The sequence below is a fragment of the Bradyrhizobium sp. UFLA05-109 genome (genome assembly GCF_054185165.1).
In genome coordinates this window covers 1-111,291 of sequence record NZ_JBBIAR010000007.1, presented here as the reverse complement: position 1 = coordinate 111,291, position 111,291 = coordinate 1, and the positions used below count along the sequence as shown (strand labels likewise).

The 111,291-nt window shown below is 64.3% G+C and carries 107 protein-coding genes, 2 tRNA genes and 1 pseudogene (1 of these 110 only partly in view); 56 read left to right on the top strand and 54 right to left on the bottom strand.

Annotated elements, in window-relative coordinates:
* From hslU to hslV, 3 genes are all read right to left on the bottom strand, one after another.
* Window positions 1–293, bottom strand: the start of a protein-coding gene (gene hslU, locus Q3C01_RS06890; RefSeq protein WP_458144570.1) for an ATP-dependent protease ATPase subunit HslU. The gene continues 1,012 nt to the left of window position 1, outside the view; 293 of the gene's 1,305 nt are visible here — the first part of the coding sequence; it begins with the start codon at window positions 291–293; its stop codon lies off the left edge, out of view.
* A 53-nt stretch (window positions 294–346) separates the two neighbouring features.
* Window positions 347–964 (bottom strand): DUF2585 domain-containing protein, encoded by a 618-nt coding sequence (locus Q3C01_RS06885; protein WP_458144642.1) that lies wholly within the window; start codon window positions 962–964, stop codon window positions 347–349.
* A gap of 181 nt (window positions 965–1,145) precedes the next feature.
* Window positions 1,146–1,706 carry an ATP-dependent protease subunit HslV gene (gene hslV, locus Q3C01_RS06880; RefSeq protein ID WP_458144569.1) on the bottom strand — a complete coding sequence of 187 codons (561 nt, stop codon included), beginning with the start codon at window positions 1,704–1,706 and terminating at the stop codon, window positions 1,146–1,148.
* A 189-nt stretch (window positions 1,707–1,895) separates the two neighbouring features.
* Between hslV and hisB the strand changes: the two genes are divergently transcribed.
* The 7 genes from hisB to coaA all read left to right on the top strand — a co-directional run bounded on the left by hisB (window position 1,896) and on the right by coaA (window position 6,823).
* Complete coding sequence (gene hisB / locus Q3C01_RS06875; RefSeq protein WP_458144568.1) at window positions 1,896–2,489, top strand: imidazoleglycerol-phosphate dehydratase HisB; 594 nt, start codon at window positions 1,896–1,898, stop codon at window positions 2,487–2,489.
* A gap of 68 nt (window positions 2,490–2,557) precedes the next feature.
* A complete protein-coding gene (locus tag Q3C01_RS06870; RefSeq protein ID WP_458144567.1) occupies window positions 2,558–3,088 on the top strand; it encodes a DUF2628 domain-containing protein in 531 nt (176 codons plus the stop codon).
* Window positions 3,085–3,735 carry an imidazole glycerol phosphate synthase subunit HisH gene (gene hisH / locus Q3C01_RS06865; protein WP_458144566.1) on the top strand — a complete coding sequence of 217 codons (651 nt, stop codon included), beginning with the start codon at window positions 3,085–3,087 and terminating at the stop codon, window positions 3,733–3,735. Before Q3C01_RS06870 ends, hisH begins: the two co-directional genes overlap by 4 nt.
* Window positions 3,723–4,487 carry a 1-(5-phosphoribosyl)-5-[(5-phosphoribosylamino)methylideneamino]imidazole-4-carboxamide isomerase gene (gene hisA, locus Q3C01_RS06860; protein ID WP_458144565.1) on the top strand — a complete coding sequence of 255 codons (765 nt, stop codon included), beginning with the start codon at window positions 3,723–3,725 and terminating at the stop codon, window positions 4,485–4,487. Before hisH ends, hisA begins: the two co-directional genes overlap by 13 nt.
* Window positions 4,488–4,577: 90 nt before the next feature.
* Window positions 4,578–5,354, top strand: coding sequence for an imidazole glycerol phosphate synthase subunit HisF (gene hisF / locus Q3C01_RS06855; protein WP_458144564.1), 777 nt, complete (start codon window positions 4,578–4,580; stop codon window positions 5,352–5,354).
* An 81-nt stretch (window positions 5,355–5,435) separates the two neighbouring features.
* Complete coding sequence (locus tag Q3C01_RS06850; RefSeq protein ID WP_458144563.1) at window positions 5,436–5,759, top strand: phosphoribosyl-ATP diphosphatase; 324 nt, start codon at window positions 5,436–5,438, stop codon at window positions 5,757–5,759.
* Between the two features lie 107 nt (window positions 5,760–5,866).
* The gene (gene coaA, locus Q3C01_RS06845; protein ID WP_458144562.1) at window positions 5,867–6,823 is read left to right on the top strand and encodes a type I pantothenate kinase; all 957 of its coding nucleotides are present in this window, start codon (window positions 5,867–5,869) and stop codon (window positions 6,821–6,823) included.
* Window positions 6,824–6,973: 150 nt separating this feature from the next.
* Here the strand turns inward: coaA and Q3C01_RS06840 are convergent, their stop codons facing one another.
* Window positions 6,974–7,630, bottom strand: a complete 657-nt coding sequence (locus Q3C01_RS06840; RefSeq protein WP_458144561.1) for a CGNR zinc finger domain-containing protein — start codon at window positions 7,628–7,630, stop codon at window positions 6,974–6,976.
* A gap of 191 nt (window positions 7,631–7,821) precedes the next feature.
* Between Q3C01_RS06840 and Q3C01_RS06835 the strand changes: the two genes are divergently transcribed.
* Window positions 7,822–8,985, top strand: coding sequence for a branched-chain amino acid ABC transporter substrate-binding protein (locus tag Q3C01_RS06835; RefSeq protein ID WP_458144560.1), 1,164 nt, complete (start codon window positions 7,822–7,824; stop codon window positions 8,983–8,985).
* Between the two features lie 164 nt (window positions 8,986–9,149).
* Here Q3C01_RS06835 and Q3C01_RS06830 read toward each other — a convergent pair whose 3' ends face one another.
* The 4 genes from Q3C01_RS06830 to Q3C01_RS06815 all read right to left on the bottom strand — a co-directional run bounded on the left by Q3C01_RS06830 (window position 9,150) and on the right by Q3C01_RS06815 (window position 16,477).
* Window positions 9,150–11,384 carry a PAS domain-containing hybrid sensor histidine kinase/response regulator gene (locus tag Q3C01_RS06830; RefSeq protein ID WP_458144559.1) on the bottom strand — a complete coding sequence of 745 codons (2,235 nt, stop codon included), beginning with the start codon at window positions 11,382–11,384 and terminating at the stop codon, window positions 9,150–9,152.
* 127 nt (window positions 11,385–11,511) lie between these two features.
* The gene (locus Q3C01_RS06825; RefSeq protein WP_458144558.1) at window positions 11,512–11,979 is read right to left on the bottom strand and encodes a hypothetical protein; all 468 of its coding nucleotides are present in this window, start codon (window positions 11,977–11,979) and stop codon (window positions 11,512–11,514) included.
* A 95-nt stretch (window positions 11,980–12,074) separates the two neighbouring features.
* Complete coding sequence (locus Q3C01_RS06820; protein ID WP_458144557.1) at window positions 12,075–13,640, bottom strand: YifB family Mg chelatase-like AAA ATPase; 1,566 nt, start codon at window positions 13,638–13,640, stop codon at window positions 12,075–12,077.
* Window positions 13,641–13,750: 110 nt separating this feature from the next.
* Window positions 13,751–16,477 carry an AMP-binding protein gene (locus Q3C01_RS06815; RefSeq protein WP_458144556.1) on the bottom strand — a complete coding sequence of 909 codons (2,727 nt, stop codon included), beginning with the start codon at window positions 16,475–16,477 and terminating at the stop codon, window positions 13,751–13,753.
* Window positions 16,478–16,841: 364 nt separating this feature from the next.
* Between Q3C01_RS06815 and Q3C01_RS06810 the strand changes: the two genes are divergently transcribed.
* Window positions 16,842–17,087 (top strand): PilZ domain-containing protein, encoded by a 246-nt coding sequence (locus tag Q3C01_RS06810; protein ID WP_458144641.1) that lies wholly within the window; start codon window positions 16,842–16,844, stop codon window positions 17,085–17,087.
* A gap of 190 nt (window positions 17,088–17,277) precedes the next feature.
* A complete protein-coding gene (locus Q3C01_RS06805) occupies window positions 17,278–18,045 on the top strand; it encodes a tetratricopeptide repeat protein (RefSeq protein WP_458144555.1) in 768 nt (255 codons plus the stop codon).
* Window positions 18,046–18,173: 128 nt separating this feature from the next.
* Here Q3C01_RS06805 and Q3C01_RS06800 read toward each other — a convergent pair whose 3' ends face one another.
* The 7 genes from Q3C01_RS06800 to rsmI form a co-directional block, all read right to left on the bottom strand.
* Window positions 18,174–19,463, bottom strand: a complete 1,290-nt coding sequence (locus Q3C01_RS06800) for a CpaE/TadZ family protein (protein WP_458144554.1) — start codon at window positions 19,461–19,463, stop codon at window positions 18,174–18,176.
* Window positions 19,464–19,465: 2 nt separating this feature from the next.
* Window positions 19,466–20,200 carry a CpaD family pilus assembly protein gene (locus Q3C01_RS06795; RefSeq protein WP_458144553.1) on the bottom strand — a complete coding sequence of 245 codons (735 nt, stop codon included), beginning with the start codon at window positions 20,198–20,200 and terminating at the stop codon, window positions 19,466–19,468.
* A gap of 35 nt (window positions 20,201–20,235) precedes the next feature.
* A complete protein-coding gene (locus Q3C01_RS06790; RefSeq protein ID WP_458144552.1) occupies window positions 20,236–21,747 on the bottom strand; it encodes a type II and III secretion system protein family protein in 1,512 nt (503 codons plus the stop codon).
* A gap of 14 nt (window positions 21,748–21,761) precedes the next feature.
* Complete coding sequence (cpaB, locus tag Q3C01_RS06785; protein WP_458144551.1) at window positions 21,762–22,571, bottom strand: Flp pilus assembly protein CpaB; 810 nt, start codon at window positions 22,569–22,571, stop codon at window positions 21,762–21,764.
* Between the two features lie 339 nt (window positions 22,572–22,910).
* On the bottom strand, window positions 22,911–23,855 hold the full coding sequence (gshB, locus tag Q3C01_RS06780) for a glutathione synthase (RefSeq protein WP_458144550.1): 945 nt from the start codon (window positions 23,853–23,855) through the stop codon (window positions 22,911–22,913).
* 10 nt (window positions 23,856–23,865) lie between these two features.
* Entirely contained in the window at window positions 23,866–24,273 is a 408-nt protein-coding gene (locus tag Q3C01_RS06775; protein ID WP_458144549.1) for a YraN family protein, read from the bottom strand.
* On the bottom strand, window positions 24,260–25,243 hold the full coding sequence (rsmI, locus tag Q3C01_RS06770; RefSeq protein ID WP_458144548.1) for a 16S rRNA (cytidine(1402)-2'-O)-methyltransferase: 984 nt from the start codon (window positions 25,241–25,243) through the stop codon (window positions 24,260–24,262). Before rsmI ends, Q3C01_RS06775 begins: the two co-directional genes overlap by 14 nt.
* Before the next feature lie 242 nt (window positions 25,244–25,485).
* On the opposite strand from rsmI, the gene Q3C01_RS06765 reads away from it, so the two are divergent.
* On the top strand, window positions 25,486–26,715 hold the full coding sequence (locus Q3C01_RS06765; protein WP_458144547.1) for a penicillin-binding protein activator: 1,230 nt from the start codon (window positions 25,486–25,488) through the stop codon (window positions 26,713–26,715).
* A 151-nt stretch (window positions 26,716–26,866) separates the two neighbouring features.
* Here Q3C01_RS06765 and hemW read toward each other — a convergent pair whose 3' ends face one another.
* The 3 genes from hemW to rph are packed head-to-tail and all read right to left on the bottom strand — an operon-like array spanning window position 26,867 to window position 29,370.
* Window positions 26,867–28,024 (bottom strand): radical SAM family heme chaperone HemW, encoded by a 1,158-nt coding sequence (hemW, locus tag Q3C01_RS06760; protein ID WP_458144546.1) that lies wholly within the window; start codon window positions 28,022–28,024, stop codon window positions 26,867–26,869.
* A complete protein-coding gene (rdgB, locus tag Q3C01_RS06755) occupies window positions 28,011–28,646 on the bottom strand; it encodes an RdgB/HAM1 family non-canonical purine NTP pyrophosphatase (RefSeq protein ID WP_458144545.1) in 636 nt (211 codons plus the stop codon). Before rdgB ends, hemW begins: the two co-directional genes overlap by 14 nt.
* Window positions 28,647–28,656: 10 nt before the next feature.
* The gene (gene rph / locus Q3C01_RS06750; RefSeq protein WP_458144544.1) at window positions 28,657–29,370 is read right to left on the bottom strand and encodes a ribonuclease PH; all 714 of its coding nucleotides are present in this window, start codon (window positions 29,368–29,370) and stop codon (window positions 28,657–28,659) included.
* Window positions 29,371–29,551: 181 nt separating this feature from the next.
* Between rph and hrcA the strand changes: the two genes are divergently transcribed.
* Together hrcA and grpE are read left to right on the top strand one after the other, a co-directional pair.
* On the top strand, window positions 29,552–30,640 hold the full coding sequence (gene hrcA / locus Q3C01_RS06745) for a heat-inducible transcriptional repressor HrcA (protein ID WP_458144543.1): 1,089 nt from the start codon (window positions 29,552–29,554) through the stop codon (window positions 30,638–30,640).
* Between the two features lie 99 nt (window positions 30,641–30,739).
* A complete protein-coding gene (gene grpE / locus Q3C01_RS06740; RefSeq protein ID WP_458144542.1) occupies window positions 30,740–31,354 on the top strand; it encodes a nucleotide exchange factor GrpE in 615 nt (204 codons plus the stop codon).
* 74 nt (window positions 31,355–31,428) lie between these two features.
* Here grpE and pncA read toward each other — a convergent pair whose 3' ends face one another.
* The gene (gene pncA / locus Q3C01_RS06735) at window positions 31,429–32,151 is read right to left on the bottom strand and encodes a bifunctional nicotinamidase/pyrazinamidase (protein WP_458144541.1); all 723 of its coding nucleotides are present in this window, start codon (window positions 32,149–32,151) and stop codon (window positions 31,429–31,431) included.
* An 88-nt stretch (window positions 32,152–32,239) separates the two neighbouring features.
* Window positions 32,240–33,178, bottom strand: coding sequence for a hypothetical protein (locus tag Q3C01_RS06730; RefSeq protein WP_458144540.1), 939 nt, complete (start codon window positions 33,176–33,178; stop codon window positions 32,240–32,242).
* 412 nt (window positions 33,179–33,590) lie between these two features.
* Here Q3C01_RS06730 and dnaK point away from each other — a divergent pair, with 412 nt between their 5' ends.
* The 8 genes from dnaK (at window position 33,591) to Q3C01_RS06690 (ending at window position 40,991) form a co-directional block, all read left to right on the top strand.
* Window positions 33,591–35,492, top strand: coding sequence for a molecular chaperone DnaK (gene dnaK / locus Q3C01_RS06725; RefSeq protein WP_458144539.1), 1,902 nt, complete (start codon window positions 33,591–33,593; stop codon window positions 35,490–35,492).
* Between the two features lie 234 nt (window positions 35,493–35,726).
* Window positions 35,727–36,860 (top strand): molecular chaperone DnaJ, encoded by a 1,134-nt coding sequence (dnaJ, locus tag Q3C01_RS06720; RefSeq protein ID WP_458144538.1) that lies wholly within the window; start codon window positions 35,727–35,729, stop codon window positions 36,858–36,860.
* Window positions 36,861–36,948: 88 nt separating this feature from the next.
* Complete coding sequence (locus Q3C01_RS06715) at window positions 36,949–37,548, top strand: class I SAM-dependent methyltransferase (RefSeq protein ID WP_458144537.1); 600 nt, start codon at window positions 36,949–36,951, stop codon at window positions 37,546–37,548.
* Window positions 37,549–37,605: 57 nt separating this feature from the next.
* Window positions 37,606–38,184, top strand: coding sequence for an NADPH-dependent FMN reductase (locus Q3C01_RS06710; RefSeq protein ID WP_458144536.1), 579 nt, complete (start codon window positions 37,606–37,608; stop codon window positions 38,182–38,184).
* Window positions 38,185–38,190: 6 nt separating this feature from the next.
* The gene (gene pyrF, locus Q3C01_RS06705) at window positions 38,191–38,901 is read left to right on the top strand and encodes an orotidine-5'-phosphate decarboxylase (protein WP_458144535.1); all 711 of its coding nucleotides are present in this window, start codon (window positions 38,191–38,193) and stop codon (window positions 38,899–38,901) included.
* 20 nt (window positions 38,902–38,921) lie between these two features.
* Window positions 38,922–39,230 carry a DUF1330 domain-containing protein gene (locus Q3C01_RS06700; protein ID WP_458144534.1) on the top strand — a complete coding sequence of 103 codons (309 nt, stop codon included), beginning with the start codon at window positions 38,922–38,924 and terminating at the stop codon, window positions 39,228–39,230.
* Window positions 39,231–39,521: 291 nt separating this feature from the next.
* Window positions 39,522–40,337: a 4-hydroxy-tetrahydrodipicolinate reductase gene (dapB, locus tag Q3C01_RS06695; protein WP_458144533.1), complete on the top strand. Its 816-nt coding sequence runs from the start codon at window positions 39,522–39,524 to the stop codon at window positions 40,335–40,337.
* Window positions 40,338–40,367: 30 nt separating this feature from the next.
* Entirely contained in the window at window positions 40,368–40,991 is a 624-nt protein-coding gene (locus Q3C01_RS06690; RefSeq protein ID WP_458144532.1) for a 2,3-bisphosphoglycerate-dependent phosphoglycerate mutase, read from the top strand.
* Between the two features lie 109 nt (window positions 40,992–41,100).
* Here the strand turns inward: Q3C01_RS06690 and Q3C01_RS06685 are convergent, their stop codons facing one another.
* Both Q3C01_RS06685 and Q3C01_RS06680 read right to left on the bottom strand, forming a co-directional pair.
* Window positions 41,101–41,997 carry a methylated-DNA--[protein]-cysteine S-methyltransferase gene (locus Q3C01_RS06685; protein WP_458144531.1) on the bottom strand — a complete coding sequence of 299 codons (897 nt, stop codon included), beginning with the start codon at window positions 41,995–41,997 and terminating at the stop codon, window positions 41,101–41,103.
* 54 nt (window positions 41,998–42,051) lie between these two features.
* Complete coding sequence (locus Q3C01_RS06680; protein WP_458144530.1) at window positions 42,052–42,570, bottom strand: DUF2244 domain-containing protein; 519 nt, start codon at window positions 42,568–42,570, stop codon at window positions 42,052–42,054.
* A 22-nt stretch (window positions 42,571–42,592) separates the two neighbouring features.
* Here Q3C01_RS06680 and nth point away from each other — a divergent pair, with 22 nt between their 5' ends.
* Window positions 42,593–43,381: an endonuclease III gene (nth, locus tag Q3C01_RS06675; protein ID WP_458144529.1), complete on the top strand. Its 789-nt coding sequence runs from the start codon at window positions 42,593–42,595 to the stop codon at window positions 43,379–43,381.
* A 236-nt stretch (window positions 43,382–43,617) separates the two neighbouring features.
* Here nth and Q3C01_RS06670 read toward each other — a convergent pair whose 3' ends face one another.
* The 3 genes from Q3C01_RS06670 to Q3C01_RS06660 all read right to left on the bottom strand — a co-directional run bounded on the left by Q3C01_RS06670 (window position 43,618) and on the right by Q3C01_RS06660 (window position 46,407).
* Window positions 43,618–44,064, bottom strand: coding sequence for a hypothetical protein (locus Q3C01_RS06670; RefSeq protein WP_458144528.1), 447 nt, complete (start codon window positions 44,062–44,064; stop codon window positions 43,618–43,620).
* Between the two features lie 244 nt (window positions 44,065–44,308).
* Complete coding sequence (locus Q3C01_RS06665) at window positions 44,309–45,049, bottom strand: sulfate transporter family protein (RefSeq protein WP_458144527.1); 741 nt, start codon at window positions 45,047–45,049, stop codon at window positions 44,309–44,311.
* Between the two features lie 185 nt (window positions 45,050–45,234).
* On the bottom strand, window positions 45,235–46,407 hold the full coding sequence (locus Q3C01_RS06660; RefSeq protein ID WP_458144526.1) for a phosphorylase family protein: 1,173 nt from the start codon (window positions 46,405–46,407) through the stop codon (window positions 45,235–45,237).
* 270 nt (window positions 46,408–46,677) lie between these two features.
* On the opposite strand from Q3C01_RS06660, the gene Q3C01_RS06655 reads away from it, so the two are divergent.
* Window positions 46,678–48,321, top strand: coding sequence for a S53 family peptidase (locus Q3C01_RS06655; protein ID WP_458144525.1), 1,644 nt, complete (start codon window positions 46,678–46,680; stop codon window positions 48,319–48,321).
* 358 nt (window positions 48,322–48,679) lie between these two features.
* Window positions 48,680–49,708 (top strand): tryptophan--tRNA ligase, encoded by a 1,029-nt coding sequence (gene trpS / locus Q3C01_RS06650; protein WP_458144524.1) that lies wholly within the window; start codon window positions 48,680–48,682, stop codon window positions 49,706–49,708.
* A 223-nt stretch (window positions 49,709–49,931) separates the two neighbouring features.
* Here trpS and nikR read toward each other — a convergent pair whose 3' ends face one another.
* Window positions 49,932–50,378, bottom strand: coding sequence for a nickel-responsive transcriptional regulator NikR (gene nikR, locus Q3C01_RS06645; RefSeq protein WP_458144523.1), 447 nt, complete (start codon window positions 50,376–50,378; stop codon window positions 49,932–49,934).
* 251 nt (window positions 50,379–50,629) lie between these two features.
* Window positions 50,630–53,083 carry a heavy metal translocating P-type ATPase gene (locus Q3C01_RS06640; RefSeq protein WP_458144522.1) on the bottom strand — a complete coding sequence of 818 codons (2,454 nt, stop codon included), beginning with the start codon at window positions 53,081–53,083 and terminating at the stop codon, window positions 50,630–50,632.
* Window positions 53,084–53,146: 63 nt separating this feature from the next.
* Between Q3C01_RS06640 and Q3C01_RS06635 the strand changes: the two genes are divergently transcribed.
* The gene (locus tag Q3C01_RS06635; protein WP_449383216.1) at window positions 53,147–53,422 is read left to right on the top strand and encodes a metal-sensitive transcriptional regulator; all 276 of its coding nucleotides are present in this window, start codon (window positions 53,147–53,149) and stop codon (window positions 53,420–53,422) included.
* Between the two features lie 312 nt (window positions 53,423–53,734).
* On the opposite strand, the gene Q3C01_RS06630 is transcribed toward Q3C01_RS06635, so the two are convergent.
* Window positions 53,735–54,712 (bottom strand): YiiX/YebB-like N1pC/P60 family cysteine hydrolase, encoded by a 978-nt coding sequence (locus Q3C01_RS06630; RefSeq protein WP_458144521.1) that lies wholly within the window; start codon window positions 54,710–54,712, stop codon window positions 53,735–53,737.
* Between the two features lie 190 nt (window positions 54,713–54,902).
* On the opposite strand from Q3C01_RS06630, the gene Q3C01_RS06625 reads away from it, so the two are divergent.
* Entirely contained in the window at window positions 54,903–56,291 is a 1,389-nt protein-coding gene (locus Q3C01_RS06625; RefSeq protein ID WP_458144520.1) for a flavin monoamine oxidase family protein, read from the top strand.
* 219 nt (window positions 56,292–56,510) lie between these two features.
* On the opposite strand, the gene pheT is transcribed toward Q3C01_RS06625, so the two are convergent.
* From pheT to rpmI, 5 genes are all read right to left on the bottom strand, one after another.
* On the bottom strand, window positions 56,511–58,919 hold the full coding sequence (gene pheT / locus Q3C01_RS06620) for a phenylalanine--tRNA ligase subunit beta (protein ID WP_458144519.1): 2,409 nt from the start codon (window positions 58,917–58,919) through the stop codon (window positions 56,511–56,513).
* Window positions 58,916–59,389 (bottom strand): endonuclease domain-containing protein, encoded by a 474-nt coding sequence (locus tag Q3C01_RS06615; RefSeq protein ID WP_458144518.1) that lies wholly within the window; start codon window positions 59,387–59,389, stop codon window positions 58,916–58,918. Before Q3C01_RS06615 ends, pheT begins: the two co-directional genes overlap by 4 nt.
* Window positions 59,390–59,610: 221 nt before the next feature.
* A complete protein-coding gene (gene pheS, locus Q3C01_RS06610; protein WP_458144517.1) occupies window positions 59,611–60,708 on the bottom strand; it encodes a phenylalanine--tRNA ligase subunit alpha in 1,098 nt (365 codons plus the stop codon).
* A 185-nt stretch (window positions 60,709–60,893) separates the two neighbouring features.
* Window positions 60,894–61,253: a 50S ribosomal protein L20 gene (rplT, locus tag Q3C01_RS06605; RefSeq protein WP_027528250.1), complete on the bottom strand. Its 360-nt coding sequence runs from the start codon at window positions 61,251–61,253 to the stop codon at window positions 60,894–60,896.
* An 80-nt stretch (window positions 61,254–61,333) separates the two neighbouring features.
* Window positions 61,334–61,534, bottom strand: a complete 201-nt coding sequence (gene rpmI, locus Q3C01_RS06600; protein WP_008539890.1) for a 50S ribosomal protein L35 — start codon at window positions 61,532–61,534, stop codon at window positions 61,334–61,336.
* Window positions 61,535–61,810: 276 nt separating this feature from the next.
* Here rpmI and Q3C01_RS06595 point away from each other — a divergent pair, with 276 nt between their 5' ends.
* A complete protein-coding gene (locus Q3C01_RS06595) occupies window positions 61,811–62,212 on the top strand; it encodes a hypothetical protein (RefSeq protein ID WP_458144516.1) in 402 nt (133 codons plus the stop codon).
* A gap of 224 nt (window positions 62,213–62,436) precedes the next feature.
* Here Q3C01_RS06595 and infC read toward each other — a convergent pair whose 3' ends face one another.
* On the bottom strand, window positions 62,437–62,976 hold the full coding sequence (gene infC / locus Q3C01_RS06590) for a translation initiation factor IF-3 (RefSeq protein WP_027528252.1): 540 nt from the start codon (window positions 62,974–62,976) through the stop codon (window positions 62,437–62,439).
* Between the two features lie 246 nt (window positions 62,977–63,222).
* Here infC and Q3C01_RS06585 point away from each other — a divergent pair, with 246 nt between their 5' ends.
* Window positions 63,223–64,035 carry an alpha/beta hydrolase gene (locus Q3C01_RS06585; RefSeq protein ID WP_458144515.1) on the top strand — a complete coding sequence of 271 codons (813 nt, stop codon included), beginning with the start codon at window positions 63,223–63,225 and terminating at the stop codon, window positions 64,033–64,035.
* Window positions 64,036–64,195: 160 nt separating this feature from the next.
* Here Q3C01_RS06585 and Q3C01_RS06580 read toward each other — a convergent pair whose 3' ends face one another.
* The 3 genes from Q3C01_RS06580 to Q3C01_RS06570 all read right to left on the bottom strand — a co-directional run bounded on the left by Q3C01_RS06580 (window position 64,196) and on the right by Q3C01_RS06570 (window position 67,246).
* On the bottom strand, window positions 64,196–64,993 hold the full coding sequence (locus Q3C01_RS06580) for an acyl-CoA thioesterase domain-containing protein (protein ID WP_458144514.1): 798 nt from the start codon (window positions 64,991–64,993) through the stop codon (window positions 64,196–64,198).
* Between the two features lie 296 nt (window positions 64,994–65,289).
* Entirely contained in the window at window positions 65,290–66,456 is a 1,167-nt protein-coding gene (gene queG / locus Q3C01_RS06575; RefSeq protein ID WP_458144513.1) for a tRNA epoxyqueuosine(34) reductase QueG, read from the bottom strand.
* 97 nt (window positions 66,457–66,553) lie between these two features.
* Window positions 66,554–67,246, bottom strand: coding sequence for a glutathione S-transferase family protein (locus Q3C01_RS06570; RefSeq protein WP_458144512.1), 693 nt, complete (start codon window positions 67,244–67,246; stop codon window positions 66,554–66,556).
* A 168-nt stretch (window positions 67,247–67,414) separates the two neighbouring features.
* Between Q3C01_RS06570 and Q3C01_RS06565 the strand changes: the two genes are divergently transcribed.
* From Q3C01_RS06565 to Q3C01_RS06555, 3 genes are all read left to right on the top strand, one after another.
* A complete protein-coding gene (locus Q3C01_RS06565) occupies window positions 67,415–68,221 on the top strand; it encodes an undecaprenyl-diphosphate phosphatase (protein WP_458144511.1) in 807 nt (268 codons plus the stop codon).
* 234 nt (window positions 68,222–68,455) lie between these two features.
* Entirely contained in the window at window positions 68,456–69,793 is a 1,338-nt protein-coding gene (locus tag Q3C01_RS06560) for an FAD-binding protein (RefSeq protein ID WP_458144510.1), read from the top strand.
* Window positions 69,790–70,530, top strand: a complete 741-nt coding sequence (locus tag Q3C01_RS06555; protein ID WP_458144509.1) for an SDR family oxidoreductase — start codon at window positions 69,790–69,792, stop codon at window positions 70,528–70,530. The genes Q3C01_RS06560 and Q3C01_RS06555 overlap by 4 nt, the downstream gene beginning before the upstream one ends.
* A gap of 136 nt (window positions 70,531–70,666) precedes the next feature.
* Here Q3C01_RS06555 and Q3C01_RS06550 read toward each other — a convergent pair whose 3' ends face one another.
* The gene (locus Q3C01_RS06550; RefSeq protein ID WP_458144508.1) at window positions 70,667–71,638 is read right to left on the bottom strand and encodes a complex I NDUFA9 subunit family protein; all 972 of its coding nucleotides are present in this window, start codon (window positions 71,636–71,638) and stop codon (window positions 70,667–70,669) included.
* A gap of 136 nt (window positions 71,639–71,774) precedes the next feature.
* Here Q3C01_RS06550 and Q3C01_RS06545 point away from each other — a divergent pair.
* The 11 genes from Q3C01_RS06545 to ptsN all read left to right on the top strand — a co-directional run bounded on the left by Q3C01_RS06545 (window position 71,775) and on the right by ptsN (window position 83,170).
* Window positions 71,775–71,861, top strand: a tRNA-Leu gene (locus Q3C01_RS06545).
* 239 nt (window positions 71,862–72,100) lie between these two features.
* Window positions 72,101–73,411, top strand: a complete 1,311-nt coding sequence (locus Q3C01_RS06540) for a UbiA family prenyltransferase (protein WP_458144507.1) — start codon at window positions 72,101–72,103, stop codon at window positions 73,409–73,411.
* Window positions 73,411–75,153: a DUF6798 domain-containing protein gene (locus Q3C01_RS06535; protein WP_458144506.1), complete on the top strand. Its 1,743-nt coding sequence runs from the start codon at window positions 73,411–73,413 to the stop codon at window positions 75,151–75,153. Before Q3C01_RS06540 ends, Q3C01_RS06535 begins: the two co-directional genes overlap by 1 nt.
* A gap of 18 nt (window positions 75,154–75,171) precedes the next feature.
* The gene (locus tag Q3C01_RS06530; protein WP_458144505.1) at window positions 75,172–76,512 is read left to right on the top strand and encodes a hypothetical protein; all 1,341 of its coding nucleotides are present in this window, start codon (window positions 75,172–75,174) and stop codon (window positions 76,510–76,512) included.
* Window positions 76,513–76,674: 162 nt separating this feature from the next.
* Window positions 76,675–77,289 (top strand): ribonuclease D, encoded by a 615-nt coding sequence (locus Q3C01_RS06525; RefSeq protein ID WP_449383237.1) that lies wholly within the window; start codon window positions 76,675–76,677, stop codon window positions 77,287–77,289.
* A 142-nt stretch (window positions 77,290–77,431) separates the two neighbouring features.
* Window positions 77,432–78,184, top strand: coding sequence for an LPS export ABC transporter periplasmic protein LptC (lptC, locus tag Q3C01_RS06520; RefSeq protein ID WP_458144504.1), 753 nt, complete (start codon window positions 77,432–77,434; stop codon window positions 78,182–78,184).
* A gap of 5 nt (window positions 78,185–78,189) precedes the next feature.
* A complete protein-coding gene (locus Q3C01_RS06515) occupies window positions 78,190–78,894 on the top strand; it encodes an LptA/OstA family protein (protein ID WP_458144503.1) in 705 nt (234 codons plus the stop codon).
* Window positions 78,895–79,107: 213 nt separating this feature from the next.
* Window positions 79,108–80,085, top strand: a complete 978-nt coding sequence (lptB, locus tag Q3C01_RS06510; RefSeq protein WP_458144502.1) for an LPS export ABC transporter ATP-binding protein — start codon at window positions 79,108–79,110, stop codon at window positions 80,083–80,085.
* Between the two features lie 91 nt (window positions 80,086–80,176).
* On the top strand, window positions 80,177–81,799 hold the full coding sequence (rpoN, locus tag Q3C01_RS06505; protein ID WP_458144501.1) for an RNA polymerase factor sigma-54: 1,623 nt from the start codon (window positions 80,177–80,179) through the stop codon (window positions 81,797–81,799).
* Between the two features lie 81 nt (window positions 81,800–81,880).
* Entirely contained in the window at window positions 81,881–82,474 is a 594-nt protein-coding gene (hpf, locus tag Q3C01_RS06500) for a ribosome hibernation-promoting factor, HPF/YfiA family (RefSeq protein WP_458144500.1), read from the top strand.
* A 234-nt stretch (window positions 82,475–82,708) separates the two neighbouring features.
* Window positions 82,709–83,170, top strand: a complete 462-nt coding sequence (gene ptsN, locus Q3C01_RS06495) for a PTS IIA-like nitrogen regulatory protein PtsN (RefSeq protein WP_008141251.1) — start codon at window positions 82,709–82,711, stop codon at window positions 83,168–83,170.
* Between the two features lie 30 nt (window positions 83,171–83,200).
* Here the strand turns inward: ptsN and Q3C01_RS06490 are convergent, their stop codons facing one another.
* The 3 genes and pseudogenes from Q3C01_RS06490 to Q3C01_RS06480 form a co-directional block, all read right to left on the bottom strand.
* Entirely contained in the window at window positions 83,201–83,707 is a 507-nt protein-coding gene (locus tag Q3C01_RS06490) for a GNAT family N-acetyltransferase (protein ID WP_458144499.1), read from the bottom strand.
* A gap of 101 nt (window positions 83,708–83,808) precedes the next feature.
* Window positions 83,809–83,883: pseudogene (locus tag Q3C01_RS06485) on the bottom strand (DUF1150 family protein); the annotation flags it as partial.
* Window positions 83,884–83,925: 42 nt separating this feature from the next.
* The gene (locus Q3C01_RS06480) at window positions 83,926–84,924 is read right to left on the bottom strand and encodes an AraC family transcriptional regulator (protein WP_458144498.1); all 999 of its coding nucleotides are present in this window, start codon (window positions 84,922–84,924) and stop codon (window positions 83,926–83,928) included.
* A gap of 423 nt (window positions 84,925–85,347) precedes the next feature.
* On the opposite strand from Q3C01_RS06480, the gene Q3C01_RS06475 reads away from it, so the two are divergent.
* On the top strand, window positions 85,348–87,111 hold the full coding sequence (locus tag Q3C01_RS06475; RefSeq protein WP_458144497.1) for a methyl-accepting chemotaxis protein: 1,764 nt from the start codon (window positions 85,348–85,350) through the stop codon (window positions 87,109–87,111).
* A 66-nt stretch (window positions 87,112–87,177) separates the two neighbouring features.
* Window positions 87,178–88,875: a methyl-accepting chemotaxis protein gene (locus tag Q3C01_RS06470; protein WP_458144496.1), complete on the top strand. Its 1,698-nt coding sequence runs from the start codon at window positions 87,178–87,180 to the stop codon at window positions 88,873–88,875.
* Window positions 88,876–89,129: 254 nt separating this feature from the next.
* Here the strand turns inward: Q3C01_RS06470 and Q3C01_RS06465 are convergent, their stop codons facing one another.
* From Q3C01_RS06465 to Q3C01_RS06430, 8 genes are all read right to left on the bottom strand, one after another.
* Window positions 89,130–89,402, bottom strand: a complete 273-nt coding sequence (locus Q3C01_RS06465) for a BQ00720 family protein (protein ID WP_027528273.1) — start codon at window positions 89,400–89,402, stop codon at window positions 89,130–89,132.
* 51 nt (window positions 89,403–89,453) lie between these two features.
* Window positions 89,454–89,879, bottom strand: coding sequence for an Hsp20 family protein (locus Q3C01_RS06460; protein ID WP_011083554.1), 426 nt, complete (start codon window positions 89,877–89,879; stop codon window positions 89,454–89,456).
* Window positions 89,880–90,161: 282 nt separating this feature from the next.
* A complete protein-coding gene (locus Q3C01_RS06455; protein WP_458144495.1) occupies window positions 90,162–91,250 on the bottom strand; it encodes a sn-glycerol-3-phosphate import ATP-binding protein UgpC in 1,089 nt (362 codons plus the stop codon).
* A 20-nt stretch (window positions 91,251–91,270) separates the two neighbouring features.
* The gene (gene ugpE, locus Q3C01_RS06450) at window positions 91,271–92,119 is read right to left on the bottom strand and encodes a sn-glycerol-3-phosphate ABC transporter permease UgpE (protein WP_458144494.1); all 849 of its coding nucleotides are present in this window, start codon (window positions 92,117–92,119) and stop codon (window positions 91,271–91,273) included.
* Complete coding sequence (ugpA, locus tag Q3C01_RS06445; RefSeq protein ID WP_458144493.1) at window positions 92,119–93,000, bottom strand: sn-glycerol-3-phosphate ABC transporter permease UgpA; 882 nt, start codon at window positions 92,998–93,000, stop codon at window positions 92,119–92,121. Before ugpA ends, ugpE begins: the two co-directional genes overlap by 1 nt.
* A 50-nt stretch (window positions 93,001–93,050) precedes the next feature.
* Window positions 93,051–94,367 (bottom strand): sn-glycerol-3-phosphate ABC transporter substrate-binding protein UgpB, encoded by a 1,317-nt coding sequence (ugpB, locus tag Q3C01_RS06440; protein ID WP_458144492.1) that lies wholly within the window; start codon window positions 94,365–94,367, stop codon window positions 93,051–93,053.
* 223 nt (window positions 94,368–94,590) lie between these two features.
* Window positions 94,591–95,796, bottom strand: a complete 1,206-nt coding sequence (locus Q3C01_RS06435) for a CaiB/BaiF CoA transferase family protein (RefSeq protein WP_458144491.1) — start codon at window positions 95,794–95,796, stop codon at window positions 94,591–94,593.
* A gap of 187 nt (window positions 95,797–95,983) precedes the next feature.
* The gene (locus Q3C01_RS06430) at window positions 95,984–96,409 is read right to left on the bottom strand and encodes an organic hydroperoxide resistance protein (protein WP_458144490.1); all 426 of its coding nucleotides are present in this window, start codon (window positions 96,407–96,409) and stop codon (window positions 95,984–95,986) included.
* Between the two features lie 169 nt (window positions 96,410–96,578).
* Here Q3C01_RS06430 and Q3C01_RS06425 point away from each other — a divergent pair, with 169 nt between their 5' ends.
* Window positions 96,579–97,040: a MarR family winged helix-turn-helix transcriptional regulator gene (locus Q3C01_RS06425; protein ID WP_458144489.1), complete on the top strand. Its 462-nt coding sequence runs from the start codon at window positions 96,579–96,581 to the stop codon at window positions 97,038–97,040.
* A gap of 61 nt (window positions 97,041–97,101) precedes the next feature.
* On the opposite strand, the gene Q3C01_RS06420 is transcribed toward Q3C01_RS06425, so the two are convergent.
* The 3 genes from Q3C01_RS06420 to Q3C01_RS06410 form a co-directional block, all read right to left on the bottom strand.
* Complete coding sequence (locus Q3C01_RS06420; RefSeq protein ID WP_458144488.1) at window positions 97,102–97,338, bottom strand: GIY-YIG nuclease family protein; 237 nt, start codon at window positions 97,336–97,338, stop codon at window positions 97,102–97,104.
* Between the two features lie 262 nt (window positions 97,339–97,600).
* Window positions 97,601–97,676: transfer RNA gene (locus tag Q3C01_RS06415), tRNA-Ala, on the bottom strand.
* Window positions 97,677–97,779: 103 nt separating this feature from the next.
* Entirely contained in the window at window positions 97,780–98,187 is a 408-nt protein-coding gene (locus Q3C01_RS06410; RefSeq protein WP_458144487.1) for a TIGR02300 family protein, read from the bottom strand.
* Window positions 98,188–98,367: 180 nt separating this feature from the next.
* Between Q3C01_RS06410 and aroA the strand changes: the two genes are divergently transcribed.
* From aroA to Q3C01_RS06355, 11 genes are all read left to right on the top strand, one after another.
* Complete coding sequence (gene aroA, locus Q3C01_RS06405; protein ID WP_458144486.1) at window positions 98,368–99,705, top strand: 3-phosphoshikimate 1-carboxyvinyltransferase; 1,338 nt, start codon at window positions 98,368–98,370, stop codon at window positions 99,703–99,705.
* A complete protein-coding gene (cmk, locus tag Q3C01_RS06400) occupies window positions 99,702–100,340 on the top strand; it encodes a (d)CMP kinase (protein ID WP_458144485.1) in 639 nt (212 codons plus the stop codon). The genes aroA and cmk overlap by 4 nt, the downstream gene beginning before the upstream one ends.
* Window positions 100,341–100,606: 266 nt before the next feature.
* A complete protein-coding gene (gene rpsA / locus Q3C01_RS06395) occupies window positions 100,607–102,316 on the top strand; it encodes a 30S ribosomal protein S1 (RefSeq protein WP_254101372.1) in 1,710 nt (569 codons plus the stop codon).
* 258 nt (window positions 102,317–102,574) lie between these two features.
* Window positions 102,575–103,555, top strand: a complete 981-nt coding sequence (sppA, locus tag Q3C01_RS06390; protein WP_458144484.1) for a signal peptide peptidase SppA — start codon at window positions 102,575–102,577, stop codon at window positions 103,553–103,555.
* 173 nt (window positions 103,556–103,728) lie between these two features.
* Complete coding sequence (locus Q3C01_RS06385) at window positions 103,729–104,034, top strand: integration host factor subunit beta (protein WP_027528287.1); 306 nt, start codon at window positions 103,729–103,731, stop codon at window positions 104,032–104,034.
* Window positions 104,035–104,105: 71 nt separating this feature from the next.
* Complete coding sequence (locus tag Q3C01_RS06380) at window positions 104,106–104,498, top strand: DUF1049 domain-containing protein (RefSeq protein WP_458144483.1); 393 nt, start codon at window positions 104,106–104,108, stop codon at window positions 104,496–104,498.
* A 65-nt stretch (window positions 104,499–104,563) separates the two neighbouring features.
* Window positions 104,564–105,223 (top strand): phosphoribosylanthranilate isomerase, encoded by a 660-nt coding sequence (locus Q3C01_RS06375; RefSeq protein WP_458144482.1) that lies wholly within the window; start codon window positions 104,564–104,566, stop codon window positions 105,221–105,223.
* Window positions 105,220–106,437 (top strand): tryptophan synthase subunit beta, encoded by a 1,218-nt coding sequence (trpB, locus tag Q3C01_RS06370; protein WP_458144481.1) that lies wholly within the window; start codon window positions 105,220–105,222, stop codon window positions 106,435–106,437. Before Q3C01_RS06375 ends, trpB begins: the two co-directional genes overlap by 4 nt.
* Complete coding sequence (gene trpA / locus Q3C01_RS06365) at window positions 106,434–107,270, top strand: tryptophan synthase subunit alpha (RefSeq protein ID WP_458144480.1); 837 nt, start codon at window positions 106,434–106,436, stop codon at window positions 107,268–107,270. The genes trpB and trpA overlap by 4 nt, the downstream gene beginning before the upstream one ends.
* A gap of 210 nt (window positions 107,271–107,480) precedes the next feature.
* Complete coding sequence (accD, locus tag Q3C01_RS06360; protein ID WP_458144479.1) at window positions 107,481–108,422, top strand: acetyl-CoA carboxylase, carboxyltransferase subunit beta; 942 nt, start codon at window positions 107,481–107,483, stop codon at window positions 108,420–108,422.
* Window positions 108,419–109,762 (top strand): bifunctional folylpolyglutamate synthase/dihydrofolate synthase, encoded by a 1,344-nt coding sequence (locus Q3C01_RS06355; protein ID WP_458144478.1) that lies wholly within the window; start codon window positions 108,419–108,421, stop codon window positions 109,760–109,762. The genes accD and Q3C01_RS06355 overlap by 4 nt, the downstream gene beginning before the upstream one ends.
* Window positions 109,763–109,918: 156 nt before the next feature.
* Here Q3C01_RS06355 and trxA read toward each other — a convergent pair whose 3' ends face one another.
* Together trxA and Q3C01_RS06345 are read right to left on the bottom strand one after the other, a co-directional pair.
* Window positions 109,919–110,239 (bottom strand): thioredoxin, encoded by a 321-nt coding sequence (trxA, locus tag Q3C01_RS06350; protein ID WP_027528295.1) that lies wholly within the window; start codon window positions 110,237–110,239, stop codon window positions 109,919–109,921.
* 64 nt (window positions 110,240–110,303) lie between these two features.
* Window positions 110,304–111,291 (bottom strand): PD-(D/E)XK nuclease family protein (locus Q3C01_RS06345; RefSeq protein WP_458144477.1); only part of this gene is annotated, 988 nt, incomplete at its 5' end.

Genomic DNA, 111,291 nt, shown 5'->3' with positions numbered 1-111,291 from the left:
TGCTCGACGTCGCGGCCGACATAACCGACCTCGGTGAATTTCGTCGCCTCAACCTTAAGGAACGGAGCATTGGCGAGCTTGGCCAGCCGCCGCGCGATCTCGGTCTTGCCGACGCCGGTCGGGCCGATCATCAGGATGTTCTTCGGCAGCACCTCTTCACGCAAGGATCCGGTGAGCTGCTGGCGCCGCCAGCGGTTCCGGAGCGCGATCGAGACGGCGCGCTTGGCCTCGGACTGGCCAACGATGAAACGGTCGAGTTCGGAAACGATTTCGCGGGGAGAGAAGTCTGTCATGGGACGTTAGCTAGGGTCAGAAACCGGCCGGGACAAGCCGTATTTTGGTGGGGTCAGATGATTGGCGGACCGGATTGCCATTGTTTCACGGCCTCGATCGGATGGATCAGCATCAGAATATTAAGCGTCAGATTGTCGCGAATATGGAGCGCCATCATGGTCTCGAAAAAGAGCCCGATCAGGACGATGGCCGTGACCGGCAGAAGGCGCGCCGCGAGGAAGCCGAGCACCATGAACAGCGTGTCGGAGACCGAATTGACGATGCTGTCGCCGTAATAATCCAGCGAGATCGTGCCGGCGCGATAGCGCTCGATGATGAAGGGCGAGTTCTCGACGATCTCCCAGGTGCCTTCGATCAGCATGGCGATGATCAGACGTGCTGGCCAGGACAGCTGCAGGAACGGCAGGCGGGCGAACAGCAGCCAGGTCAATCCGTAGAACAGGAAGCCATGGAGGATGTGGGAGAAGCTGTACCAGTCGGCGATGTGCTGGGAATTCTCCGAGCTGTTCACCACGCCGTGCCAGAGCTTGACATAGCCGCAGGTGCAGATCGGCACCCGGCCCATCGCAAACAGGATCGAGGCTTGCAGCGCGAGCAGCAACAGCGCGAGGCCAATCCAGTAGATTGGCGGGATCGCCGTCCTGGTGCTCTTGGCGGGCGCGAGCGTCATGCCCAAGCGACGGTGCACTCCCTCTCCCGCTTGCGGGAGAGGGTTGGGGAGAGGGTGTCTCCGCTAGCGAGAACCCCCAAGAGGAAAGAGCCCTCACCCGGCGCTACGCGCCGACCTCTCCCGCAAGCGGGAGAGGTTAGACCGAGCCCGGAGCCGCGTTGTTCGTCCACGGATGGATCCTCTAGCCGCTCGACAGGCTTTCGATCGTCACGTTGCGGTTGGTGTAAACGCAGATGTCGGCGGCGATGTCGAGCGAGCGGCGGACGATGGTCTCGGCGTCCTTATCGGTGTCGAGCAGGGCGCGGGCCGCCGCCAGCGCGTAGTTGCCGCCCGAGCCGATCGCCATCACGCCGGCCTCGGGCTCCAGCACGTCGCCGGTCCCGGTCAGGACCAGGGAGACGTCCTTGTCGGCCACGATCATCATGGCCTCGAGCCGCCGCAGGTACCGGTCGGTGCGCCAGTCCTTGGCAAGCTCGACTGCGGCCCGGGTCAGCTGCCCCGGATATTGCTCGAGCTTGCTCTCCAGCCGCTCGAACAGGGTGAAGGCGTCGGCCGTGGCCCCCGCAAAGCCCCCGATGACGTCGCCCTTCCCGAGCTTGCGGACCTTCTTGGCGTTGGCCTTGATCACGGTCTGGCCGATCGAGACCTGGCCGTCGCCGCCGACCACCACTTTACCGCCCTTGCGGACCGTCAAAATCGTGGTGCCGTGCCAGACCGGCAGGCTGTTCTGGGAATCCTGCATGAAATACCTCATTGTCGGTCCTGATTTAGGGGGTCGGGCCTGCGGGCACAACGGGCGCCATTTGGACCAAATCCGCTCACCATGGGCAGAAGTAGAGCCCCGCCCTGGCCTTCCCGCAGTAGCGAAGGCGTCATTTGGCTGTTAAAAGACCGCGTTTTCGGCCCCGAGCTAGGATGAAAGCTAGTTTTGATGCGCACAGCGACGATCAAGCGCAAGACCAAGGAGACCGACATCGAGGTATCCGTGAACCTCGATGGATCCGGCGTGTCTGACATCGCGACCGGCATCGGCTTTTTCGACCATATGCTCGATCTCCTCGCCCGCCATTCCCGCATCGACCTCACGGTCAAGGCAGTGGGCGACCTGCACATTGATTATCACCATACGACCGAAGACACCGGCATCGCACTCGGCCAAGCCGTCAAGCAGGCGCTCGGCAACATGGCGGGCATCACCCGCTATGCCAGCGTCCACATGCCCATGGACGAGACGCTGTCGCGCGTCGTGATCGACATCTCGGGCCGCCCGGTCCTGGTGTTCAAGGCTGACTTCCCTCGCGACAAGATCGGCGAGTTCGACACCGAGCTGGTGCGCGAGTGGTTCAACGCCTTCGCCATGAACGCCGGCGTGACTCTCCACGTCGAGACCCTATATGGCGAGAACAGCCACCATATCGCCGAATCCTGCTTCAAGGGTCTGGCGCGTGCGCTGCGCACCGCCGTGGCGATCGATCCGCGGGCGGCGGGCGAAGTGCCCTCCACCAAGGGCTCGCTTGGCGGCTGACATCTCCGTCTTGCGGCGATGGGCGCCGCCGGCGGTATCAAATATCTCTGAGAAACGGGGCATCCGACATGCCTGCCTACACAGTTCATGCTCCCGGCCCCAGCGGCGCGGACCTGCGCGCGACGGACAACTTCGTCTTCGTGCGCGACGGCTTTCACGTCTGGGCGATGATCTTCGGCCCGTTCTGGCTGTTGTGGCACCGGCTGTGGCTGGCGCTGCTCGGCTGGGTGATCTTCTTCGCGGCGTTCCAGGCTGGGCTTTCGAGCCTCGGGGTCGGCCGCTCGTCGATCTTCTTTGCCGATATCATCCTGGCCCTCCTGATGGGCCTCGAGGCGTCGAGCCTGCGCCGTTGGACACTGTCGCGCGGCAATTGGCGTCAGCTCGATGTCGTCATCGCTGACGATCAGGACACCGCCGAGCGTCGCTTCTTCGAGCGCTGGAGCCAGAAGCAGCGCGGCATCGTCAACGATCAATGGGCCGTCGACCGCGGCGGTCCGCCGCCGACCCGGAGCGTCCCGGGCCAGCCGTTCTCAAACCCGCCGCCGCTTCCGTCCGGTGGCATCATTGGATTGTTTCCAGAACCGGGAGGGTCGCGATGAGCGTCGCCATCATCGATTACGGTTCCGGCAATCTGCATTCTGCCGCAAAAGCCTTCGAGCGCGCCGCGCGCAGCATGAAGGACGGGCAGAAGGTCTTCGTGACGAGCGATCCGGATCAGGCCTACGGCGCCGATCGCCTCGTGCTGCCCGGCGTCGGCGCCTTCGCCGATTGCCGGCGCGGGCTCGATGCCGTCAACGGCATGGTCGAGGCGATCACCGAAGCGGTGCGGGTGAAGGCGCGGCCGATGTTCGGCATCTGCGTGGGCATGCAGCTGTTCGCGAGCCGCGGCAAGGAGCACGTCATCACCGAAGGCCTGAACTGGATCGCCGGCGATGTCGAGAAGATCACGCCGCGGGACGAGAGCCTGAAGATCCCGCACATGGGCTGGAACACGCTCGACGTCCTGCGCGAGCACCCCGTGCTGGAAAAGCTGCCGCTGGGGCCGAAGGGCCAGCACGCCTATTTCGTGCACTCCTACCACCTCAATGCTGCCAACGAGGCGGACGTGCTCGCGCGCGCCGACTATGGCGGGCCGGTCACGGCGATCGTGGCCAAGGACACCGCGATCGGCACCCAGTTTCACCCCGAGAAAAGCCAGCGCTTCGGCCTCGCCCTGATCTCGAACTTTTTGAGATGGAAGCCGTGATCCTCTTCCCCGCCATCGATCTGAAGAACGGCCAGTGCGTGCGCCTCGAGCAAGGCGACATGGCGCGCGCCACCGTGTTCAACCTCGATCCCGCGGCGCAGGCGCAGAGCTTTGCCGCGCAGGGATTCGAATATCTCCACGTCGTCGATCTCGACGGCGCCTTTGCCGGCAAGCCGGTGAACGCGCACGCCGTGGAAGCCATGCTGAAGACGATCAATATCCCCGTGCAGCTCGGCGGCGGCATTCGTGATCTTGCGACCGTCGAAGCCTGGCTCGACAAGGGCATCACCCGCGTCATCATCGGCACGGCCGCGGTGCGCGATCCGGAGCTAGTGAAGAGCGCGGCGAGGAAATTTCCAGGCCGCGTCGCGGTGGGACTCGATGCCCGCGATGGCAAGGTCGCCGTCGAAGGCTGGGCCGAGACCTCGCAGGTGACGGTGCTGGAAATCGCGCAGCGTTTCGAGGATGCCGGCGTTGCTGCCATCATCTTCACCGACATCGCACGCGACGGCCTGCTCAAGGGCCTCAATCTCGACGCGACCATCGCTCTTGCTGACGCGATCTCCATCCCTGTGATCGCCTCCGGCGGCCTCGCCTCGATCGAAGATGTGAAGGCCATGCTGACGCCGCGGGCGAAAAAGCTTGCGGGTGCGATCGCCGGCCGTGCGCTCTATGACGGCCGGCTCGATCCGGCCAGCGCCCTCACCCTGATCCGCAACGCGCGCGCTGAAAGCGCGATGAGATTGGGATGAAACGTCATCGCGCTTTCGGGTATTGCTTGAGCATGATCTTTTCGGAAAACCGCTACACACTTTTCCGGATCATGCTCTAGGAGACGAGACATGTTCAAGGTGCGCGTGATCCCTTGCCTCGACGTCAAGGACGGCCGGGTCGTCAAGGGCGTCAATTTCGTCGACCTGCGCGATGCCGGCGATCCCGTCGAGGCGGCGATCGCCTATGACGCCGCCGGTGCCGACGAGCTCTGCTTTCTCGATATCACGGCGACCCATGAGAACCGCGGCATCATGCTGGATGTGGTCCGGCGCACCGCGGAAGCCTGCTTCATGCCGGTCACCGTCGGCGGCGGGGTACGCAAGGTTGATGATATCAAGACGCTGCTGCGCTCGGGCGCCGACAAGGTCTCGATCAACAGCGCTGCGGTGTCGCGGCGCGAGTTCGTCAAGGAAGCCGCCGAAAAGTTCGGCGGGCAATGCGTGGTGGTCGCGATCGACGCCAAGCGCGTCAAGCGCCCCGGCGGCTCCGACCGCTGGGAGATTTTTACCCATGGCGGGCGCAACTCGACCGGCATCGACGCCATCGAATATGCCCAGGAGGTGGTGTCGCTGGGTGCTGGTGAAATCTTGCTCACCTCGATGGACCGGGACGGCACCAGGCAGGGCTTTGACATCCCGCTGACCCGGGCGATCGCCGACAGCGTTCCCGTTCCCGTGATCGCCTCGGGCGGCGTCGGCAATCTCGATCATCTCGTCGACGGCATCCGCGACGGCCATGCCACCGCGGTGCTGGCGGCGTCGATCTTCCACTTCGGGGAATTTACCATCCGCGAGGCCAAGGACCACATGGCCCGTCGCGGCCTGCCCATGCGGCTGGATGCCTGACGACTCCCCTTCGTAAAAATGCTACACAGGCAGGCTTGGACCGGCCTGTGAGGCTGGCGTGTGTGTTTCTGAGTATTTCGTATGTCGCGTTTCACGATCCACGATCTGGCCGCAACCATCGATGCCCGCGCTGCGGCCGGTGGCGAGGTGTCCTATACCCGCAAGCTCCTGGACAAAGGCGCGGAACATTGCGCGAAAAAGTTCGGCGAGGAAGCAGTCGAAACCGTAATCGCAGCAGTCGAAAACAATCGCGCGCATCTGATCGCTGAAAGCGCCGACCTGCTCTACCACTTCCTTGTGCTGCTCAAGGCCCGTGGCGTAAAGCTGGAAGAGGTCGAGGCGGCGCTGGACAAGCGCACCTCGATGTCAGGGTTGGAAGAGAAAGCGTCGCGCAAGAGCGACTAGAGCATGATCCGGACCCGAAGGGCCGCGTTAGCGCAAAGTGCGAAGCGGTTTTCCGAAAAGATCATGCTCAAAAGAAAGAGCTAGAGTCGCAACGGAAAGGCGGCGTCATGGATATCCGCGCACCCGAGCAGATCTATAATCCCTACCGCGTCTACACGCGCGAGCAGTGGGCAGAGCTGCGAAACGATACGCCGATGACGCTGGAGCCGGGCGAGTTCGATCGCCTGCGTTCGATGCACGATCGCCTCGACCTTCAGGAAGTCGAGGACATCTACCTGCCGCTGTCGCGCCTGCTGTCGATCTACGTCGATGCCATGCAGCGCCTCTACTATTCCCAGCGTCAGTTCCTCGGCATCCGTGATCGCAAGGTGCCCTACATCATCGGCGTCGCGGGTTCGGTCGCGGTCGGAAAGTCCACCACCGCCCGCGTGCTCCAGGCCCTGCTCGCGCGCTGGTCACCGCGGCCCAAGGTCGACCTGATCACCACTGACGGTTTTCTCTATCCACTTGCCGTGCTGGAGCGGCAGAACCTGGTACAGAAAAAAGGTTTTCCGGAGAGCTACGATCTGCCGCTGCTGCTCAGCTTCCTCTCCGACGTCAAGTCCGGCCGCCATCCCGTACGCGCGCCGGTCTATTCGCATCTGACCTACGACATCGTGCCGAACCAGTGGGTCGAGATCGACCAGCCTGACATCCTGATCGTCGAAGGCGTCAACGTGCTGCAGACCGGCAAGCTGCCGCGCGACGGCAAGGCCGTGCCTGTCGTCTCCGACTTCTTCGACTTCTCGGTTTATATCGACGCTGACGAAGAGGCGCTGCGGCAGTGGTATGTGAAGCGCTTCCTGGCGCTCAGGGACACCGCGTTCACCGATCCCAGGTCCTACTTCCACCGCTATGCGCCGCTGTCGGACGAGGAAGCCACCGCGACCGCGACCGCGATCTGGGAGCGCACCAACCTCGCAAATCTCGAGGACAACATTCTGCCCACCCGCCCCCGCGCGACGCTGATCCTGAAGAAGGGCGCCGACCACGTGGTGGAAAGCGTGGCGCTGCGAAGGCTGTAGCCGTCGCTTTGTAGGGTGGGCAAAGGCGCGCACTTCGCGCGCCGTGCCCACCACTTCTGTTGGATGCGTGGAGAGATGGTGGGCACGGCGCAAGTGCGCCTTTGCCCACCCTACGGCTGCGTCTTTTGTGGCTACACCGCCAAATGGCGTTCAGCTCTTTCGCGTCCGTCTCTGTCTGTCGCGGGCGGCCCGGACCTTGGCGCGGTTGCCGCAGACGCGCATTTCGCACCAGCGGCGGCGGTTGTTCTTGGTGGTGTCGAAGAACAGCCAACCGCATTCCTGGCCGGCGCAGCGCCTGGTGCGCAAGAGGTCCTTCTCCATCAGAAGCGTCAAGGCGGACAGCGCGATGGGGCCGAGGATCGCAGCTTCGATGTCGCGGCGCGGATCAAACACCCAGATATAGCTGCCGAGGCGCATCCTCATCTCGGCGTGGCGCAGGTATTCCGCGTGCGCGCCTGACAAAAGGTCGAGCGACCTCGCCGGGACCGGCCGCTGCTCGGCGAGCGCGGTGCCGATCGTCCAGATCAGCTCGCGCAGCTCGATCGCGCGCGCGAAGGCGTGGCGCGCCCGGCGCGGATGGCCTGACAGCTGCGCACGGATGTAGGCGCAATCGGAGGGCGGCATGACGCGGGCATGCTCGACCCACTGCATCAGCGTGTCGAAATCCCTCAGGTGCTCCTGGTGCGCGGCAGAGCCGCGCGCCGACGACGTGTTGGTGAAATCCCACGCCAGTTCGCCGCCGACGAGATCGAGGCTGCCGGCGCGCGAGGGTGGGAGCACGGTTTTGGTCCGCGGGATGGTGCTCATGTGTAACCATCAAACTGCACAAGGAAGCTCGCCGCCGCGAGCCGGGCCGGCCTGCCCCGTGATGAAGCCGCTTCATCTCAGGCGTTTTCGACGGCCTGCGCAAGGGAAAAGCCGTAACCATCTATCGATTGTTGACTGGTGCCGGAGCGCGTGACAGCCTGTCACCTGCAAAACGATTTTTGGAGGTTACCATGACCTGTCGTCGCGGCCCTCTCCCCCTGCTCGTGTCCGTTCTCGCTCTTGCCGCGACGGACCCCTCCACCGCGCAACTGGCCGGCAGGGACGTCAAGATCGGCATCGGCGGTCCCTTGACCACGACCTCGGCCGGTTTCGGTGTCGAGATGAAACAGGCGGCGGACCTTGCAGTCGACGAGCGCAACGCGGCGGGCGGCGTCGCCGGCGCCAAAATCGTTGCGACGGCGATCGACGACAAGGCCGACCCCGAGACCGGAAAGGCCGTCGCCAAGGCGTTTTGCGATGATCCGACCGTGTTGGGCGTGGTCGGCCACGTCAACAGCGGCGTCGCCATCGCCACCGGTCAGATCTATGCGGACTGCTCGCTTGCGGTGATCACGCCGATGGCGTCGAACCCGAAAGTGACGGAGAGCGGCTTTGCCACCATCTTCCGCCTGACCAACCGCGACGACCGCAAGGGGCCGGGGCTTGCACGATATCTGATGGCGAAGCTGGGCAAGAAGCGCGCGCTCGTAGTCGACGACGGAACGTCCTACGGCGTTGGCCTCGCCGACCAGTTCGTTGCGGGCTTTGGCGCCGGCGGTACCGTGGTCGCGCGCAAATCGGTCAAGGTCGGCGACAAGGATTTCGCCGATTTCGTCAAATCGTGGCCGAAGGATTTCGACGTGCTGTTCTTTGCCGGCATTCGCGAAGGCGCGCTGATCCTCAAGGAGATGCGCGCGCAGGGCCTGACCCAGCTGTTCAGCTGCGGCGACGGATGCTGGGACACGAAGGCCTTCATCCAGGCCGCCAACGGCGCGGCGACGACGGCCGAAGGCGTTCGCATCCTCTCCGCCGCGCCCGCCATCGGCACCGTGCCCGGCTCATCCGAGTTCGGCGCCAAGTACACGGCGAAGTACGGCCCCATCAACAATTATGCCGCGAGCTCCTATGATTCAGCGCGGGTGTTGATGGCCGCGATCGCTGATGCCGCCAAGACGAAGGAAGGCCTGCCAACGCGTGCCGATGTCGTGGCGGCGCTGCGAAACTTGACCTTCCAGGGCATCGCCTATGCAAGGCCGGTGCAGTGGACCGAGAAGGGCGACAACAAATCGGCCGTCATTTTCGTCAACGTGGTCGAGGGCGACCATTTCAAGCAGGTCGACCAGATCGGCGAGTGAGGTTTGCCGCGTCTGCGCAAGGCCCGCACCGATGACCGCTGTCGTAGGGTGGGCAAAGGCGCGCCCTTCGCGCGCCGTGCCCACCACTTCGGTTGCATTTGTGGAGAGATGGTGGGCACGGCGCAAGCGCGCCTTTGCCCACCCTACGGCCGCTTCGATCGTGGTTACACCGCCAGGTGCCGTGACGCTGCGAGGCCCGCCAGCGCCTCTTCCAGCTTCTCGCGGTCGAGCGGCTTGATCAAGAATCCGTCCATGCCCGCTTCGAAACAGGCGTAGCGATCTTCCACCAGCGTGTTCGCGGTCAGCGCCAGGATCGGCGTGCGGCGGCCGCCCTCGCCTGCTTCGTGGTTGCGGATGCGCATGGCGGCTTCGATGCCGTCGAGCTGCGGCATCTGGATATCCATCAGCACGAGATCGTACGGCGTGCCCGCGGATTTCGCCGCCAGCCAGGATTCCAGCGCTGCTCCGCCATGGGTTGCGATCACGACGCGATGCCCAAGCCGCGTCAGCAGCGATCGCATCAACAGCGCGTTGATCTCATTGTCCTCCGCGACCAGGATCGACAAGCCTCTGGTGACAGCGGAGGGCGCGACCGACGCCTCGGCGGGTGGCTCCGGCGCGAGCTCGGGCGAGGCAACTTCCGGCGTCAGCGACAGGCGCGCGGCGAGCGAGGCGGCGCGCAGCGGCTTCACCAGATAACCCGTGAAGGCCGGCGATAAGGGTTCGTGCCGCGTGGCGGGCGTGAGCAGCACCAGCCGCTGCACGGCATGGCTACGCGCCGCATCGCCAAGCTGCGCCGCCACTTCCGGACCGAGCGCGCGATCGATCAGCACGGCATGCCAGGAGCGCTCCGGCAGCAATGCCAGCGCGACGTCTACGTCCGAGACCGTGCAGGTCTGGCCGCCCCAGCGCTCCAGCCGCTGTGCGATCAGCGAAGCCTCGATGCCGGAGCCGGCGATCAGCAGGATCGATTTTCCGATAAGGTCGGGACTTGCAAACGTGGTTTGTCCCGTGCTGGCTTGGGCCGCCGCGAGCGGAATCGAGACCTCGAATGTCGAGCCCCTGCCCGGCTCGCTCTCCAGCGTGATCCGGCCGCCCATGCGCTTGACGATGCGCTCGCTGATCGCAAGGCCAAGGCCGGTGCCGCCATAGGTGCGCGCGACGCGCTCGTCGGCCTGCTCGAATTCGCGGAAGATGCGCGACTGCGCCTCAGGCGCAATCCCGATGCCGGTGTCGCGCACCAGAAAGCTGATCTCGTTCGGCCACAGGCCGGGCTGGACGATCAGCGCGACGCCGCCATGCGTGGTGAACTTGATGGCATTGCCTGCGAGATTGAGCAGCACCTGGCGCAGCCGCGCGGCATCGCCGACCACGTCGAGCGGGAGGCGTTCGTCGACATAGGCCGCGATCTCGAGGTTTTTTGCCTGCGCGCGCGGCGCGAGCAGCTCGGTGATCTCCTCGATCAAGGTCGACAGCGCGAAGGGACGCTGCTCGAGATCGAGCTTGCCGGCTTCGATCTTGGAATAATCGAGCAGCTCCTCGATCAACGCGGTCAGCGCCTCGCCCGAGGTTTTTACCGCCCGCGCATAGGTCGTCTGCTCCGGCGTCAGCGTGGTGTCGAGCAACAGGCTGCTCATGCCGATGATGCCGTTGAGCGGAGTACGGATCTCGTGGCTCGCCATTGCGAGGAAGCGCGACTTGGCGCGATTGGCCGCGTCGGCCTGGTCGCGGGCCTCCGAGAGCGCGCGTTCGCTCTCGGTGCGGTCGGTGACGTCGCGGCCGACGCTCTGAAGCTCGGCCGGCTGGCCGGCGTCCAGTCGCACGAAGCCCTCGCGCCAGGCGATCCAGCGCGCGCCGATTGGGGTCGCGATCCTCTGGTCGTGCATGCGCGTGCCGCTGCTTTCGAGCGCGCTGTCGCCCTGCTCCAGCACGTCGAAATTAAAGCGCGTGCCGACAAGTGCGCTGCGCGCCCGCCCGGCAAGCTCGCAATAGGCGTCGTTGGCAAAGGTGATGCGTCCGTGGTGGTCACGCAGCACGATCAGATCGCCTTGCGATTCAAACATGCTGCGCGCGCGCTCTTCGGCTTCCTTGAGCTCCCAGTTGCGATCGACCAGCGCCTCGTTATGCGTCGCGAGCGTGCGCAGCCGCTTGTTGACGAAGCGCAGCCGCATGCTGAGCGTGGCAAGGCCAAGGCAGGCGAGGGCGAACAGGAAGCTCGCGCCGATCGCAAAGGCGTTGGGATCGTAGCCGGACTTCTCGGCCCGGCTGCCGGTGATGAAGCCGTAGGCGCCGCCGAACGTCGCCGAGAAGATCATGAAGGAGCGGATCGCGAAGGCGATCCTCGGATAACGGCGCCTGAAGCGGCGCATGCGCACTTTGATCCGGAACGACCGACCCATCGCCAAAGATCCTCAACTCCGCCTGAAATTGTTTTGCCCGCCCTCGGTGACGATGTGTCGTCCGACCTTGCGAACAGTTTGAGGTTTTGTGGCCGGCTCGAAACAAGGTTGATGAGACGTTAACGCCTCAGAGCGAGGCGGCCTGAAGATGGCGGGGCGCACCGGCAGCGCCGACGATCAGCGCGGCGGCATCGCGAGCCGAGAAGGTCTTCGACCGTACATAGATGCGATAGTCCGCCGGACCCTCGCTGGAGAGGTAGATCACCGGGGCATCGCTGCTCGGATGCGCGGCGATCGCGACGAGGCGCGTTGCCGCGCTGGATTGGCAGGCGTCCGATTCCGAGGTCGGAGTGTCGTCGACCAGGACGAAATCCGCAGCCTCCGCCGCCTCGGTGATCTGCACGCGGACAGTGGCGCGGTTGGGATCGTCTGTGAAGGCAACGTGCAGGCCGGCGGTCCAGGGAACCGATGCGAGCTCGACCGGGGTCTCGCCGAAGGCGATGCAGGGATGCGATGCCGATCCAGGCCCGCCGCGTGCCAGCACCGCCGCTGCCATCAAGGGAACAACCGAAGCCAGGATCTTGCAACGCAACATGACACTCTACTCGCCCAAGGACTCGCATATGGCCCAGCGAAGCGGCCGAGATGAACGCGTGGGCCTTATGGTTTGCAGAGCGTAAAGGAAACTCGTTACCGCCGGGTTGATACGGATGCGCGCCACGCCGGCTGGCGTACATCCTCCGCGAGTGCGCGGTAGGAGAGGGCTTCGGCGAGATGCAGCCGGCCGATTCTCTCGGCGTTGTCGAGATCGGCCAGCGTGCGCGCCACCCGCAGCACGCGGTGATAGCCGCGCGCCGACAGCCGCATGGTCTCGGCGGCATCGCGCAGCAGTTTTTGGCCCTGCGCATCGGGCTTTGCGATCTCTTCCAGCACCGAGGCCGGTGCCTCGGCATTGGTGCGGACGTTCGGCAATCCCGCGGCCTGATAACGCGCGCGCTGAATGTCACGGGCCGCGGCGACGCGCGCGGCGACTTCGACTGACCCTTCCGCTGGCGGCGGCAGGATCAGGTCGGCCGCAGTCACAGCAGGCACCTCGATACGCAGATCGATGCGATCCATCAGGGGACCTGAGATGCGGGCCTGGTAGTCTGCCGTGCAGCGGTCGATGCGGCCGCGCTTGCAGGCATAGCCGGGCTCGAACGCGTTGCCGCAGCGGCACGGATTCATTGCCGCGACCAGCATGAAGCGGGCAGGGTAGGTGACGCGGTGATTGGCTCGCGACACCGAGACCTCGCCGTTTTCCAACGGCTGGCGCAGCGAATCCAGCACGCGCGGATCGAACTCCGGAAGCTCGTCGAGAAACAGCACGCCCTGATGCGCGAGCGAGATCTCGCCGGGTTTTGCCCGCATGCCGCCGCCGGTCAGCGCGGCCATGCTGGCGGAATGATGCGGCGAGCGGAACGGTCGCCGCGAGGTCAGAGCGCCGCCTTCGATCTCGCCGGCGACGGAGGCGATCATCGAGACTTCCAGAAGCTCTCCCGGCGACAGCGGCGGCAGGATCGAGGGCAGGCGCGCGGCCAGCATCGATTTGCCGGCGCCCGGTGCGCCGATCATCAGCAGATGATGTCCGCCGGCCGCGGCAATCTCCAGCGCGCGCTTGGCGCTCTCCTGGCCCTTGATGTCGCGCAGATCGAGCGGGGAGGCGGCCGCCTCATGCACCTTCGGCGAGGGCCGCGACAGCACCTGCGTGCCCTTGAAGTGGTTGGCGATCTGGATCAGCGAGCTGGCGGCGATGATCTGGATGTCCGGGCTCGCCCAGGCGGCCTCCGAGCCGCAGGCCGCCGGACAGATCAGGCCCTCTTCGCGGGCATTGGCGCCGATCGCGGCCGGCAGCACGCCGGCGACCGGCGCGATCGAGCCGTCGAGGCCGAGCTCACCGAGAACCGTGAAGCCGGTGAGGGCATCCGGCGGGATGGCGCCGATCGCCGCCATCAACCCCAGCGCGATCGGCAGGTCGTAATGGCTGCCTTCCTTGGGCAGATCGGCCGGCGCCAGATTGACGATGATCCGCCGCGCCGGCAGCGCCAGCCCTGAGGCGATCAGCGCCGAACGCACCCGCTCGCGCGCCTCCGACACCGCCTTGTCCGGAAGGCCGACAATGGCGAAGGCGGGCAGGCCCGGCGCGACCTGCACCTGCACGTCCACCGAGCGGGCCTCGATGCCCTCAAAGGCGACGGTGGAAACGCGTTGGACCATGCTACCCCCTGTTGCAATCGAGGGTAGCGGACCGGAGCGCGAAGCGCAAGAACATTACGGGAACATTCTGCTGCAGCCGCAGTCGCGAAGCCAGGTGCCCGCACGCCATCTCACGCGGCAATCGGGCCAGGCGTCCCCGGATGGGTGCGGTTCAACGCCGGAGGCGCATCGTCAGCCAGAACGTCAATCCTTTGCCGAAGATGATCAACCAGCGGTGCTGCGCCAGTGATGAGGCAGTCACGATGCCCTCCGGGCAACCGGATCACTTCGAGCTGCGAACTGATGCGCCGCCACGCCCGACCGTCGTGGTCAGCGGCGCAAAAGGTCACGGGCACCTCGAGCGGCGCCGGACGATATCGCGCCATGGCGATCGAATAAGCATCCCATAGCGCCGGCGGAATCTCGCTGTTCAGCTTGGAATTGGACAAGCCGCGATACAGCTTGCCGATCGTCTCGAACACCTGCATTGGCCACCTGGCAACATCGCCGCTGGTCGAGGCCGTGCAGGATCGCTCCAGCCGGGCCATCAGTTCAAACGTCCAGCGCAGAAGATAAGGCCAAGCCAAGCGCCTCATCGGCGCGAGGATCGCCTGCGGTGCTGCACGGGCACTGATGGTTGGCGGGTCGACCATCACAACCATCTCAACCCTGTGGCCGGCTGCCATCAACAGACGAGCCGTTTCGAATGCGACCATGGCGCCGTTGCATTTGCCGCCCAGGAGGAACGGGCCGCTCGCCTGCCTTTCCAGGATCAGCGTCAGTCGGTCGGCCGCCATCGTCTCGATCGACGGCGGAATTGGCTCGCCACGAAGACCATGAGGATTGATGGAGGTGATCGGGGAATCGGGCCCGAAAAGCTCGACCATCCGCCGCACACAGGCGTGGCCGCTGACGAGGTCCCCATTGAAGAAGAACAGGGAGGGCCGATCATCGCGGGCATGAAACTGCAGCAAGGGCGTCGGCGGCGTGCCCGCCTGCACGGCGATTTTGGGAGCAAATTGCCGGATGGTCTCTGCCCCGAACAGGATCGTTTCCGGTACGGGTTGGCCAATGATCCGCTCGACCTCAATGAGCATGTCCATCGCCAGGAGGGAGTCGCCACCGCTGGCAAAAAAATCATCGTCGACCGTCAGCGCTTCGGACTTGAGCAGCCTCCGCCATAGGCTCAGCAGTTCGGCTTCCAGATCCAATGGCCTCCTGTTCACATCGGGCTCGGGCGTCGTCCCCTCATGGTCCGAGCGCGTGTCGATCGACTCGCGAAGTCGTCGCCGCTGGACCTTTCCCGTCGTCCCCTTTGGCAGTTGGTCGAGGATCAGAATGCGTCGTGGAATCTTGAACGAGGCCAACTCGCGTTGCAGGAACTGGCGGAGCTCGGCCGTCGTCGTCTGCGCATGAGGATGGGCAACAATGGCGGCTGCGACATCCTCGCCAAGGCGTGGATGGCGGATCGCGAAAGCGGCGGCCTCGGCTACCGCCGGATGGCGGAGTAGCACGGATTCGATCTCGGCCGGCGCGATCTTCTCGCCGCCACGGTTGATCAGTTCGCTCAAGCGCCCGTGCACGGACAGAAAGCCGTCTCCGTCGAGGCTGCCGATATCGCCGGTGCGAAACCATCCACCCACGAAGGACGCTTGATTGAGATCGGGCGCATCGAGATAGCCGGATATCACGGTGGGGCCGCGCACCAAGATCTCGCCTCGCGCACCAAGTGGGAGCGGATGTCCATCGTCACCAACGATGGCGACGGTATCCGGCCAAGGTTGCCCACATGTCCCTGGCCTGTTCGGGCCGGGCGGCGGCAGGTTGGCGGCGATCTGCGCGGCTTCACTGGAGCCGTAATGCTCCAGCACCGGGACACCCAAAATGCGCTGCAGGCCGTCATGTACCTCCTTCGGAAGCGGCGCGCCACCCGATACGACGAACCGCAAGGTGTGCGCCGCCTCGGCTTCCCGAGGACTTTTGGCCTTGTCCAGCACGGCAGCATGGAGCGTGGGGCCGGCCGAATACCAGGTCGGCCGCAAGACATCGAACCACTCGTCGAGCGCGACGATGGCACCGTTCGCAGGGACAGCAATGCTGCCGCCCGTCAGCAGCGGCGTGAAGACCGTCACTTTGAGCCCATGAGAATAGTAGGGGGGCGACACGCTCAAGCAACGGTCCCTTGACGTGAGGTCGAACCAGGCCTGAAGCCGTGCGGCCGCCGCCAGCATATTGCTGTGGCTGAATGGAATGAGCTTCGGCTGCGCCGTCGTACCCGATGTCTGCAGGATGAAGGCCGGTGAGCTCGGATCAGGCTCAGCGTCGATCGCTGGAGCGGCGGACACCTGCACGGCGATCGTGAATCCAAGCTCGTCGTGTCCGGCCGGGGCGGCTTCGATGACGACGATCCTTCTCCGCTCAGCGGTCTTGCGGGCCTCAGAGCTACTGCCTTGAGCTACGAGAAGAGCGTCCAGGCGCAGCATGTCGAGGCGCTGATCGATCTCGGTCGGAGAAAGCCGCGGATCAAGAGGCACAGCGATGCAGCAGCATGCCGCTGCTACGATGGCGAGAATCGCCTGCGGGCCGTTCGGCATGAGCACCCCGATACGGGCGCTGCAATCGAACCCTGCCAGACGCAGCTGCCGGCGGACATCGTCCAACTGGCGCTGAAGATCGTGGTACGTCAGAGGCGCAAAGGCGCCGGAGACGATCGCTGGCTGCTCCGGGGATTGCCTGGCGATCCGACCGATGACTTGGCCCAGCGTGTTTTGGCCCAGCGTGTCGTTGCCCAGTGTGTCTTGGGCTCCAGGCTGGGCTCCAGGCCGTTGCGCGCACGAGACCCCCTCGGAGCGGATCAAACGAGGCTCCAACTTCCCGTTCTCTACGAGCAACTCCCGCTCCTCGGATCTGGTAGCGCCTCGGTGCGACTACCCGGGCAATTACCTAAAAGTGATAGCCTTTCCACCGGACGGGCAATTGGCAGTGGTGAGTACCTCGGAATGGTCGGACGAACTTTAGCTTGGTCTAATGCAGGGGGGTGCGGAGCTTGCGGGCCGCAGGCGGCGCGGCAAATCAAGGGAGCAGAGCCAAGGTCCTAACGAGGCGTAAACGGGACCGGGACAGTAAGCCTCGAATGCGAGCCGATCCGCTCAGCACATCCCAACGAATGTTCGGTACTCCTAGGACGCGGGATGGGCCGTGATCTAACAAGTGAAAATCGAGATGCTTGCAAATCGCCGGAGAAGCGAACGTCGGGTGTGCAGTCGGCTTGCCAAGATTCATTTTGGCGCGGGGTCGCTGCCGAGGGATTGCACGATCACGGATATTTCCGATGGCGGTGTGAAAGTTGTGGCGGAGTTTCTAGAGGTGCCGCCGCACTTCACCATCATTTTCGCGCCGGACTATTCCCGCCAGTGCCAGCTCCGCTGGCGCATCGGCTGCGAATTCGGCGCCGAATTCATCGATTAGCGCGTGATTTAGGCCCGATGGGCCGCGTAGCGCAAAGTGCGAAGCGGCTTTCCCTCGCGACAAAACGCGAAACGCGTTTGCGCGGAGATCATGCTCGAACAATTAGGCCGTGCAGGTGCGCGTTCCTTAACGGGAAATTAGCGTTAATCGGGAAAGCATCTCTGATCAGTCGCCGACGGTAGATCAGAGTATGTCCCAGCGTTCGTCCCTTGTTTCGTCCCCGGCGCGATTGCTGTTGTCCGCGCTTCTCGTGCTCGGACTCTGCGGCTGCCAGACCACGGGACTCGAGGACATCACCGGCGCGCTCGGCGCCAAGCCGGAAACCGCCCGCGAGGCCAAGCCGGATCTCGATGGCTTGCGCGAGCGCTACCGCGCGACCCCAAGCGATCCCGAGATCGCGCTACAATATGGCAAGGCGCTGCGCGAGAACGGCCAGCATGCGCAGGCCGTCGCCGTGCTCGAGCAGGCCGTGCTCACCCACTCGAGCAACAAGCCGCTGCTTGCGGCTTATGGCCGCGCCCTCGCCGACAACGGTAATTTCCAGCAAGCCTTCGACGTGTTGAGCCGCGCACATACGCCGGAGGATCCCGACTGGCACATCCTGTCGGCGCAAGGCGCGGTGCTCGATCAGCTCGGCCGCAACGAGGAAGCGCAGCAATATTACGGCAGTGCCTTGAAGATCGTGCCGGATGAGCCATCGGTGCTGTCCAATCTCGGCCTGTCCTACGTGCTCCAGAACAATCTGCCGAAGGCGGAGGAGACGCTGCGTCGTGCCCACGAGCGCGCCCCGCAGGATGCGCGCGTGCGGGCCAATCTGGCGCTCGTGGTTGGACTGCAGGGCCGCCAGGCCGAGGCCGAGGGTATCGTGAAGGCCGATCTGCCGCCGGACCAGGCCCAGGCCAAGGTCACCGCGCTGCGGCAGCTCCTCGCCAGGAAGCAGCAGCGGGCGGAGAAGTAGCGCCGCCCGCAGCGCGTCTGAACTTATCGTTCGAGCATGATCTCCGCGCAAACGCGTTTCGCGTTTGTCGCGAGGGAAAACCGCTTCGCACTTTGCGCTAACGCGGCCCTTCGGGTCCGGATCAGGCTCTACGACGCCTTGCGATGTGGCGCTGACTCGCGCTTCGGCCTGCCCTTCAGCTTCTTGAGCAGCGGCGCCAGCAATGACTGTCTCGGCTTCTTGACCTCGCCGCGGCCGGCAAGCCGGTTGGCGAGGTTCTGGAACGTCTCGGCGGTGCGGTGGCTCTTGGAGACCTCGGCGATCATCTGGCCGTTATTGGCGGCCGTCGAAAACAGCTTCGAATCGAAGGGAATGACCGCGACCGGCTGGCTTTCCATGGTCTTGGCAAAGGCCTTGACCTCGATCTCCGCGCGCTTGTGCATGCCGACCTGGTTGAGGCAGTAGAGCGGCGGGCGATCGTTGGGCCGCGCGGCCTTCAGCACGCTCAGCATGTTCTTGGTGTTGCGCAGATTGGCGAGATCCGGCTCGGCCACGATCACGATGTCGTCGGCGTTAATCAGCGCGCGGCGCGTCCAGCCCGACCATTGATGGGGCACGTCGAGCACGATGCAGGGCGTGGTCATGCGCAGCGTATCGAACACGGCGTCGAAGGCTTCGGCGCCGAAATCATAGACGCGATCGAGGGTGGCGGGTGCTGCCAGCAGGCTGAGACGCTCGGTACATTTGGCGAGCAGGCGCTCCATCAGCGCGGTGTCGGGGCGCTCCTGCGTCAGCACCGCGTTGGCGATGCCCTGCACCGGATCCTGGTTGTAGTCGAGGCTCGCGGTCCCGAAGGCGAGATCGAGATCGATCACGACCGAATCGAGCGCCAGATCGCGCGCGATGGTCCAGGCGACGTTGTGCGCGATCGTGGATGCACCGACGCCGCCCTTGGCGCCGACCACCGCGATGACGCGGCCCGTGATGATGGCTTCCGAGGCCGAGAACAGGCTGCAGATCGATCGCACCACGTCGATGGTCTCGACCGGTCCGATCACGTAGTCGTTGACGCCGCGGCGCACCAGTTCGCGATAGGGCGCCTCGTCGCTGGGATTGCCGATCACGACAACGCGCGTGCCGGGATCGCAGACGCCGGCGAGATCGTCGAGCCCTTCCAGGATGTCGCGCGTGCCGTCGGATTCGATCACGATCACGTTCGGCGTCGGCATCGAGCCATAAGCCTCGACCGCCGCCGCAAGGCCGCCCTCCTTGACGGTGAGATGGGCTTTCGCAAGCCGGCGGTCCTGGCCGGCTGCGGTGATCGCGTCGTAGGTCTGCTCGGTCTCGCAAAACGCCTGCACCGAGACTCGCGGGACCGGCGCAATGTGTTGGTCGGGGTGCTGCAGGTCGTCGGCGTCGTCTTCGTATTGGCCGCTCATTGTCATTTGCCCGTGTCGCTGAGTTTGGCCTTGTCGGCGTCGGGATAGGTCGTCGAGGTCGGCATACCCTTGCGGTACCGGTCGAACGCGATCGCGCGCCGCGATGTATAGGCAGGCGTTTCGGCGCGCGGCTGCTCGAGATCGGCAGGGTTGTCGATCATCGCGGCGAGATTGCGCTGCGTCGCGCAGCCGAGATTGAAGTACGGCTTGTTCTCGTTGTAGCCAGGGTCGAAGATCGACGGCCCGACATCCTCCGGCCACAGTCCGCAGGGACCTGCGACTGCGGCGATCTTCGAGTAGCTCAGGCGGATGGTCGGGAGCAGGCCGGGATCGTCGGGGCGATAGGGGCGCTGCACGATGCCGCGCGCAGGCACGCCGCCGGCCGCCAGCACCGAACGGATTTCGTGGTAGGTCGCAGCCGCAGCGCGGGCGTTCTTGGTGTCGACGGGCACGTCGACCACGACGGCGCCGGTGCCTTCACGGGCCCAGTCCCGCGCGATGCCCATGACGTCGGCGCGCTGCGCCTCCGACAGGCCGCCGCGGGCCTGGCCGACGAAGATCACGATCGAACGCTTGCCTTCCTGCACGGCGATCGGATGGCGCTGGCGATAGTCGGTCGGCACGGCCTGGGTGACGATCTCCTCGGTCGTGTTGCACGCACCGAGCATCACGGAGAGCCCCATCAGCATGACCGCGAGGCACAGCTTCTTGCGGCTATCGACCGGTAGTCTCGTCATCGCTTCATCCCCCTCGTGTTGAAGCTTCGTTCGTCTCAGTCGATGATGAAGCCGAAATCGCCCTGGTAACCAGTGACGGGATCGATGTGGCGCGCGATGCCGTAGAGACGGTTCATGCGGCCGAGCAACGCCGAATGCGCATCCGATGGCGGCGCAAACCCGTCATCGGGCCGCGACAATTCCTTTTGTGCGACTGCGCGCACGACATAGGGCGTCACGATCACCATCAGCTCGGTTTCGTTGTTCACGTAGTCCTGGCTGCGGAACAGCTGGCCGAGGATCGGAATCTGGTCGACCCCGGGCAGGCCGTTGATCGCCTGCTTGGTCTGTTGCTGGATCAGGCCCGCCATCGCCATCGAGCCGCCTGACGGGATCTCGAGCGTCGTCTCGGCGCGGCGGGTCTGGATCGAGGGAATCGTGACGGAGCTGGTAGAGCTCGAGGAGATGGACTGCGAGACGGTGATTGCGTTGGTATTCGACAGCTCCGAGACCTCGGTCATCACACGCAGGCTGATGCGGCCCTCGCTCAGCACCACCGGCGTGAAGTTCAGGGAGATGCCGAACTTCTTGTAGGAGATCTGCGTGGTGCAGACATGCGTGACGGGATCGCAGGCATAGCCTCCCGGAATCGGGAATTCGCCGCCTGCAATGAAGGTCGCGGACTCGCCGGAGATTGCGGTCAGATTCGGCTCGGCGAGCGTCTTGATGACGCCGGCGCTTTCCATGGCGCGCATGGTCGCGGTGACCGTGGGCAGGCCCTTGGCGGCGGCCGCTGCGCTCAGCGCGTTGCCGCTGACCAGCGGCCCGCCACTCGCGGTGAACGGGTTGGAGTTGTTGAAGTTCACGATCGCGGTGCCGGCGTTCAGGCTGGCACTGAGGTCGACGCCCATCTGCTTGACGATGTCGCGGCGCATTTCGGCGACCACGACCTTCAGCATCACCTGATCGCGGCCGCGCACGACGATGTTGTTGACGACCTTGTCGGCGTTTCCGACCAGTTTCGCGGCGACGTCGCCGGCCTGCTGAGCCTCGACTGGGCTGGACACCGAGCCGGTCAGCATGACGCCGTCACCAACGCCCTCGATCTGGACGCTCGGCATCGACTGCCGGAGCGCGGCGCGCACGCCGTTGAGGTCGCGCTTCACCGCGATATCGTAGGAGGCGACCTGCTGGCCGTCGGCCGAAAAGAACACGACGTTGGTCTGCCCGACCGCGCCGCCGATGATGTAGGCGCGCTGTGCGGAGCGGATTACGGCGTTGGCGATCTTGGGATCGGCGACCAGCACGTCCTTCACCTCGCGCGGCAGGTCGATCACCACCGACTTGCCGACGCCGAGTGCAAGGAAGCGGGTCCTGGCCGGGGCGATCGTTGCGACCGGCGACACGCCGAGATCAGGCGCCTGCACCGGGGTCTGGTCGCCGACCGGTGCGTCCGCCGCGATCGCCGGTGCTGCGGCGAGGCCAAGCATCAGCATGGCCCCCGTGCAGAACGCGCGCGCGCCATTCCCCCGAATGCGCAGGCGGGTCCGATCATCCCCATTCTTCATCTTGGGTATCCCCATCACTTCTGTGACGTTTGTTGCCGCGTCGAAACGCCGTAGCGGATCACGCTGACGCCGTCGGGACGCTTGTTCGCCGGGCCCTCGGACGAGCCGTCCGGTGCGTTGGCATCGACGATGCTCCGCAGCGCGAGCTGCAGCGTGCCGCCTTGTCGCGCGGCTGCGAGCGCAGCAGCCTGGTCGGGCCTGAGCTCGAGCGTGACGGTCTTGCCGACCACGGAAGTCTGGCCGTCTTTTTCCTTCGGTGCCTGGTCGATCGCGAGCACACGGATATTGGCCAGGATGACCTCGGAAACGATGACGTCATTCGCCCCGGTCGAGGCGTCGGCATTCTTCAGGCGGCGTGTCAGGAGCACGTCGACGCGGTCGTTCGGCAGGATGAAGCCGCCGGCGCCGGTCTCCGCGGAAATTTCGGTCGAGATCGCCCGCATGCCTGAAGGCAGGATCGCGGCCATGAAGCCCGAGCCGTCGGCCTTCACCAGCTTCTGTTCGCGGATCGGCTCGCCCTGCATCAGCGGCGTGCGCGCGATCGAGCCGGCAATCTGGGTCACGGCGTCGGGTCGGCCTTCGCGGCGGATAAAGCTGCCGCTCGCGGCAGACGCTGGCCAGGTCTGCCATTGCAGGTCTTCCTGCTTGACGGTCTGGCCAAGGCCGATGTCGGATTTTGCGACGAGAACCTCGACAGTGGGCAGCGGCGCAGCCACGGGTGCTGCCGCGGGTGCCGGCCTGTTGTCATAGCTGCTCGCCAGATATGCGGCGACGCCGCCGGCGCCGAGCGCAATGACAAGAACCACGATGCGTGCGGTATTCATACGCCTTTACTCTTACGCGGGGCACTCGAACCGCACGTGGCGGGTTCCCCGTCGTCGATGAGTAGGCAGTAAAGGTATAAGGGGTGTTGCGAGGCCGAATGTGATCGCCGGTCACGCCGCGGGTTTTGGCTGCATGGTGAACGCCGCGTTATTCGGAAAGCGATAACTCCGTAGATTCACGCAAGAGATCAGGCGTTTTGTGTCTGTGCGTGACGCGACATGGTGAACGCGTGGTTAGCCCGCGACGCGAAAGCCCAAACGCGCGAGAGGGAGGCGTCTTCCCTCGATGTCGTCCTGGCGAAAGCCAGGACGACATCGGAGAATTTCGGCCCGTGCGGATTATTTGCTCCGCTTCGTCTCGATCACATCCCAGATCTTCGCCGCGATGTCCGGCCCGCCGAGCCGCGCGATCGCACGGATGCCCGTCGGCGAGGTCACGTTGATCTCGGTGAGCCGGTCGTTGATGACGTCGAGGCCGACGAACAGGAGGCCGCGCTCGCGCAGTGCCGGCCCGACCGTTTCACAGATCTCGCGTTCGCGCGGGGTGAGGTCGGTGGCTTGCGCCGCGCCGCCGCGCACCATGTTGGAGCGGAGATCGTCGGGCGCCGGGACGCGGTTGACGGCGCCGGCGAACTCGCCATTGACCAGGATGATGCGCTTGTCGCCGTGCTTGACCTCGGGGATGAACTGCTGGATCACCCAGGGCTCTTTGAAGGTCACCGAGAACATGTCGTAGAGCGAGCCGAAATTCATGTCCTGCGGCATCACGCGGAACACCGCGGCACCGCCATGGCCGTGCAGGGGCTTCATGACGACGGCGCCGTGCTGCTCGCGGAAGGCGTTGATCTCGTCGAGGTCGCGCGAGATCAGGGTCGGCGGCATCAGCTGCGGAAAGTTCATCACGAACAGCTTTTCCGGCGCGTTGCGCACGCTCACGGGATCGTTGACGACCAGCGTCTTCGGATGGATGCACTCCAGGAAATGGGTTGAGGTGATGTAGGCGAGATCGAACGGCGGATCCTGCCGCAGCAGCACCACGTCAAAGCCGTTCAATGCCTCGCGCCTGGGCTCGCCGAGGGTGAAGTGATTGCCGGGCTCGTCACGCACGGTCAGGAGCTGCACCGGTGCGACCAGCTCGTTGCCGACCTGCGACAGCTTGTCGGGCGTATAGTAGGACAGCCCGTGGCCGCGCTTCTGCGCCTCCAGAAGCAGCGCAAAGGTGGAATCGCCGCGGATGTTGATGCTGGCGATGGGGTCCATCTGGACGGCGACGTTCAGTTTCATGGGCTGCCTTTCAGGTCGAGGCGTCGAATGCCGCCAACACATGGCGTGGAAGGGACTTCGGCGCAATCAGCATGGCGTCGAATCGCAATTCAAATTCGGCATGCTCGGGATGCGCCGCAAGCCACCCCTGCGCGGCGTCGATGATGCGCTGCTGCTGGCGCGGCGTCACGGCAAAGGCGGCCTCATCGAGGCTGGCGCGCGCCTTGACCTCGACGAAGGCGATCAGATTGCGCCGGCGCGCGACGATGTCGATCTCGCCATGCGGCGTGCGGAAGCGTCTCGCCAGAATGCGATAGCCCTTGGCGATCAGGAAGGCCGCGGCGCGGCTTTCTGCCGAAATGCCGGTCTGGAACGCAGCGACGCGTTCCGGCGAGGGGAGTTTGGGCTCGGCGGGCAGGGCGCCGTCAGTCTTCCCCATCGTCGCCCCGCAAGTTCTTGGCAGGCAAGTTCTTCGCAGGCAAGTTCTTGGCAAGTTCGAGTGCGCGGGCATAGACCTCGCGGCGCGGCCGGCCCGAGACTTCGACCGCATGCGCGACCGCGTCCTTGACGCTGCTGTTCGCGAGCTGTTCGCGCAGGAGATCGTCGAGCGCATCCGGCGTCATCTCCCGCGCATCGGCTGCCGGCGGGCCGATGACCAGCACGAACTCGCCGCGGGTCTCCAGCGTATCGGCACGGCCGGCGAGCTCGCTGAGGGGGCTGCGCGAGATCTCCTCGTGCAGCTTCGTCAGCTCGCGGCAGATCGCGGCTTCGCGATCTGCCATGACCTCGGCGAGATCGGCCAGCGTCTCCTGCACGCGATTGCCGGAGTCGAACAGCACCAGGGTCGCATCGATCCGGGCGAGCTCGCCGAGGCGCTTGCGGCGGGCGGTCGATTTTGCGGGCAGAAAACCTTCGAAGAAGAATCGATCGGTCGGCAGCGCCGCGACAGACAGCGCCGCCAGCACCGAGGATGGACCGGGCAGCGCGTACACCGCGTGGCCCGCGGCAGAAACCTCGCGCACCAGCTTGAAGCCGGGATCGGAGATCAGCGGCGTGCCGGCGTCGGAGACCAGCGCGATGGAACCGCCCTGCGCCAGCGCCTCCAGGATCCTCGGCCGCGCAGCCTCTGCATTGTGCTCATGATAGGGTTTGAGCTGGGCGGTGATGCCGTAGCGCTCGGTCAACCGCCGGGTGATCCGGGTGTCCTCGCAGGCAACGATGTCGACGCCGGCCAGCGTCTCGAGCGCCCGCAAGGTGATGTCGCCGAGATTGCCGATGGGGGTGGCGACGAGGTAGAGGCCCGGCGCCGCCTTGCTGGCTGAAAAGTGATGGGGACCAATGGCAAAACCGCGTGCGGCGGGTTCCGCCGCACCTTCAGGCGTATTTATTGGGGCGGTCTTTGCGCGCATAATGGATACACTTAAAGGGAGAGACGCGCTTGCGCCACATTCGCGGCGAAAAGCCCGCGTTGGTGCAGCCTTTAAAACTCGGTGGGCAGCTCGCCATGGTGGAAGGGCGGTCGCGTTAAGCGGTCATTATCCTTTTGTTTTGGTTAACTATTTGCCGACAATATGCTGCAATCCGCGTCCTCCCTTGCGGAGGTGAAGTCCTGACCGGGCCTTAAGTGGTCTGGTCGTTACGAAGAGTTGCCATGCCGGGCCCGCGCTATCCCAAGTCTGTCACCTCCGGGCCCCGATCGTCGGGAGCGACCCGGCGGAGCGCGCTAGGGCTCCTGCTCGGCACGCCCTTGCTCTCGGCCTGCACCGGCGTGCAGCAGAGTCTCAGCCAGTTCTCCAATCCCTTCAGTTCCCCCTCTCAGCCGGGGGCCGCCGGGCCACAGCAGCAGGCCACCACCGCCGGCACCGGCGGGGTGAAGGTCAGCTTGATCCTGCCGCTCTCGGCCGCCGGCAATGCCGGGCTCGCCGCGCAGTCGATGCGCAACGCCGCCGAAATGGCGCTCGCCGAATTCCAGAACCCGAACGTCCAACTTCTGATCAAGGACGACAACGGCACGCCGCAGGGCGCACAAGGCGGCGCGCAGCAGGCGGTCGACGAAGGCGCGGAGATCATTCTGGGGCCGCTGTTCGCCCAATCCGTGCCGGCCGTTGCGCAGGTCGCGCGTACGCGTGGCATCTCGGTGATGGCGTTCTCGACCGATGCCAGCATCGCCGGCCGCGGCGTCTTCCTGTTGAGCTTTCTGCCCGAATCGGACGTCAACCGCATCGTCGAATATTCCGCCAGCATCGGGAAGCGCTCCTTCGCGGCGCTGCTGCCGGAGAATGCCTATGGCAATGTGGTGGAGGCAGCCTTCAAGGCGGCGGTGCCGCGGCGGGGTGGACGCGTGGTTGCGTTCGAGAAATTCGGCGGCGATCGCGCCACGCCGGCGCGCAACGTCGCGCAGGCGCTCGGCAGCGCGGACGCGCTGTTCATTGCCGATGACGGCGATTCCGTCGTCGCGGTGGCCGATGCGCTGACCGCTGCGGGCGCCAACTTGCGCAACATCCAGTTGCTCGGCACCGGCCTGTGGGACAACCCGCGCGTCTATGCGAGCCAGGCGCTGCAGGGTGGTCTCTATGCCGCGCCGGACCCGGCAGGCTTTCGCGCCTTCGCCGGCCGCTACCGCACGAAATATGGCGCCGAACCGGTGCGCACGGCGACGCTCGCCTATGACGCAGTGGCGCTCGTCGCAGCGCTCGCGCGCACACAAGGCACCACGCGCTTCTCACAGGACGTGCTGACCAACCCGTCTGGCTTCGCCGGCATCGACGGCCTGTTCCGTTTCCGCGCCGACGGCACCAATGAGCGGGGACTTGCGGTGATGAAGGTGACGACCGGCGGCGGCGTCGCGGTCGCGGGCTCGCCGAAGAGCTTTGGGGCTTAGCAGCAAGTGAGGCTGCCGTAGGGGGGCAAAGGTGCTCTTCGCGCCGTGCCCACCATCTCTCCACGATTGCGTCAGAAGAGGTGGGCACGCTTCCGCCTTCGCTCTTCGAGCTACGGCGGACAAGTCGCTTTGCCCACCCTACGGCAGTTGGCTATGCCGCGAGATCCGCGACCACCGCATCCAGCACCGGAAATCCGCTGCTGGTGACGCGCAGGCGGCCCGTCGTGTCGACTGTGATCGCGCCTTCCTCGCGCAGGAGCGCGATGCGGCGGGGATCGAGCGGGCGGCCGGCGAGCGCGGCGTAGCGCTTGGGGTCGATGCCTTCGGCGAGGCGCAATCCCATCAGCAAGAATTCGTCGGCGCGCTCCTCGCTGTTGAGGAGTTCGTCGGTGACGACACCGTCGCCGTTGGTCTCGACCCGCATCAGCCAGGCCTCGGGACGCTTCTCGGTGGCGGTCGCGTGCCTGATGCCGTCGATGTCGAGCCGGCCATGCGCGCCGGGACCGATGCCGGCATATTCCTCGCCGCGCCAGTAGACCAGATTGTGCCGGCACTCGGCGCCGCGGCGTGCGTGATTCGAAATCTCGTAGGCGGGCAGGCCGAGCTTGTCGCAGGTCTCCTGCGTGACGTCATAGAGCGCGCGCGCGACCGCTTCGTCCGGCGTTTTCAGCTTGCCGGCCTGGTGCAGGCCGAAGAACGGCGTACCTTCCTCGATCGTGAGCTGGTAGAGCGACAAATGCTCGGCGGCTTCATCGATGGCGCGGCGGAGTTCATTCTCCCACATCGCCGGAGTCTGATCCGGGCGGGCATATATCAGGTCGAACGAGTAGCGCTCGAACGAACGCCGCGCGATGGCAACCGCATCGAGCGCCTCGCGCGCGCTGTGCAGGCGCCCGAGCATCTTCAGCGAGACATCGTCGAGCGCCTGCACACCGAGCGAGACGCGGTTGACGCCGGCGGCGCGATAGCCGGCAAAGCGCGTGGCCTCGACGCTGGTCGGGTTGGCTTCCAGCGTGACCTCGACGTCATCGGCGACGCGCCAGTGCTTGCCGATCGCCTCTAACACGGCGCCGACGGTCGCAGGCTGCATCAGGGATGGCGTGCCGCCGCCGAGGAAGATCGAGGTGACCTCGCGGCCGGGCGCGCGCTTGGCCGTGGTCTCGATCTCGCGCGCGAAGGCGCGGGCAAAGCGCATCTCGTCGATCGCGGCGTGGCGGACGTGGCTGTTGAAGTCGCAATAGGGACACTTCGACAGGCAGAACGGCCAGTGCACGTAGACGCCGAAGGCGCCCCTGTCAGCGCGGCTCAAGGCAGATCTCCGCAAGTTTCACGAAGGCGCGGGCACGGTGCGACAGGCCAAGGCCCAACGGCGGCAGGCCGTGCTTCTCGATGCTTTCCATCTCGCCAAAGGTGCGCGTGTGGCCGTCGGGCAGGAACATCGGGTCGTAGCCGAAGCCGGCGGTGCCGCGCGGCGGCCAGACCAGCGTGCCGTCGACGCGCGCCTCGACCTCCTCGAGATGATCATCGGGCCAGGCAACGCAGAGTGCGGAGACGAAATGCGCTTTGCGCTGGTCCGGCGTGATGGCGCCGCGCTCCCTCAACAGGCGCTCGATCTGCGCCATCGCCGCGGCAAAATCCTTGTCGGAGCCCGCCCAGCGCGCACTGTAAATTCCCGGCGCGCCGTCGAGCGCGTCGACCACGATGCCGGAATCATCGGCGAACGCCGGAAGTCTCATGGCCTTCGCAGCGGCGATGGCCTTGATCGCGGCATTGCTGCGAAAGTCGTTGCCGGTTTCTTCAGGCTCGTCGAGGCCAAGCTCGCCGGCCGAGACTGCCTCGACGCCGTGCGGCGCCAGCAGCTCCCGCATCTCGGCAAGCTTGCCGGGATTATGGGTCGCGATGATGAGCTTGCCTGTGATTCGCCGGTGCATGGCCTATTGACTACGCCACCGCCATTTTCTGCAAGTCCACGAGACGCGCGACACCCTTGCGGGCCAGCGCCATCAGCGACAGGAATTCCTCCTGCGTGAACGGCTCGCGTTCCGCCGTTCCCTGGACCTCGATGATGCGGCCATCGCCCGTCATGACGAAATTGGCGTCGGTCTCGGCCTCGGAATCCTCGGCATAATCGAGGTCGAGCACCGCCGTGCCGTTATAGATGCCGCAGGAGATCGCGGCGACGTTGTCGCGCAGCACGTTCGCCTTGATCATGTTGCGCGTCTTCATCCAGTTGACACAGTCGGCCAGCGCGACCCAGGCCCCCGTGATCGAGGCCGTGCGCGTGCCACCGTCGGCCTGGAGCACGTCGCAATCGACCGTGATCTGGCGCTCGCCGAGCGCTTCGAGATCGACGATGGTGCGAAGCGAGCGGCCGATCAGGCGCTGGATCTCCACGGTGCGGCCGCTCTGCTTGCCGGCGGAAGCCTCGCGACGGGTGCGTTCCGAGGTCGCGCGCGGGAGCATGCCGTATTCGGCGGTGACCCAGCCGCGGCCCTGGCCCTTGAGCCATGGCGGCAGGCGGTCTTCCAGCGTAGCGGTGACCAGCACATGGGTGTCGCCGAATTTTACGAGGCACGAGCCTTCCGCATATTTGACCACGCCGCGCTCCAGCGTCACGGGGCGCAATTCGTCGGGCGCACGGCGGCTTGGCCGCATGGGAAATCCTCCAAAACTCGCAGGGAAAAGGCTGTTCGCGGTGCTTGTAGGAGGGGGAAGGGGGCCCGGCAAGGGCTTTTCCCCCGTGGCGTCGGAACGTCGCCCCCATTTGGCCAAAGACGCGCTTGTCACGGGCCCTCCGGATGGACAAATTATGTGCATCTGAGAGGAGTTACCGTCTGTGGCCCATCACGATCCGATTCATCTGATCGCGCCGCGCGCGGGCCTCGCCCAGCTCAACGAGCGCTCTCGCGACATCTTTCGTCAAATCGTCGAGAGCTATCTGGCGACCGGCGAGCCGGTCGGCTCGCGCAATATCTCCCGCCTGATCGCGCTGCCGCTATCGCCGGCCTCGGTGCGCAACGTCATGGCCGATCTGGAACAGCTCGGCCTAATCTACGCCCCGCACACCTCCGCCGGCCGGCTGCCGACGGAACTCGGCCTGCGCTTCTTCGTCGACGCGCTGATGCAGGTCGGGGAACTCAACGAGGCCGAGCGACAATCGATCCAGAGCCAGCTTACCAATGTCGGCCACGCCCAATCGGTCGAGGCGGCGCTGGAGGAGGCGCTGACGCGGCTGTCTGGCCTCACCCGGGCCGCAGCCGTGGTGTTGACGCCGAAGTCCAATGCGCGACTGAAGCATATCGAATTCGTCCGCCTGGAACCCGAGCGGGCGCTGGTGATTCTGGTCGGCGAGGACGGCCAGGTCGAGAACCGCGTGCTGACGCTACCGCTTGGAGTTCCCTCCTCGGCGCTGACGGAGGCTTCCAACTTCCTCAATGCACGCATCCGCGGCCGGACCCTCGCCGAGGCGCGGCTCGAGCTGGAAACGGCGCTCGGGCAGGCCCGCGCCGAGCTCGACCAGCTCACCCAGAAGGTGATCGCGGCCGGCATCGCGAGCTGGTCGGGTGGCGAGAACGAGGACCGGCAGCTCATCGTGCGCGGTCACGCCAATCTGCTCGAAGACCTGCACGCGCTGGAGGATCTCGAGCGGGTGCGGCTGCTGTTCGACGATCTCGAGACCAAGCGTGGCGTGATCGACCTCTTGGGGCGCGCCGAGACCGCCGAGGGCGTGCGCATCTTCATCGGCTCTGAGAACAAGCTGTTCTCGCTGTCGGGCTCCTCGACGATCATCTCGCCGTATCGGGATGCCGCCGGGCACATCGTCGGTGTTTTGGGCGTGATCGGGCCGACGCGGCTGAATTATGCCCGCGTGATCCCGACCGTGGACTATGCCGCCCGCATCGTCAGCCGCCTGTTGGGGGGCTGACGGCCGTTTTCGCCTGATCACGGGCGCTTGATTTTCGCGCTGCGAAGCACGATATCCCGGCGAGAAAAATCCCTTGAGACGAGTTCGAGAAGGCAGCCGATGACCGATCAAGACCGGCAACCCGAAGACACGACTGCGCCGACCGGCGAGCCCGTGGTGTCGAAGCCCTACATCATGCCCGACGATCCGGAGCCCGGTTCGGTCGAGATCTTGCAGAAGGAAGCGGCTGAGGCGCGCGACCGCATGCTGCGGACGCTGGCCGAGATGGAAAACCTGCGCAAGCGCACCACCAAGGAGGTCGCCGACGCCAGGCTGTACGGCATTACCGGCTTTGCGCGCGACGTGCTCGATATCGCCGACAACCTCCAGCGTGCGCTTGATGCGGTGCCGGCCGAGGCACGTGCCAATGCCGATCCCGGCCTGACCGCGCTGATCGAAGGCGTGGAACTCACCGAGCGCTCGCTGCTCAACGCGCTGGAAAAACACGGCGTGAAGAAGTTCGACCCCTCGGGCCAGAAGTTCGATCCGAATTTCCAGCAGGCGATGTTCGAGGTGCCCGATCCGTCGGTGCCGTCGGGCACCGTGGTTCAGGTGGTCCAGGCCGGTTACACCATCGGCGAGCGCGTGCTGCGCCCGGCTCTCGTCGGCGTTGCCAAGGGCGGTGCGAAAGCCGCGGCGGCGGCCAACAACAACGAGTCGAACGGCGCGGCGTAAGCCGTGTTCTGAAAGCTGTGTCGTCATTCCGGGTTCGGCTCTCCGAGCTGTCCCGGAATGACAGCTTGCTGGTCTTACGCCGTGGCTGCGATATCCGCAGACTGGATCCGCTTCACGCCGGCCTTGGCCATGTCGGCCCAGGCCTTGGCCAGCGAGCCCTGCGTGTCGATGCCGCGGCAGGCGTCTTCCACCACATAGACCTCGAAGCCGGCCTTGCGCGCGTCGAGCGCGGTCCAGGCGACGCAGAAATCGGTCGCTAGCCCTGCGACGAACACGCGCTTGATCTTGCGCGACTTCAGGTAGGCGGCGAGGCCAGTCGATGTCTTGCCGTCGGCCTCCAGGAAAGCCGAGTAGCTGTCGACGTCCTTGTGAAAGCCCTTGCGGATGATGAGCTCGGCCTGCGGGATCGACAGGTCCTTCGACAGCGCGGCGCCGTCGGTGCCCTGCACGCAATGGTCGGGCCACAGCACCTGCTTGCCGTAGGGCAGGTCGATGGTTTCGAACGGCTTCTTGCCGGAGTGAACGGAGGCGAACGACACGTGCCCCGGCGTGTGCCAGTCCTGTGTCATCACGACATTGGCGAACGATTTTGCGATCTTGTTGATCACCGGCACCACCTGCTCGCCTTCCTTCACGGCGAGGCTGCCGCCGGGCAGGAAGCAGTTTTGCACGTCGATCACGAGCAGCGCGGAGGCATCGTCGGGCTTGATCGCCGTCGCTGCCCAGAGCTTGCTTGAAACGAGGCTCGCGAGAGCAACAGTGGAAACGCCCGCGAGTACTTTGCGCCGATCCAGCATCGTACGTCCTCCCTCCAGGATGAACCAAGGAGGAAAGCGTAGTTCCATTTGTGTACGAACAAAAGCCCGAAAATGCGGCCGGCTTTGGTCAGCCTTTGGGCTGGATGCCGTCGCGCACCGCGCGGAAGCGGGTGAACGCCTCCGACCACTGGTCACGCGGGGCGCTGGCGATGATGCGCAGCGACGTACCGCCGCCGAAGCGGATCCACTGCACCACCGTAACCTGGGTCTTGTCCTTGCCACTGACGCCGTCGAGCCGGGTTTCGATGGCCGGCTGGCCGTTGACGCGGATCGGCTCGGACATGGTGATTCTGGACTCGCGCATGCCGGGGATCTGCATCGCCGCCTCCTGCGCGAAGCGGGCGCGATCATCCGGCTGCTGCGGCGTTGCGCCGATCAGGCCAATGATCATGTACGGCTTGGGCTCGAAGCCCGTGGTCTCGTTGCCGTCGGCAAGCACAATGCTGGCGCCCGGCGACAGCATGCGGACGTTCTTGAAGTCGGCGAGATCGGTGATCCGGAACGGCATCTGCGCGAGCTGCTCGTCGACCGGGACCTCCTTGCGCGTGACCGCGGTGGCGAACATCTGGCGCACCGCGTCGTCCGAGTAGATCTTGGCGGCGTTCTCCGGGATCTGCACGGCGACGTAGCCGGAGAAGCCGGTGCCCGGCACGATCATCGAATAGCGCTTCACCGTTTCCGTGCCGGCCTTGCCGGTCTCGACGGTGTAATAGGCAAGGCCGGCCGGCGTCTCGATCTTGTCCGGCTTGATGCCGCCGGTGCCGCCGGGATTGGCCTTGAAGGCATTGGTGACCTCGCCATAGGCGTCGGGCGGCAACTCGGTGACCAGCACCTTCACGCCTCCGTCCTCGCTCTCGAAGCCCGGAAAGGTCTTGGCTTGGGAGAGGCCGATCAACGGCACCATGCCGACGCGCTGGCCCGGCGGGAAAACGGCATCGGCCGCGAAGGCCGGAAGGGCGGAGGCAATGAGAACGGCAAGCGCGGCGAGGGGGCGTATCAATTTCATGGCTAGTCTACTTGGTCCACATTGAGGCCGTTCGATGGTGGGACGTCGGGCCCCTTTGTCGCGCGGGCCGTGGCCCTGGCTGTCCGGCCGTCCGGACAGTTTGTCGCCCGGACTTTTAACGGGTTTGGCTGCGCCGTAACAGGGTAACGCACGTGCCTTCGGGGCATGGTCCGGCTGACGGCTGAACCCGTTAATAAACCCTCACCGTCAAGGGGCCCGAAAGGCCGATATGATCTTCCAAAACCCAATGTTTTCGCGGCTGAAACTTGCGTTCGGTCCTTGCGGGCCCCTCCCCCCCTCCTATATGAGCCTCAACCATCGCAATATCGCGGATGTTTGATCTTAGGGGGTTTTGGATCGGGTGCCTTCTGGGCCCAACCAACCTGCCGCAATAAAGAAGGATATCAGGACCATGGGAAAGGTCATTGGGATCGACCTCGGCACCACGAATTCGTGCGTCGCCGTAATGGATGGCAAGAACGCCAAAGTCATCGAGAATTCTGAAGGCATGCGCACGACGCCTTCGATCGTCGCCGTCACGGACGACGGTGAGCGCCTCGTCGGCCAGCCCGCCAAGCGCCAGGCCGTCACCAATCCCGAGCGCACCTTCTTCGCAGTGAAGCGCCTCATTGGCCGCCGCTACGACGACCCGATGGTCGAGAAGGACAAGAAGCTCGTTCCGTACAAGATCGTGAAGGCTTCCAACGGCGACGCCTGGGTCGAGGCCGATGGCCAGACCTACTCGCCCTCGCAGGTATCGGCGTTCATCTTGCAGAAGATGAAGGAGACCGCGGAAGCCCATCTCGGCCAGAAGGTCGACCAGGCCGTCATCACCGTTCCCGCCTACTTCAACGACGCCCAGCGCCAGGCGACCAAGGACGCCGGCAAGATCGCGGGCCTTGAAGTGCTGCGCATCATCAACGAGCCGACCGCGGCCGCGCTCGCCTATGGTCTGGACAAGACCAAGGCCGGCACGATCGCCGTGTACGACCTCGGCGGCGGCACGTTCGATATTTCGATTCTCGAGATCGGCGACGGCGTGTTCGAGGTGAAGTCGACCAACGGCGACACCTTCCTCGGCGGCGAGGATTTCGACATGCGCCTCGTTGGCTATCTGGCCGACGAGTTCCAGAAGGAGCAGGGCATCAACCTGCGCAACGACAAGCTCGCGCTTCAGCGCCTGAAGGAAGCCGCTGAAAAGGCCAAGATCGAGCTGTCCTCGACGACGCAGACCGAGATCAACCTGCCGTTCATCACGGCGGACCAGACCGGGCCGAAGCATCTGACCATGAAGCTCACCCGCGCCAAGTTCGAGGCGCTGGTCGATGACCTCATCCAGAAGACCGTCGAGCCCTGCCGCAAGGCGCTGAAGGATGCCGGCGTCACCGCCGGTGAGATCGGCGAAGTCGTTCTGGTCGGCGGCATGTCGCGCATGCCGAAGGTCCAGGAAGTCGTGAAGCAGCTGTTCGGCAAGGAACCGCACAAGGGCGTCAACCCCGACGAAGTCGTCGCCATCGGCGCCGCGATCCAGGCCGGCGTGCTTCAGGGCGACGTCAAGGACGTGCTGCTGCTCGACGTCACCCCGCTGTCGCTGGGCATCGAGACGCTGGGCGGCGTGTTCACCCGCATCATCGACCGCAACACCACGATCCCGACCAAGAAGAGCCAGGTGTTCTCGACCGCCGAGGACAACCAGAACGCGGTCACGATCCGCGTCTTCCAGGGCGAGCGTGAGATGGCGGCCGACAACAAGATGCTCGGCCAGTTCGACCTGATGGGCATTCCGCCGGCCCCGCGCGGCATGCCGCAGATCGAGGTGACCTTCGACATCGACGCCAACGGCATCGTCAACGTGTCCGCCAAGGACAAGGCGACCGGCAAGGAGCAGCAGATCCGCATCCAGGCCTCCGGTGGCCTGTCGGAAGCCGACATCGACAAGATGGTCAAGGACGCCGAGGCCAATGCCGCGGCCGACAAGCAGCGCCGCGAGGCGGTCGACGCCAAGAACCACGCCGACGCGCTGGTGCACTCCACCGAGAAGGCGCTGGCCGAGCACGGTTCGAAGGTCGCCGAGACCGAGCGACGCGCCATCGAGGATGCCGTCAGCGACCTCAAGGAAGCGCTGAAGGGCGACGATGCCGAGGCGATCAAGGCCAAGACCAACACGCTGGCCCAGGCTTCGATGAAGCTCGGCGAAGCCATGTACAAGCAGCAGGCCGAGGCCGACGCCAAGAAGGATGCTGCCAAGGACGACGTCGTCGACGCGGAGTTCACCGAGGTCGACGACGACAAGACCAACAAGAAGTCCGCCTGAACCCTTAGAGGGTCATGATGCGGACGGCTTGCACCCATGCTGCGATCGCCTCCCCCGACAAGGGGGAGGCCGTCGTGCCGGGTCAGACGGGGCGCTTCCCCGTTACCATCGATCAACTCCCAGCCGCTATTCTGCATGCAGCCATGCAGCCCATTGCCGTGAGGCGAGGGGGTGCTCATATCGTCGCGTGGCGACGCTGTTTTGTCCCGGCCTGAACGACCGACCGAGCTCACAATGTCCACCAAGCGCTGCTACTACGAAACCCTCGAAGTCGAACGCGACGCCGACGATTCCGTATTGAAATCGTCCTTCCGCAAGCTCGCGATGAAATTCCACCCCGACCGCAATCCCGGGGACGACAGCAGCGAAGTTCGCTTCAAGGAGATCAACGAGGCCTATGAGGTCCTGAAGGACAAGGACAAGCGCGCGGCCTATGACCGTTATGGCCACGCGGCCTTCGAGCAGGGCGGCGGCTTCGGCGGCGGTGGCGCCGGTTTCGGCGCCGGCTTTGCCTCCTCCTTCTCCGACATTTTCGAGGACCTGTTCGGCATGGCCGGACAGCGCGGCCGTGGCGGCCGCGAGCGCGGGGCCGACCTGCGCTACAACATGGAGATCACGCTCGAGGAAGCCTTTGGTGGCAAGACCGCGCAGATCGAGATCCCGGTCTCCGTCACCTGCGAATCCTGCTCGGGTACCGGCGCCAAGGCCGGCACCAAGCCGAAGACCTGCTCGACCTGCGCCGGCGCCGGCCGCGTGCGGCAGTCGCAGGGCTTCTTCACGCTGGAGCGCACATGCCCGGGTTGCCAGGGCCGCGGCCAGATGATCGAGGACGCCTGCCCGTCCTGCGCCGGGCAAGGCCGCGTCACGCGCGAGCGGACGCTGTCGGTCAATATCCCCCAGGGCGTCGAGGACGGCACGCGGATCAGGCTCGCCGGCGAAGGCGAGGCAGGGGTGCGCGGCGGTCCGTCCGGCGATCTCTACATTTTCCTGTCGCTGTCCCAGCACCAGTTCTTCCAGCGCGATGGTGCCGATCTGCATTGTCGTGTACCGATCTCGATGGTCACGGCGGCCCTTGGCGGCGAGTTCGAGGTGCCGACCATCGACAAGGGCAAGTCCAAGGTGAAGATTCCGGCCGGAACCCAGTCCGGCCGCCGATTCCGCATTGCATCAAAGGGCATGCCGGTGCTGCGCTCGCGCCAGATGGGCGACATGTACGTCCAGGTCGCCGTCGAGACGCCGCAAAATCTCACCAAGAAGCAGCAGGAATTGCTGGCCGAGTTCGAAAAACTCTCCTCCGGTGCGACCCAGCCGGAATCCGCGGGCTTCTTCGCCAAGGTCAAGGATTTCTTCGGTAATCGGGCGAATTGACTCGGCTTGACCGTATCGTTCGCGGCCTATACGTCTTTATGACCATTTTCTGACACGCCGCGGCGACGCGGTCCCGTCCGGTCCTGACATGCCCATGCAATCGTCCGTGCGCGCGTTGAAGAAGCCCCGTCTCGACGACGAGGTACGCTTTCTCCGGTCGTGGATTGAAAAGCCGCTGCACATGGGTGCCGTGATGCCGTCGGGGCGACTGCTTGCCCGCACCATGGCGCAATATGTCGATGTCGATTCGGACGCGCCGGTGGTCGAGCTCGGGCCCGGCACCGGCGCCATCACCTCCGCGCTGGTCGAGCGCGGCATTGACCAGAAGCGCCTCGTCCTCGTCGAATACAATCCCGGTTTCTGCGCGCTGCTGCGCGACCGCTATCCGCAAGCTACGGTGGTGCAGGGCGATGCCTACCGCCTGCGCGACACGCTCTGGAAAGTGCTGGGCGCACCCGCCTCGGCCGTTGTCTCCGGCCTGCCGCTGGTCACCAAGCCGATGTTCACGCGCCTGCGGCTCATTCGCGATTCCTTCGCCGCGCTCGCGCCCGGCGCGCCCTTCGTGCAGTTCACCTATTCGGTGGTGCCGCCGATCCCGAAATCGCTGCCCGGCGTGTCCACAGAGGCCTCGGAACGGATCTGGATGAACCTTCCGCCGGCCCGCGTCTGGGTGTATCGCAAAGACTAATTCCGCCGGCTTTCGTCTTCGCGCGGCGGACCCTTTTCGCCGAACGCGTTTTTCTGGATGCCCGCACCCAAGATCCTGGTCATTCCCGGCTCGCTGCGCACCGGCTCGCACAATGCGAAGCTGGCGGCGGTCGCCGCTTATGAATTCGCGCAAGCCGGCGTCGACGTCACCCGAGTCTCGCTCGCCGACTTCCCGCTGCCGATCTATGACGGCGACCTCCAGGCGAAATCCGGCGTGCCCAAGCACGCCGTCAATCTCAAGCGCATGATCGGCGCGCATCAGGGCGTGTTGATCGTGACGCCGGAGTACAACGCCTCCGTGCCGCCACTGCTGAAGAATGCGATCGACTGGGTCAGTCGTGTGCAGGACCCGCATGAAGCGCGCGGGGAGGTGTTCCGGGGTCGTGCCTTCGCCATCGCCGGCGCCTCGCAGAGCCGTCTCGGCGGCGCGCGTGCGCTCCAGGCGCTGCGATTGATCCTGACCTCCTGCCACGCCAATGTGATTGCCAGCCAGCTCGCGCTCGGCTTTGCCGACCAGGCCTATGACGATATGGACAGGCTGAAGAACGAGGGCGATATCGCCGCGTTGCAGGACCTGGTGCGGCAACTGATCGACATTTCCCAACGCATGATGTGAGGTGACATGACGCAAGCCGAAATCGCCCCCCGCGACCGCCTGATCGTCGCGCTCGACCTGCCGAGCCCGGACCTGGCGGAGGCGATGATCAATCGGCTCGGCGACAGCGTCACCTTCTACAAGATCGGCTATCGGCTCACTTATGCCGGCGGCTTGCCGCTGGTCGGCAAGCTCGCGGACCGCGGCAAGAAAGTGTTCCTCGATCTCAAGCTGCACGACATCGGCAATACCGTGATGCAGGGCGTCCAGAGCATCAGCAAACTCGGCGCGACCTTCCTCACGGTGCACGCCTATCCGCAGACCATGAAGGCGGCGGTCGAAGGGCGCGGGTCGTCCGCCCTGAAGATTCTCGGCGTGACCGTGCTGACCTCCTACAACGATGACGATCTGCATGCGGCCGGCTACCGGCTCGGCGTCTCCGAGCTGGTCGAGGCGCGCGCGCAGCAGGCCCAGGTGCTCGGCGTCGACGGGATCGTCTGCGCGCCCGAGGAAGCCGGTAGCCTGCGCAAGATCGTCGGCCACCAGATGAACCTCGTCACGCCCGGCATCCGTCCCGCAGGCTCGGCGACCGGTGACCAAAAGCGCATCATGACGCCGGGACGCGCGATTGCCGCGGGCGCCGACTATCTCGTGGTCGGACGCCCGGTCGTCGAGGCCGCAGATCCCAAGGCGACTGCCGAGGCCATCCAGGCCGAGATCGCGCAGGCGCTGACCTGAACATCACAAGGAGAAGAAGAATGGCAGCAAAAGGCTACTGGATCGGGCGCGTCGACGTTCACAATGACGAGGGCTACAAGCCCTATGCGGCCGCAAATCTCGCGATCTTCAAGAAGTTCGGCGGACGCTATGTCGTTCGCGGCGGCAAGTTCACCAGCGTCGAGGGCCAGAGCCGCGCACGCAACGTCGTGATCGAATTCCCCGACTACGAGACCGCGCTCGCCTGCTACAACTCGCCGGAGTACCAGGCCAACATCAAGGTGCGCCAGCCGCACTCGATCGCCGACCTCATCGTCATCGAAGGCTACGACGGCCCGCAGCCGTCGTAGGGTTCTTCACAGCGTCGATCCGTGGCGCCGTCTTAACCCTCCCCTGGAGGGGTCCGAGACGAGCGTAGCTCGCTCGAGGGTCGGCACGCGATTGAGCGAAGCGAGATTGCGTGACGGGGTGGGGTGATCTCTCAACTCGGGCACGGTTCGTCGCGGAGGGACCGTCACCCCACCCCGCTCGCGCTGCGCGCGATCGACCCTCCCCCTCCAGGGGAGGGTAAGAGCACCAGCCCCCTCGGTTGCCGGAACAGCATCCCCCCGCTACAACGGGCTCGCGAAGAGGATCACATCATGTCCGACATGCGCTTGATTGTTGCGGGAGCCGGTGGCCGGATGGGCCGGACGTTGACGCGTGCGATTGCCGAGACCGAGGGTGCGGTGCTTGCAGGCGCGCTGGAGGCGCCGGGCTCGGAACTCCTGGGCAAGGATTCCGGCGTGCTCGCAGGCTTGCCGGCCAATGGCGTGCAACTCTCGGCCGATCTCTGGGCGATGTCGGCAGAGGCCGATGGCATTCTCGACTTCACGGTGCCGGCCGCGACCATCGCCAATGTCGCGATCGCCGCGCAGCGCGGCCTCGTTCACGTCATCGGCACGACTGGCCTCTCGGCGTCGGACGACGCGGTGATCAAGAGCGTCACCAACCGTGCCGTCGTCGTCAAATCCGGCAATATGAGCCTCGGCGTCAATCTGCTCACCGCGCTGGTCAAGCGCGTGGCGCAGTCGCTGGGCGACAATTTCGATATCGAAATCGTGGAAACGCACCACCGTGCCAAGGTCGATGCGCCTTCGGGCACGGCGCTGATGTTGGGTGAAGCCGCAGCGAGCGGCCGCGGCATTTCGCTGAAGGATCATTCGGCGCGCGGTCGCGACGGTATCACGGGCGCGCGCCACTCCGGCGACATCGGCTTTGCCTCGCTGCGCGGCGGCACCGCGGCCGGTGATCACAGCGTGAGCTTTTTCGGCCCCTTCGAGCGGCTGACACTGTCGCATCATGCCGAGGACCGGATGCTGTTCGCCCATGGCGCGCTGAAGGCGGCGCTGTGGGCCCATGGCAAGAAGCCGGGCCTTTACTCGATGGCCGATGTGCTCGGTCTGGGCGATACCTGATCAATCGAACGCAACGAACGGAAAGCAGGAATGAGCGAACGTCTTCTCGTGCTCGTGCGCCACGGCCAGAGCGAATGGAATTTGAAGAACCTGTTCACGGGATGGAAGGATCCCGATCTCACCGAGCAGGGCGTGGCGGAAGCCAAGGACGCCGGTCGCAAGCTGAAGGCGAAAGGACTCGTCTTCGACGTCGCCTTCACCTCGGTGCTGTCGCGCGCCCAGCACACGCTCGATCTCATTCTCACCGAGCTCGGCCAGACCGGCCTGCCCACGTCAAAGGACCTCGCGCTGAACGAGCGCGACTATGGTGATCTCTCCGGCCTCAACAAGGATGATGCGCGCAAGAAATGGGGTGAGGAGCAGGTCCACGTCTGGCGCCGCTCCTACGACGTGCCGCCGCCCGGCGGCGAAAGCCTGAAGGACACGCTCGCGCGCGCCCTGCCTTACTACGTACAGGAGATCCTGCCGGGCGTGCTCAACGGCAAGCGCACGCTGGTCGCCGCCCACGGCAACTCGCTGCGTGCACTGATCATGGTGCTCGAAAAGCTCTCGCCCGAGGGCATTTTGAAGCGCGAGCTCGCGACCGGCGTGCCGATCATCTACCGACTCAATGCGGATTCGACGGTGGAGTCGAAGCTGGATCTGGCGGGGTAGCAAATTAACAACGTTGTCATTCCGGGGCGCCCGAAGGGCGAACCCGGAATCCCGAGATTCCGGGTTCGATGCTACGCATCGCCCCGGAATGACGGAGTAGGTGGCGCAGCTACTGCACCCCGAGCTGCCCCGCCTCCCAGCCCAGCATCGCCTGCTTGCGGGTGACGCCCCAGTGATAGCCGGTGAGCTTGCCGTCCTTGCCGAGTGCACGATGGCAGGGCACGACGAAGGAGACGGGGTTCTTGCCGACCGCGGCACCGACGGCGCGCGAAGCCTTCGGGCTGTTGATCTTGCAGGCGATGTCCGAATAGGACACCGCGCGTCCCATCGGGATCTTCAGCAGCGTCTCCCACACCCGCACCTCGAAATCGGTGCCGATCATGACCACACGCAGCGGCTGGTCCGGCCGCCACAGTTTCGTGTCGAAGATACGCTGGGCGAGCGGCGCGGTGCCCTCATGGTCCTCGACGTAAGTGGCGTTTGGCCAGCGCCGCGTCATGTCGGCGAGTGCGGCGTGCTCCTCGCCGGGATCGGCGAAGGCAAGCCCCGACAATCCGCGATTGGTCGCGATCACGATCGCGGTGCCGAAGGGGCAGGGATGGAAACCGTAGCGCAAGGTCAGGCCGGCGCCGCCGTTCTTCCATTCGCCCGGCGACATCGCTTCGTGGGTGACGAAGAGATCGTGCAGCCGCCCCGGGCCCGAGAGGCCTGAGTCGAGTGCGGCGTCGAGGATGCTTGCGGAATCGCGCAGCAGGTGCTTGGCGTGGTCGAGCGTCAGCGCCTGCATGAAGGCTTTTGGCGTGATCGACGCCCAGCGGCGGAACAGGTGGTGCAGCTCGTCCGGCGTGACGCCGGCCGCGTCCGCCATCGCCTCGATGGTTGGCTGCGCGCGCCAGTTCTCCGAGATGAAGGCGATCGCGCGGCGCACGGAATCATAGTCCCGCAGCGCGGCGTTCTGGTGGCCCGGCCTGGCCAGGCGCTGGTCATGTATGGCGAGTGTCATCATGACCGGAAATGTAGGAGGAGGAGGCGCTCCAAACCACCCGATTTCTGACAGAGTTCACGCGATCGGGTTGTAGGTCGGGCCACGCCTGGCGGCATTCAGGGCGTCGATTAAGGCTTTGGCAAAGCTTGCCTTTTCCTCCGGGCCCAAGAAGCTGGCGATCGAGACGCTGCGGCCCCGCGACACCAGATAGAGCCGTTCGAGGCCATACTCCTCGTCCGCCTCCTGCTCGAGCCGGACCCAGAGCGGATTGAACACCCACTCGGCGACATGGCCGCGATGGCTGACCCGCCGCACGCGTAATTCGGAAACCGTGACCACGATCTCCTCGCTCGCCCGCGCGGCGCGGAAATTGACCTTGAAGGCCCACCAGATCACCAGCACGTCGAGGCCGAAAAAGCCGAACACCGGCCAGGCGCCCATCATCAGGAAGACGATCCCGGTCACAAAGCTGACGGCGCTGAGGAACAGCATCACGGCAAGAAAGCCGGTGCGGTTCAGCGAGCGATGTGGCGTCAGCAGCGCGGAGAAGATCTGCACCTCGCTCTCGCGCTCAAATTCGTTGCCTGTGTTCATGGCCTGTCAGTATATCCCGGTCATGGCAAAAATCACCCGCAAGGCGGCCGTCCGCAAATCCCCTGCGCCGAAGAAGGCAAAGACGAAAGCCACCAAGCCCGCGCGGGCCGCAAAGACATCGCTCGAGGCCACAAAGCCCAAGACGATGCCCAAGCCAAAGCTCAAGGCGATGAAACCCTGGACGCCGGCCGAGATCCACGAGGTCTTTTCTCGCTTCCGCAAGGCCAATCCTGAGCCGAAGGGGGAGCTCGAGCATCTCAATCCCTTCACGCTGCTCGTTGCCGTCGTGCTGTCGGCCCAGGCCACCGACGCCGGGGTCAACAAGGCAACGCGCGAATTGTTTCAGGTCGCCGACACCCCGCAAAAGATGCTCGATCTCGGCGAGGAGCGCCTCCGCGAGTACATCAAGACCATCGGCCTCTACCGCACCAAGGCGAAGAACGTGATCGCGCTGTCGGCCAAGCTGCTGACCGATTTCGGCGGCGAGGTGCCGCGCACGCGTGCTGAGATCGAGTCGCTGCCGGGCGCGGGGCGCAAGACCGCCAATGTCGTGCTCAACATGGCCTTCGGCGAGCACACGATGGCGGTCGACACGCACGTCTTTCGCGTCGGCAACCGCACGGGCCTTGCGCCCGGCAAGACACCGCTCGAGGTCGAGCTCGGTCTCGAAAAGGTGATCCCGGCCGAGTTCATGCTGCATGCCCATCATTGGCTCATCCTGCACGGCCGCTATACTTGCCTCGCGCGCAAGCCGCGTTGCGAGGTATGCCTGATCAACGATCTCTGCCGGTGGCCGGAGAAGACGGTCTGAGCAAGGTTTCTCCGTCATTCCGGGCGATGCTCCGGGTCGCGCTCGCGCGATCCCGTCGCATCGCCCGGAATGACGATGGTAAGAACTGCATTCGCGGCATGATTTCGGGGTGCGGAAACCTCACGGTCAGCCAGGGCATTGCTGCTCGTGACCCGACCGCAAGCCAACTGTCGCCCGGCTCGCGCGCGAGTCCGGGAGGGTACTGGTCAACCTGTTCGTGCGCGGCGGCGTGCGGATCAGGCGATACTTCTGCCCTCCATCATCCGGAGTTTGACAGTTTCGCAAGTCTTGCGAACATCCTCCGTAAACAGCGCACATTCTTCGATGCGCTTGAAAATCTTCTTGGCTTCCTCGCGATATGAGGCCGCAGTATCTCGCATGAAGGCAATCGTGGTGTGCACCTCGGCGGTCATCGCCTCGCATTTTTTTGCCGCGCTGATCAACTCGGTCCCCATAGCTTCGATCTCTTTGGCCGCGGCCTCATAGTCGCGCACAACCGCCTCGGCAGTGAGTTGGCCTACACGCGAAACCCCATCTCGATGCTCGACGTAGTCAGGCAATGACTCGGATAGAGGCGGTGGGACAACCCAGCCGGGCGACCCGGGCAAAGCCGCCGTGACATCTGCTTCAAGCCTGGCCAGATCTACTGACTTGTTTCTCGGAAATCTTTCGATGTTTGCCATGGATCAATTCTCCTAATGGACTCTACCCTCAGGAAATGGAGCCGATGCGCGAGAGATTCCGGACAACTGTTCGCAGGCCCCGCCATTCCGCGGGATCGCCTCGGACTGGCGAGCTGATTGAGAATCCTGATTCGTGGCGAAAGATCCGCAAAACTACGGCGATGGTCCATCGTGGGGACGTTCTCCTCGGGCGTCCACTTTCAGGCTAAGGCCCCGATCGTCCGCTTCTGGCGATCGCTCGCCGTCAACGCATCGACCGCGCCGGCTCGATCAGCTCAGGCCGCCGCCCCGACAGGCGCTTGTGCATGTGGACCATGAAGGCCATGCCGAAGATCGGCGTCGCCAGGTTGACGATCGGGATCGACACGAAGGCGGCGATGATCAGGCCCGCAGCGAAGATGGTCGCAGCGTTATCGCGCCGCATCGCCTTGGCGTCCTCCGGCGGGCGGAAGCGCATGGCGGCAAGCTCGAAATATTCGCGGCCCAGAAGCCATGCGGTGGCGAGGAAGAAGATCAGGAAGCCGGCGCCGGCGAGGAACACGAAGGGCAGCACGATCAGATAGACCAGGATGGTCAGCAGTGCCGTCTTGACGCCCTCATGGATGGCCATGGTGAACGGCAGTGCGACGCCCGGTCGCTCGGCCGGATAGTGCTCGCGCTCGACATGATCGGCGACGTCGTCGACGAACAGGCTCGCCACCAGCGAGGTGATCGCGGGCATCAGGAGGATGCCGCCGAACACCACGCCAAGACCGGCCGCGATCGAGACGATCCAGGCCAGCACCTCCAGCGCGGAGTGCCAGCCGGGACCGAGCAGCCCCTCGAGCCACGCCTCGCCATAGGTGGCAAACCAGCTGAGCAGTCGCTGCAAGCCGATCGCCAGCACGGTGATCAGCACGAGCGCGACGCCGATCGAGCGCCACAGGATCGAGCGCATCGGCGGTGAGATGATCTGCGACAGCGCCTTGACGGCGGCATCAAGCATCGGGGTACCTCTCAGGAGAATTCGCCCGCGAGAGGTAGCCATGCCGACCTCTTTCGGCAAGGGAGGCTGACGAGTGAGGCTGGCCTGCCGCGCGTGCGGCCTACAGCATGATCCGGAAAAGTGTGTAGCGGTTTTCCGAAAAGATCATGCTCAAACAACAACCTAAAGCGCAATCTCATCGCGCTTTAGTGTTCGGCCGCGATGCTGGCCCAGCAGGTGATGGCGCTGCAGACCGAGCTCCAGCGGCCGAACCCCTTGTAGATCTGGGCTGCGACCTGTTCCTGCTGCTTCAGCGTGCCCTCGGCCTTGATCTGCGGGTCGGAGACGTTGCGGATCGCAAGCCAGCGCGGCGCCTTCGCGCCCATGTCGTTGGCGACGAGCCCGAGGATCGCATCGCCCATCTCGGAGACGTCACCGAGGCCCTGGAGATGGAAGTGATTGTCCGAGGTGTCGAAGCCGAAGAAGTCGGTAGTGACCACGGACGAGCTCAATCCACTTGGCTTCACCACGAAGATTTTTGGCGGCCGCGTATTGTCCTTCGGCAGTTGTCCGGCATTGGCCTTGAACAGCGTCCTGGCCTCTGCAAAGCGCGTCGTCTTCGCCGACTTGCTCGAAAAATGCTCCTGCGCGAACGGCTGCTTCTTGAATTTCGACAGGCAGTCGAAGCGAACGATCGGGCTGACGATGACGTCGCCGACCTCGACCTGCTTGCCGATGCCGCCGGCGGTTCCCGTGGTGATGACGAGCGAGGGTTGCACCTCCTGGATGATCTGGCGCCAGACGTCGATGTTCGGCAATTGCGGACCGTCCTGCGACATGTGCGAATCGGACTTGAAGATCACGACCTTCTTCTTGCCGATCGTCGTGGTCCAGTAGGTCCCGAGCCGCTTCAGCTCCATGGCGGGGCAGCCGTTGCGCATCTTCTTCGAGATGGTCGCGAAATTGTGCTTGTAGGGCAGGTAGTCGTTGCGGGAGTCCTTGCCCGGCGTCAGCACGCGGCTCAGCGCATGGCCCTCGTCGACCGTCCAGGTCACCACGAGTACGTCCGCGCGCGGCAACGGGCTGTTGCCGTTGCCCTTCGGCTTCGGCCCGGTCTGCGGCGCCAGGCCCTTCGGCCAGGGAATGTCGGTGAAGCGCGACAGTCCGGTCGCCGTCGAGAAGGCCATGAACTCGCGGCCCGCGGGCGATTCCGAATCGAAGTCGATGATCTCGCGCTGAAAATCTTCCGGAGAAACTTTTACGGACCGCTTCACCGCTGCGTCCGCCAGACGCTTGACCGCGAAGGTATCTCGCGGCGGCGGCGTCGTGATCGGATCGAAACCCAGATTTCTCTGAACCCATTTGCGATCAGCCAGCATCGCTCAACTCCTGCGCAATTGATTTTGACAGTATCTTCCATTGGTCGGCCAAGCGGACCGACGGTTGCAATTTTAAATCGAGTTCGCGGATATCCATTGGTCTGAGCCACTGACCAATTCCGTTCCGGATTGAGGATGTCGATCTTTTGATCGGTATAACAAAGGTATTTCTGAAAAAAGATCGTCCAATATCTGAACCAATTTCGATCGCAGATTACACCTATAGTTGAATACCGGCAATCGCCCTTCCAATCACAAACGGAGGAAGTCATGGCAGGCACGATCAAACGCGTGGCACTGGCGGACAGCGCACGAAAGTTGCCGAAAGGGGCCAAGCTGGTTGGCGCGGCCGATCCCAAGCAGGAGATCGAGATCAGTGTCCGCCTGCGCGCCAAGCGCTCCGACGATGAGACCGTGATGGCGCTGGGTGCGCAACTGCCGCGAGAACGGCAATATCTTTCCCGCGCCGAATTTGCCGAGCAGATGGGCGCCGATCCCGCTGATGTCGCCAAGATCGACAATTTTGCGCATCACAACGATCTCAACGTCAAGAGCGTGCATCTGGCCTCGCGCACGGTGAAGCTGACCGGCACGGTGAAGGCGCTGAGCGCGGCCTTCGGCGTCAAGCTCAACAAGGTCAAGCACGAGGGCGCGACCTATCGGATGCGCAAGGGCAGCGTGCAGATTCCGGCTGAGCTCGAGGGGATCGTCATCGGCGTGCACGGGCTCGACAATCGTCCGGTCGCGCGTCCGCACTTCCGGCGCAAGCGGATCGGACGGGCGGCGATCGCGCACGCGGCGCAGAGCCGCAGCTTCTCGGTCGAGCAGGTCGCCCAGCTCTACAGCTTCCCGGACGGCGAGACCGGCGCCGGTCAGTGCATCGCCATCATCGAGCTCAACGACATCGACCAGAAGGGCAAGCCGACGGGAGCCGGCTACAAGACGTCGGACCTGAAGACGTTCTTCAAGAAAGCGGGAATCCCGATGCCGCAGATCGCGCCGGCGAGCGTCGATGGCGGCGCCAACAAGCCCGGCCACTCCGAGGCCGACGGCGAGGTCGTGCTGGATATCGAGGTCGCAGGCGCCATCGCGCCGGGGGCCAGGATCGTGGTCTATTTCGCGCCCAACACCACCAACGGCTTCATCGATGCGGTCAAGGCGGCAGTCCACGACAGTGCGCGAAAACCGTCGGTGATCTCGATCAGCTGGGGCGGCCCGGAGGACCCGGCAGGTTCGCAGCAATTCGTCGATGGCCTGAACGAGGCGATCCGCGACGCAGCCGCAATGGGCGTCACCGTCTGTGTCGCGTCCGGCGACAACGGCTCAGCCGACATGGGCGAGGGATGGGACGGCAAGCCGCATGCCGATTTCCCGGCGTCGAGCCCGTTTGCGCTGGCCTGCGGCGGTACCAACCTCAAGGCGTCGAATGGCCAGATCCAGGAGGTGGTCTGGAATGGCGGGCCGCAGGATGGAGCTGGCGGCGGCGGCGTCAGCGTCGTGTTCGCACAGCCAAAGTACCAGGCCAACGCCCATGTCCCGAAATCGCCGACGCATCACGGCGGACGCGGCGTGCCCGATATCGCGGGCGACGCCGATCCGGCGACCGGCTATCAGATCTTCCTCAACGGCGCCGGCGCCACGATCGGCGGCACCAGCGCGGTGGCCCCACTGATGGCCGGGTTGATCGCGCGGATCAATGAGGCGACGACCAAGAAGTTCGGCAAGACGGTCGGTTTCATCAATCCGCTGATCTACGCAACCAGCGCGAAAGGTGCGTTCCGCGACATCACCAGTGGCAACAACGACATCACCGGTCAGTTGCACGGCATGTACAAGGCAGGCCCCGGCTGGGATGCCTGCTCCGGTCTCGGCGTTCCCAACGGCACGGCGCTGCAGGATCTGCTGGCGGCGTGATTCAGGCTGCCCTCTCCCCGCCCGTCGCGGGGAGAGGGGCGCCTCCTCTGCGTCATTGCGAGCGCAGCGAAGCAATCCAGACCGCCTCCGTGGAAAGACTCTGGATTGCTTCGTCGCAAGTGCTCCTCGCAATGACGGATGTGGCGTCGGTATCGAGCGCCTTGCCGATGAACCCGAGTTATGCGAGGAGATGCTCATGACCGATCCGATGACCCCATCCATCTGCACCTGGTGGCGCTCCTTCTGAAGGAGCGGCGCGTCGTCATGTCTTTCATTCGACCATCGCCGCCGTGTTCGGCATGGTCGTCATTCAAGAACCCTCTGTCGAAGCGCGGCGGCTCCAATTCCGGAGACGTCAATGCTTTCCTCTGCGCATGAAAAGCCGATCATCAAGCCGATCATCCTGACCGGTGATCGCCCCACCGGTCCGTTGCATCTCGGGCACTATGCGGGCTCGCTCCGAAACCGCGTCGCCCTGCAACGGTCGCACCGGCAATTCGTCCTCATCGCCGACGGCCAGGCGCTGACCGACAATGCCGATGATCCCGACAAGGTGAGGCGGAATATCATCGAGGTGGCGCTGGACTATCTCGCCGTCGGCATCGATCCCCGCGAGACGACGATCTGCCTGCAATCGGCACTGCCGGCGCTGGCGGAGCTGTCGCTGCTCTATCTGAACTTCGTCACCGTGGCGCGGCTGGAGCGTAACCCGACGGTCAAGGCGGAAATCCAGATGCGGGGCTTCGAGCGCGACATCCCGGCCGGCTTCCTCTGCTATCCCGTCGCGCAGGCCGCAGACATCACCGCGTTCAGGGCGAGTGTCGTTCCCGTGGGGGAAGATCAGGCGCCGATGATCGAGCAGACCAACGAGATCGTGCGGCGGATCAATCGCCAGGCCGGACGCGAGCTGCTGCCCGAAGCCGAGGCGATGATCCCGACCACGGGGCGGCTTCCCGGCATCGACGGCCGGGCGAAGATGAGCAAGTCGCTGGGCAATAGCATCGCGCTGTCGGCATCCCCGGACGAGATTCGCGAGGCCGTGCGCAAGATGTACACAGATCCCGGACATGTCAGGGCCAGCGACCCCGGACAGGTCGAGGGCAATGTCGTCTTCACCTATCTCGATGCATTCGCCGAGGATCAGGCCGAAGTGGATGACCTGAAGGCGCACTATCGGGCCGGGGGCCTCGGCGACGTCGCGGTCAAGAGACGCCTGGAGGACATCTTGCAAGCCTTGCTCGTGCCGATTCGCGAACGTCGGCACCGGCTCGCGCGGGATCGATCCTACGTGCTCGCAGAGCTACGGAGGGGTACCGAACGCGCGAAAGGGATCACTCGGGCGACGCTGGACGAGGTCAAGGCAGGCTTGGGGTTATTCGTGTTCTGACGCGAGGTCTGCCTGAAGGCGGCGTGAAGCCGCGTGCGCGCTGCTTTTCCTTCTCCCCTTGCGGGAGAAGGTGGCGCGAAGCGCCGGATGAGGGGTGTCTCTCCGCGAATTCAACTGCAGAGGACTCACCCGCGGAGAGAGACCCCTCACCCGGCTTCGCTTTTGCGAAGCCACCCTCTCCCACAAGGGGAGAGGGTGCAGCGTGCACGCCGCTAGGGCCAAGTCACCCACGCTTATGCGCGTGCTTGCGCGGCTTCGCCTGCTTACCCTCTCCCGTCGGGATCATCACCACGCGGCCATAGCGTACGCCGCGTTCGGCGATGATATGGTCGGCGAAATGCTTGACCTCGTCGGCGAATCCCCTCAGCGCCGTCATCTCCATGCAATTGTCGTCGTCGAGATGGACGTGCAGCGTGGCGAGCGCGAGGTCGTGATGGCCGTGGAATTCCTGCACCAGGCGCTTTGAAAGATCGCGCGCCGCGTGGTCATAGACGTAGACGAGCCCGGCGACGCAGGGACCCGTCTGCGCGGTGTCTTCGGCCGTCTGCTGCAGCCCCGCCCGGGCGAGGTCGCGGATGATCTCCGAGCGATTCTGGTAGCCGCGAGCCTGCGCCGCCGCATCTATCTCCGCCAGCAAATCGTCCTCGATCGTGATCGTAATCCGCTCCATCACATGTTCTCCCCGCGTGCCGCTTGGCCGTTAAAGCATGACCCGGAAAAGTGCGAAGCGGTTTTCCGAAAAGATCATGCGCAAACAACAATCTGAAGCGCGATGACGATTCGTCCTAATCTCATCGCGCTTTAGTGCTTAGCCCGGATGGCGCGAAGCGCAATCCGGGACGACATCGGCATGTGGACAGAACCCGGATTTCGCTTCGCTCCATCCGGGCTACACACATCTTGCCTCGCCGCGCAAGCGGGTCACAGCCGTGTTGCGCGAAGCCGCAGCGCGTTGCCGACGACGCTGACCGACGACAGCGCCATCGCGGCGGCCGCGATGATCGGTGACAGCAGGATACCGAAGGCCGGGTAGAGGATGCCGGCCGCGATCGGGATGCCGGCCGCATTGTAGATGAAGGCGAAGAACAGGTTTTGCCGGATGTTGCGCATCGTCGCCTGCGACAGTTTCCGCGCGCGAACGATGCCGGTGAGATCACCCTTGAGCAGGGTGACGCCGGCGCTTTCCATGGCCACATCCGTGCCCGTGCCCATGGCGATGCCGACCTCGGCCGCCGCCAGCGCCGGCGCGTCGTTGACGCCGTCGCCGGCCATCGCGACGGTGTGGCCCGATGTCTGAAGCCTGGTCACGACCGCGCTCTTCTGATCCGGCAGCACCTCGGCTTCGACGTCGGCGATGCCGAGCCTGCGCGCGACGGCCTCTGCCGTGGTGCGGTTGTCGCCCGTCAGCATGATCACCTTGATGCCCTCGGCGGCGAGATCCCTGAGCGCCTGCGGGGTCGACGCCTTGACCGGATCGGCGATCGCGAACAGCCCGGCCAGCCTACCGTCGATGGCAATGTTGATGACGGTGGCGCCGTCCTGGCGCAGCCGCTCTGCTTCCGGAGCGAGCGGCATCGTGTCGATGCCGATCGAGCCGAGATATATTGCATTGCCGAGCACGATGGCCTTGCCTTCGACCTTGCCGGTCGCGCCCCTGCCGGTCGGCGAATCGAACTGCCCGACCGCGCCGAGGCTGAGCTGCTTCTCCTTCGCGGCGCGCAGAATCGCATCGGCCAGCGGGTGCTCGCTGGCGCGCTCGACGCTGGCAGCAAGGCGCAGGATGTCATCCTCGGCAAAGCCCTCCGCCGGAACGATCGTGACCACCTTCGGCTTGCCTTCGGTCAGCGTGCCGGTCTTGTCGACCACGAGCGTGTCGATCTTTTCCATCCGCTCGAGCGCTTCGGCGTTCTTGATCAGGACGCCTGCCTGCGCGCCGCGGCCGACGCCAACCATGATCGACATCGGGGTTGCGAGGCCCAATGCGCATGGGCAGGCGATGATGAGCACGCTGACGGCCGCGACCAGGCCAAAGGCGAGCCGCGGCTCCGGCCCGAACCAGGCCCATGCGGCAAAGGCGATGATGGCGACGGCGATCACCGTCGGCACGAACCAGCCGGCGACCTGGTCGGCGAGACGCTGGATCGGCGCGCGCGAGCGCTGGGCGTCGGCGACCATCTGCACGATCTGCGACAGCAGCGTCTCGCGCCCGACCTTTTCGGCGCGCATGATGAAGCTGCCTGACTGGTTCAGCGTGCCGGCGATGACCTTGGCGCCGACGTCCTTGGTGACCGGCATCGATTCGCCGGTGACGAGGGATTCATCGAGCGAGGAACGCCCCTCCAGCAAAATGCCGTCGACCGGCACCTTCTCGCCGGGGCGGACGCGCAAGCGGTCGCCGGCATGAAGCGTGTCGATCTCGACCTCGTGCTCGCTGCCATCAGGCTCGACGCGCCGCGCGGTCTTCGGCGCGAGTTGGAGCAGCGCCTTGATCGCGCCTGACGTCGCGTCGCGGGCGCGCAGCTCCAGCATCTGGCCGAGCAGCACCAGCACGGTGATGACAGCGGCCGCCTCGAAATAGACCGCAACCGCCCCCTCATGACCCCTGAAGGTCGCGGGGAAGATCTGCGGCGCCAGCGTGCCGAACAGGCTGTAGACGTAGGCAACGCCCGTGCCCATCGCGATCAGCGTGAACATGTTGAGGTTGCGCGTGACCAGCGATTGCCAGCCGCGCACGAAGAATGGCCAGCCGGCCCACAGCACCACGGGCGTGGCGAACGCGAGCTGGATCCAGTTCGAGAGCGTCGGATCGATCCAGTTGTGCGGGCCCGCAAGATGGCCACCCATCTCGAGCACGACCGCGGGCAGGGTCAGCGCTCCGCCGATCCAGAACCGCCGCGTCATGTCGGCGAGCTCGGGATTGGGACCGGTGTCGAGGCTCACCACGTCCGGCTCCAGCGCCATGCCGCAGATCGGGCAGCTTCCGGGGCCGACCTGGCGGATCTCGGGATGCATAGGGCAGGTGTAGGTCGTGCCCGCGGGCATTTCGGGCTCGGATGCCTTTTCCTTCGCAAGATACTTGGCGGGATCGGCCGCGAATTTGGTGCGGCAGCCGGCGGAGCAGAAATGGAAGGTCTCGCCGTGATGTTCGAAGCGGTGCTTCGATGTTGCGGGATCGACCGTCATGCCGCAGACGGGATCGCGCACCTTGTCGCCGGACGCGGTGTGATGGTGATGGGCGTGGCCGGCTTGATCGCCATGGCTGGCGCAGCAGGATGACGCCGCGGGCTTTTCGAGTGGCGGGGCAGCCTTGGCCGAACAGCCGCATCCGGAGTGCTCTGCGGTCGTGTCGACCCGCTTGTGTTCGGTTTCGTTCATTCCAGCGCTCCGGCCTCGGTTCAGGTGCTTGCAACCCATACCCGGTAGGGGTATATAGACGTCATGCGCAAGGACATCAAGGCATCCGTCGGCAAACGTCTCGGCCGGATCGAAGGGCAGGTCCGCGGCCTCTCGAAGATGGTCGAGGAGGATCGCTATTGCATCGACATCGTGACGCAGATCTCGGCGGTGCGCGCCGCGCTGCGCCGGGTCGAGGAGGAGATCCTGAAAGACCACGTCGCGCATTGCGTCGAGCATGCGATCTCGAGCGGCAGCAAGACGGATCAGCGGGAAAAGATCGCGGAGTTGATGGCGGTGATCAGTCGCGCGGAACGGTAGTTCCCCTTTCCCCGTCATTGCGAGCGCAGCGAAGCAATCCAGAATCCCTCCGCGGGTAGCAGTCTGGATTGCTTCGCTACGCTCGCAATGACGGGGTTGGAGTGTGCTCTGCCCACACTCTCGCTGTCATCGCCCGCGAAGGCGGGCGATCCAGTATTCCAGAGGCGGTTGTGATTGAACCGAGAAGCCGCGGCGTACTGGATTCCCCGCTTTCGCGGGGAATGACAGCGGAGATGCCGAGGCGCTTCCCGCCGCAGCTAGTCCCAAGCTATGGATCCCGTGGCCTTCGCCAGGACGACATTGGGGCTGACGTTACGCCGCGAAATCGCGCGCCCGCGCACGGCGGCGGTACCCGGCGATGCTCTTCAACAACGGAAAGCGATCCCTGACTGGAACGTGCGCAGCCGCATCGGCCTTGGCCGCACTCACTTCTTGAGTCGGAACCTCAGTCGGCGCTTCTTCGTCAGGCGCTTCAGGAACGAGCGGCGGCGAACGGAGCGTTTCTGGAAACACACTGAAAGTGCCCGCTACCTCCTCGAGCGGCTTCTGCTTGTCGGCCCAGTGCAAGGCTGTGTAGTCGAAGCCATGCACGATGGTGGGTTTGACGACCTCGAAATAGGGCGAGATGTCGAAGTCGCGGGGCATGTAGAGTGAGGAATCGCGGATGTGCAGGATTTCGCGCTTGGCCTGCCGGCTGCCAGCCTTGGTGATCTTGGGCAGGATCGGATAGCGCACGGCGTCGAAGGCCTGCGCGATCAGCGCCGAGCAGATGATCTTGGTCGGATCGCCGGAGCCGATCGCGATCATGCGCCGCCGCCAGCGCTGCGGGATCGGCAGCGGGAACAGATAGCGCATCAGGTCCAGGATGTTCTTGGTGTCGTAGCCGAAGCCGATGCGGTTGACGGCGTAGCGGCAGACGGTCGTTCGATCCTCGTAGGACAGTCCCACCGGGCGGCAGAGCCGCGTGTGATACGGAAAATATTTCGACAGCGGGGCCGAGGTGACGCCTTCGCCGATATTGGCCTCGATCAGCACGTGCTGCTCACCGTCGGGCTCTTCCGCGCCCTCTACGGGGCCGACATAGAGCGCAGCATGCGACCAGGTCGACTGCGTGAGATATTTGATGATGCCCGAGATGCGGTTGTTGCCCTCGACCAGCAGCACGTCGCCGGGCTGGATGACGCCGCGAAGATGCTCGGGATCGCTCGGCGTGAACGGCTCGTAGCCCGGCACCTCCTTGGAGAGGTACGCGGCAATCAGCTTGCCGACTGAGTCTAGGACGGTCCCCATTGCGAGCTCCCCGCAGCCTTTTCCGGCTGCCTTTTCCCCTTCTCTATCATGGTCGATACGCGTTGCAATTTGGTTCATTGCGCATGGCGATCAAGTACGATTGATTCACCATGATAGTTGCCGCGCTGCGCCAGATACGGCAAGGTTCGCTAGCTGTTCCCGTTCGCTTCAAGTCCCCGGAAACCATGACATGACAATCACGCGCCGCGGCTTCCTCTCGGCGTCGGCGGCGTTCGCCGCAGCACCGATCCTGCGCGCGGCCGCGGCACCTCTGCCGCGCGAGGCTGACATCGTCGTGATCGGCGCCGGCGCGGCGGGCATCGCTGCAGCGCGGCGGGTGATGGCCGCCAACCGCAAGGTCGTGGTGGTGGAAGCGGCAAGCCAGATCGGCGGCCGCTGCATTACGGACAGCACAACGTTCGATACGGCATTCGATCGCGGCGCGCGCTGGATGCACAATCCCGACACCAACCCGATGATCCGCCTTGCGCGCAGCGTCGGGCTCGACGTTTCGCCGGCTCCCGCCGGCCAGAAGATGCGCATCGGCCGCCGCAACGCGCGCGCCGGTGAGACCGAGGAATTCCTGGCGGCGCTGGTGCGCGCCAATCGCGCCATCGACGAGGCTTCGCGCGGCAAGCTCGACACCTCCTGCGCGTCGGTGCTGCCAAAGGATCTCGGCGACTGGGCTGCTACGGCCGAATTCCTGCTGGGCGCGAACTTTGCCGGCAAGGACCTCAAGGAGCTTTCGGTCATCGACAAGGCGCGCGTGCAGGACCGCAATTCCGCAATCGCCTGCAAGCAGGGTCTGGGCACGCTGATGACCAAGCTCGGCGAGCAGACGCCGGTTGCGCTGTCGACGCCGGCAAGCCGCATCCTCTGGAGCAACCGCGACGTCAGCGTCGAGACGCCGGCCGGCAAGATCGTCGCGCGCGCCGCCATTATCACTGTCTCGACCAACGTGCTCACCGCCGGCGCGATCAAGTTCGCGCCCGATATCCCCAAGCGCACGCTCGATGCAGCCTCCAAGCTCAGCCTCGGCAGCTACGATCACATCGTGCTGCAACTGCCGGGCAATCCGCTCGGGCTCGCGCGCGACGACATTCTGGTCGAGCAGAGCAATTCGACCCGCACCGCACTTTTGTTCGCCAATATCGGCGGTTCCTCGCTGTGCTCGATCGACGTCGGCGGCTCCTTCGGCCGCGACCTGTCGGAGCAGGGTGAGCAGGCGATGGCCGCATTCGCCAGGGAATGGCTGACGAAGCTGTTTGGCAGCGAGGCGACGGCGGGTATCAAGAAGGTCAGCGCGACGCGCTGGAACGCCTCGCCCTTCGTGATGGGCGCGATGTCGGCGTCCGCGCCGGGCGGCCAGCTTTCGCGAAAAATCCTGACCGAGCCGATCGGCTGCATGTATCTCGCCGGCGAGGCCACGCACGAGACGCTCTGGGGCACCGTCGATGGCGCCTGGGAGAGCGGCGAGCGCGCCGCGGAGGCTGCGCTGCGCAGGATCGGCGCGCTAAGGGATGAGCCGGTCGAGATGCCGACGCAACCGACCAAGCGGCGGCGCACGCCGCGGCCGTAACGTGCCGCGCAATTGAATTGGCGACTCAAGACCAGCTCGTCGCCCGGCCGCCGCCGGGACTGCGACGGGGATGGTTTATCGCAACACCCCATCCAGCGCGATGGCGCAAAGCGCCATCGCAGTGGTGAGACTGACATCCCCGGGGAGGAAGTCGCAAAGACTCATGCTCTAAATTCAGGAGCATGATGTTGTCCGAAAACCGCTTCGCGCTTTTCGGCATCATCCCCGCAAGGTACCGCCGGTCTTCTTCGTCACTTCGGTCACGATCTTGGCGGCCACCGCTTCGATCTCCTGGTCGGTCAGCGTCTTCTCGCGCGGCTGGATCGTCACGGCAATCGCGATCGACTTCTTGTCGTCGTCGATGCCCTTGCCCTCATAGACGTCGAACACGTTGACCGCGGTGATCAGCTTCTTGTCGACGGCCTGCGCCGTGCGCACGATATCGCCGGCCTTCACACCGCGATCGACGATGAAGGCGAAGTCGCGCGAGACCGGCTGGAACGCCGACAGCTCGATCAGAGGCTTTGCCCGCGTCGGCTTCTTCTTGGCCTCGGGAATGCCGTCGAGGATCACCTCGAACGCCATCACCGGGCCGTCGGCGCCAAGCGCTTCGAGCGCGCGGGGGTGCATCTCGCCGAAATAGCCGAGCACGTTCTGCGGGCCGATCTGGATGGTGCCGGAGCGACCCGGATGCAGCCATTTCGGTCCCCCCGCGACGACCTGCAGCGCCTGCATCGGCGCGCCGGCGGCGGCGAGCACCGCCAGCGCATCGGCCTTGGCATCGAACGCATCGGCCGCGGCAGAGCCCGACCAGTGACGACCGAGACCCTCCGACGAAGCGAAACCGCGACGAACGCCCGACGCCGCCAGGAACTGATCCTGCGGACGATCGCCTTTGAAGAGCTGGCCGACCTCGAACAGCGCGACATCGCCAAAGCCGCGATCGGCATTGGACTGCGCCGCGGCGATCAGGCCTGGCAGCAGGCTGGGCCGCATGTCGGACAAATCAGATGCGATCGGGTTGGCAAGCTCGAGCTCGCGCTGGCCGCCGCCGAACAGTTCAGCCGCCGGCTTGGCGATGAACGACCATGTCACCGCCTCGACCATGCCGCGCGTCGCGAGCGCGCGCCTGGCGCGGCGGGTGCGGAGCTGGAGCGCGGTCAGCACGGGCTTGCGCGCGTCCTCGCCGCGCTCGAACGGCGTTTCGGGCACCTTGTCGACGCCATAGATGCGGACGATCTCTTCGACGATGTCGGCCTTGCCGTGCACGTCGGTACGCCAGGACGGGACCGCGACCTTCACGGTTGGGCCCGCGCCCGCCATCATGAAGCCGAGATGGCTGAGGATGCGCTTCATCTCGACCTGCGGCACCTCGATGCCGGAGAGACGCTTGACCTCGGACAGCGGGAAATCGATCACGCGATCGTCGCCGAACGCCTTGCCGGTCACGAACGTTTCCGACGGCGTGCCGCCGCACATCTCCATCACCAGCCTGGTCGCGAGCTCCAGACCCGGCACCATGAAGGCCGGATCGACGCCGCGCTCGAAGCGGTAGCGGGCGTCCGAATTGATGCCGAGCTTGCGGCCGGTCTGCGCGATGTTGATCTCGTTCCACAGCGCCGATTCGATCAGCACGTCGGTGGTGTTTTCGTCGCAGCCCGAGGTCTCGCCGCCCATGATGCCGGCGAGCGATTCGACGCCGTGCTCGTCCGCGATCACGCAGATGTTGGAGTCGAGATTGTAGGTGCGGCCGTCGAGCGCGAGCAGGCTCTCGCCCTCGCGCGCGCGGCGCACGGTGAGATTGCCAGTCACCTTCCTGGCGTCGAACACGTGCAGCGGGCGCGCGCGGTCGAAGGTCATGAAGTTGGTGATGTCGACCAGCGCGTTGATCGGACGCAGGCCAATCGCGGTCAGGCGTTTTTGCAGCCATTCCGGGGAGGGGCCGTTCTTCACCCCGCGCACCAGGCGCAGTGCGAACCCGGGGCATAGCGTCGTGGCCTCGACCGTCACCTTCACGGGACAAGGGAACTCGCCCTTCACGGGCTTGATGGTCGGGTCCTTGAACTTGCCCATGTCGGCAGCGGCGAGGTCGCGCGCGATGCCGTGCACGCCGGTGCAGTCCTGCCGGTTGGGGGTCAGGTTGATCTCGATCACGGGATCGCCGAGGCCCGCCCATTCGGCATAGCCCGCGCCGATGGGCGCGTCGGCCGGCAATTCCATGATGCCGTCGTGATCGTTGGAGATCTGCAGTTCGGCCGCAGAGCACAGCATGCCGCGGCTCTCGACGCCGCGAATGGTGCCGACGCCGAGCGTGATGTCCTTGCCGGGAATGTAGGTGCCTGGCGCCGAGAACACGCTGACGAGTCCGGTGCGCGCATTCGGCGCGCCGCACACGACCTGCACCGGCGCACCGCCGTCACCCGTGTCGACCATGCAGACGCGCAGACGATCGGCATTCGGATGCTGCTCGGCGGAGATCACCTTCGCGATGGTGAACGGCTTCAGCGCCTTCGCCTTGTCCTCGATGTTCTCGACCTCGAGCCCGATCATGGTGAGCTTCTCGGCGAGCCTGTCGAGCGTCTCGTCGGTGTCGAGATGATCCTTCAGCCAGGAGAGGGTGAATTTCATGGCTGTGTGCCTCGGGTCTGATCGGTGTTCACTAAGTCGGTTTGGTCGGTGTTTCCGTTCCCTCCCCCCTTGTGGGGGAGGGCCGGGGTGGGGGCTCTCTCCGCAACAGCGGTGACGATTGTTTGGAGAACACTGACGCGATTTGTCATCACATCATGATTGCTAAAGCGAAGAACCTTGAAGCCTCTTGCCTCGATGACGGCCGAGCGGCGTGCGTCTGCGCGCTCGCCCTCATCGGAGAAATGCTGGCCTCCATCGAGTTCGATGACGAGCTTTGCTGCATGGCAGACGAAATCGGCGACATAGCTCTCGATCGGTACTTGGCGGCGGAAAATCACGCCGTTCAATTGACCAGCGCGCAGCTCCGACCAGAGGATTCGCTCGGCATCGGTCGAGTTGCGCCTGAGTGCGCTCGCATTGGCTCGCAGCCTGGCCGATACTTTCCAGTCCGGATGTTCAGGATCGACCATCGGCAATCCCATCGTTGAGAGACCCTCTCCCCAACCCTCCCCCGCAAGCGGGGGAGGGAGTCCGACCTGTTGGGCGGAGTGAGCATTCGCATCCATGAAATCGACGTTGCGCGCAGGCTCTATCCATTCCCTCCCCCGCTTGCGGGGGAGGGGCAGGGAGAGGGTTCTCTCCACGATGGGAACGGAGAAAGTCTTCGTGAGCCCATATGGATACGCCACCATCACGTGCTCAGTCCTCCAGCAAGCGTCGGTACCTCCAGCGGCTTGAAGCCGTAGTGGGACAGCCAGCGGACGTCGCTGTCGAACATCTGGCGCAGATCGGCGATGCCATATTTCAGCATGGCGATGCGGTCGATGCCCATGCCCCAGGCAAAACCCTGGTACTCGTCGGGATCGATGCCGCAGGCGCGCAGCACGTTCGGATGCACCATGCCGCATCCGAGAATCTCCAGCCAATCCTCACCTTCGCCGAAGCGGATCTCACCCTTGTCGCGGCGGCACTGGATGTCGACTTCGAGCGACGGCTCCGTGAACGGAAAGAACGACGGGCGGAAGCGCATGTTGATGTGGTTGACCTCGAAGAATGCCTTGCAGAACTCGTGCAGGATCCATTTGAGGTGGCCAAGATGCGAGCTCTTGTCGATCACGAGGCCTTCGACCTGGTGGAATTGCGGCGTGTGGGTCGCATCCGAATCGATGCGGTAGGTGCGGCCCGGACAGATGACGCGGATCGGCGGCTTCTGGTTCAGCATGGTGCGCACCTGCACCGGCGAGGTGTGGGTACGAAGCAGCATGCGCGAGCCGTCCTCCTTCGGGTGGAAGAAGAAGGTGTCATGCATCTCGCGCGCGGGATGGCCGACCGGGAAGTTCAGCTTTGTGAAGTTGTAGTCGTCCGTCTCCACATCGGGACCTTCGGCGACCGAAAAGCCCATGTCGGCGAAGATCGTGGTCAGCTCGTCCCAGACCTGGCTCAGTGGATGGATGCGGCCGGTCTCAGTTGCAGTATCACGCAGCGGCAGGGTGACGTCGATGGTCTCGGCGGCGAGCCTCGCATCGAGCGCTGCCGACTTCAGGACGTCACGCCGGGCGGCGAGCGCCTGCGTAACCTTGTCCTTGGCCTGGTTGATCGCCGCGCCTTGCGTCTTGCGCTCGTCGGGCGACATTTTTCCGAGCGTGGCAAGCAGCGCGGAGATCGAACCCTTCTTGCCGAGCGCAGCGACGCGGACGGCTTCGAGCGCGGCCTCGTCGTTGGCGGCCGCGACGTCGGCGATGATCTGGGATTCGAGGTTGGCAAGATCGGTGCTGGTAAGATCGGTCATGGCAATCCCTTTTGGCCAGGATGCTTAGCCGATGCTCCTAGCCCGTCACACCCGGCGGTTTCGCCGGGCATCCACGTCTGAGAAGTGTGTTTGCGCGAGAGATGACGGCCGGGGCAGCGCGACAACGCGCCTCTGCCCCTGGCCATCACAAGCTGAAAGCTGCGCAGAGCACAGTGGAGGACGGCTTACGCCGCCAGCGCGGCCTTGGCCTTCTCGGCGATCGCCTGGAACGCGGCGGGCTCGCGGATCGCGAGATCCGACAGCACCTTGCGGTCCACGGTGATGCCCGACTTGGCAAGGCCGTCGATAAATCGGCTGTAGGTCAGGCCGAACGGACGGACTGCAGCGTTGAGGCGCTGGATCCAGAGCGCGCGGAAGGTGCGCTTGCGGCGCTTGCGGTCGCGGAAGGCGTACTGCGCGGCCTTCTCAACGGCCGGCTTGGCGGCGCGGATCGTGTTCTTGCGGCGGCCGTAGAAACCCTTGGCGGCCTTGTAGACTTTCTTGTGCTTGGCGTGGGCGGTCACACCGCGTTTGACGCGAGACATGACAGAATTCCTTCAGAGATGACTTTGGTTTTCGGAACGCCGCTGATGTTGCGGCTCGGCTGGATTGATCGCGGACGCGATCAGGCGTTCGGCAAGAAGTACTTCTTGACGTTGTCGCCGTCGGTCTTGAACAGCACGCGGGTGCCGCGGAGCTGACGGATCTGCTTCTTCGTCCGCTTGATCATGCCGTGACGCTTGCCGCGCTGGGCGTGCATCACTTTGCCGGTAGCAGTCACCTTGAAGCGCTTTTTAGCGCCCGACTTGGTCTTCAACTTGGGCATTTGGCTCTCCTAATGGCCATAACAGAATACCGCCTGTGAAGGCGGCTGGCCGTCAAAAATGCTCGTTAGAGCGTTGATTGTGCTCAGGTTTCTGCGAACTAGCGCGAAACCCGCACGGGCACCGCCACGGCAGCCCTTTAAATCAGCCGGGCGATGAAGGCTGGGCTTATGGCAGAGGTGCGGCCAATTGGCAATGATGAACCGCGGAAACGGGCTCGCCGACTATTTGACGTTACCCTCACATTTGCATGCCTTGCAGCCTGGAGGCGAACCAAAATGGCCCATTTTCCGCAATCGCCTTTGCCTCGTGTTTGTCGCCATCTCAAGCCTGCCGTGCTCCTTGCCGTGCTCGGAGCGGCCACCGTTCCATCCGCCGCCGATGCCCGGCTTGGCGGTTATGACGGGGTCTGGAACGTCACCTTCGCCACCACGCGCGGCAATTGCAGCTCCGGCTATAGCGTCCCCTTTACGGTGACCGGCAGCCGCGTGACCTCCGCCGGCGGCGGCCGGGTCGCCGGCACGGTCAACCGTGCCGGTTCCGTCGCCGTCCAGGTGTCGGTCGGCGCCTCGCACGCCAGCGGCGGCGGCCGGCTTGCAGGTAGCGGCGGTGCGGGCTTCTGGAGCGGGATCATCTCCGGCGACCGCTGCAGCGGCACCTGGCAGGCGACGCGGACGTAAGTCTCGCCAAGCGCTCGATGCGCTCCCTCCCCCGCCTGCGGGGGAGGGGTGGGGAGAGGGTGCTTCCGCAGACGTGAACCCCCAAGAGGAGAAAGCCCTCACCCGGCGCTGCGCGCCGACCTCTCCCGCAAACGGGAGAGGTTGCAGCGGAGCTCGCGGCTGCAGCAAACAAAACGGCCCGCCAGATGCTGACGGGCCGTCGACCTCATAAGAGCTGATCCGGCTCAGCGCGGCGCCAGCACCATGACGACCTGGCGGCCTTCGAACCTGGCGTCCTGCTCGACTTTTGCGAGCTCGGCGACGTCGCTCTTGATCTTGTCCAAGAGCTTGGTGCCGATCTCCTGGTGCGCCATTTCGCGGCCGCGATAGCGCAGCGTGATCTTGACCTTGTCGCCCTCTTCGAAGAACCGCTGCATCGCGCGCATCTTCACGTCGTAATCGTGATCGTCGATCATCGGGCGGAGCTTGATCTCCTTGATCTCGACGGTCTTCTGGCGCTTGCGGGCTTCAGCGGCTTTCTTTTGGGCGGAATACTTGTACTTCCCGTAGTCCATAATCTTGCAGACGGGAGGGCTGGTATTCGGCGAAATCTCCACGAGATCCATGCCGGCTTCCTGGGCCATCTTGATGGCCATCATCGTCTCGACCGTGCCTTTGTTGTCACCGGTCTGGTCGATGAGCTGGATCTGCGCGTTGCGAATATCATCATTGATGCGCGGCCCGTCTTTGGCAGCAGGGGCCGGGGCTCTATTGGGACGACGAATGTTGGTTCTCCAAAGTTGTGAACGAAGCGGGTAGTCTGAAGGAAGATGCAGCGGCGGGCAAGCAAGTCGGGCTTGCCGCATGCCAAAAACCCTCAAATGCGAGGCATTTTGGTCACGCCCATCCGCACGCCGCTCGACATAGACACCTTGCCGCAGTTCCGCAAGCGTCCCTAAAGGTCAATGGCTATCCCGGCGTGGCGCAGGGGCGCCGAACAGCTCAAACCGCACAGCAAGAGTAAACGTTCCATGATCAATTCGATTGCCAACCAGGCTCCCACCTTCATCGATGTGGGCGAAGGCCCAGCGCTGCGGCGGATCGCGGTTCGCGCCCGGTCCGGCAAGGGGCCCGGGCTGGTCTGGCTCGGCGGTTTCAAGTCGGACATGCAGGGCACCAAGGCCGTGGCGCTGGACGATTGGGCGGCGGCACATGGCCGCGCCTCGGTCCGGTTCGACTATTCCGGCCACGGCGAATCCGGTGGCGATTTCGCCGCCGGCACCATCGGGCGGTGGCTCGAGGAGAGCGTCGCGGTGTTCGAGCGGTTCTGCGAGGGGCCGCAGGTTCTGATCGGTTCCTCCATGGGCGGCTGGATGGCGCTGCTGCTCGCGCGCGAGATCAGGAAACGGGCCGGCCAGGAAGCCAGCAAGCAAACCAGCAAGCCATCGCTGGCGGGGCTGGTGCTGATTGCACCGGCGCCTGACTTCACCGAGGAGCTGATGTGGAAGAATTTTCCGGCGTCCGTGAAACAGGAGATCGAAACCAAGGGTCTCTGGCTCAGGCCGTCGGAGTATGGCGACGGCTCGCCCAATCCGATCACGCGGAACCTGATCGAGGAGGGCCGCAACCATCTCCTGCTCGGCAGCGCCATCGATGTCGGCTGCCCCGTGCGCATCTTGCAAGGCGCCAAGGATCCGGACGTGCCGTGGCAGCACGCCTTTGCGCTGACGCACCGACTGCCGGCCGACGACGTCGTGCTGACGCTGATCCGGGATGGCGATCATCGCCTGTCGCGCCCGCAGGACATCGCACGCATCCTTGCCGCGGTCGCGGAGATCGGGTGAGGTGCTTCCCGACTGTTGGTGCCATCATCCGCGAAGGCGGATGGATCCAGTATTCCGAGGTGCCTGCGATTGACCCAGAAGCCGCGACGTACTGGATGTCCCGCCTTCGCGAGGGCATGACAGATAGGGGAAGCGCAGCAGCCCAAGCGGCTCAACAATCCTACCGCTTCGACGGATTCGGCATCGGCTTGCGCTGCGCCAGCGCCGCCACGGTCGACGTGCCGATCGGTCCCTGCTCGTCATAGAGCCAGCATTCGCCGATCGCGACGCCCTCGGCGGCGTGGTGGTTCACCACCTCGAAGCCGATCCATTCCGTGACCGGCAGGCGATGCAGGTACACGGTCACGTCGCCGTTGATGAAGGCGAGCCCATGATCGCCGGCATTGGCGAACGGGCTGGCGAAATCCGCAGCCATCGCGACGCGCGTGAACGGCGTCAGCGCAAAGCCGTCGACCAGCTCGCGCACCTCGCTCATCCAGAGCCGACGCGGACCGAGCGATCCCATATGGCCGACAATCGGGCGCGTCGTCCATTTGCCGTGCATGCCGAGGCGCGGATCGGTCGGCGGCGGAATGTCGGCAGGCCTCGGTGCATCCCAGTTCGGCGGCGACCAGATGTTGCCGTCCGGATTCTGCGTCCGGCGCAGGAGCTGGCACGAGGCGCGCGCCATGCTGACGCCGCCGGAGACGAACTCCGCCTCGACCACGCGAATGCGGAGGCCGTCGCGGACGATCCGCGTGGTGATCTCGACCGGCTTGTCGATCGTCGGCAGGCGAAACATGTCGACCGTCAGCCGAGCCGGCACGAACTCAGGTCCGCAATAGCGCTCCTCGATGCCGAAGCCGAGCAGGCCGACAATGACGCGGCCGTGCAGCGACTTCGGATCCCACGGACCGTTGGCAACTTCCGTCGGATGGAATGCGTCGCCACTGCGCGTGAAGAAAGGCATGTTTGTCATGACGCGCGACCTTGAAGGAACGCGCGGGGAAATCAAGGTGTCCAACCCTCATGGTGAGGAGCGCGGAACGCGCGTCTCGAACCATGCAGATCTGCTGCAGCATCCTGGCCTTCATCCTTCGAGATGCGCGCAAGCGCGCTCCTCAGGATGAGGGGAAGGAGCGATGGGCGCTTTCCTCATCGACCGCTGTCATCGCCCGACTTGATCGGGCGATCCAGTACTCCGAGACGTTGTGATTGAATCGATAGGCCGCGGCGCACTGGATGCCCCGCCTGCGCGGGGCATGACATCGAGATTTAGGAAGCGGCTTGCCACTCCTCACGCACGCTTTCGTCGTGCTCGGCGGCAATCGCCGCCGACCTCAACGCCACGAACTCTTCGTGCGACGTTAGTTGCCCCAGCGCCCACACCGCCGCGCCGCGCACCAAGGGGCTTGCATCGGCGAGCAGACGCCGCGCCTCCTCCGCCAGCCTCACATCGCCGGAGTTGCCGATCGCCACCAGCACGTTGCGCAGGAAGCGATCGCGACCGATGCGCTTCACCGGCGACTTCGTGAACAGCGCGCGGAACGCCGCGTCGTCGAGCCGCGCGAGCTCGGCCAGATCAGGCGCGCGCAGCGCCTCGCGTGCGGCGAGCTTTGCCTCGCGTCCCTCCTTCGCGAACTTGTTCCAGGGGCAGGCGGCGAGGCAGTCGTCGCAGCCGTAGATGCGGTTGCCGAGCGCTTTGCGGAATTCGTGCGGGATCGGTCCCTTGTTCTCGATGGTCAGGTAGGAGATGCAGCGCCGCGCATCGAGCTTGTAGGGCGCGGGGAATGCCGCGGTCGGGCAGATGTCGAGGCACGCACGGCACGAGCCGCAATGATCGATCTCGCTCTCATCACGCGGCAGCTTCAGCGTGGTGTAGATCGCGCCGAGGAACAGCCAGGAGCCGAACTCGCGCGAGACGAGGTTGGTGTGCTTGCCTTGCCAGCCGAGGCGCGCAGCCTGTGCCAAGGGCTTCTCCATCACGGCGGCGGTGTCGACGAACACCTTGACCTCGCAAGGTGCAGTTGCGACCAGCCAGCGCGCCAGCGCCTTCAACCGCTTCTTGATCAGGTCGTGATAGTCATCGCCTTGCGCATAGACCGAGATCGCGGCGCGAGAGCGTTGCTTCAGGATCTCCAGCGGATCCTCGTCGGGGCCGTAATTGACGCCGAGCATGATCACGGAGCGCACGTCACTCCAGAGACCGCGCGGATCGACGCGACGCTCCGGCTGCGCCGCAAGCCAGTCCATGTCGCCATGTGCGCCGGACGCGATGAACTCGAGGAAGTGTCGTCCGGCACCCTCGATTGCACCGGGCGCGGTGACGCCGATGCAGTCGAAGCCCAAGGCTTGCGCCTGTTCCGTAAGGGCGGCGCGTAGAGCAACAGTGTCTGCTTCCGACGTATTCAATGTTGAAGCATCCACGCTTGACGTCGTCATGGCCGGGCTTGTCCCGGCCATCCACGTCTTCGTTCAGCAATCAGGAAGACAGAAAGAACGTGGATGCCCGGGACCAGCCCGGGCATGACGATCTTCATCAGAAATCCAGGTCCACGTAGGTCCGCGAGGCCGGCACGCCGGCCAGCCATTCGCTCAGCAGCGGGCGGAACGACGGGCGGGATTTGACCCGCGCGTACCACGCCTTTGCTGCGTCGTCCTCGCTCCATGGAACGTCGCCCAGATAGTCGATCGCCGAAAGATGCGCCGCGGCGGCGAGATCCGCATAGGTCGGCCGGTCGCCGGCGAGGAAGTTTCGCGTCTGCGCCAGCCAGCCGATATAGGCCAGATGATAGCGCACATTGGCCTTGGCGGCGCGCATCACGTCCGCCGAAGGCGGGCCGCCGCCATTCTCCTCGCTCATGAAACGCTTGTAGATGCGTTCGGTCACCAGCGGATGAGACACTTCCTCGAAGAATTTTTCGTTGAACCACGCCATCAGCCGCCGCACCTCGATGCGCTCGGCAATTGTTTCCGGCATCAGCCGCTTGACGCCCATCGCGGCGCCATGGGCCTCGTCGATATATTCGGCGATGATGGTGGCGCCGGGAACGGAGGGCTGTTCCTCGGTCGCCAGCACGGGGGTGGTGCCCGCTGGATTGAGCGTCAGAAAGGCCTCGCGCCGTTCCCAGGCGCGCTCTTCCACCAGCTTCAGGTCGAGCCCGTATTCGCCGATGATCAGGCGAATGAAGCGCGAATGCGGGCAGAAAGGATGATGAAACAGCGTGAACATGTCTTTGACTATGTCGAGGGTGCTTAAGAATCCATCAATGTTTGTTCGGCGCCACACTAGTTCCTCAAATCCGCGAGGCAACCCCGTGTAACTCGCATTTAGCGATTGCGGCAGAGGGACGAATAAGCGAGAAGAGCCCCGCTTTTCCAGCCGAAATGGACCGTAAATATGTCAGACACAATACGGGCAGTGATCCTCGGCATCATCGAGGGTGTGACCGAGTTCCTCCCCGTTTCCTCCACCGGACACCTCTTGCTTGCCGAGCGCTTCTTTGGTCTCGGCGAAGGCGCGTTCTGGGACTCCTTTACCGTCCTGATCCAGCTCGGCGCGATCCTCGCGATCGTCGGCCTCTATTTCAAGAAGCTGTGGGATGTCGCGATCGGCATGTTCTCGGGCGATGCCTATGCGCGCCGCTTCGTGATCGGCGTGCTCGTCGCATTCCTCCCCGCCGTCATCGTCGGCCTCGTTGCCGGCAAATACATCAAGCTCATGCTCTTCAATCCCTGGGTGGTGTGCTTCACGCTGATCGTCGGCGGCGCCATCCTGCTCTGGGTCGATCAGCTCGATCTCAAGCCGCGGGAGCACGATGCGACGCGGTTTCCGCTTCTGACCTATCTGTTGATCGGCATCGCGCAGTGCCTGGCGATGATTCCGGGCGTGTCGCGCTCGGGCGCCAGCATCGTCGCAGCGATGCTGCTCGGGGCGGACAAGCGCGCGGCGGCGGAGTTCTCGTTCTTCCTCGCCATCCCCACCATGATCGGCGCGTTCGCCTATGACTTCTACAAGAACCGCGCCGAGATGACGATGGATCACATGGGCATCGTCGCGATCGGCTTCGTGGTGTCGTTCGTCACCGCGATCATCGTAGTGAAGTCCTTCCTCGAATATGTCACGCGTCACGGCTTCACGCTGTTCGCCTGGTGGCGCGTCATCGTCGGCTCGCTCGGCCTGATCGCACTGGCGCTGGGACGGTAATTCCGTCCGCAAATCGCGTAGGCCCGTAGCCCGGATGGAGCGCAAGCGTAATCCGGGATCGTGCCACAAGCGCTGCCGACCCCGGATTACGCTGCGCTCCATCCGGGCTACGCCGCTGGCGTTCGGCCGTTAACTTCTCGAAAACTCACTAACGCAGCTCAACGCAAAATAAGCTTTTGATCGGTAGGCAGTTTCCAGAGCCGGGCGGCGCGCGCCCGGCACAGGAGCTGAACCATGACCCTCGTCAGCGGCTGGGGACGTTTCCCGGTCGTCGATACCGACCTCCTGACGCCGCGATCGTTCGGTGCTGTCGGCGACGCCATTGCCGCGACCTCCGGCGGCGTCGCGCGTGGCAACGGCCGCGCCTATGGCGATGCCGGCATCGGCGTCAGCCAGACCCTCGCCATGACGGCCTTCGACCGCATCAGGTCGTTCGATCCGGCAACCGGGCGCATTCGCCTCGAGGCCGGCGTGCTGCTGTCGGATCTGATCGACACCTTTGGCCCGCGCGGCTTTCTTCCCTACGTCGTGCCGGGCACCCGCTTCGTCTCGGTCGGCGGCGCCATCGCTGCCGACGTGCACGGCAAGAACCATCATTGCGAAGGCGGTTTCGGCCGCTATGTCGACAGCATTCAGCTCGCGACCGGTGCGGGCGAGACCATCGAGGTGTCGCGCGAGGAGAATCCGGACGTCTTTCTCGCCACCATCGGCGGCATGGGCCTGACCGGTGTGATCCTCGAGGCGACGCTGCGCCTCCGACCGGTCGAGACCGGCTGGATCCGCGAGCGGGTGATCTCGACATCCGATCTGCATGCCGCGATGCGCGCGCTCGATGCCGGTGACTCCGCGACCTATTCGGTAGCGTGGATCGATTGCGTGGCGACGGGCAGCAGCCTCGGCCGCTCGCTGATCTATCTCGGCGAGCATGCCCGCGCGAACGAGGTTCCGCATGGCGCGGAAGCATTCCCCCGCGGGCAGGATCCGCGGCTCAACGTGCCCATCGATCTCCCGTCGATGACGCTGAACCGCTACAGTGTCCGCGCCTTCAACGAGCTCTATTACCGCACGGGTGCGCGGCGCGCCGGCGGCAGTCACCTCGTCTCGATCTTTCCCTACTTCTTTCCGCTCGACGGCGTCGGCGCCTGGAATCGGATCTACGGCCGGCGCGGTTTCCTCCAGCATCAATGTGTGATCCCGCACGAGGGCGCGCTTGCCGTGCTCGGTGACATCCTCGATCGCGTTTCGCGGCGCGGCGATGCCTCCTTTCTCGCCGTGCTCAAGAAGCTCGGACCAAGCGACGGCCTGATGTCGTTTCCGATGCCCGGCTACACGCTGGCGCTGGATTTCCCGGTGACCGGAAACATCCTGAATTTTCTCGACGAGATCGACCGTCTCGTCGTCGCCGCCGGTGGCCGTCTCTATCTCGCGAAGGACGCGCGCCAGTCGCGCGCCACTTTCGAGGCCGGCTATCCGGCCCTGCAACGGTTCAAGGAGATCCGGGCATCGCTCGATCCAACCGGAAAAATCCGCTCAAAGCTTTCGCAGCGTCTGTTTGATGAGGTGCAGCCGTGACTACTCGCAAGATCGTGCTGGTGTTAGGGGGCAGCTCCGATATCGGGCGCGCCACTGCGCGCAGCTTCGCCAAGGCCGGCTGGGACGTTCAGCTCGCGGGCCGGGATGCCGCGGCGCTGGAGCCTGATGCCGCCGACCTGCACGCGCGCTACGGCATCAGCGCCAGCACGCATCGCTTCGACGTGCTGGATACCGCATCGTTCGAAAGCTTTACGGCCGGCCTGCCGGTGTTGCCCGACGTCGTCATCTCGATCGTCGGACTGTTGGGCTCGCAGGAGACGGCACAACGTGACCTCGATCACGCGACGACGATCATGCGCTCCAACTACGAAGGCCCCGCGCTGGTCCTCGGCCTGTTCGCCGAAAGATTTTTTGCGCGCGGCAATGGCTCGATTGTCGGCGTGTCCTCGGTCGCGGGCGACCGCGGCCGTGCCTCGAACTACGTCTATGGGTCGGCGAAGGCCGGGTTTTCCGCATTCCTGTCCGGCCTGCGCGCCCGTGCCAGCCGAAGTGGCGTTCACGTCGTCACCGTCAAGCCCGGCTTCGTGCGCACCAAGATGACCGAGGGCATGAAGCTGATCGGTCCGTTGACCGTGGAGGCACAAGTCGTTGGCGATGCCATCTTTGGCGCCGTCGAGCGCCGTACCGACGTCGTCTATGTCAGCGGCAAATGGCGCCTCGTGATGCTCATCATCAAGGCGCTGCCCGAAGCCGTGTTCAAGAAGCTGAAGTTCTGAAGCTTCCAGATCGTCATGGTCAGGCTTGTCCCGGCCATTCACGCCTTGCCCCGCGGCACAAAGGACCTGCCATCTACAGGACGAGCCAAGCCCCCCTACTTTGCATGGGGTTGTTTTCGCAAATTTTGGATCGCGGCTAAGCTACGCCGTTCTTGCGCTGGAACTGCCCGGCGGGGCGGAAGCGCCAGAGATATTGCGGGGCGATCCCTTCCAGTGAATCCGGCGTGATGCCGAGGCCTTGCAGCGTCAGCCCGGCCGCCTTCGCGGCATCCGAGACCACATTGTCCTTCTCGAGCAGCGTCACCTGGTCCGGCGTCAGCTTGAACGCGCCCGGCGCGAATTGCAGGAAGTTCGCCTGGAAGCGGGCAAGCCCGAACGGCAGCGGCACCAGCATGCGCTTGCGATCGGTGATCGCGAGGATGGTCTCGAAGATCTCGCGCATGGTCAGAATTTCCGGACCGCCGAGCTCATAGGTCGCGCCAGCCTTGGCCTTGCCGTCGACGGCATCCGCGATCGCGGTCGCGACGTCGCCGACATAGACCGGCTGCATCTTCGTCTCACCGCCGATCAGCGGCAGCACCGGCGACATCCGCGCCAGCGCCGCGAAGCGGTTGGTGAACTGATCCTCAGGCCCGAACACCACCGAGGGACGGAAAATCGTGGCCGAAGGCACCGCCGCGAGCGCCGCCTGCTCGCCGGCTGCCTTGGCGCGGGCATAGTGCGAGGCCGACTGCGCGTCGGCGCCGATTGCGGAGACATGCACCAGGGCGGCCCCAGCCGCCGCCGCGGCCTTGGCCACGGTCTCGGCGCCCTTGGCCTGGACGGCATCGAAGGTCTGGCCGCCGCTCTCGGCGAGGATGCCGACCAGGTTGATCACGATGTGCGAATCACGCAGCGCCGCCTCGACCGAGGCCGGGTAGCGCAGATTGGCCTGCACGGTATGGACCTGCCCGACCTTGCCGGAGGGCTGGAGGAAGCCGGCGAGCTCCGGCCGCCGGACCGCGACCCGGATCCGGTAGTCGCGCTTGCAGAGCGCGCGGACGACGTTTCTGCCCAAAAACCCCGATCCGCCGAAAACCGTGACGAGGGTGTCGAGATTCGATGCCATGGGGGTGTTCCTGCCGAAGGCTGTGCCTGAGGCAGGCTTGTATCGGGCCGGTTTGCGATGCGCAATCGGCTGGTCACGTTCGATTTGACAAGCGCGTCATCGATCCGTAGTAACCGCCCCCGTGCCTCACAGGCATGCCCAGGTGGCGGAATTGGTAGACGCGCTGGCTTCAGGTGCCAGTGGCTTCACGGCCGTGAAGGTTCGAGTCCTTTCCTGGGCACCATTTTTCTCGGTAGCTCCCTGATGTGACGGCCGAATCGAGGCCTTGGCGCTGCCATGGGTCCGAATGGGCAGCCGGCCCCGAGCCATTGCCGCCGGTTCCTGATCCCGGGAAATCCCGCCCCACCTTCTCCGGTCCGATTAAGCCGTCCTTAGCGTTTGGAAATTACGGTTTTATCCGTCCATTTCCCTGCTCCCCGGCCGCTGGCCGGTCATGCCAGCCAGTTAAGAGCGCGTATTCGAATGGAGCAGCCCCAATGGCAGCACGAACTTGCCCGAGCGGAGCCGGTGCCGCCCCCGGCGGCCGCTCCGCACGCGCTGGTCATTGAGCTCGAAGGCGCGTTGCTGCGCTCGGATCTCTTGCTGGAGGCGCTGCTTTGCGAGCCCGGGCACATGCTCGGCCGCCTGCGCGCCGCCGGAAGCTGGCACAGGGACAGGCTCCTGCACCTCGCCGAGGACGCCAGGCTCGACTATGCCAACCTCCCTTATGAGCAGGACGTCCTGAGCCTGGCGCTCGCGGCGCGCGCGCAGGGCCGCAAGGTTTATGTCACCGCCTCCCGCCTCCGCCACCATGCCGAGGGCATCGCCGCGCATCTCGGCTTCGACGGCGTGATCGCGACCGCCGATCTCGACGCCTTCGACTATGTCGGCAACCGTGGTGCCCCGGATGCCGATCGCAAGGTTGGCCTGACGACCTGGGTAAACGCGCTCCGCGTCTATCAATATGCCAAGAACACGCTGGTCTTCGTGCCCCTGGTCACCGCGCATCAGATGAGCCTGTCGGCGCTGGGCGCGGCGCTGCTGGCCTTCCTGGCGTTCTCGGCCTGCGCGTCGGGCGCCTATCTGATGAACGATCTGCTCGATCTTTCGGCCGACCGCCAGCATCCGACCAAGCGCCACCGCGCGCTGGCGGCCGGCGATCTGCCGATCGCCTCCGCGCTTCTCGCGATTCCTGCGCTGTGGCTCGGCGCGTTCGCGGCTAGCCTCTGCATCTCCGGCATCTTCACCGCGGTGCTTGCCGCCTATCTCGCGACCACGATCGCCTATTCGCTGCTCCTCAAGCGGAAGATGCTGCTCGACGTCGTCACGCTCGCCGGCCTCTATACGCTGCGCATCGTCGCCGGCGCCGTCGGTGTCGGTGTGGTGCTGTCGGAATGGCTGCTGATGTTCTCGCTGTTCGTGTTCACCTCGCTGGCGCTGATCAAGCGGTTCAGCGAGCTGACGCTTCGGCAGGGCGCCGGCCTTTCCGATCCCGCCAACCGCGACTACAGGATCGGCGATCTCCAGGTCATTGCGGCGATGGCGGCGGCGAGCGGCATGAACGCGGTGATCGTGTTCTCGCTCTACGTCTCGTCCTCGACTGTAATGACGCTCTACAGCCGTCCCTGGATGCTGTGGCTGCTCAATCCGCTCCTGCTCTACTGGTTCGGCCGCGCGCTGATGATGGCGCATCGCCGCGAGATGCCGGACGACCCGATCCTCTACACCTTCAAGGACAACGCCAGCCGTATCACGGTGATGGCGATGATCTGCATCATGCTGGCAGCGATCTGATGACCGAGACAAGCCTGACCATGCCTATCGACCGGCGCGAGGGCGCCGCGAGCGTTCCGGCTCCCTTCATCGAGACGCTGACGATCGCGCTCGCCGGCTCGCTATTGTCGATCCTGACAAGCGGATTCGTCTTCGGCGTCGACAACAACATCTTCCACCTTCCGATCGTTGCCGGCCTCTTCAATGAGCCGCAGTATCAGGACGATGCGTTCATCCAGTCGATGCGCTACTTCGCGTCCGGCGTCTGGATCGTCTTGAGCGACACCCAGAAATATTTCGACCACACCGAGCTGGTTTTCTTCGTCCTGAATTTTCTGTCGAGGGTGCTCTCCGTTCTCGGCTTCCTGTGCTGCGCGTCGCTGCTCGGCATCACCGATCGGCGCGACAGGATCGTGTTCACCTTGCTCGTCTGCTCGATGCCGCTGCTTCTGGGCTATAGCCCCGCGGGCACTGGCGGCCTGTTCATCAACTATTTCACGCACTCGGAAATCGCCAACGGCACCATTCTTCTGGCGATCTATTTCGCGGCCCGGGCGCGGTTCACGGCGGCGACGGTGGCAATGGGTGTCACGTTCTTCGTCAACGCGTTCATGGCGATCTGGCTCGCGCCGCTGCTGGCGCTGATCGCCATTGGGCTCTGGATCAAGAAGGAAACGACCTTCAGTGCGATCTTCTTGCGGACCATGATCGGCCTCGTGATCTCCGCGCCGATCATGTTTCCGGTGTTGCACGCGATCCTGACCAATCCCGAGCTCGGCAAGCCGCTTGGCGTGGACTATGCCGCCTATCTCCGCGAATATTTTGCCGGACATTCCCTGATCGATTCGATCTCGATGTCCGGCATCCTCCAGATCACGGAGATTGCGGCCCTTGGTGCAATCGCGCTCTACTGGTTCGGGCCGACAAGCCGTGAGCTGCAGGTTGCCTATCTCGGAGCGATAATTCTCTATCTGCTCGGCGTCGTCCTGCCATCCCTGAGCACGTCGCCTTTCCTCCTCAACATTCAGCTGCTTCGCTCGGGTACGATCATTCACCTGTTGGCGGGCCTCGCCATTGCCGCGCTCGCCACGTGCTGGTTGCGTCGTGACAGCTCGGCCCTATTCCTGCCCGGCTGCGCGATCGTGCTGGCACTCTATCTGGGCGATGTCGCATTCCTGATTGCCATTCCGATCATCCTGGCGGCCCGACATATTCGCGAAGCGACGGAAGCGGTGCCTCCCTATCGTCGCAGGGTAGGATATGCGTTGCTGGCCATGGCGGGATGCGTGCTGTTTCCGCTCGGCGCCTGGAACTATTTCGTGTTCGATCGGGCCTATTCCGAAGGGGCGCAGGAATGGGCGGATGTGGGCAACTGGGCGCGCACATCGACGCCCTCAAGCGCGACTTTCATCGTGCCGCCGAGACCCGACCTTGACGCAAAACCGACGCCGTCGATTGCGGATATTGCCCTGTCGCGGCAGGGCAACTTTGAATTCGTCTCGCACCGCCGGGTCTGGGTCGACTACAAGCGCGGTGCGGCGGCGATGTGGACACCGTCCTATTACGCGGTCTGGCACCAGCGCATGACCGAGACGGCCGGACTCGGAGATCACGCATCAAAGCTCGCCTATGCCGCACGCAATGGCATCGGTTATGTCGTCGAGAAGTGCGACACGCTGTCGTCCCAGGACGCCGGCAGCGCGCTGTTCCGCACCGCGCATCTCTGCGTGTCCGCCGCCAACCGCCAGGCTGCAGGGCTCTAAAGGCGCCGGGCGCTGGTCATGGCCAACGACAACGCCCAGCGGCCGAACTTGACGGCGACGTCGGTCGGGCAGGCTGAGCTCGCCTTGTCGCATCCCGGTGGCGGTTTCGGCCGGTTGCCGAACGCCTGGTTGCCCCTTTTTGCCGCGCTCCTCGCCACTCTGGTCCTTGCGAGCTTCGTCGTCGACGGCAATTTCGGTGGGCAACTCGGCTGGGACCTCCACGTGAACTGCGCGGGGGTCGATGCCTATGTCGAGGGGGTCGACCCCTATCTCATCAGCAATTTGAAGAACACGACGTTCGCATACCCCTATCTGCCGGTCACATTGGATATCTTCCGTCCGCTGTGCTCCGCGGGGCTGCTCGTTGATCATCACAGGGCTGTCTATCTCGTCCTCGCCATTCTCTGCGGACTGGTGTTGCCCGGTCTTGGCGCGCCCCGTACGGGCCCGCGCGATACATGTCTCAGAGTGCTCTGTGCCCTCGGCGCGTTCGTCGGTTTCGAATGGACGCTGGCCTCCGGGAATTTTTCGATTCTGACCGGATTACTGACGGCGGTTGCGCTGGCGCTCCTGCTCGGTCGCTTTGAAGAGGGGGACAAGACAAGCTTCATGCTGCGCCTGACCGGTGCCGCGGTGCTCGGCCTCGTGACATCATTCAAGCTGGTCTTCTGTCCGGTCCTTGCTTCCCTCTACTTCCTGCCGCAGCCGCGCTCTCGCAAGCTCATCCTGATCGCCGTCGCGACTAGCATGTTCATCTTGCCAATCCTGATGTCGATGCTGTTTTACGCCGATCTCTTCGCAAGCTGGCTCCGCGCCATCTCCGGTCAAATTCCCGGGCAGCTTGGCGTCGCCCAGGACAGGATGAATCCCTCGCTCTTCATTCTCGTCCAGGGCCTGGCAAGGCAGTGGGGGCTGGCGGGCAGCGAAGCGCTCATCATCGCTGTCTATGGGCTTGCAGCCATCGCGCTCGTGCTGGCGCCACTTGCCTTGTCCGTATCGCGCGCAATCGGGGATCGGGCCTCGCTCGAGACCGGATGGTTCGCGAACAGGTTGGATCGATGGCTGATCGATCATCCCCGGCAGGCGGCGCGCATCACGGTTCTGGCGATGTATGCGCTCTATCTCTGTTCGCCGCGCCTCAAGGAATATGCCTTCTTTGAACTGGCGATCTATGCCGCCGTTCTCATCGTCGATCTTCCGGCCATGGTCATGGCGGCCGTCCTGACTGTCGCAATCCTCATTCCGACCTCGGTCTCGATCTCCGGCGGCGCCATCGAAGGTGGCTTCCTTCAGCTTTTCGCAGCGCTGCTGTGCTTCTGGGTCTTCCTGGCCGACTTTCGCAGGGTCCATCGCCCCTGAGGTCGGCTTGCGCGGATATCTGGCAGCGGATACACCGCCGAAGCGCGGACGAAAGGCCAGCCGGCTTTGCGGATTTCGCTCGCGCGCCCGACGCTCGCCAGTTCCCGTTCCCGGCATTAGCCTGCTAGGGCTGCATCTATTCGACTGAAGGTTTGAAACGCCATGACCGTACGCCTGCATCGCGGCGATCTGCCGGACCTGTCCCGCTACACCTCCTCGGTCGCGATCGACACCGAGACCATGGGCCTGAACCCGCATCGCGACCGGCTCTGCGTCGTGCAGCTCTCGCCGGGCGACGGCAGCGCGGATGTGGTGCAGATCCCCAAGGGGCACACCGACGCGCCGAATCTGAAGGCGCTGCTCGCCAATCCCTCCGTCACGAAGATCTTCCATTTCGCGCGGTTCGACATCGCGGTGCTGTACGAGGCCTTCGGCGTGATGACGACGCCGCTCTACTGCACCAAGATCGCCTCGCGCCTGACCCGCACCTACACCGACCGCCACGGCCTCAAGGACCTCGTCCGCGAGGTGCTCAACGTCGATCTGTCCAAGCAGCAGCAATCGAGCGATTGGGGCGCGGACAGCCTGAGCGAGCCGCAGCTCGCCTACGCCGCCTCCGACGTGCTGCATCTGCACAGCTTGCGCGAACGGCTGGATGCCATGCTGGTGCGGGAGGGCCGCACGGCGCTGGCCCAGGCCTGCTTCGACTTCCTGCCGACGCGGGCAAAGCTCGATTTGCAGGGTTGGGAGGCCGAAGACATTTTTGCGCACTCTTGAGGTGGTCGGTTGTGCCGGCCGGGAGGGTCTCAGGACGCCCCCGGCCGCCCCGTTTCGGACACAGTCATAGCTGCCTGTCGCGGGCTGCATATTCCGGCGGCGCCGGATACAATCGGGTGTCAACGGGCGCCCCGGAGCAGCGGTGAATTCGGTCCAGAACCCAGCCTATGATGTAGCCTATGACGGCCTGGAGGCGCGCTTTGCGGCCGCGGCGCGCCACAGCCGGCTGGTCCATCTTCTGCGCATCGCCGTACCGGTGACGGTCGTCGTGGCGATGGCGATGGTCATCTTCGTCTCGGCCTTCAACAAGTTCCGGACCACCAAGGAAGTGGCTTTCGATCCCGGAAACCTGGTGGTGTCCGGCACCAAGATCACCATGGAAACGCCGCACCTGTCGGGCTACACGCCCGATCAGCGACCCTATGAGCTCTGGGCCAAAACCGCGACCCAGGACATCAGAGACCCTGATCACGTCGATTTGCACAAGCTCAGGGCCAAGCTCCTGATGCAGGATCAATCGACCGTATTCCTCGACGCCCTCACCGGGAGCTTCGACAACAAGCAGCAGCAGCTCGATCTGCACAAGGATATCTTCGTGCGAACCTCGACGGGCTATGAGGCGCGCCTCAGCCAGGCCTTCGTCGACATGGCCAACAACACGGTCACCTCGGATGAACATGTCGACGTCAAACTGACCAACGGCACCGTGTCCTCGGACCGCCTGAAGATCATGGAGGGCGGCGACCTCATCCGCTTCGAAGGCAACGTCGTGATGCACCTCGACAAGCTCGGCAATGACGAGCCGGCGGCCGCGCCGCCAGCGCCTGCCGAGCCCGCGCCGCCGCCGCCGCCGAAAACGCGCGCCCTCCAAAACAAGTCTGCGACCTCAAGATGATCTCGATGACGAAGCACTTTTTGCGCAACGGTTTTTCGAGAAGCGTTGCGTTCACCGCCGGCGCGCTCGCGCTCGGTGTGACGCTGATCGCAGCAGTGCATGCGCAAAGCACCATGCAGGGCGTGCCCAACGCCATGCAGGGATTCTCGCAGAACCGCGATCAGCCGATCCAGATCGAGGCCGCCTCGCTCGAGATGCGCGACAAGAAGAAGGAGGCGACCTTCGCCGGCAACGTGAAGGTCGTCCAGGGCGATACAACCATGACCTCGAAGACGCTGGTCGTGTTCTATGAATCGGGCGGCTCCGGGTCTGGGCAGGCGGCACCGCCGCCGGCGAAAAGCGCAAAGGCGGCGGCACCGATGCAATCGGCAACGCCCGGGCCGAACGGCAGCTCCTCGATCAAGCGGCTGGAAGCGCGCGGCAATGTCGTGGTCACCCAAAAGGAGCAGGTGGTGACCGGCGAGACCGCCATCTTCGACACCAAGACCAATCTGATCACGATGCTCGGCGGCGTCGTCCTCACCCAATGCAAGAACGTGCTGCGCGGCGACCGCCTGATGGTCGACATGACCACCGGCGTGTCTCGTGTGGAATCCGACAGCGGCAAGGTGCAGGCCCTGCTCCCGCAGGGCGGCGGTGGCGATTGCGGCTCCTCCAAGCCCGGCGCCGGCCCGCCTCTGGCACTCCCGGGCACAAGCAAACCGAAGTAAATTCAGCAGCTTACATCACGCGCTGTCGGAGCGAGGTTGAAGCCTGCCCGACAAGACTGTATCTACCCTGGCGGGCTCGGCGGCGGGATTCCTCTGACAAGGGATCGAGGGTGTTTCTCTGGGCAAGACACACCCTTTCACTCATGCTGTTGCGGCGAATCGCGCCGGGGCGGCAGATCGCGGGATCACCGTGAAAGGCTTGAGACAGCGGGGATGGTCGATTTATTCAGCATGTTCCGTCGGCGCCCCGCCAAACGCGGCCGGCCAGGATTTGCACGCCAGGACATCACCGCGCTCGGTGACAGCATCGGCGGTCTCGTGACCAGCCCGGTACGGGACGCGCCGCCGATCGCGCGCGAGCAGCCGATCCCGACGCAGGAGCCGCCGCGACCGCGCGCGCAAGCTCCCAGACCCGCCCAGACCACCACCAGGACCAACGGCGCGGGCGGTCCGCAGCTGCTGCGACGGCCGGGCCTCCTTGCTGTGCATAGCGTGGAAAAGAGCTTTGGCAGCCGCCAGGTGGTGCGCGGCGTCAGCATCTATGTGCGCCGCGGCGAAGCCGTCGGCCTGCTCGGTCCGAACGGCGCCGGCAAGACCACCGTGTTCTACATGATCACAGGGCTGATCAAGGCCGATCGCGGCGCGATCGAGCTCGATGGCCATGACGTGACGAAGCTGCCGATGTATCAGCGCGCGCGGCTCGGCATCGGCTATCTGCCGCAGGAGGCCTCGATCTTCCGCGGCCTCACCGTCGAGCAGAACATCCGGGCCGTGCTCGAAGTGGTGGAACCCTCGCGCAAGAAGCGCGAGCAGCAGCTCGACTCGCTGCTCGACGAATTCAACATCACGCGCCTGCGAAAATCGCCGTCGATCGCGCTGTCCGGCGGCGAGCGCCGCCGCGTCGAGATCGCACGTGCGCTCGCGACGCGCCCCAACTACATGCTGCTCGACGAGCCCTTCGCCGGCATCGATCCGATCGCGGTCGGCGACATCCAGGACCTCGTCCGCCATCTGACCAACCGCGGCATCGGCGTGCTGATCACCGACCACAATGTGCGCGAGACCCTCGGCCTCACCGATCGCGCCTATATCGTCTATGCCGGTGAAATCTTGACCGAGGGGAGTCCGGATGAGATCGTCAACGACCCGGACGTCCGCCGTCTTTACCTTGGCGAGGAGTTCCGCCTCTAGCCCGATTTTTGCATTCGTCAAGACGTGTACATCGGGGTCAGACTAAGATAAGCAAAAATCGGACCAAAATTTTGGGAACGGTTCTTGCTTCATGGCGCTGACGCAGAGGTTAGAGTTTCGGCAGTCGCAGTCGCTGGTGATGACGCCGCAGCTGATGCAGGCGATCAAGCTGCTGCAGCTGTCCAATCTCGATCTCACGACCTTCGTGGAGGAGGAACTCGAGCGCAATCCGCTGCTTGAGCGGGCCAATGACGAGCAGGGCGCGGGCGATGCTCCGACCGAAGCGGCCCAATTCAGTGATAGCGACGACTCCGGCGGCAGCCATGGCGACGAGCCCGGCGGCGGTTCAGGCGAAGCCTTCGAGCCGGGCCAGGAAGAGTGGATGAGCAAGGATCTCGGCACCCGCGCCGAGATCGAGCAGACGCTGGATACCGGGCTGGACAACGTCTTTTCGGAAGAGCCGGCGGAGGCCGCGGCGCGCAATGCGCAGGATGCGGCGCCGAGCTTCTACACCGAATGGGGCGGCGGCGCCTCCGGTGACGAGGACTACAATCTCGAAGCCTTCGTCGCGGCGGAAACCACCCTGGCCGACCATCTCGCCGAGCAGCTCTCGGTCGCATTCACCGCGCCGGCGCAGCGCATGATCGGGCAATACCTCATCGACCTCGTCGATGAGGCCGGCTATCTGCCGCCGGATCTCGGCCAGGCCGCCGAGCGGCTTGGTGCATCGCAGCGGGATGTCGCCGATGTTCTTGCGGTGCTGCAAAAATTCGATCCGCCCGGCGTCTGCGCACGCAATTTGAGCGAATGCCTCGCGATCCAGCTTCGTGAGCTCGATCGCTACGATCCGGCGATGCAGGCGCTGGTCGAGAATCTCGATCTCCTGGCCAAGCGCGACATTGCGTCCTTGCGCAAGCTCTGCGGCGTCGACGATGAGGATATCGCCGACATGATCGGCGAGATCCGCCGCCTCAATCCCAAGCCCGGCATGAAGTTCGGCTCCTCGCGCCTCCAGACCATGGTGCCGGACGTCTATGTTCGTCCGGGTCCCGACGGCGGCTGGCATGTCGAGCTCAACAGCGACACTCTGCCGCGGGTGCTCGTGAACCAGACCTATTACACCGAGCTGTCGAAGAAGATCGGCAAGGACGGCGACAAGTCCTATTTCACCGATGCCTTGCAGAACGCGACCTGGCTGGTGCGCGCGCTCGATCAGCGCGCCCGCACCATCCTGAAGGTCGCAACCGAGATCGTGCGCCAGCAGGACGGCTTCTTCACCCATGGCGTCGCGCACTTGAGGCCGCTCAACCTGAAAGCGGTCGCCGACGCCATCCAGATGCATGAATCGACCGTGTCGCGCGTCACCGCGAACAAATACATGGCGACGAATCGCGGCACTTTTGAATTGAAGTATTTCTTCACGGCGTCGATCGCCTCGGCCGATGGCGGCGAGGCGCATTCCGCCGAGGCCGTTCGCCACCACATCAAGCAGCTGATCGATTCGGAGGAGCCGTCGGCAATCCTGTCCGACGACACGATCGTGGAACGGTTGCGTGCGTCCGGCATTGATATCGCCCGGCGCACGGTTGCGAAGTACCGCGAAGCCATGCGCATTCCCTCTTCGGTACAACGCCGTCGCGACAAGCAGAGCGCTCTTGGTAACGTCCTCTCCACCGCCCTGTCCGATCGCTCCCGCAACACCGAGCCGGCCTGATTGCGCGCGCCTCAAATCGCGCTACTCTCAATCTCCCCTCGGGATTGATCCAAGCTAGGCACCAACCAGGCGAGGCATCACATGACTCTCCGGATTTCGGGCAAAAGCATCAGCGTCGGCGAAGCCCTCCGCGGGCGCGTCGCCGAGCGCACGGACGAGGTGTTGCGCAAATATTTTGACGGCAATTATTCCGGCCACATTACGCTGAGCAAGGACGGGTTCGGCTTCCGCACCGATTGCGCGCTGCACCTCGATTCCGGGATCACGCTGGAGGCCGATTCGAACGCGTCGGACGCCTATGCCAGCGCCGACCAGGCGCTGCTGATGATCGAGAAGCGGCTCAAGCGCTACAAGAGCCGGCTGAAGGACCGCTCCGCCCGCAAGGCCGCTGCGGCCTCGGCGGCGCTGGCCTCACTGGACGCCACCGCCTACGTCCTGGAGGCTCCCGGCGAGGGCGAGGACGAGGTCACCGGCTATAGCCCCGTAATCATCGCAGAATCGACCACCTCCTTGAGGCAGCTCTCGGTCAGCGAAGCCGTCATGGAACTCGACCTCAGCGGCGCCCATTGCCTGGTATTTCAGCATGGCTCGAGCGGCCGGGTGAACATCATTTACCGCCGGGCGGATGGCAATGTCGGCTGGATCGACCCTCCTGGGTCAAAAGCTGGGAGTTAGACCGCCCTCATCGTGGATTTTGGGATCCTCCCCGTAGGACTCCTGTCTTTAAGGATGAGCACGGTAAAAGGCGTTTGCGGGAGTTGGCACCGGGATTGCGTTGGAGTAGAAGCGCCCCACATCAGGACCGGGGCTAAGTCCGCCTCCTGCTTCACCTTATTGACGCCGGCCAAATCTGGTCTTCCAAGTTGGCCAATTCGGAACCTGACGGCTTAATTCACCTCGGAAAGCTCCATGCCGATTACCGATCTGGTCGCACCCGAGGCGATTCTCCCGGCATTGAAAGTCAACAGCAAGAAGCAGGCCTTGCAGGAACTCGCTGCGAAGGCCGCGGAGCTGACCGGACAGAACGAGCGTTCGGTGTTCGAGGTGCTGTTGCAGCGGGAGAAGCTCGGCACCACCGCCGTCGGCTACGGCGTCGCGATTCCCCACGGCAAGCTGCCCAAGCTGGAAAAGATTTTTGGCCTGTTCGCGCGGCTCGATCGCCCGATCGATTTCGAGGCGATGGACGGCCAGCCCGTCGATCTCGTCTTCCTGCTGCTCGCGCCTGAAGGCGCGGGCGCCGATCACCTGAAGGCGCTGGCGCGCATCGCGCGCCTATTGCGCGACCAGGACATCGCCAAGAAGCTGCGCGCCTCGCGCGATGCGCAGGCGATCTATTCCGTGCTCGCGCTGCCGCCCGCGACCGCGGCGTAGGCCAACCGCTTCACCTTTCAGACGCGCCAACTAGATCGAGCGCGACAGGTAACGCACCGTCTTGCTGCCATTGTGGATGATGGCGGTGCCGACCTCGATAAATCCCAACGCAGCGTGAAAAGCATCCGATGATGGATTCGGTGGTTGCCGATTGACCTCACAAACGATGCGGTCGTGCCCGGCTTCGGCTGCGCGATCGAACAGGTCGGCGTAGAGCCGACGCGCACATCCGTTACCACGCGCCGATGGTGCGACGACGATTCGGTCGACATAAACAAATCGCGCATAGCGGGATCGAAACCACAGAAAGTTTGGACTGTCGTATTCTCCGTCCTGGTCAATCGCGATCAGGAAAGCGTCGAGATCGCCGATCCTCCGGGCGTAGAACGCCTCCGCGACGAGATGTTTCATCCGCTCAGGCTCAAGCCATGACAACTCCTCCGCGTGGCTGTTGTTGAGCGCGAGGAGGGCGTCACAAAGCGGCGCGCCGGGCGATATCTCGAAGCTGGCGACCGGGATGGGGGCGATGGTGTTCATGACGACGATCTATCAAGCGCGCGCCGAAAAGCAAAACCGGCACGCTCTCGCGTGAGGGCACACCCGCCTGGGATTCCGTGTGTCAGGTGTGTCGGCACTCGGTGCACGCTGACGGCCTGAACTTCGTTGCTCCAAGCGTTCGCGATCGCGGCTTCACGGCTGTCGGTCAGCATGATCGATCGTGGCCTCGGCCAGCATGTTTTGCCGGCAGCAAGGTCCTAATCGCCCGGCAACGCGCGCCTGGCGGTTTCCGAGGGGTAGGCACCGAACACCGCGCGGTATTGCGCGGCGAAGCGGCCCATATGCGTAAAGCCCCATTTCAAGGCGACCTCGTACACGGGCAGTTCGTTTTCGGGGCTCGATAACTCCGCATGGACCGCTTCCAGCCGGATTCGTCGCAAGTAAGCCGCGGGCGTCGTATCGTGAAACTTGCGGAATCCGAGTTGCAGGGAGCGTTCGCTCACGCCGATGGCGAGCGCTACGTCGATCATCGTCAGCGGCAGATGAAGATTGTCGCGCATGTGCTCGATGGCCTGCTGGATGTGCCGCGGCGTCACGTCGGGTGTCCGCCGATCCAGTCGACCGCTCAGGCTGTGGGGCACGTTCTCGAAAACGAGTCGCAGGATGGCTTCCGTCAACAGAGCCATCGCTTTCGATGAGTGCTTCAGGACCTGCGGATCATGCATGCCCAGGACGATCGTGCGGGCAAGCTGATGCAGGGTCTGTCCCGTGCTCGTCGAGAGATCGACGGTCGGAGTGAGATCCAGGTTCATCAGTGCGGCGTTGCCAAACATTGCGCTCAGCACCTTTGCGACGACGCCAGCATCGAACTTCAGCATGACGTTCGAATATTTTCCGTCAGCAGATGTCCTGATCTTGTGATCCTGCAGCATCGGAAGCGCGACGAGTGCGACGGTTGATGTCGTCCGCTGCACAGGTCTGGCGCCCACGACCATGTCGGCGGCGCCGGCGCCGAGAAAGCCTATCGCAAGATCCGCCTGAACGGCCGTGCAGGAATAGGACCAGTCGCCGGAAAATCGGGTCCGCAAAACACTGATTCCTGGTGCCATGACGACATCCGAACGCCAGTGGAATGCGGTATCTGCCGTGGGTGGCAAAGGTTTGATCGCGGGCGCAAGCGAACCAAACGAGGCGAGCAATGCCTCGAAGCCGGAGCCCGACAGGGCCGGCGCTGCGTAGAATGTGTCGTCTTGCAATGGGTGTCTCTTAGGCTTCGGTCCGATGTTATAATTATACATCATAACCATCCGGCACTGGCCCATGGAGGAGCATTTCCATCCATTTCGCGCAAAAGACCAATCCGGTTAGCGCAAGAATTGCCGGCCGCAGTCCAGGCGCCCGTCGAGGATGAATTCGGCCCGGTGCGCAATCACACGATCGACGAGGCTACCGGCTACCGGATGTCGCGGGTCGGCTTCGATGTCCACGTTCCGAAACCGCTATCCGGATCACGCAAACGGGTCGCGGCAGGTAGGATTTGATTTAGTTCTGCCGGCTCTAGTTAACGCATCGCTTCGGGATCGAAGTTGCCCGGGGATGGGATGTCGACGGTTGCAGGCAGCGCCGAGCCTTCCGAAAAATTGTGGACCGGTTTTCTCTAGCAGATTGAGGGACAATGGATGATGCGGACTATCGCGAATTTGCGCATTGGTACCAAGCTTGCTCTGACCTCCGCACTCAGCATCTTGCTCATCGCGGGGATGATCTTCGCCCAGATGCAAGGTAATGGCGCCGTCCGCCAGAGCAGTGAGACTGCGGACCAGCAGTCCACTCTCGCGCGCGGCGCCATCGAGGCAAAGGCTTCGCTGCGCGGCATGCAGGTGGCCGCCCGCGACATCCAGCTCGCGAACAGCACTGAGGAGCTTCGGACGGCGCAGGCAAATCTCGCGGCCAGGCGACAATCGGCTGACAAGTTCACTGACGAGATTCTTGCGGTTTCGAAGGTGCCGGAGAACCATCAAAGGATCGAGCGGATGAAGGTCCTGGTCGGCGACTACGATACGCGCGCCAAGGATATCGCGAAGATCAGGGCTGACATCCTCGCGACCGATGCGAGGCGTGGCGCAAACGGCGAGCTGGCGCCTGATGCGGCGGCCCATCTCGCCAATCTCCGGGCGGAAACGAAGCAGGTCGTCGAAAACGGCACGCTGCCAATCGCCGCGGAACTACAGACCCTCAGCGAACAGGTCGTTCAATTCGGCAAGCATAGAATGGATCAGGAGAAGGCCGCGGCCGAGCAGGCAATATCCTCCACCGAGCGGACCTCGCTCGTCATCGGCCTATTGGTCGCCCTCACGTTGATCGGAGCCTGTGTGTTCTCCGTCGTCACGATTGCTCGGCCCATGGTGGCGATGACGGGCGCGATGAAAAAGCTTGCCGACGGCAATTTCGACGTGGTGCTGCCTGGCCTTGGCCGCAAGGACGAGATCGGTGGCGTCGCGCAGGCGGTGGAGACCTTCAAGGTGAAAGCCGAGCAGAAGGCGCGCGGGGAAGCGGAAGCGCAGGCTGCGCAGGATCGGGTTGCCGCTGAACGCAGGAAAGCCGACATGATGAAGCTGGCCGATGAATTCGAGCGAGCGGTCGGCGGCATCGTCAACACCGTATCGACGGCGTCGACCCAGCTCGAAGCGTCCGCCGGAACGTTGACGTCGACGGCGGGGCGCGCCCAGGAAATGGCGACGACGGTTGCGTCGGCGTCCGAGGAGGCCTCGGCAAACGTGCAGTCGGTCGCAAGCGCGACGGAAGAACTGTCGTCCTCGGTCAACGAGATCAGCCGTCAGGTGCAGGACTCGGCGCGTATGGCGGGCGATGCCGTCAGTCAGGCGCGCACGACCACTGATCGGGTTGGCGAGCTGTCCAAGGCCGCGGCCCGCATTGGGGATGTCGTCGACTTGATCAATACGATTGCTGGTCAGACGAACCTGCTGGCGCTGAATGCGACCATCGAGGCTGCCCGCGCGGGCGAGGCTGGCCGTGGCTTCGCCGTCGTGGCCTCCGAAGTCAAGGCGCTCGCCGAACAGACCGCAAAGGCAACTGGTGAGATTAGTCACCAAATCAACAGCATCCAGGCGGCGACCGGGGAATCGGTCGATGCCATCAAGGAGATCAGCGGCACGATCGAGAGGCTCTCGGAAATATCCTCGACCATCGCAGCCGCGGTCGAGGAGCAAGGTGCCGCGACGCAGGAAATCTCGCGCAATGTGCACCAGGCGGCGCTCGGTACGCAGCAGGTTTCGTCCAATATCGTCGAGGTGCAGCGCGGAGCGAACGAGACCGGCTCCGCCTCCTCGCAAGTCCTGTCCTCCGCACGGTCACTGTCGGGCGATAGCGCCCGCCTCAGGGACGAGGTCGGCAGGTTCCTGAGCACGGTCAGAGCTGCTTAGCGCATTTCCGCAAAACGATAGGGGATGACCCGCCCTTCGTGTCATTGGTTATGAAATGAGGAAGGCATGTCCTGGCTCAACAATGTTCGCATCTCTTCCAAGATCGTTCTGATTATCTCCCTGCTGGCGATCCTGTCCGTAGGCGCGGTCGGTTTCGCAGCGACACGGATGCTGGCCATCGACAGCAACTATTCGACGCTGATCGATAACGTCAGCAATTCGGCGACCCTCTCGGCACGCGCTTCGCGCTGGGGCATGACCTATGTGGCCTATGCCTACAAGCTGCTGTCGGAAACGACTGACGAAGGCAATCAGCGCGCGCTTGCCGCCGCCCAAAAGGCGCGTGAGGAGTACGCTACGCTAATGGCGACGGTCGCCAAGAATCTTCCGGAGCAATCCGCCCTGATCGGACCGGTAGTAGCGAAGTTCGAAAAGGCGTTCGTGGCCTGTCAGCCATCCCTCAAGGCGGCGGCGGCCACGACGTCGGAGGACAATGCCAAGGCGGCCGTGCAGATGCGAGCCGAATGCGAAAGCGCGATCGACGTCGCGGCCGAGGAGCAGGGCAAGCTCGTGGCCGCCTTGTTGAACTTGTCGAACCAGGGCTCGGATGAGCTGACGGTGAGGACCTGGAGCACGATCTATCTGACCTTCGCGATACTCGGCGCCGGGCTCGTGGTTGGCCTTGCCCTCGCGATGTTCATCGGCGTCAAAGGGCTGGCGCGGCCGATCGATCTGTTGAAGACGGTCATGGAAGCGTTCGCAAACGGCGATTTGAAGCACGATGTGCCAGGCCTGAAGCGACACGACGAGGTCGGCGAAATGGCCAAGACGGTCGAGGTGTTCAAGATCAATGCGTTGGAAGTCGAGCGCATGCGACGGGAGCAGGAAGCGACCAAGGAGCAGGCCGACGCGCAGCGCAAGGCCGACATGCACCGTCTCGCCGACGGCTTCGAGGCGGCCGTTGGAGAAATCGTCAAGACCGTGTCGTCGGCTTCGACCGAACTCGAGGCATCCGCCAGCACCTTGACGATGGGTGCGGACCGCTCTCAACAGCTCGCAACGTCGGTGGCAGCGGCGTCAGAACAGGCCTCCACCAACGTGCAATCGGTAGCCTCGGCCACCGAGGAGCTGTCCACCTCAGTCGGTGAGATTGGCCGACGGGTGCAGGAATCAGCGCGGATGGCCGGCGAGGCGGTCGGCCAGGCCCGTTCCACGACCGAACGCGTGAGCGAGCTCTCGAAGGCGGCTGCGCGGATCGGCGATGTGGTCGAGCTCATCAATACGATTGCAGGTCAGACCAACCTGCTTGCCCTTAACGCGACCATTGAAGCGGCGCGCGCCGGCGAAGCCGGCCGTGGTTTTGCAGTCGTGGCCTCCGAGGTGAAGGCACTCGCCGAGCAGACTGCAAAGGCGACCGGAGAAATCGGCCAGCAGATATCCGGTATCCAGGCCGCAACGCATGAATCGGTGGTCGCGATCAAGGATATCTCGAGCACGATCGAACGGCTGTCGGAGATCTCTTCTGCAATCGCTGCCGCCGTGGAGGAGCAAGGAGCGGCGACGCGCGAGATTTCTCGTAACGTCCAGCAGGCAGCACAGGGCACCCAACAGGTGTCGTCGAACATCATTGATGTCCAGCGTGGCGCGTCCGAGACTGGATCTGCGTCGTCTCAGCTTTTTTCAGCTGCGCAGTCGTTGTCATCCGACGGCAACCGGCTCAAGGTGGAGGTCGACAGGTTCCTCACGACCGTGCGTGCGGCGTGAAGCCGGTCGGCTCACGCATAAAGTATGTATGTCTCCGGTCCATGGCTCGATTCAGGGCAGGGCCAGACCCTTTTTAGCCAAAATCACAAGTTGCGAAGGATGAAACCTCCGCGCGTCGCGCTACGCGGCGACGGGGGGATCGTCCATTGATTCGGCTGAAATTCTTCGCGCTTCGCGCCCCTCAAAAAGAAAGCGGGCATGGCCTCGCATGAAGGCATGCCCGCTTGGAATTCATCTGTGAAGCGCGTCAGCGCTCAGTGCACGCTCACCGCCTGCAACTCGTTGCTCCAGGCATTGGCGATCGCGGCTTCCCGGCTGTCGGTCAACATGATCGGCGTGCCGTCGGCGGCGTGGAGCGCGAAGAGTTTGAGGCCTGGCGCAATCTTGGGCGCCTCGGGAAACAGGTCGGGCACGTCCTCCGAGCGGATCTGCTTCACATAGGCGATGTGGCCCTCGCCGAGGGTTGCCAGCGTCTCCGGTGAGACGTTGTTGGCTTCGTATTCGAATGCAACGTGACCGTTACTCATGGTCTCGACTCCTCTCTCGAAACTAAGCGGTCGAGTCCGCTACTCGTTCCATTATTCGTGCTCATTGATAGCGATTGTCTTAACGATCCTTTCCGGTTCCGGCCGGGCAAGATCGATCGACAACAGCCCGTTCTTCAGATCCGCACCCAGCACCAGCATCCCCTCTGCCAGCACGAAGGTGCGCTGGAAGTGGCGCGCGGCGATGCCGCGATGGATGTATTGCCGGGTCTTGTCGTCCTGCTGACGCCCGCGGATCACGAGCTGGTTTTCCTCAATGGTTACATCGAGTTGGTCGCGGGTAAAACCGGCGACCGCCAACGTGATCCGTAGGCGCTCGGGCTGGCCGTCCGACCGGTCGCACCTCTCGATATTGTAGGGAGGGTACCCGTCGGCGCCTTTGACGACCCGATCGAGCACGCGCTCGATCTCGTCGAACCCCAGAAGGAACGGACTGGATAACGTGGGAACACGAGACATAGTTTACAAAGTCCTCGCCGAAAGCGACTTTGACGTTTCAGGGCCCGGAATGGCACCCCTTGTGACCCAATATGGGCATATCCCCATGCGCGTTCAAGCACCTAGCGGGGGGCTGTGAATTCGTCGTTCCGGGGCGGCGGGTAGCGCCGAACCCGGAATCCAGAGATTGTGGCGCGAGATTCCGGGTTCTCGCTGACGCGAGCTCCGGAATGACCAAGTCCCATGCCGGCTACTTTGCATGGGGTTGTTTTCGATATTTTTAACGGCCCTTGACGGAAAGCCTCAGGCCTCGATCCGCTTGCGGCCGTCGCCACTGAACAGATGCAGCTTTTCGCGGCTAGCAGCGACGCGGATCTTCTGGCCGATCGCGGGTGCCTCGGTTCCGGGAATGCGGACGATGACCTCGCCGGGCGGCAGCTCGCCGGGCGTCGCTGAGACCTGCTGTTCGTCCTGCTGGCGCGAGCCGTAGACGAAGGTTTCGGCGCCGACCCGCTCGATTGCTTCCACGGTGAGGCCAAGTGCCACGCCGCCGGCCGGCATCTGGCCGGTGATGACGAAGTCCTCCGGGCGGATGCCGAGGATGCCGGCTTCCGCCACTCGCCCGCCTCCGAGCTGCGTCCTGATCTCGTCCGGCCGCGTCGACATCAGGTTCATCGGCGGTGCGCCGATGAAGGACGCGACGAACGTCGTTGCCGGTTTCTCGTAGATCGCGAGCGGATTGCCGATCTGCTCGACCTGACCGCCGTTCATCACGACGAGGATATCGGCCAGCGTCATCGCCTCGAGCTGGTCGTGGGTGACGTAGATCGACGTGGTGTTCAGCCGGCGCTGCAATTTGCGGATCTCGACCCGCATCGCGATGCGCAGCTTGGCATCGAGATTGGACAGCGGCTCGTCGAACAGGAACACTTTTGGCTGCCGCACGATGGCGCGGCCCATCGCGACGCGCTGGCGCTGGCCGCCGGAGAGCTGGCGCGGTTTGCGCTCGAGCATGGGTGCGAGCTCGAGCACGCGCGCGGCTTCCTCGACGCGGGTCCTGATCTCGGCTTCCGCCATGCCGCGATTGCGCAGGCCATAGGCCATGTTGTTGTAGACGCTCATGTGCGGATAGAGCGCGTAGTTCTGGAACACCATCGCGATGTCGCGGTCGGCGGGCTCGATCTGGTTGACGACGCGGCCGCCGATGTCGATCTCGCCGCCGCTGACGGTCTCGAGCCCCGCGACCATGCGGAGCAGCGTCGACTTGCCGCAGCCGCTTGGGCCGACCAGCACGCAGAACTGGCCGTCGCCGACATCGACGTTGACGCCTTTGATGGCCTCGAAGCCACCTTGATAGGTCTTGCGGACGTTGCGCAGGGTGACGTTAGCCATGAAAAAACACTTCCAAAAATCTACTTCTCAGTCTCGACCAGGCCGCGTACGAACAGTTTCTGCATCACCACGACGACGAAAACCGGCGGCAGCATCGCGAGCACTGCGGTTGCCATCACGATGGGCCATTCGGTGAGCGCGTCGTTGGTGGTCATCATCTTGCGGATGCCGACCTGAATTGTCTGCATGTCATCGCGGGTCGTGATCAACAGCGGCCAGAGATACTGATTCCAGCCGAGGATGAAGAGGATCACGAACAGCGCCGCCATGTTGGTGCGCGACAGCGGCAGCAGCGTATCCCAGAAGAATCGCAGAGGTCCGGCGCCGTCGATCCGCGAGGCCTCCAGGAGCTCGTCCGGCACCGTCATGAAGAACTGGCGGAACAGCAGCGTCGCGGTGGCCGACGCGATCAGCGGCAGCGACAGCCCGGCATAGCTGTCCAGCATGTGCAGGTCGGCGACGATCTTGTAGGTCGGATAGATGCGCACCTCGACCGGCAGCATCAGGGTGATGAAGATGATCCAGAAGATCGGCATCCGGAACGGAAAGCGAAAATACACGATCGCATAGGCCGAGATGATCGAGATCGCGATCTTGCCGACCGCGATCAGCATCGCCATGACGAGCGAGTTGAGCATCATGTTGCCGACGGGCTCGCGGGTCGATCCGCTCGTGCCGACGAAAATCGTCTGGTAGTAGACCTCGAGGAAGTGCCCGCCGGGCAAGAGCGACATCTGACCATTGGCGATCAGCGCGTTGTCCTGGGTCGAGGCCACGATCGCGATGTAGACGGGGAATGCGACGATCGCGATGCCGATCCACAGGATGATATGGGCGACGTAGCGGCGGATGCCCTCTTGCTCGACCATCAGTAGGTCACCTTGCGTTCGACGAAGCGGAACTGGATTCCCGTCAGCACGATGACGATGACCATCAGGATGACCGATTGCGCCGCGGAGCTGCCGAGGTTTCCGCCGAGCAGGCCGTCAGTGTAGACCTTGTAGACCAGCGTTACCGTCGATGTTCCCGGACCGCCGCGAGTCATGGTGTCGATGATGCCGAAGGTGTCGAAGAACGCGTAGACGATGTTGACGACCAGCAAGAAGAAGATGGTCGGCGACAGCAGCGGGAAGGTCACGGTCCAGAACCGCCGCATCGGACGGGCGCCGTCGATCGCAGCGGCCTCGTGCACGCTCTTCGGGATAGCCTGAAGCCCGGCGAGGAAGAACAGGAAATTGTAGGAGACCTGCTTCCAGGCGGCCGCGAGAATGACCAGCAGCGCGGCCTGGTTGCCGTCGAGCAGCGGATTCCAGTCGACGCCCATGTCGCGCAGGTAGCGCGAGAGTACACCGAGCGAGGGGTGCAGCATGAAGATCCAGAGCACGCCGACGACCGGGGGAGCCACCGCATAGGGCCAGATCAGCAGCGTGCGATAGATCGTGCCGCCGCGCATTGGCTTGTCCGCCATCACGGCGAGCAGCAGCGCCAGCGACAGCGAGGAGATGGCGATGGCGAACGAGAAGAAGAAGGTGCGGACGATCGCCTCGAAATAGGCGGGCTCCTTGAAGAGCTCGATGTAGTTGTCGAACCAGACGAAGCTGGTCGAAAGACCGAAGGCGTCCTGGAGCAGGAAGGACTGGATCACCGCCTGTGCGGCGGGCCAGTAGAAAAAGATCAGGACGATCGCGAGCTGCGGTGCAACCAGCGCGAACGGCAATAGCCTTGATTGGAAAATCGATTGCTTCTGCATGACGTCAGCAGAGCGGCAGGCCACGCATCCGCGGCCTGCCGCTCATTGCCTCACTTGACGACGGTCTTTTCGAACTGTCGCAGCATCGTGTTGCCACGCTCGACGGCGGCATCCAGCGCCTGCTTGGCGGTCTTCTTGCCGGCCAGCGCCTGCTCGATCTCTTCCGACCAGACGTCACGGAGCTGAACCATGTTGCCGAGGCGCAGGCCGCGGGAGTTCTCGGTCGGCTCCTTGTTGGTCAGCTCGAGCAGCGGGGTCTCGAGATAGGGCTGATCCTTGTAGAAGCCCTCGGCCTTTGCCTTCTCATAGGCTGCCTTGGTGATCGGCAGGTAGCCGGAGGCCTTGTGGATGTAGACCTGGCGATCGGTGTCCGAGAGGAAGGTCAGGAATTTCGCGACGCCCTTGTATTCGTCGGCCGACTTGCCGCCCATGACCCAGAGCGAGGCGCCGCCGATGATCGAGTTCTGCGGCGCGCCCTTGACGTCCGGATAGTAAGGCATCGGCACCGCGTTGAAGTTGAACTTGGCCTGCGCCTTGACGTTGCCGAAGAAGGCCGACGAGGTCAGGTAGATGGCGCACTCACCCGAGGTGAAGCGGCCTTCGCCGGTGTTGGTGCGGCCGGCATAGTCGTAGGTCTTGTCCTTCTGCAGCTCGATCAGGTTTTCGAGGTGCTTGACCTGGAGCGGTCCGTTGAATTCCAGCTTGGTGTCGAAGCCGTCAAGACCGTTGGCCTTGCTGGCGAGCGGCACGTTGTGCCAGGCCGAGAGCTGCTCGAGATTGACCCAGGTCACCCAGGACCCGGAGAAGCCGCAAGTGGGATGGCCATTGGCGTGCAGCTTCTTGGCGGCCTCGAAGACCTCGGGCCAGGTCTTGGGGATCTCGACGTTGGCCTTCTTCAGCTCGTCGAGGTTCACCCACATGACGGTGGACGACGAATTGAAGGGGAAGGACAGCATCTCGCCCTTCGACGTCGAATAGTAGCCGGTGATCGCGGGCAGGTAGGCCTTGGGATCGAACTTCTCGCCGGTCTCGGCCATCAGCTTGTAGACCGGTTTGACGGCGCCGGTCGCGGCCATCATGGTCGCGGTGCCAACCTCGAACACCTGCATGATGTGCGGCGCGTTGCCGGCGCGGAAGGCCGCGATGCCGGCGTTCATCGTGTCGGCGTAGTTGCCCTTGTAGGTCGGAATGACTTTGTAGTCGCTCTGCGACGCGTTGAAGTCGTTGGCGAGCTTGACGATGACGTCGTTGTTTGCGCCCGTCATCGCGTGCCACCACTGAATTTCGGTCACGGCCAGCGCCGGCGTGGCGGCAAAGCCGAACGTGGCGGCAATGGTGGCAGCCGCAGCGAATTGTCGAAGAGCCATTAAGAAAACCTCCCTTGGGCCGTCATCAAAGTGCGCTTGCGCTAGCAGCGCCGTATGACGTTCACGTGACTGTGTAAGCGGCCGAAACGAAAGCGGCAAGCGCCGCAAAAGGGAAGCCGGAAATTAGGCGAAGGTGCCTTCGCAAGGCACGCCGTTCGCGGCGCACCGTCGTGGGGCGCGCCGCAGTGCGGCATCGACGAGGGGGATGTTGCTCGCCGCGATCCTAGCGCTTGCGCTCGGGCCCGCAGACCACGCCGTTCGCGACCATCGCGTCGATCTCGGCGCTGGAATATCCGAACTCGCCGAGCACTTCAGTGGCATGCTGGCTGAATTTCGGCGGCACGCGGCGCAGGCTCGGTTTGCTGCGATCGAGCCGGATCGGCGAGGCGACGCCCTTGTACCAGTCCTTCTCGATAATATCGCCGCGGTAGATTGTATGGGGATTGTTCAACGCCTGGTCGATCTTCTGCACGGGGCCTGCGGGCAGTCCTGCGGCGAGCAGGCGATCGCACAGCGGCTCGGCCTCGTGCTGGCGGAACACGGCGGCAAGCTCGGCGCGCAGCGCCTCGCGATTGGCGATGCGGTCCTTGTTGCGGGCAAAGCGCGGATCGGTGCCGAGCTCGGGCTTGCCGATCTCCCTGGCCAGTTTGCGGAACGTGCCGTCATTGCCGACGCCGATGAAGATGTCGTCGGTTTTGGTCGGGAAGATCGCATAGGGCACGAGATTGGGATGCTCGTTGCCGGTCAGGCCAGGGGGCTTGCCGTGCATGAAGTAATTTGCGGTATGCGGGTGCATGATCGCAAGACCTGTCTCGTACAGCGTGGTCTCGAGGAATTGCCCAAGCCCTGAGCGCTGCCGTTCCGACAACGCCATCAAGATGCCGATCGCGGCATAGAGTCCGGTCGTGATGTCGACGAGCGGCACGCCGATCCGCATCGGCCCGCTTTCCTTTGAACCGGTCGCCGCGATCATGCCGGTCATCGCCTGGATGATGGCGTCATAGCCGGGATTGCCGCCGCGCGGGCCGTCGGCGCCGAAGCCGCAGATCCGGCAATGCACGAGGCGCGGGAATTTTTCGCGCAGCACCTCGTTGCCAATGCCCCATTTCTCCAGCGTGCCGGGCTTGAAATTCTCGATCAGGACGTCGGCGCTCTCCAGCATCTTGAGCAGCACGAGGCGGCCGCCCTCGGAGGCGAGATCCAAGCCAATCGAGCGCTTGTTACGGTTGATGCCGAGGAAATATGCCGCGTCCTCCTCATGGAAGGGAGGTCCCCACTCGCGCACCTCATCGCCCGCGGGCGGCTCGACCTTGATCACGTCGGCGCCGTGGTCGGCGAGAATCTGCGTGCAATAGGGGCCGCCGAGCACGCGCGTAAGATCGATCACGCGCAGTCCACTCATCGCACCGGATGCGGCTTCGGAAGTCATGACGCCAACCTTCGTTTCGGCTCGCTGATCTCTGTTCGATCACAGGCCTAGCGAGGTTCGCGAGAGCCGGCAATGGCTCCTGGCGTAGGGCCGCATGCGCTGCCGCGGCCAATCCCGTGGCGCGGCATATCAAGGCGCAAGTGGCTGGCGCGAGGGGGATCTCGGGCCAGCCAGCCCGCGTTTGGCTTTACGCAACCTTCAGGCGGACGTCGACGTTGCCACGGGTCGCATTGGAGTACGGGCAAACCTGATGGGCCTTCTCGACCAGCGCCTCGGCCTCCGCACGGGGAACACCGGGCAGCGAAACGACGAGATCGATGTCGAGGCCGAAGCCGCCTTCCGAGCGCGGGCCGATGCCGACCGTCGAGGTCACCGAGGTGTCGGCGGGAACCTTCGGTCCGCCCTGGGAGGCCACGAACTTCATGGCGCCGATGAAGCAGGCGGCATAGCCGGCCGCAAACAGCTGCTCGGGATTGTTGCCCGCCCCGCCTCCGCCGCCGAGCTCCTTCGGGGTGGTCAGCTTCACGTCCAGCGCGCCGTCGAGGGTCGCGGCATGGCCGTCGCGGCCGCCAGTGGCCTTGGCGCTGGTCTTGTAGAGGACATTCACGGACATCTTGGGTCTCCCTGGTTTCCGGTTGGGGTGAGCCACATATTGCAGACAATTAGATTGTGTGCAATATAAATTGCGCGGCCTCACATTTAATTGTTCGCAATTGAATGTGCCGCCGCTCCGCCCCAGAATGTCGAAGCGAATCTCGTGAGGTTTTCCGTTGAGGTTTCCCATGGCTCGGAAACAACTGGCCGCTGACCAGCCGCTGCGGCTCGATAACCAGATCTGCTTTGCGGTCTATTCCGCCGCGCACGCCTTCAACCGCGTCTACAAGCCGCTGCTCGACCGGCTCGGGCTGACCTATCCGCAATATCTGGTGATGCTGGTGCTGTGGGAACGCGACGGCGTGCCGGTGAAGGACATCGGCGAGCGGCTGTTTCTGGATTCCGGCACGCTCACGCCGCTCCTCAAGCGCCTCGAGGCCGCGCAGCTCGTCAAGCGAACGCGCTCGACCGAGGATGAGCGCCAGGTGCTGATCGCGCTGACGGCGCAGGGGCAGGCGTTGAAGGACAAGGCGCGCAGCGTGCCGCAGTCGATCCTGGCGGCATCTGATTGCACGGTGCCTGAATTGGTCGCGATGAAAAACGAGATCGTCGCGCTACGCGACCGGCTGAATGCGGTGATTGGGGAGTAGGGGGGCTCTTCCAACGGTAAGCCCCGTCCTCTCGAACTCTCCGCGCGAGCGTCACCTGCCCTCAAAGGCGCTTCTTCGCAAACGCGCGGCCCGAAGCCGATTTGAGATATTTCTCGAACGCAATCGCCTGCGCCTCATCGCTGAAAGCGATGTAGGTCTTAATGCGCCAAGGGCCATACTTTGACGTGTGGGGCACTTCGCCGGCGTTGTGCTTTGAGAGCCGGGCTCGCAAATCGTCGGTGATGCCGATGTAGAAATGTTCGGAATCGAGGCTTTCGAGAATGTAGACGTGCTTCATCCTGTCCCCCGCTCTACGCAGTGGGTAGATAGTATCTCAGGACGAGATTTTGCCGAGGCCCGGCTTCGCCCTTCGGGCTACGCCGCGGCAGCCTCGCTAAGATGGAGCGGAGCTGGCTTGCCGAGCCGTAGCTCGCGAATAGGAGTGATTGTGGATTAAGCCCGCCGTCGCCCTTCGGGCTATGGCGAGGCAGCCTTCGCTCACTTCGCTACGAGGGACTTCCCGGGCTTGCCGAGCCGTAGCTCGCGAAGCGAGCGAAGGCTGGTGGAGCCAGGCGGGATCGAACCGCCGACCTCTTGCATGCCATGCAAGCGCTCTCCCAGCTGAGCTATGGCCCCGTTAGTCCTGCGGTTGGGGTGATCCTGGGGGATCACTCTCGGCCGGCGAGCCGTAAAAGGTGACTCGCGCGGCAGCACCGTTGATCACAGATCAGGTCTGATCTCAAGTCTCTTCATCACCTCCGACATCACCAATGATGTCGGTTACGTCCTCATCGCCCTCTTCGTCGTCGGCGATGAAGGTCGAATCATCGTCATCGTCGTCCTCGAGGGTCTCGTCCACCTCGATGTCGTCCTCGGATTCCGGCACGACGGCCTTGACCTTGCCGGTGTTCTCCTCGGCATCGGCCTCCTCGAGGGAGACCATTTCCTCGGTCTCGACCGGTTCGGGCGCGGTGTCCGGGGCCATGCTGCGCGCTTCGGCGCCGCGGGTCGGGCGCGCCGGCGCCAGCGGCGCAATCGGCACCACCTCACCGGTATAGGGCGAGATCACCGGATTCTTGTTGAGGTCATAGAACTTCTTGCCCGTGGTCGGGCAAATGCGTTTGGTTCCGAGTTCGGACTTGGCCACGGCAGGAATCCTGGGAATGTCTGAAAAGCGGTGTTTCACTTGGCTAGTTGGCGGCCCGCTGTCAATAGCGCATTGCGGAAGAAAGACATGCCCGTGACGGCGGGCTGACCATGTGGTACCTGCGCCCGCGAGCCCCAAGGAGCATTCAAGATCCACCTGAGGGCATTCAAGGACACAATCTTGACGCATTCCGACCAACCCAGGCCGCTCCAGTCGCGCGCCAGCGGCGCCCTGACCGGCAAAGTCCGGGTACCCGGGGACAAGTCGATTTCTCACCGCTCGCTCATCCTGGGTGCCCTGTCGGTCGGCGAGACCCGGATCACCGGCCTCCTCGAGGGCGAGGACGTCCTCAATACCGCCAAGTCCATGCAGGCGCTCGGCGCCACGGTCGAGCGCACCGGGGATTTTGCCTGGCGCGTGCGCGGGGTCGGGGTGGCCGGATTTGCCCAGCCCAAGGCGCCCCTGGATTTCGGGAACTCGGGGACCGGCTGCCGGCTGGTGATGGGAGCGGTCGCAGGCTGCCCGATCTCGGCGGTGTTTGACGGCGACGCCTCGCTCCGCACCCGCCCCATGCGGCGCATCGTGGACCCCTTGGAGAAGATGGGGGCCAAAGTGATCGCCGAGCGCGAGGGCGGCCGTCTTCCGCTGACGCTCCAGGGCGCACGCGATCCCCTTCCGATTACCTATAAGACCCCGGTGGCCTCCGCCCAGATCAAGTCGGCGGTGCTGCTGGCGGGCCTGGCTGCGCCGGGAACAACGACCGTCATCGAGAGCGAGGCGAGCCGCGACCACACCGAGCTGATGCTGAAGCATTTCGGCGCCGATATCACGTCGGTAGCGGAGGGCCGGCATGGCCGCCGCATCGCGCTGGTCGGTCAGGGCGAGCTGCACGGCGCCGCTGTCGTGGTACCCGCCGATCCTTCCTCGGCGGCCTTTCCGGTCGTTGCTGCGCTGATCGCCGAAGGCTCCGACGTCGTGCTGTCCGACGTCATGACCAATCCGCTGCGCACCGGGCTCTTCACCACGCTCCGCGAAATGGGCGGCTCGATCGAGGAGAGCGAGGTCCGCGGCGATGCCGGTGAGCCCATGGCGAGCTTGCGCGTGCGCGCCTCAAAACTCCGCGGCGTCGAGGTGCCGCCGGAGCGCGCGCCGTCGATGATCGATGAATATCTGGTGCTCGCGGTGGCGGCGTCCTTCGCCGAAGGCACGACCATCATGCGCGGCCTGCACGAGCTGCGCGTCAAGGAATCCGATCGGCTGGCGGCGACCGCCGACATGCTGCGCGTCAACGGCGTGAAGGTCGAGATTTCCGGCGACGATCTGATCGTCGAGGGCAGGGGGCACGTGCCCGGCGGCGGACTCGTCGCCACCCATATGGATCACCGGATTGCAATGTCGGCGCTGGTGATGGGCTGCGCGTCCGATCAGCCGGTCAAGGTCGACGACACCGCCTTCATCGCCACCAGCTTTCCCGACTTCATTCCGATGATGCGTTCGCTGGGGGCCGATTTTTCATGATCATCGCCATCGACGGCCCCGCGGCCTCTGGCAAGGGCACGCTCGGCAAGCGCCTCGCGCATCATTATGGTTACCGTCACCTCGATACCGGCGTGATCTACCGCGCGGTGGCCCATGCGCTGATACAGGCGGGCGCCGACCTGCGTGACGAGGCTGCCGCCGTTGCGGTGGCGTTGGAGCTTGATCCGGAAAAATTCGGCAATCCCGTCCTGAAGACCCAGCAGATCGGCGAGGCCGCCTCCGTGGTCTCCGCGATTCCCAGGGTTCGCGAGGTCCTGGTCAATTTTCAGCGGCAATTCGCCGCCGACCCGCCCGGCGCGGTGCTCGACGGGCGCGATATTGGAACCGTGATCTGCCCCGATGCCGACGTGAAGATCTTCGTCGTCGCTGATCCCAAGGTCCGCGCCCGCCGCCGTACCATGGAGGCCAGGGCAAGGGGCGAGGAGGCCGACGAAGCGGCCGTGCTCGCCGACATCATCGCGCGCGACGAACGCGACCAGAATCGGCCGATCGCGCCCTTGAAGCCGGCCCCCGATGCTTACTTGCTAGATAACTCCCAACTGGATATAGAAGGCGGCGTCCGGGCCGCCATCGACATTATCGAGGCCGTCCGAGCGGGCCGTCCGCGGGTTTAAGCCGCGGTCGTCATTGGAGGAAGAGCCCGCTCCCGTTCTTGAAGGTCGATATTCCGATCCCCGTTTTGGGACCGGCGACGATTTCAGGCTCCGGAAACAATTCAACGTATCGAACGCGCGGGCTCTCGCCGGCCCGCTCTTGCTGTTCTCGGTCAAGACCCGAGGCAACGAGCGGTCGCTCGAAGGTTTTGCGGACCTTCCGACACTGCGCGCGCGATACGCCCATAAACCCAACGGCCGGCAAGACGTCCGCAACTGGAGAACAAATGGCTTCGACTTCCGCTAATACCTACAGCCCCTCGCGCGACGATTTCGCCGCGATGCTCGACGAGTCCTTCGCAGGTGGCAATCTGCAGGAAAGCTCCGTCGTCAAGGGCAAGGTTGTTGCAATTGAAAAGGACATGGCCGTCATCGACGTCGGCCTGAAGACCGAGGGCCGCGTCGCGCTGCGCGAATTTTCCGGCCCCGGCCGTGAAAGCGATCTCAAGGTCGGCGACGAGGTGGAAGTGTTCCTCGATCGCATCGAGAACGCCCTCGGCGAGGCCGTGCTGTCGCGCGACAAGGCGCGCCGCGAAGAGAGCTGGGGCAAGCTCGAGAAGGCGTTCCAGAACAACGAAAAGGTCAACGGCGTCATCTTCAACCAGGTCAAGGGCGGCTTCACCGTCGACCTCGACGGCGCCGTGGCGTTCCTGCCGCGCTCGCAGGTGGACATCCGTCCGATCCGTGACGTTGCGCCGCTGATGAACAACTCGCAGCCGTTCCAGATCCTCAAGATGGATCGCCGCCGCGGCAATATCGTCGTCTCCCGCCGCACGGTGCTGGAAGAGACCCGCGCCGAGCAGCGTCAGGAGCTGGTGCAGAACCTCGAAGAGGGTCAGGTCATCGACGGCGTGGTCAAGAACATCACCGATTACGGTGCGTTCGTTGATCTCGGCGGCATCGACGGCCTCCTGCACGTCACCGACATCGCATGGCGCCGCGTCAACCACCCGACCGAGGTGCTCTCGATCGGCCAGACCGTGAAGGTCAAGATCATCAAGATCAACCACGAGACGCACCGCATCTCGCTGGGCATGAAGCAGCTCTTGGACGATCCGTGGCAGGGCATCGAAGCCAAGTACCCGCTGGGTGCCCGCTTCACCGGCCGCGTCACCAACATCACCGACTACGGCGCGTTCGTCGAACTCGAGCCGGGCATCGAAGGCCTGATCCACGTCTCCGAGATGTCGTGGACCAAGAAGAACATGCATCCCGGCAAGATCGTCTCGACCTCGCAGGAAGTCGAAGTGCAGGTGCTGGAAGTCGACTCCGTCAAGCGCCGTATCTCGCTCGGCCTCAAGCAGACCATGCGCAACCCCTGGGAGGTCTTCGTCGAGAAGCATCCGACCGGTTCGGTGGTCGAGGGCGAGGTCAAGAACAAGACCGAGTTCGGCCTGTTCCTGGGTCTCGAGGGCGACGTCGACGGCATGGTCCATCTCTCCGATCTCGACTGGAAGCTTCCGGGCGAGCAGGTGATCGACAACTACAAGAAGGGCGACGTGGTTAAGGCCGTGGTGCTCGATGTGGACGTCGAGAAGGAGCGTATCTCGCTCGGCATCAAGCAGCTCGAAGGCGACCCATTCGCCGAGCCGGGCGATGTCAAGAAGGGCGCGGTCGTGACCTGCGAAGTGCTCGAAGTGAAGGAAGCCGGTATCGAAGTGAAGATCGCCGGTACCGACTTCACCACCTTCATCAAGCGCTCCGAGCTTGCCCGTGACCGCAACGACCAGCGCGCCGAACGCTTCGCCGTCGGCGAGAAGGTCGATGCCCGCGTCATCCAGTTCGACAAGAAGGCCCGCAAGGTCCAGGTGTCGATCAAGGCGCTCGAAGTCGCCGAGGAGAAGGAGGCCATCGCGCAGTACGGCTCCTCCGATTCGGGTGCGACGCTCGGTGACATCCTCGGCACCGCGCTCAAGAACCGCGGCGAGAACAAGTAAGCGGTACGCTTGTTTCGCAAAGCATCAAAGCCCCGGCATTTCGCCGGGGCTTTTTCGCGCCCGTAGCCCGGATGGAGCGCAGCGAAATCCGGGTATCTTTGCGCGGCGAGCTAATCCCGGATTACGCTTCGCTCCATCCGGGCTACGTGGTTACCAGCCTTCAATTCTTCAAATTGCGTCGCAATTGATGTATCCAGATAAGCCGATGGTCACGCTGCGACTGCAAAAGGCGTGAGCCCACATTTTGGAGATTTTTCGATGTCGCTCGATTCGGACATCATCGTCGATCGCCGCCGGATCCGTCGCAAGCTGACCTTCTGGCGCGTCGCTACCGCGCTGATCGCGATCGCGGCGATTGCAGGCTTTGCGCTGGTCGCAACGCGGGGCACAGGCGGCACATTCGCGTCCGCCGGTTCGATCGCGCGCGTTCAGATCGATGGCCTGATCCGCAGCGATTCCGAGCGCACCCAGGCGCTGGAGCGGCTGGAGAATTCGCGCGCGGCCGCCGTCATCGTTCACATCAATTCGCCGGGCGGCACCACCGCGGGCTCCGAGCAGCTCTATGATTCGCTGATGCGACTGAAGGCGAAGAAGCCGCTCGTCGTGGTGGTCGAGGGGCTTGCCGCTTCCGGTGGCTACATCACCGCGATCGCGGCCGACCACATCATTGCACAGCAGAGCTCGCTCGTCGGCTCGATCGGCGTCTTGTTCCAGTTTCCGAACGTCACCGATCTCCTGAAGACCATCGGCGTCAAGGTCGAGGAGGTTAAATCTTCGCCGCTGAAGGCAGCGCCGAACGGTTTCGAGCCCACCAGCCCCGAAGCGCGCGCCGCGCTCGATGCGCTGGTGAAGGATTCCTACGCCTGGTTCAGGGGACTGGTGAAGGAGCGCCGCGGCATGGATGATTCGCAGCTCGAGAAGGTCGCCGATGGCCGCGTCTTCACCGGCCGGCAGGCGATCGAGCTGAAGCTGATCGACCAGCTCGGCGACGAGAAAACTGCGGTGACCTGGCTCGTCGAGCAGAAGGGCGTCAAGAAGGACCTGCCGGTCCGCGACTACAAGTTGCAGCCTCGCTTTGGCGATCTGCCATTCCTCAAGTCGGCGGCCACCGTCACGCTCGAAGCCATCGGTTTGAGCTCGCTGGCGCACCAGATCGAGCGCAGCGGAGTCACGCAGGCGGTTGATCGGATCGGTTTGGACGGAATGCTCGCGCTATGGGAGCCCGCCGCGTCAAATTAACCGGGAACCGGGCGAGGCCGAGAGGGTTTTCCCGTTCGGCTTGTATTGTGACAGACCGCCTTTCAGGCCTTTGTCACGCACTTTAGCGCTGTCCAAGCTTGATTTAGCGTCTTGACAGATCAAGGTATTTTCACGGAAATGGTCATCCGCACGCTTCCGGGTCCTATCTCTCGATGATCAAATCCGAACTTGTTCAGCGTATCGCCGAGCACAACCCGCATCTTTACCAGCGGGATGTCGAGAACATTGTGAATGCGATCCTCGAGGAGATCGTCGCAGCGCTCGCGCGCGGGGATCGGGTCGAGCTGCGCGGTTTTGGTGCTTTCTCGGTGAAGCACCGCCCCGCGCGCGCAGGTCGCAATCCGCGCACCGGCGCCCATGTGCCCGTCGACCAGAAGAGCGTCCCGTTCTTCAAAACGGGCAAGGAAATGCGCGAGCGGCTGAACCGGGACCATCCGGACCCTGGCGGGCCGGACTAGGGCCGACGCCCAGGTTTACCGGCGTGGCCGCCTGTTGCGGCCACAAGCATGATTCAAGGCGAGCGATCGAGATGCGAAAATTCCTGACCGCGTTGATCGTGATTCCGGTGGCCTTGCTGCTCGTGGACTTCGCCGTCGCCAACCATCATCTGGTAACGGTCTCCTTCGACCCGTTCAATTCGGCCGATCCGGCGCTGAGAATTGCCCTGCCGCTATTCCTGCTCCTGATCCTGGTGGCTGTCCTTGGGGTGCTGACCGGCGGCTGCGCCGTCTGGTTCGGCCAGCGGCACTGGCGTCGTGCGGCGCGCCGGCACGAGGCCGATGCGCGCTCGGCAAGGTCCGAACTGGCTGACTTAAGGGCCTCCACGGCTGCCTCGCGGCCCGATCCGCAGCGTCTGCCGGTCCCCGCCGGCGCCGGCCTTTACGGCCCCGTCGGACGAGACAAGCAGCGCGCGACGTTGTAGAAGCGCCGCATCGAAATCCCCGTTTTTCCGGCCGCGGCCTCGCCGCCTCCACGCGCTTTGAAACCATGTCCCTGCTCGTCAAAATCTGCGGCCTGTCCACGCGCGAGACGCTCGACGTCGCGCTCGACGCCGGCGCCGACATGGTGGGGTTTGTGTTCTTTCCACCCTCGCCACGGCATCTGTCGCTGGAAATCGGGCGCGATCTCGGTCGGCAGGTCAAGAAGCGCGCGCTCAAGGTCGCGCTCACGGTGGATGCCGACGACGCGACGCTCGACAACATCATGGACGCGCTGTCGCCGGACATCCTTCAGCTCCACGGCAAGGAGAGCATCGCGCGACTGCGCGACATCAAGCAGAAGTTCGGCCGTCCGGTGATGAAGGCGCTTCCAATCGAGACGGCGGCCGATCTCGCGGTGCTGCCCGGCTACGCCGCGGTTGCCGACCGCATACTGTTCGATGCCCGTCCGCCGAAGGACGCAACACGGCCGGGCGGACTGGGCGCGCCCTTCGACTGGCACCTGTTGGAAAACCTCGATCTGAAGCTGCCCTATATGGTCTCGGGCGGGTTGCATGCCCAGAACGTCACGGAGGCCCTTCGCCTCACCGGCGCCGGCGGCGTCGACGTCTCCTCTGGTGTCGAGAGCGCTCCCGGCGTGAAGGACCCGGAGATGATCAGAGCCTTTATTCGCGCTGCGCGCGCCACCCAAGAGTTGAGCGTACGATGAACATCGCCAAACCAAACTCCTATCGCAGCGGTCCGGACGAGCGCGGTCATTTCGGTATCTTCGGCGGGCGCTTCGTTGCCGAAACCCTGATGCCGCTGATCCTCGATCTGGAGAAGGCGTACAACGCGGCCAAGGCCGATCCGGCCTTCCAGGCCGAGATGAACGGCTATCTCAAGAACTATGTCGGCCGGCCCTCGCCGCTCTATTTCGCCGAGCGCCTGACCGAGCATCTCGGCGGCGCAAAAATCTATCTGAAGCGCGAGGAGCTGAACCACACCGGCTCGCACAAGGTGAACAACGTGCTCGGCCAGATCATGCTGGCGCGGCGCATGGGCAAGAAGCGCATCATCGCCGAGACCGGTGCCGGCCAGCACGGCGTTGCCACCGCGACGCTGTGTGCGCGGTTCGGTCTCGAATGCGTGGTCTATATGGGCGCCGTCGACGTCGAGCGGCAGCAGCCCAACGTGATCCGCATGGAGATGCTGGGCGCAAAGGTGTTTCCGGTGCAGTCGGGCACGCGCACGCTCAAGGACGCCATGAACGAGGCGCTGCGCGACTGGGTCACCAACGTGCACAACACCTTCTATTGCATCGGCACGGTGGCCGGTCCCCATCCCTATCCGACGCTGGTGCGCGACTTCCAGTCGATCATTGGCAACGAGACCAGGGCGCAGATGCAGGAGGTCGAAGGCCGGCTGCCGGATTCGCTCGTCGCCTGCATCGGCGGCGGCTCCAATGCCATGGGCCTGTTCCATCCTTTCCTCGATGATCCCTCGGTCGAGATCTTCGGTGTCGAGGCTGCGGGCCACGGGCTCACGCAATTGCATGCGGCCTCGATCGCGGGCGGCCGTCCCGGGGTGCTGCACGGCAACCGTACCTATCTCCTGATGAACGAGGATGGCCAGATCCAGGACGCGCACTCGATCTCGGCTGGTCTCGACTATCCCGGCATCGGTCCCGAACATTCCTGGCTGCACGAGATCGGCCGCGTCAACTATCTCTCCGCGACCGACGACGAGGCGCTCGCAGCATTCCAGCTGCTGTCGCGGCTCGAAGGCATCATCCCGGCGCTCGAGCCAGCACATGCCATCGCCAAGGTGATGGAGATCGCGCCGAAGCGGCCCAGGGATCACCTGATGGTCGTCAACCTTTCCGGCCGCGGCGACAAGGACGTCCCGCAGGTCGGCGACATCCTGAGGGGCAAGACCAAGTGACCACGCGTATCGACACCCGTTTTGCCGAGCTGAAGAAGCAGGGCCGTTCGGCCTTCGTAACTTTCGTGATGGCCGGCGATCCCGATCCGGCGACGTCGCTCGATATCATCAAGGCGTTGCCGAAGGCCGGCGCCGACGTGATCGAGCTCGGCATGCCCTTCACAGATCCGATGGCCGATGGTCCGTCGATCCAGGCGGCCGGGCTGCGCGCGCTCAAGGCTGGCATGACGCTGAAGAAGACGCTCGAGCTCGTGCGCGGCTTCCGCAAGGACGACGATGCCACGCCGATCGTGCTGATGGGCTATTACAATCCGATCTACATCTACGGCGTCGACAAGTTCCTCTCCGATGCCAAGACCGCCGGCGTCGATGGCCTCATCATCGTCGACCTGCCGCCGGAGGAGGACGACGAACTCTGCCTGCCCGCGATGAAGGCCGGCCTCAATTTCATCCGCCTGGCGACGCCGACGACCGACGACAAGCGCCTGCCAGCGGTGCTCGCCAACACCTCGGGCTTCGTCTACTACGTCGCCATCACTGGCATCACCGGTGCGGCGGCTGCGGACGCTACGGCGGTGAGCGAAGCGGTCGCCCGTATCAAGCGACATACAAAGCTGCCGGTCTGCGTCGGCTTTGGCATCCGAACGCCGGAAAACGCGCGCGCCATCGCCTCGCATGCCAACGGCGCGGTGGTCGGTACTGCGCTGGTCGATGCCCTCAAGAACAGCCTCGATGCGGAAGGCCGGGCCACCAGCAAAACCGTTAACGCCGTCGCCGAGCTGACCGCATCCCTCGCCCAGGGTGTGCGGGGCGCGCAGCAGGCGGCGGAATAGGTCATAATTCCGCTTCTAAAGCGCGATGAGACTGGCTTGAATTGTCATCGCGCTTTAGCTCTTTGTTTGAGCATGATCTTGTCGGAAAACCGCTTCACACTTTTCCGGATCATGCTCTAACGCGGACCACACGGCGGCTTGCCGGGAGAAGTCCCGGCCGCCATATATCTCTTCAGGCGATTCCTGCGGGATGGCTAATCGGAGCAAACCATGAACTGGCTCACCAATGTGGTCCGGCCGAAGATCCGCAACATGCTGCGGCGGGAGACGCCGGAGAATTTGTGGATCAAATGCCCGGATTCCGGGCAGCTCGTGTTCTACAAGGATGTCGAGGCCAACCAGTTCGTCATTCCTGGCTCGAACTATCACATGCGCATGGGCGCGGTGGCCCGACTCAAGTCGATCTTCGACAACGAGACCTGGTTCGACGTCGCTCTGCCGGAGGTCGCTCCCGATCCACTGAAATTTCGCGACGAGAAGAAATATGCCGACCGCATCAAGGATGCGCGCGCCCGCACCAATCTGAACGATGCGATCAAGGTCGGTTACGGCAAGCTCGAAGGCGCCGCCGTCGTCATCGCCGTGCAGGACTTTGACTTCATGGGCGGCTCGCTCGGCATGGCCGCGGGCGAAGCCATCGTGCGCGGGCTCGAGCTCGCGGTCGAAAAGAAGTCGCCGTTCATCGTGTTCGCAGCCTCGGGCGGCGCACGCATGCAGGAAGGCATCTTGTCGCTGATGCAGATGCCGCGCACGACCGTCGCCGTGCAGATGCTGCGCGAGGCGAAGCAGCCCTATATCGTGGTGCTGACCAACCCGACCACCGGTGGCGTCACCGCGTCTTATGCGATGCTCGGCGACGTGCAGATTGCCGAGCCCGGCGCGCTGATCGGCTTTGCCGGCGCCCGCGTCATCGAGCAGACCATCCGCGAAAAGCTCCCCGAAGGTTTCCAGCGCGCTGAGTACCTGAAGGAGCACGGCATGGTCGACATGGTCGTGCATCGCCATGATTTGCGTCCCACCCTGGCGCGGCTCTGCCGTTTGCTGACCAGGTCGCCGGCGCTGGACGGCGGGTCGAAATCGGCGCAGCCGGTGACGAGCGCGGCGCAGATCGTATCGGCCCCCGACGTGGCGCCGGCCGCACCGCACGCGTGAACGCCTCCGCCGATAGCGCAAAGCCGTCGCTCGGTGACGTGATCGGGCGGCTGTCAGCCCTGCATCAGAAACGCATTGATCTTGGGCTCGAGCGGATGCACCGACTGCTCGAGCGGCTCGGACATCCCGAACGTGAGCTGCCGCCGGTGATCCACGTCGCCGGCACCAACGGCAAGGGCTCGACGCTCGCTTATCTCCGCGCGACGCTCGAAGCAGCAAACCTGCGCGTCCACGCCTATACCTCGCCCTATCTGGTCCGGATCAACGAATGCGTCCGGCTAGGCCGCGTCGGTGGCGGCGTGCTGGTCGACGACGACGAATTGCGTGCTGCGTTTGAAGAGGTCGAACGCGTCAATGCCGGTGAAGCCGCGACCGTGTTCGAACTCAAGACCGCGGCCGCCTTTCATCTGTTTGCGCAAAATCCCGCCGATGTGGTGCTGCTCGAAGTCGGCCTCGGCGGACGGCTCGATTCGACCAACGTGATCGACACGCCGGCAGCTTCCGTGATCACGCCGATCAGCATGGACCACACGGATTTCCTCGGGGATAGCTTGAGCGCGATCGCCGGCGAGAAAGCGGGGATCATCAAGCGCGGCGTACCCGTGATATCTGCCGAGCAGACGGGCGAGGCGATGGCGGTGATCGAGGCGCAGGCCAAGCGCATGCGCGCGCCGCTGTTTGCTGCGGGCGAGAGCTGGCACGTCAATGTCGAGCACGGGCGTCTGGTCTATTCCGACGATCGCGGCCTGATGGATCTTGCGGCGCCGCGCCTGTTTGGCCGTCACCAGTTCGACAATGCCGGCCTTGCGATCGCAACGCTGCGCGCAGTTGGCGCCTTCAAGATCAATCATGCAGCGTTCGAAGCCGGTATCGTCGGCGCCGAATGGCCGGCGCGGATGCAACGGATCACCTCCGGTGCGTTGCTCGGCTGGGGGCCGCAGGGCTCCGAGATCTGGCTCGATGGCGGACATAATGCGGAGGGTGGCCGCGTCGCGGCCGCCGCGCTCGGCGATCTCGAGGAGCGGGTGTCGCGTCCTTTGGTCGTGATCGCCGGTATGATGGCCAACAAGGACGCGCACGGCTTCCTGGCCAATTTCGCCGGCCTCACCCGCCACATCATCGCGGTGCCGATCCCGGAGGCCGAGAACGCCATGCCGGTCGACCGTGTTGCGGATGCTGCGCGCAGTTTTGGCATGCGCGTCGAGACAGCGCCCGGCGTCGAGGCAGCGCTGCGCGCGCTGTCACGGCTCGCCTATGAAGTGCCGCCGCGCATTCTGATCACCGGCTCGCTCTATCTTGCTGGCCATGTGCTCGGGATCAACGGCACGCCTCCTGCATAGAGATTGCGTAGCCCGGATGGAGCGGAGCGCAATCCCGGATCGTGCCACAAGCGATGAAGGCCCCGGATTATGCTTCGCTCCATCCGGGCTACGGGCAATACCAAACGGCCGGCATTTCGCCGGCCGTTGTCGAAAATAATCGTCAGCTAAGCGAGATCAGACCGCAGCGGTGATCCACTGCTGGAGCTTCGCCTTCGGCGCCGCGCCGACCTGGCGGGAGGCCATCTCGCCGCCCTTGAAGATCATCAGGGTCGGGATCGACATCACGCCGTACTTCGATGCGGTCTTCGGGCTCTCGTCGACGTTGAGCTTGACGATCTTGACCTTGTCGCCCATCGCGCCGGCGATCTCGTCGAGCGCGGGTGCGATCATGCGGCAGGGGCCGCACCATTCGGCCCAGAAATCAACGACCACCGGGCCGTTCGCCTTGAGCACTTCGGCTTCGAAATCCGAATCAGAAACCTTACCAACGGCCATGGGGATACCTCGCACAATGAGAGAAGGGCGCGACGGGAATCGCGCCCGAGATCATGCCGTGAACCTATGAACGGCGCCTTGCCGGGTCAAGGACGCTCACGCCGACATGAAGGGATGCCAGCGCCGCGTCCAGCGCGGGAGCGGAAATCTCCATATATTCAGGGGCCTCGGTCCAGAGCAGGACCGCCCTGATCGGCGTTTGGGGATAAAGCTGGCAGAGCACGGCCCGGTACAGTGCGAGCTGGCGGACATAAGCCGCCGGCGCCTCCCCGGCGCTCTTCGGCGCCGTCTGGTTGGTCTTGAAGTCGACGATCAGGACCTCCTCGGAGGTCACCACCAGCCGGTCGATCTGGCCCGACACCAGCGCCGGCGCCCGGCCGGCTCGCTCCAGCCGGCCGACGATCGCGACCTCCGCCCGGCTGCCGGCGGCGAACACAGCGGCAAAACGTGGCGCGGCGATCAAGGCGAGCACTTTGTCGGCCAGCGCCACGCGGTCGGCTTCCGGCCAGTCCGCGGCGTTGCGCGCCATGAAGCCGAGCGCGGCCTCGCGCCGGCGGTCGGTGGCGATGTCGGGCAGGGATTGCAGCAGCCGGTGCACCAGCGTGCCGCGCTGCAATGCAAGGGCCCGGGACTGGACCGATTCGCCCGTCCGGACAGCCCGGCCTCCCTCGGCGGCTTGGCCCGAGGGGCGCACCGGATCGTCATCGAGGATTTCTTTCGGCGCCGGGCTTCGCAGCCAGTCTGGCAGCGCGATTGTCTCGTTCACGGAAGCCGCAGGCGTGCCGAGCGGCGCGACGTCCTCCGGACGGGCAAAGCGGGTCACCTTGCCGAGCGGCGTTTCGATCGTCTGCCTCTCAAGGCCGGAACCGGTAAGCCCCTTGTCGACGAGGTCGTACCAGCACAGCCTTCGCACCGTGTTCATGTTGCCGGGCATGCAGCCGCCGACGATCAGCCGGTCGGCCGCGCGTGTCATCGCGACATAGAGCAGGCGGCGATATTCGTCCTCGGTCTCCTCGAGCATTGCCTTGCGCGCGTCGATGATGGGTTTCGGA

What these genes read in the sequence shown, in the direction of transcription:
- Q3C01_RS06885 (WP_458144642.1), bottom strand. Translation starts at nt 964, where the DNA reads ATGACGCTCGCGCCCGCCAAGAGCACCAGGACGGCGATCCCGCCAATC.
- hslV (WP_458144569.1), bottom strand. Translation starts at nt 1,706, where the DNA reads ATGCAGGATTCCCAGAACAGCCTGCCGGTCTGGCACGGCACCACGATT.
- hisB (WP_458144568.1), top strand. Translation starts at nt 1,896, where the DNA reads ATGCGCACAGCGACGATCAAGCGCAAGACCAAGGAGACCGACATCGAG.
- Q3C01_RS06870 (WP_458144567.1), top strand. Translation starts at nt 2,558, where the DNA reads ATGCCTGCCTACACAGTTCATGCTCCCGGCCCCAGCGGCGCGGACCTG.
- hisH (WP_458144566.1), top strand. Translation starts at nt 3,085, where the DNA reads ATGAGCGTCGCCATCATCGATTACGGTTCCGGCAATCTGCATTCTGCC.
- hisA (WP_458144565.1), top strand. Translation starts at nt 3,723, where the DNA reads ATGGAAGCCGTGATCCTCTTCCCCGCCATCGATCTGAAGAACGGCCAG.
- hisF (WP_458144564.1), top strand. Translation starts at nt 4,578, where the DNA reads ATGTTCAAGGTGCGCGTGATCCCTTGCCTCGACGTCAAGGACGGCCGG.
- Q3C01_RS06850 (WP_458144563.1), top strand. Translation starts at nt 5,436, where the DNA reads ATGTCGCGTTTCACGATCCACGATCTGGCCGCAACCATCGATGCCCGC.
- coaA (WP_458144562.1), top strand. Translation starts at nt 5,867, where the DNA reads ATGGATATCCGCGCACCCGAGCAGATCTATAATCCCTACCGCGTCTAC.
- Q3C01_RS06840 (WP_458144561.1), bottom strand. Translation starts at nt 7,630, where the DNA reads ATGAGCACCATCCCGCGGACCAAAACCGTGCTCCCACCCTCGCGCGCC.
- Q3C01_RS06835 (WP_458144560.1), top strand. Translation starts at nt 7,822, where the DNA reads ATGACCTGTCGTCGCGGCCCTCTCCCCCTGCTCGTGTCCGTTCTCGCT.
- Q3C01_RS06830 (WP_458144559.1), bottom strand. Translation starts at nt 11,384, where the DNA reads ATGGGTCGGTCGTTCCGGATCAAAGTGCGCATGCGCCGCTTCAGGCGC.
- Q3C01_RS06825 (WP_458144558.1), bottom strand. Translation starts at nt 11,979, where the DNA reads ATGTTGCGTTGCAAGATCCTGGCTTCGGTTGTTCCCTTGATGGCAGCG.
- Q3C01_RS06820 (WP_458144557.1), bottom strand. Translation starts at nt 13,640, where the DNA reads ATGGTCCAACGCGTTTCCACCGTCGCCTTTGAGGGCATCGAGGCCCGC.
- Q3C01_RS06810 (WP_458144641.1), top strand. Translation starts at nt 16,842, where the DNA reads ATGCTTGCAAATCGCCGGAGAAGCGAACGTCGGGTGTGCAGTCGGCTT.
- Q3C01_RS06805 (WP_458144555.1), top strand. Translation starts at nt 17,278, where the DNA reads ATGTCCCAGCGTTCGTCCCTTGTTTCGTCCCCGGCGCGATTGCTGTTG.
- Q3C01_RS06800 (WP_458144554.1), bottom strand. Translation starts at nt 19,463, where the DNA reads ATGAGCGGCCAATACGAAGACGACGCCGACGACCTGCAGCACCCCGAC.
- Q3C01_RS06795 (WP_458144553.1), bottom strand. Translation starts at nt 20,200, where the DNA reads ATGACGAGACTACCGGTCGATAGCCGCAAGAAGCTGTGCCTCGCGGTC.
- Q3C01_RS06790 (WP_458144552.1), bottom strand. Translation starts at nt 21,747, where the DNA reads ATGAAGAATGGGGATGATCGGACCCGCCTGCGCATTCGGGGGAATGGC.
- cpaB (WP_458144551.1), bottom strand. Translation starts at nt 22,571, where the DNA reads ATGAATACCGCACGCATCGTGGTTCTTGTCATTGCGCTCGGCGCCGGC.
- gshB (WP_458144550.1), bottom strand. Translation starts at nt 23,855, where the DNA reads ATGAAACTGAACGTCGCCGTCCAGATGGACCCCATCGCCAGCATCAAC.
- Q3C01_RS06775 (WP_458144549.1), bottom strand. Translation starts at nt 24,273, where the DNA reads ATGGGGAAGACTGACGGCGCCCTGCCCGCCGAGCCCAAACTCCCCTCG.
- rsmI (WP_458144548.1), bottom strand. Translation starts at nt 25,243, where the DNA reads ATGCGCGCAAAGACCGCCCCAATAAATACGCCTGAAGGTGCGGCGGAA.
- Q3C01_RS06765 (WP_458144547.1), top strand. Translation starts at nt 25,486, where the DNA reads ATGCCGGGCCCGCGCTATCCCAAGTCTGTCACCTCCGGGCCCCGATCG.
- rdgB (WP_458144545.1), bottom strand. Translation starts at nt 28,646, where the DNA reads ATGCACCGGCGAATCACAGGCAAGCTCATCATCGCGACCCATAATCCC.
- rph (WP_458144544.1), bottom strand. Translation starts at nt 29,370, where the DNA reads ATGCGGCCAAGCCGCCGTGCGCCCGACGAATTGCGCCCCGTGACGCTG.
- grpE (WP_458144542.1), top strand. Translation starts at nt 30,740, where the DNA reads ATGACCGATCAAGACCGGCAACCCGAAGACACGACTGCGCCGACCGGC.
- pncA (WP_458144541.1), bottom strand. Translation starts at nt 32,151, where the DNA reads ATGCTGGATCGGCGCAAAGTACTCGCGGGCGTTTCCACTGTTGCTCTC.
- Q3C01_RS06730 (WP_458144540.1), bottom strand. Translation starts at nt 33,178, where the DNA reads ATGAAATTGATACGCCCCCTCGCCGCGCTTGCCGTTCTCATTGCCTCC.
- dnaK (WP_458144539.1), top strand. Translation starts at nt 33,591, where the DNA reads ATGGGAAAGGTCATTGGGATCGACCTCGGCACCACGAATTCGTGCGTC.
- dnaJ (WP_458144538.1), top strand. Translation starts at nt 35,727, where the DNA reads ATGTCCACCAAGCGCTGCTACTACGAAACCCTCGAAGTCGAACGCGAC.
- Q3C01_RS06715 (WP_458144537.1), top strand. Translation starts at nt 36,949, where the DNA reads ATGCCCATGCAATCGTCCGTGCGCGCGTTGAAGAAGCCCCGTCTCGAC.
- Q3C01_RS06710 (WP_458144536.1), top strand. Translation starts at nt 37,606, where the DNA reads ATGCCCGCACCCAAGATCCTGGTCATTCCCGGCTCGCTGCGCACCGGC.
- pyrF (WP_458144535.1), top strand. Translation starts at nt 38,191, where the DNA reads ATGACGCAAGCCGAAATCGCCCCCCGCGACCGCCTGATCGTCGCGCTC.
- Q3C01_RS06700 (WP_458144534.1), top strand. Translation starts at nt 38,922, where the DNA reads ATGGCAGCAAAAGGCTACTGGATCGGGCGCGTCGACGTTCACAATGAC.
- dapB (WP_458144533.1), top strand. Translation starts at nt 39,522, where the DNA reads ATGTCCGACATGCGCTTGATTGTTGCGGGAGCCGGTGGCCGGATGGGC.
- Q3C01_RS06690 (WP_458144532.1), top strand. Translation starts at nt 40,368, where the DNA reads ATGAGCGAACGTCTTCTCGTGCTCGTGCGCCACGGCCAGAGCGAATGG.
- Q3C01_RS06685 (WP_458144531.1), bottom strand. Translation starts at nt 41,997, where the DNA reads ATGATGACACTCGCCATACATGACCAGCGCCTGGCCAGGCCGGGCCAC.
- Q3C01_RS06680 (WP_458144530.1), bottom strand. Translation starts at nt 42,570, where the DNA reads ATGAACACAGGCAACGAATTTGAGCGCGAGAGCGAGGTGCAGATCTTC.
- nth (WP_458144529.1), top strand. Translation starts at nt 42,593, where the DNA reads ATGGCAAAAATCACCCGCAAGGCGGCCGTCCGCAAATCCCCTGCGCCG.
- Q3C01_RS06670 (WP_458144528.1), bottom strand. Translation starts at nt 44,064, where the DNA reads ATGGCAAACATCGAAAGATTTCCGAGAAACAAGTCAGTAGATCTGGCC.
- Q3C01_RS06665 (WP_458144527.1), bottom strand. Translation starts at nt 45,049, where the DNA reads ATGCTTGATGCCGCCGTCAAGGCGCTGTCGCAGATCATCTCACCGCCG.
- Q3C01_RS06660 (WP_458144526.1), bottom strand. Translation starts at nt 46,407, where the DNA reads ATGCTGGCTGATCGCAAATGGGTTCAGAGAAATCTGGGTTTCGATCCG.
- Q3C01_RS06655 (WP_458144525.1), top strand. Translation starts at nt 46,678, where the DNA reads ATGGCAGGCACGATCAAACGCGTGGCACTGGCGGACAGCGCACGAAAG.
- trpS (WP_458144524.1), top strand. Translation starts at nt 48,680, where the DNA reads ATGCTTTCCTCTGCGCATGAAAAGCCGATCATCAAGCCGATCATCCTG.
- nikR (WP_458144523.1), bottom strand. Translation starts at nt 50,378, where the DNA reads ATGGAGCGGATTACGATCACGATCGAGGACGATTTGCTGGCGGAGATA.
- Q3C01_RS06640 (WP_458144522.1), bottom strand. Translation starts at nt 53,083, where the DNA reads ATGAACGAAACCGAACACAAGCGGGTCGACACGACCGCAGAGCACTCC.
- Q3C01_RS06635 (WP_449383216.1), top strand. Translation starts at nt 53,147, where the DNA reads ATGCGCAAGGACATCAAGGCATCCGTCGGCAAACGTCTCGGCCGGATC.
- Q3C01_RS06630 (WP_458144521.1), bottom strand. Translation starts at nt 54,712, where the DNA reads ATGGGGACCGTCCTAGACTCAGTCGGCAAGCTGATTGCCGCGTACCTC.
- Q3C01_RS06625 (WP_458144520.1), top strand. Translation starts at nt 54,903, where the DNA reads ATGACAATCACGCGCCGCGGCTTCCTCTCGGCGTCGGCGGCGTTCGCC.
- pheT (WP_458144519.1), bottom strand. Translation starts at nt 58,919, where the DNA reads ATGAAATTCACCCTCTCCTGGCTGAAGGATCATCTCGACACCGACGAG.
- Q3C01_RS06615 (WP_458144518.1), bottom strand. Translation starts at nt 59,389, where the DNA reads ATGGTCGATCCTGAACATCCGGACTGGAAAGTATCGGCCAGGCTGCGA.
- pheS (WP_458144517.1), bottom strand. Translation starts at nt 60,708, where the DNA reads ATGACCGATCTTACCAGCACCGATCTTGCCAACCTCGAATCCCAGATC.
- rplT (WP_027528250.1), bottom strand. Translation starts at nt 61,253, where the DNA reads ATGTCTCGCGTCAAACGCGGTGTGACCGCCCACGCCAAGCACAAGAAA.
- rpmI (WP_008539890.1), bottom strand. Translation starts at nt 61,534, where the DNA reads ATGCCCAAGTTGAAGACCAAGTCGGGCGCTAAAAAGCGCTTCAAGGTG.
- Q3C01_RS06595 (WP_458144516.1), top strand. Translation starts at nt 61,811, where the DNA reads ATGGCCCATTTTCCGCAATCGCCTTTGCCTCGTGTTTGTCGCCATCTC.
- Q3C01_RS06585 (WP_458144515.1), top strand. Translation starts at nt 63,223, where the DNA reads ATGATCAATTCGATTGCCAACCAGGCTCCCACCTTCATCGATGTGGGC.
- Q3C01_RS06580 (WP_458144514.1), bottom strand. Translation starts at nt 64,993, where the DNA reads ATGACAAACATGCCTTTCTTCACGCGCAGTGGCGACGCATTCCATCCG.
- queG (WP_458144513.1), bottom strand. Translation starts at nt 66,456, where the DNA reads ATGACGACGTCAAGCGTGGATGCTTCAACATTGAATACGTCGGAAGCA.
- Q3C01_RS06570 (WP_458144512.1), bottom strand. Translation starts at nt 67,246, where the DNA reads ATGTTCACGCTGTTTCATCATCCTTTCTGCCCGCATTCGCGCTTCATT.
- Q3C01_RS06565 (WP_458144511.1), top strand. Translation starts at nt 67,415, where the DNA reads ATGTCAGACACAATACGGGCAGTGATCCTCGGCATCATCGAGGGTGTG.
- Q3C01_RS06560 (WP_458144510.1), top strand. Translation starts at nt 68,456, where the DNA reads ATGACCCTCGTCAGCGGCTGGGGACGTTTCCCGGTCGTCGATACCGAC.
- Q3C01_RS06550 (WP_458144508.1), bottom strand. Translation starts at nt 71,638, where the DNA reads ATGGCATCGAATCTCGACACCCTCGTCACGGTTTTCGGCGGATCGGGG.
- Q3C01_RS06540 (WP_458144507.1), top strand. Translation starts at nt 72,101, where the DNA reads ATGGAGCAGCCCCAATGGCAGCACGAACTTGCCCGAGCGGAGCCGGTG.
- Q3C01_RS06535 (WP_458144506.1), top strand. Translation starts at nt 73,411, where the DNA reads ATGACCGAGACAAGCCTGACCATGCCTATCGACCGGCGCGAGGGCGCC.
- Q3C01_RS06530 (WP_458144505.1), top strand. Translation starts at nt 75,172, where the DNA reads ATGGCCAACGACAACGCCCAGCGGCCGAACTTGACGGCGACGTCGGTC.
- Q3C01_RS06525 (WP_449383237.1), top strand. Translation starts at nt 76,675, where the DNA reads ATGACCGTACGCCTGCATCGCGGCGATCTGCCGGACCTGTCCCGCTAC.
- Q3C01_RS06515 (WP_458144503.1), top strand. Translation starts at nt 78,190, where the DNA reads ATGACGAAGCACTTTTTGCGCAACGGTTTTTCGAGAAGCGTTGCGTTC.
- lptB (WP_458144502.1), top strand. Translation starts at nt 79,108, where the DNA reads ATGGTCGATTTATTCAGCATGTTCCGTCGGCGCCCCGCCAAACGCGGC.
- rpoN (WP_458144501.1), top strand. Translation starts at nt 80,177, where the DNA reads ATGGCGCTGACGCAGAGGTTAGAGTTTCGGCAGTCGCAGTCGCTGGTG.
- hpf (WP_458144500.1), top strand. Translation starts at nt 81,881, where the DNA reads ATGACTCTCCGGATTTCGGGCAAAAGCATCAGCGTCGGCGAAGCCCTC.
- ptsN (WP_008141251.1), top strand. Translation starts at nt 82,709, where the DNA reads ATGCCGATTACCGATCTGGTCGCACCCGAGGCGATTCTCCCGGCATTG.
- Q3C01_RS06490 (WP_458144499.1), bottom strand. Translation starts at nt 83,707, where the DNA reads ATGAACACCATCGCCCCCATCCCGGTCGCCAGCTTCGAGATATCGCCC.
- Q3C01_RS06475 (WP_458144497.1), top strand. Translation starts at nt 85,348, where the DNA reads ATGATGCGGACTATCGCGAATTTGCGCATTGGTACCAAGCTTGCTCTG.
- Q3C01_RS06470 (WP_458144496.1), top strand. Translation starts at nt 87,178, where the DNA reads ATGTCCTGGCTCAACAATGTTCGCATCTCTTCCAAGATCGTTCTGATT.
- Q3C01_RS06465 (WP_027528273.1), bottom strand. Translation starts at nt 89,402, where the DNA reads ATGAGTAACGGTCACGTTGCATTCGAATACGAAGCCAACAACGTCTCA.
- Q3C01_RS06460 (WP_011083554.1), bottom strand. Translation starts at nt 89,879, where the DNA reads ATGTCTCGTGTTCCCACGTTATCCAGTCCGTTCCTTCTGGGGTTCGAC.
- Q3C01_RS06455 (WP_458144495.1), bottom strand. Translation starts at nt 91,250, where the DNA reads ATGGCTAACGTCACCCTGCGCAACGTCCGCAAGACCTATCAAGGTGGC.
- ugpE (WP_458144494.1), bottom strand. Translation starts at nt 92,119, where the DNA reads ATGGTCGAGCAAGAGGGCATCCGCCGCTACGTCGCCCATATCATCCTG.
- ugpA (WP_458144493.1), bottom strand. Translation starts at nt 93,000, where the DNA reads ATGCAGAAGCAATCGATTTTCCAATCAAGGCTATTGCCGTTCGCGCTG.
- ugpB (WP_458144492.1), bottom strand. Translation starts at nt 94,367, where the DNA reads ATGGCTCTTCGACAATTCGCTGCGGCTGCCACCATTGCCGCCACGTTC.
- Q3C01_RS06435 (WP_458144491.1), bottom strand. Translation starts at nt 95,796, where the DNA reads ATGACTTCCGAAGCCGCATCCGGTGCGATGAGTGGACTGCGCGTGATC.
- Q3C01_RS06430 (WP_458144490.1), bottom strand. Translation starts at nt 96,409, where the DNA reads ATGTCCGTGAATGTCCTCTACAAGACCAGCGCCAAGGCCACTGGCGGC.
- Q3C01_RS06425 (WP_458144489.1), top strand. Translation starts at nt 96,579, where the DNA reads ATGGCTCGGAAACAACTGGCCGCTGACCAGCCGCTGCGGCTCGATAAC.
- Q3C01_RS06420 (WP_458144488.1), bottom strand. Translation starts at nt 97,338, where the DNA reads ATGAAGCACGTCTACATTCTCGAAAGCCTCGATTCCGAACATTTCTAC.
- cmk (WP_458144485.1), top strand. Translation starts at nt 99,702, where the DNA reads ATGATCATCGCCATCGACGGCCCCGCGGCCTCTGGCAAGGGCACGCTC.
- rpsA (WP_254101372.1), top strand. Translation starts at nt 100,607, where the DNA reads ATGGCTTCGACTTCCGCTAATACCTACAGCCCCTCGCGCGACGATTTC.
- sppA (WP_458144484.1), top strand. Translation starts at nt 102,575, where the DNA reads ATGTCGCTCGATTCGGACATCATCGTCGATCGCCGCCGGATCCGTCGC.
- Q3C01_RS06385 (WP_027528287.1), top strand. Translation starts at nt 103,729, where the DNA reads ATGATCAAATCCGAACTTGTTCAGCGTATCGCCGAGCACAACCCGCAT.
- Q3C01_RS06380 (WP_458144483.1), top strand. Translation starts at nt 104,106, where the DNA reads ATGCGAAAATTCCTGACCGCGTTGATCGTGATTCCGGTGGCCTTGCTG.
- Q3C01_RS06375 (WP_458144482.1), top strand. Translation starts at nt 104,564, where the DNA reads ATGTCCCTGCTCGTCAAAATCTGCGGCCTGTCCACGCGCGAGACGCTC.
- trpB (WP_458144481.1), top strand. Translation starts at nt 105,220, where the DNA reads ATGAACATCGCCAAACCAAACTCCTATCGCAGCGGTCCGGACGAGCGC.
- accD (WP_458144479.1), top strand. Translation starts at nt 107,481, where the DNA reads ATGAACTGGCTCACCAATGTGGTCCGGCCGAAGATCCGCAACATGCTG.
- trxA (WP_027528295.1), bottom strand. Translation starts at nt 110,239, where the DNA reads ATGGCCGTTGGTAAGGTTTCTGATTCGGATTTCGAAGCCGAAGTGCTC.